Genomic DNA, 88,115 nt, shown 5'->3' on the forward strand with positions numbered 1-88,115 from the left:
GAAACGGGGGATTTCATAAGGGGGAATTTCACATGGAAACAATTCGCTATGAACAGAAGGGCCATCTCGGCATCATCACGCTCGACCGCCCGTCTTCGATGAATGCATTCAACTATGACATGGTGTCAGAGCTCGGCCAGGTGATCGAATCGGTCCGCATCAACCCGGACATCCGCGTTGTTCTCCTCACGGGCGGAAACGGGCGCGCCTTCAGCGTCGGCGCCGACCTGAAGGAACGGAAGACGCTCACCGACGAGCAGGTGAAGCGCAATCTGTACAAAATGGGCGAAGTGTTCACGATGATCGAGAAGCTGCCGCAGCCGACGATCGCCATGATCAACGGCTTCGCATTCGGCGGCGGGATGGAGCTCGCGCTCGCCTGTGACTTTCGCATCGCTTCCTCTGAAGCAAAGATGGGTCTCACCGAAACGGGACTCGCGATCATCCCGGGGGCAGGCGGCACGCAGCGGCTCCCGCGGCTCATCGGCGAGGCGAAGGCGCTCGAGCTCATCCTGACGGCCAAGCGCATGACGGCCGAAGAAGCATACGGCTACGGCGTCGTCACAAAAGTCGCCGACCCGGACAACCTTTGGGAGACGGCGGGCGAACTCACCGACAGCCTCCTCGCCAACGGCCCGGTCGCCCTCCAGCAGGCGAAGTTCGCCGTGAAGAACGGCATGAACGCCGACCTGCAGACCGGCCTCGCGATCGAGCGGAAGGCATACGAAGTGACAATCCCGACCGAAGACCGGATCGAGGCACTGAATGCGTTCGCCGAAAAGCGGAAGCCGGAGTTCAAGGGGAAATAAAACAAGATAGAAGAAACCGCCGGACAAGCCGTCCCGGCGGTTTTTCAATTGAATCAGGAGCTTTGGGAGGGATGATGATCATAAGCGACACACTCGGGCGCGAAAGCGTCAACAACATAAAACTTAATCCCAATAATTAAATATAATTTCTCCAACCGTTTTTGGTTTCCAATAGGCAGCTTGTTTCAATTCGGCTTGATGTAAGGTATTTTCATTTTCGATGATAATGTTTTTACCTTGCTGCCGATACTTTACAGGCTCGTTCAGCTGTTCAAAACATAATACTTTATAATACGGACTGAAGATATTTGATAGCTCAATATCATCATTGAAAGGAAAGTTACGTTCATCTGCTTGACGGGAAGATGTAAACGCAACGAATGGATATTGGCTGTTAAGAAGGACGTGAACCCTTTTATTTTTCACGTTAATGATACATTCGTAAAAACTCTTCACAAAACCTTGGGTTTCAACAACTTCCACTTCATCTGAATCCAATAATGAATAACAAACTGCCTTAAACTCGCTCTCTTTAATTGATGGCGCTGGTAGAAACCCAGTAATTCCTGAACGTAAAATCATCCGTATCTCCCCTTAAAAACAGTACCTTGCTTCCCTGCAAATCGGCCCGGTTGTTGAACATCAGTCTTCATAGATATTCAGCGTGACGCGCCACAACGCCATGACATCAAGTGACCCCGTCCAAATCACGTCAATGTGAATCAGATCGTCGGCTTCCGCATCTCCCAACTGTAACGCCTCACTCGCCCTTTATTCAGCAAAAGACGATGCCGCTGCAGGCATCGTCTTTCCACGAAATCAGTTCACCTTCCTTGCCCCTTCCCAGAACATCTCCCGGAGCTTGAACTTCTGGAGTTTGCCCGTTGCGGTCTTCGGGAGTTCATCGACGATCTCCACCGACTTCGGTGCCTTGAAGTGGGCCATGTTGTCGCGGCAGTAGGTGATGATGTCGGCTTCCGTTGCGGAGTGGCCGTCTTTGAGTACGACGATCGCCTTCGGCACTTCCCCCCACTTTTCGTCCGGCACCGCGATGACGGCGGCTTCGATGACGGACGGGTGGCGGTAGAGCACGCCTTCGATTTCGGTCGAGGAGATGTTCTCGCCGCCGGAGATGATCATGTCTTTCGCACGGTCGCGGATTTCGATGTAGCCGTCCGGGTAAGTGACGGCGAGGTCGCCCGTATGGAACCAGCCGTTTTTGATGGCGTCGGCGGTCTTTTCCGGATCTTTGTAGTAGCCGTCCATGACGACGTTTCCGCGTGTGATGATTTCGCCGAGTTCCTGGCCGTCCCAGTCGACTTCGGTGCCGTCTTCGCGGACAACTTTCGTCTCGCCGTTGAAGGCGAGCTCGATGCCCTGGCGCGCCTTGATCATCGCCTGTTCGTCGGCCGTCTTGTCGTCGAATTCCTGTTTCCATTCATTGTACAGGATAAACGGCGACGTCTCGGTCAGGCCGTACACGTGCATCATGTTGAGGCCGAGCAGGTCCTGCGCACGTCCGATGAGGGCAGCGGCAGGCGGCGATCCGGCCGTCGCCATGCGCGGATTCACGGAGAGCTCCACTTCCTGCGCTTTCGGTTCGTTGACGAGCATGTTGACGACGGTCGGCGCGCCGCAGAGCAGGCTGATCTTCCTGTCTTCGAACAAGTCGAGGATGACGGACGGGACGACCTTGCGGAGGCATACATGGGTCGCGCCCGTCGCCGTGATCGCCCAGACGCCGCCCCAGCCGTTCGCGTGGAACATCGGAAGCGTGTGCAGGTAAACGTCATCATGATGGACCCCGAGGTGATACATGAAGTTGGCGGCATTCAGATAGTTGCCGCGGTGCGTCAGCATGACGCCCTTCGGCCTCGACGTTGTGCCGCTCGTGTAATTGAGTGTCAGGAGCTGGTTTTCGTCGATCTCCGCGTACGGAACAGGCGCATCCTCCGGAATTTCCCGGATGAACGTTTCATAATCGACCGCAGCCAGTCCATTCGTCTCGCCTTCCACTTCAACGACGATGATCTTCTCGAGCGAAAGCCGGTCCCGGATCTCCTCGATCGGCGCGCTGAACTCCTCGTCGACGATGAGCATCTTCGCGTCGCTGTGATTAATGATGTATTCCATGTCTGATGCGGTGACCCGGTAGTTGAGCGGCACCATGACCGCGCCCATCTGGCAGATGCCGTAGAAGCACTCGAGCATGTAGTGGGTGTTCGGCAGCATGACCGCCACGTGGTCCCCTTCGCGGATCCCCGCCTCTTGAAGAGCAACCGACAGCCGGTCCGCCCGCTCCCCGAATTCCTTGTAAGTGAATTCCTTGTCCCCGTCGATCACGGCGACCTTCTCTGGGTAATACTTCAGCGCCCTACGCTTCCAGTCCATCGGTGTCAATGCAGCAAACATGTCCCCGTCCCCCTTCGAATTTGTCTATACTATTTGAATAGTATAACAATATAGAATCAAAATCGCTACAGCCGATAATCAATCTTTGATTCCAAAAAGAATACCCGGCCGGCGCGCAGAGCAAAGCCGTCGGGTATGCAGGTTTTATTCAAATCAGGAGCAGGTACAGGCCCATCAGCAAGAAAGAAAGGACGGCGACGCACAGGCTGTACGCGTTCGACGAATGACGGACGGCTTCGGGGTAAATCTCCTTCACGGCAATCCGGTAGATCATGCCGACCGACAGGCTGATCAAAAAAGCGGACAGGTGGAGGTGTTCATCATTATGTTCACAGACCGGTGGCTATGTATGGTAGATTAGCGGAGCAAGTAAGAGGGAATTTATAAAGAAGGATCAAGCCCAGAGGAGGAAGAACGACATGAATCCGATCGAATCCATCCAGGAATCCATGTTCACCGACGCATTCCGGAAAAACCCCTATCCCGCGTATGCTGCGCTCCGCGACGAGGCCCCCGTCTTTCGCAAAATCCTGCCCGACGGCAACCGTGCCTGGTTCATCACGCGCTATGAGGATGCCATAGAGGCATTGCGGGAGCCGCGGTTCATCAAGGATTTCTCCAAGCTCTACGGAGGCTCTCCCGAATACAAAAGCGTGTTCACGCAGAACATGCTGTTTGCGGACATGCCGGAGCATAAGCGGCTTCGGAATCTCGTGTCGAGCGCATTCACCCCGAAGATGATCAACGGCATGCGGGACCGCATCCAGGAAATCGCCGATGAGCTGCTCGATGAGATGGAGGGAAAAGAACGCGTCGACCTGATCGATGAACTCGCCTTCCCGCTCCCGATCATCGTCATCTGCGAAATCCTCGGCATTCCCGCAGAAGACCGGGACAATTTCCGGATCTGGTCCAACGCCATGATCGAGGGTTCGGGCGGAGACTACGCCGGCGATATCGGACAGCATATGCAGGCGTTCGTGGAGTATCTCGGGAAGCGGTTCGCGATGCTGAGGGAGCATCCTGCCGACGACCTGATCAGCCGGCTCATCATCGCCGAAGAAGAAGGCGACCGGCTGACCGAGCAGGAGCTGTACGGCGTCGTCTCGCTGCTCATCATCGCCGGCCATGAAACGACGGTGAACCTCATCAGCAACGGCGTCATGACGTTGTTGCAGCACCCGGACCAGCTAAAGCTGCTGAAGGAACAGCCGGACCTGATCAAGAAGGCGGTCGAGGAAATCCTCCGCTTTGACGGGCCCGTCGAGTTCAGCACGTCCAGATGGGCCGGTGAGGATTTGGAGTTCAAGGGACAGCTGATGAAGAAAGGCGACCTCGTCATCATCATCCTGAACTCTGCCGACCATGACCCGGAAAAGTTCGACGATCCGGAAGTCTTTGACATCACGAGGAAGAAAAGCGTCCACCTCGCATTCGGATTCGGCATCCACACCTGCCTCGGCGCCCCGCTTGCCCGCCTGGAAGGCGAAATTGCCATCAGCTCATTCTTCAACCGCTTTCCGGAGAGCCGCCTGGGGACAGTGCCTGACGAGCTGGAGTGGCGGCCGGGCATGATCGTGAGAGGCGTGAAGGAACTGCCGGTGATCCTGTGAAAGCGGAATGTATGCGATAACCAGCACCCGTCGGGACGGGTGCTTTTTATTTCCAAATGAAAAAGGCGTGACAAGTCATTATGCGCCTACAAATCCAGTGTCTTCTTAAAGACATAGCTGACCTTGTCATATCCCATTTTTTCTTCGTAGAACCGATGGGCGTCGGTTCGCTGCAGTCCCGACGATAAGGCAACACTTTGATAGCCGTTATTCTCTGCCCAGTCATGCACATAGGAAAGAAGCTTTTCGCCGTACCCGGTTGAGCGTCTGGTTTCATCCGTCACCAAGTCACATACCCATACGAACCGCCCGTAATAAAGAGTGATCATCGGCTTGAATCCGGTAACCGCCACGAGATTCCCCTGATCATACAGCGCAAACAATCTGTACATGTCCCTCTGCATCGCCTCTGTCACCAGACCAAGATAAGTTTCTTCACCAAGATGCGTGCGCAATTGATTCATTACGGGAAACGCTTCCAGTATTTCTTTGTCGGTTTTGAGTTCACGGATCGACAGTGTGTCCATTGAGAATCCTCCTTTTCACCTTATGTCTCCCCGGCATTCCAGCCTGGCGAACCTTGCAGTTGTTCCGGTTCTTTACTGTTTATTCGGGAACAGCTTATTCCCGATCAAGCTTCCGATCCACGCTGAGACTCCAGCCACCACGGCCGTAATAAAAAAGTTGGTATCAGGTACAAGAAAATAATAAAGAAACATGATCACACCTACAAATACACCGGTAAACAGAGCCGTCCCAACACTCCCTTTTTCCATATCTGTCACCTCAATTTCACAGTAATCTTTCTTGCTTGGTCAGTCGCGCGAAGAAATTGTATCGAGCCTTACATTAATGCCAATCAAACGGTGTATACTCCGTTACTTCCCATTTCAAATTCTCGGAAAACAAGATCATCTCGACCGCGTTTATATAATCATCTGTAATCTTGTATCGATTGGAACCGATCATCACGCTGTTCCCATCAAAGCCCATATTGTAGGTTCCCTGGTCAGTTTCAAACACCATCGTGCTGGTGATGAGTGGCAGTTCATACGTCGAGATCTCCTTCATTTTCATTTGGATCGTCAAAAACCTTTCAATCAATGCCTCGCTTTTGATTTCTGTATGAACAGATTTCGTTATATATGGAATATCGCTGTAAACCAAAATTCGCTCAACTTGTTCATTCTCACCGATGAGGTCTGCGATCAATTCTTCATAAGTTGTTTTCTTGGAATGGTCATATAGGTAGTAGCCGACAGTAAGGACCAGGACTATGGCCAGAGCCGCGATCCTCTTTTTATCCATGCGCCCATCCCCCTTACTTTTTTTGCTCCCCTTGGAACACTCCAAAAGCGACAATTCCCAGCATCAGTCCCGCTCCGGATCCTAATGCGATGGCGAATACTCGGGAAACCGGTTCCATGAATATCCCCAAAAGCACACCGGCCGCAGTGCCGATCATCATTCCAAACGGGATGAACATGGTGATCCAATCTTTTCTTTTCATCTTGGTGCAGCCCCTTCTCGGAATTTCATCGTATGTCCTTTCCTGTCCTTCCTACATAGTCTCTGTTTCGCTCCCCGCTCATCGGGAAGACTAGCATTGTAGACAAATTCAACAGGAGGTCGATCCAATGCCACACGAACAGTACCAGGAACTTCTCAGTGTACTCCATGAATGCATGGAAGCCTGCAATCACTGCTTTGACGCCTGCCTAAAAGAAGAAGACGTCAAGATGATGGCCGAGTGTATCCGGCTCGACCGCGAATGTGCGGACATGTGCAGCTATCTGGAATCCGCCATTTCCCGCAACTCCCCGTTCGTTGCGCAGCTCGCCAAAGTGTGCGCAGAAATCTGCGAAGCCTGCGGCAATGAATGCAAGAAGCACGACCATGAGCACTGCCAGAAGTGTGCGGAAGCCTGCATGAAATGTGCAGAGGCATGCCGTAATGCAGCTGCCTGATACGTATATGGACCGAGAAAGCTCCTGAACAGGGGCTTTCTTTTTGGCCAGCTTTGTCGGTGAGCTGAAACCTATTGAGGAGCCAAATCGTAAAGAATAGCAGTGAACAAATTCAGATATGTAAATACGAAAATGAAAGGGTTTGACTTCATGGAACTTCCCCTGTTCGCCTCATTGTTGGTAAATATTGGACTTCTGCTTATCGTTTTCGGCCAATCCAAGAGAATCAAGATCTTGCAGGCAGAGAAAAAACGAGCCCTGCCCTATGAAAAAGATCAAGAGCTGATCAAATTGGTAAGAGAAAAAATCGATACCGTCGGCGACGTTAAAACCGTGAAATTCTTGAGAGAGACAAGAGGCATGTCGATGATTGATGCCAAGCATTTCGTGGATTCGGTGAAAAGTCAATAACATGCACCCAGTGCGCTCTTGTTATTGGGCTCCATCATCTTGATGCATTCCGGTCTCATTCACATTCCTCTATTTTACGAGTAACCACAGGAAAATTCACCTAGATCCACAGTCGAAACAATCAGGCGGTGAGTGCAGCTGGCTTCCAGTTACACTCGCCGCCTTTCCGATGACACTCGTGTCCCTTCCGATGACACTCAGCCCCTTTCCGATTACACTCGCGCCCCTTCGGATGACACTCGGCATTAAAATTGTATGGTCGGATTGCCCGGGAATCGCTTATCGGTGACGTTCGGATCGTTCTCGAATTCGCCCAGCGGCTCGACGATATAAATTCTTTCTTCCACTTCGGATGCAGCCAGTAGCTCCCCCATACGCCAATCCCGCCCATTAAAGGATCACCCCGTATCTATTCCGCTTTCCCATCCAGGAGCTTGCATCCCGCCACTTCAACTTCTCTGAAGAAATCCAGCTTACATTTGGAAAGCGCTCCTTCTCTTCATATATCCAATCGCCATCTTCAGCCCAATAGAATAGACCATTCCTGAAGTATAATTGGGCCTCATAGATAAGAGAGTCCTCATTGGCTGCACGTGGGGCAAGATGAAATGTTGTGACACCTCCGAAAAGCAGTTCAATCGCCGAAGGGCCTTTCCATTGCCTCTGAAAAAGGAACCGGGCCTTTGTATCACGCTCATCTGACATGTGCATGGCCAGATCGGAGTCTACAAACGCCTCGGTCCACAGATAGGATTCCTTCAAACAGCTGTCGTGGAAATGATCAAATCGTTCCAACAAGTGGTCAATATCTTTTCTCTCCCTGATTTCAATCCAATCCACGAATTCCTCCAATCCTATCTCTCCTCACTTTCTCTGAGTTCGCGCTTATGGAGTCAGTCTCCGGCTCAATCCTCTATGACCGCTTTCCCTTCTTCCCGCAGTTTTTGCAGCGAGGTGACCATATGATTAATCTGCTCGTCGGAATGCCGTTCCCACGCTCCCATTTCCGCCACGATCTTCAGCGGAGACTTGGAACGATAGGAACGGGTCGGATTGCCCGGGAATCGCTTGTCGGTGACGTTCGGATCGTTCTCGAATTGGCCCAGCGGCTCGACGAGGTAAATTCTCTCTTTCTCTTCGGATGCAGCCAGTTCGGCCCCCCACTTGGCCGCGTCCAGCGTGGCGGTGAAGTAGATATGATTTGATTTCTTGTCCTGGTAGTTCGATTGATACAACGGCTCCAGCAAATCACCGATCTTCAATTCCGCTTTCGTTCCGTGGAAGAAAGGACCGTGATCCAATACGTCTCTTTATCATTCATGTCCATCCGCCTCTCTGCTTTATGGATTTACTCTTGGCTGCACGAATAGCATTTCCTGCCAGGAATTGCTCCTATCGCTCCGCCTTCGCCTTCAGCAAATAAACGACCTCATATGGCTTGATTTCATCCAGATGACTTTCCGGGTCTTCATAAAATTCCGGTGTCAGCGTCCGCATGCTGCTTTTATTCGAATAGCAGAGATCCCCCAATACTCTTTCTTGTCCGCTCCATTCTTCACTGCCTGTGAAAGGCCCTGAGATGCTTGACAGTTTGTCCAGATCAATTGCTTCGTCATCGATATTGATGGAAGATCCTGTGTTTCCCCCGCTTTGAATGCCGAGATAAAAGACATTTTTCTCTTCGATGGCGGCGTTTCCGAAAATGATGGTGCCGTTCTGCTCGGCGGGTCCTCCTAGTTGGGCGAGATGTTCATTGACCAGTTGGCCGGATTCGTACTTTTCCACCCAGACGGTCACATTCTTGAAATCGGCGTCCAATTTAAAGTCAAACACCATTTGACCGTCCGAAAAGGTAGATAGAATCGCACTTTCCCTGTCGGACAGATCCGCAGGCTTGATCGTGTTTGTGCCCGCTTTGCTGCAGGCCGACAAAACGATCACCAGCACTGCCGTCAGCATCCATGCCGCGATCCTGAAAGTTTTCCTAATTCCCCCCAACCCCCTTCCCTTTATTTTGTTTGGCTCAATCGGCAAACTCCTTCAATAAGATATCCATTTCTTTCTCATCGTAGAAGCCGCAGCCGGAGAAGAACTTTTCAATCTCCATCGTTCCGTAGTCCATGAATTCGCCCATCCTGCATCCTTTCTTTAAAAATTTTATAAACAAGCCAATCAACAACCGGGCATATGGAACCGTGACCGGGAGCAGAATGACGGCGTACGCAGTTCCCCAGCCAAGCGTGCCAGCTACATTGAGCGTTTCAAAGCCGCCTCTGCTGATCGCCTCTCCTAACAGTGCGCCGGCTGTTCCGCTGTATAAAGCAATGAGCAACGCACAGGCCAGACTGATGAACCAAATTTTCTTTGCGAAAAGTTCTTTGTTCCTTCTGAAGGTTAGTCCAAGCCAGGCGAATGCCACTATGAACGGCGGAATTACGGACATATACAACCATTGCTCTCCCAAAACGGATATGATCCCGCCCGCAAGCGCCTGGCTGATGAACGAGAACAGCAACACTGTTACAATGCCGGCGCCTGCCCCGAATATCATTCCCTTTATCCCCAAATAGCTTTTCAAGGGACGTCTCTCCTTCCGATCAACTCCGCAACACAATCCCCCTGCCCTCCGGCCCTTCTTCCACGTCAAGCACGAGCAGGTCGGTATCCGTCAACTGGGCATCAACGGCGACCCGGATGCCTTTGATTGTTTGGACGACATCAAATTCCTGGGGTTCGTCAAATGTGATGGCGAACTGAGGTCCCTGCTCGCCCGCTTCCACTGTGAGCCGCAGTCCACCGAGGCCCCGTTCATTCAAGAATGATTCCAGAAGCTCCTTCGCTTCGTCTGTGATCATCATCTCTCTATCCCACCTTGTCTGTGTTCTGGTGCCTTCATTATAACGGAGTCCGTATTCCGTCGGCGATTTTCACGGATGCTTTTCCGGCAGCGGGATTTTCGCGGATGCAAAAGGCGGTTTCGCGGAGGCTTCCCGTCCCGTTCGGTTTCCTTTTCAAATTCATCGGCAAACCTGCAAAGTCTCTACTAAAAACATCAAAAATATAATAGCTGTTTACTCGGATTCTATCGTATAATGTAGATGAGGGTCACTTATCCAGTCTCTGCTAGTTTTTTGTGAACGGATGTATCGGGACTGGCAAGGGTCCTTCTTTTTTTCATGCCGAAAAAACTTAACATTCGCATGAAATGTTTCACCGCCGGCACCAAATATAGAGAAGCTGGCGGTGGCGATCAGAAGGAGGGGGAAAGATTGAGCAAGAAGGCAAAAGTCTGGACGATCATCATCGTCCTGGCACTCGTGATTCTCGGAGGTGCCGGATTCATTTTCAAGGACCGGCTGCTCGCTTCGGGAAGCATGTCGGAGGAGTTTGATGAGCCGGTGATGGTCCAGCCGGTCGAGTTGCAGGAACTCGGTGAGACGATCCTCGTCACGGGTCAGATCATCCCGAGCGACGAACAGAAGGTCTACCACGAAGCTGAAAACGGCGAAGTGAAAGAGTTCCTCGTCGCGGAAAATGATAAGGTCGAGGCGGGCACTCCGCTGTTCACCTATGACGATTCCGCGATCAATTCCGAATACAACAAGGCGGTCCGGTCGCGCGATTTGACGAAGAAGCGCCTGGCGATCGCCAACGATGAAATCACTACTGCGCAAAAGCAGCTGAAAGACATGAAGAAGAATCCTGAAGTGACGAAAGAAGAAATCAATGCCGCGTCCAAGGAGATTGTCAGCCTGGAGATGGAGATCGAAGGCATCAAGGACGAAGTGAGCTCCGCCCAGCAGTCGATCGACGAACTCGCCGTGCAAAAGGAAAAGCTGACGGTAAAGAGCAAGATCGACGGGACGGTCGTGAAGGTGAACAAAAATATCGAGCCGTCCGAAAACGGCGCTTCTGAACCGGTTGTCCACATCATTTCAAGCGGTCCGTTCAAAGTGATCGGGTCGATGAGCGAATTCGACACGGTGAAGGTCAAGCACGGACAGCCGGTCGTCATCCGCCCGAAAGTGTTCAAAGACCGGACTTGGGACGGGACGATCGAATCGGTCTCCCATTTCCCTGAAGGCGACCAGGGCGGGATGGAAGACTACGGCGGCGGAGGCGGAAACGTCACGATGTATCCGTTCACCGTCACGCTCGCCGGCGACACGGGCGACTTGCGGCAAGGGTTCCACGTGTCGCTTGAGATCAACGTCTCCGATCTGGAACAGAGCGAGCAGATCGCCATCCCTCACATGGCGCTCGACATGGATGAGGAAGGCAATGAGTTCGTCTGGGTGATTGGAGAAGACAATACGCTCGAAAAGCGGACGATTGTTCTCGGGGAGATGAGCGATGAATTCGCGGGCATCGCAGAGGGCCTTGAGCCGGGCGAGCTCGTCGTCACGAATCCGTATATCCTTCCCGAGAAGGAACTGGAGCCCGGGATGATCGTGGAGGATTACATGAATGAGCTCGAGGGCATGGAAGATTCCGAACTGATCGAGGAAGCCCCGGAAGAGTTGGAGGAAACGCCGGCGGAGGAAACCCCTGAAGCCGAAGCGGAGGATTCTGAACATGATGAAGCTGAGTAATATCAAAAAAGCATACGGCGCCGGCAGTCTGACCGTACCGGTGCTCCGGGGGCTGGACCTCGAGATCGGTGACGGGGAATTCGTCGCGATCATGGGGCCGTCCGGTTCCGGCAAGTCGACGCTCATGAACATCATCGGCTTCCTGGACAAGCAGACGGAAGGCGTTTATTCGCTGAACGGCGAGGACGTGAAGGCGGCGAACGAGAACAAGCTGGCCCGCTTGCGCAACGAGCATATCGGCTTCGTGTTCCAGCAGTTCTTCCTGCTCCCCCGCCTGAACGCCCAGAAAAACGTGGAAACGCCGCTCATTTACTCCGGCGCATCGAAAAAAGAGCGCGCCGAACGCGCCCGCAGCCTGCTTGAGAAAGTCGGACTCGGCGACCGGATGGGTCATCTGCCGAGCGAGCTGTCCGGCGGCCAGAAGCAGCGCGTCGCGATCGCCCGCGCGCTCATCAACCATCCGTCCGTCATTTTGGCGGATGAGCCGACCGGTGCGCTCGACTCCAAAACCGGCGCTCAGATCATGGAACTCCTCACCGAACTGAACCGCGAAGGCAAGACGGTCATCATCGTCACGCACGAGGAAGAGATCGCGGCATACGCCGACCGGGTCATCGTCCTGCGTGACGGGCTCATCGTCGAAGACAGGATGGTGACGGCATGAACATCTGGGAAGGATTCGTCGTCGCCTTGTCATCGATTTGGAACCATAAAGTCCGTTCGATCCTGACGATGCTCGGCATCATCATCGGCGTGAGTGCGGTCATCATCGTCGTCGCGATCGGCGACGGAGCGCGCAAGCAGATGTCGGACGAGCTGTTCAGCACAGATGACAACGCGGTCCCGATTTACTTTGAAGGGACCGGCATCGAGGAAAACGGCGAGATGATCTGGGTGGAACAGCCGGACCTGACGGGTGAACAGCTCGACGAAGTGAAGCAAGTGCCCGGCGTCAAGCACATTCTCGCGACGAACAGCGGCTGGGGCTCGATGGTGTACAACGAACATACCGCTGACATGCAGATGACCGGCGTCGACAACCAGTATTTTATTGCGAAGGACATCAAGCTTCTTGAAGGCCGCCGGCTGAATACGCGTGACAACGACAGCTATTCGCGCGTCGTCATGATCGATTCGCTCACCCGGGAGAAGATGTTCAAGCCGGACGAGGAAGCGGTCGGCGCCATCATCGAGATCGAAAGCAATCCGTACAAAGTGGTCGGCGTGTATGAAACGACGCTGCCGCCCGAATTCCAGCAGCTCGAGGACTTTTCCAACGGTGAGATGCTCATGCCGCGCACGCTCATTTCGATGATGTTCGGCGCTCCTGAGATCGATACGATCAGCGTCATCGGGGATAACCCGGAGACCCTGTTCGACACCGGCAACATGGCAGCCGACAAGCTGAATGAACTGACGGCAATCGAAGGCGGCATGTTCGTTGCCCAGGATATGACCGAATTCGCCGAGGAATTCGACTCCTTCTACATGACGATCACCCTCTTCATCAGCAGCATCGCCGGCATCTCGCTTCTCGTCGGCGGCATCGGCGTCATGAACATCATGCTCGTCTCGGTCACCGAACGGACCCGGGAAATCGGCCTGCGAAAAGCGCTCGGCGCCACCCGCCGCCAGATCCTCGGACAATTTCTGATCGAGTCGGTCACCCTGACGTCACTCGGCGGGCTGATCGGCATCGGCTTCGCGGCGCTCGTCACCGCCGTCGCGGCGCAGTTCCTGCCGTTCTCTCCGCTCATCAACCCGGTCGTCGTCCTGGTCGGCATCCTCTTCTCGTCATTCACGGGCATCGTGTTCGGCATCCTGCCGGCAAACAAAGCTTCCAAGCTGAGCCCGATCGATGCGTTGAGGTATGAATAAATGCATAGCAAAGCCGGAGCCCGCGAACATGCAGGCTCCGGCTTGTTTTCATTTGTTGTGACGATCAGGTTTCCAGGCCCTTGAGCATCCTCAGGCCGTTCAGGATGACTGCAAGCGTGCTGCCTTCGTGGATGACGACCGCGGCGGTCATGTTCATGTTGCCGGTCATATTTACGATGACGAGGAACACGACGACCGCCAATGCAATCGAGATGTTCTGGATCACGAGCCGGCGCAGTTTCTTCGCAACCCGGTGGGTGTAGGAGAACTTCGTCAGATCGTTTTTCATGAGGACGGCGTCGGCTACGTCGATCGCAATGTCCGTCCCTTCCCCCATCGCCACGCCGACATCCGCCGCCACAAGCGCCGGCGCATCGTTCACTCCGTCCCCGACCATCGCGGTGACCGGATAGGTCTTTTTCAGATCGGCGACGATGCTCGCTTTTTCTTCGGGCATCACATTGCCGCGCACTTCATCGATTCCGAGCACCCGGCCGATCGCCTGGCCGGTGCGTTCGGCATCACCCGTAATCATGACCGTATGGATATCCTGTTCTTTCAAATAGCGGATCGCTTCCTGCGAAGTTTCTTTCGGCACGTCCTGGATGGCGAGCAACCCAAGCACTTCTTCGTCGTTGCCGAAATAAACGACTGTTTTCCCTTCCTTTTCGAAAAGCTCGGTCTGCCGGATGAATAGCTCGGGAATCGTTTTGTAGGAGCTCGGCTTGCCGATCTTATAAAGCGTGCCGTCCGCTTCCGCGACGAGTCCGGTGCCGATCAGGTTTTCCACTTCCAGGTCAAGCGGAGCCATGTCCGGGTAGTGCTTCAGGATTGCCTGCGCGAGCGGATGATTGGACTTGCTTTCCATCGAGACGATGATCCGGGCAAACGCATTCTCCTGCTCTGTCGTTACGTGGTCACCGAAATACGTATCGGTCACGGACGGCTTCCCGGTCGTCAGGGTTCCGGTCTTATCGAATGCCACCGCTTTCAGGTCAGACAGGTTCGACAAATAGGATCCGCCCTTGAACAGCACGCCGCGCTTCGCCAGGTTGCTGATCGACGACAGGGTGGCCGGTATATCGGTCGCCGCAAGTGCGCAAGGCGATGTGGCAATAAGGAAGACCATCGTCCGGTAGAAGCTTCCGTAGGCGCCCCACCCGAACGCATAATAGCCGAGCAGGTAGAAAAACGGAGTGAGCAGCAGGACGACTTTGACGTACACCGGCTCCAGCCGCTTGATGAACGCGGCGGTCCTCGACACGTTGTTCTGCGTCTGGCTGACGAGCTGGATGATCTTTGAGATCACCGTATCGGCGCTGTCTTTCGTCACTTCCATCGTCATCGTCCCGGTGCCGTTGATCGTGCTGCCGAACAGGGCATCGCCCGCCCTCTTCTCAACGGGCATGCTTTCTCCCGTGATGGACGCCTGGTCGACAGACGAGTTTCCGGATAAGACGATCCCGTCAGTCGGAATCTGGTCGCCGTTCAGGATGGACAGCCGGTCGCCGATATTCAGCGCAGAAACGTCGACAGTCTCGATCGTCCCGTCCGGATTGATCCGTCTGGCGGTTGTCGGATTCAATTTCAGGAGCGCCGTGATTTCCTTGTTGCTTTTGCTTTCCGCGTAATGCTCCAGGAAGTGGGCCCCGGCAAAGATCAGGATCAGGAGCGCCGCTTCCCGGTAGTCCCCGATGATGACCGCTCCGATTGCAGCGAGGGTCATCAGGATATGGACGTTCGGCGTGAATTTCTTTTTCAGCGCCGTCTGCCTGAACGTGTCGGCGAACCCTTCGATGATGATATGGTAGCCGGACACGACGAGCGCGGTGAGATACAGAATCGCCTGCCAAATGTCGGAACCGACAAACAGCCCGATCAGAAAAGCGGCCAGCCCGGTGAAATACAGGATAACGGCGAGATTCCCGCCGTGCTCATGATCATGGTCGTGATCATGATTGTGTCCGCAAGATCTGGCGGCATGATTCGTCGTCAGCTCACTCATAGTTGTAGATCTCCTTTACGTGTTCGATCGCCATATGGAAAATCTGATGGACATGGTCATCATCCAGCCGGTAAATCATTTCCCGGCCCTGTTTCTGATTCCGGACCAGCCGCGCCAGCTTCAGCTCCCTGAGCTGATGCGATACCGCGCTCTGGGACACCTCCAGCCGGTTGCTGATCTCCGTCACCGTCAGCGACTGCTGCTTCAGCAAATAAAGAATCTTGATGCGCGTCGGATTCGACAGCGCCTGGAACAGATTCGCCATGTCCTGTTCCACTTCCGCACTCAGCATTTCCGTTTCTTGGATTTCCTTTCGGCCCATCATCCCCGTCCCCCTGTTCTTATTCATTAATATATGATGAATTGTTCATATGTTGATGGGTTTATTGTACGCTATCGGGAACGGGAAGTCTATTAGGGGATGTGTGGGGTTTTAAGAGGTGGAGTCCGGGCGCGGAAAAGCCGGGCAGCGCATGCGGGCTGCCCGGCTGGTCTCAAATATTCCTCCTAGAATTATTACGATAGCTTCTCTTCGTTTATTTAGAAGTCTTGCTTCGCAGATACCTTAGACCTTCCTTTTGGTCATATATCCGTCCCACTTCATAATTTTCACAACTTTTTTGAACTTGGCGAATCAGTTCCTGATCTTCGAAAACATGATCACTCTCCATTTGGCTCACGGCTTTCCTATTCCGTTTCATCTTTAAGAAACACCACCCAGTTTTTTGACTTCAGGCGGCTTGCCCGTTTAGGTCGGAATTTCTCGCAATCAGGGACTACTCGTAGGACAGATTCCTCGTTACTTTCAGAATTGACCCTCGAAGTTTTCTGGAACAATTTCTTTGAGGTTATATTGTCCAGGCTTCTTTTCTTCATAGCGGATCAAATAGTTGTTTCCTACCTCAAGCAGAGCCCATACGCTGAAGGTTTCGATGTAGACTCGCTTGCTGTCCTCCAGGATTATCCACTGCTCCTTTTGATTGTTCTCTTTGCTGATCACCTTGGCTTGCTCGGTTGTTGATTCTAGATGATTGTTTTGACTAAAAACATAAATGGGAACCAAAGAAACGAGAAGAAGAATAAAAAGAGAAATAACCAGTGCCTTATGTTTCTTCAAATAGAATCCTCCTCTCCTCTGTATTGGTAAGTCAGTAATACCATGAGTGTTGTGCCGATGCAGTATTATATCCGCTTCCACTACTAACGCTGATGTTAATATATTTTATTGATACGCCAAGCGAACCGGGGAATAATTGTAGTAGGTAGTTTTCTGGAACAGACACCCAAACCACGTATATTATATTCTACCCACACCCCTGTATTTTTTACTTGTCATAATAATACTCAAATTTTGGTAATATTTTAATGGGCTATTTGTACTGTTTATGTTGACCAGAAAGCGTCCTGCAACCAACGAGCTTTAGGCGTAATTTATGCCACATATCCCCTTCCTTGACCCTTTCTATGATCAACATTCCTCATCCCCTTCTCAATCTAAAAAAGCCGGCGCATCCTCATTGGACACGCCGGCTTTCTCCCTTACTTCTCTCTATTCAGCTCTTCCCACTCTTCCCGCAGCATCCCCATCCGGATCGAGTCGTAATATTCTCCGTTCCAGTAGCGGACTTTTCGGAGGCGGGCTTCCATTTTGAAGCCGAGCTTTTCGCCCGCGCGGATCATGCGTTCGTTGCCGGACCAAGTTGTGTATCCGGTGCGGACGAGCGGCATCGTATTAAACAGGTGGTCGTTCCACATCCGGAGGGCGGTCGTGCCGATGCCGCCTCCCCAGTGTTGCGGTTCGTAGATGACGATGCCCATCTCGAGCCAGCGGGATGGCTCGTGTTCCCAGTACCAGCTGACCATGCCGATGACGTCGCCGCCGCGTTCGATCACCCAGAAGTCGTCCTGGCCGACGAGATTGGCCCGTTTCTCTTGGAATGCTTCCCATGTCATCGTGGAGTGAGGATAATACGGGGCGTCCCAGCGCTTCCATTCGGGGTCTTTGTCCCGGAAGCTGAGTTCCCAGAGCCGCCGGAGGTCTTCTTCGTGGACCGGTCGGATGGTCGTGCCGTTTTCGGTGTAGCTCAACTGCCTATTTCCTTTCTGCCAAGCGCCGTCGTCCGGCGCTTTCTTTAGTTTCGCGGCCTTCAGCTTTAGTTTCGCGGCCTTCAGCTTTAGTTTCGACGCCTTCAGCTTTAGTTTCACGGACTCCAGCTTTAGATTCGACTCCGTCAGCTTTAGTTTCGGAGCCTCCAGCTTTAGTTTCGACTCCGCCAGCTTTAGTTTCGCGGCCGCTCCCGCCCTTTACCTTCTCACAAATACTTTTCGAACCAGCCTGTGATTTCTCCGAGCCGCTCGATGCGGAGGTTCGGCAGGCCGGCGCGGGACAGGTTGTGGTCGGCGTTCGGGAAGCGGACGAATTCGGTTTCTTTGCCCATGTGCTTGAGCGTGATGAAGAGTTGCTCGGCCTGCTCGATCGGGCAGCGGAAGTCGTTTTCGCTGTGCAGGATGAGGAGCGGGGTCTTGACGTCCGCCGCGTATTTCAGCGGGGAGATGTCCCATAGGGCTTCGACGTCGTCCATGACGGCGCGGTGTTGCCATTCGCTGAAGTAGTAGCCGATGTCGGACACGCCGAAGAAGCTGATCCAGTTCGAGATCGAGCGCTGGGTGACGGCGGATTTGAACCGATCGGTGTGGCCGACGATCCAGTTCGTCATGAATCCGCCGTAGCTGCCGCCCGTGACGCCGAGACGGTCCGGATCGATCCAGTCGCAGTGCTCCAGCGCATAGTCGACGCCGGCCATGATGTCTTCGTAGTCCCCGTTGCCGTAGTCACCGCGGACCGCATCGACGAATTCCTGGGAGTAGCCGTGGCTGCCGCGCGGGTTGACGTACAGGACGCCGTATCCTTTCGCCGCGAGCAGCTGCATTTCGTGGAAGAACGAATTGGCGTACATCGTGTGCGGGCCGCCGTGGATTTCGGTGATGAGCGGGTATTTCTGCCCTTCCTCGAATCCGGCCGGCTTCATGATCCAGCCGTGCACGTCCCAGTCTTTCGGCCCCTTGTATACGATCGGCTCCGGTTTGACGAGTTCGTGTTCGCCGAGGAATTCCCCGTTGAATGAAGTGAGCGCATTGCGGCTGCCCGAGGAGATGTCCTGGACGGCAAGCTCGCCCGGATTTACCGGGTCGCTCACTGCAATGATCGCCGTTTTGCCGTCACGGGAGATATCATAGCCGTAGACATGCTCGTCTTCCGGTGTGGCCGGGTACAGTTCGCCTTCGAGCGTCGCGTAGTACAGGCGCACGTCGCCCATCGTCGACACCTGGAAATAAAGCGAGTCGTTGCCCGCCCAGACGACGGCCGGCGCGTCGGCTCCCTGCTGGAAGTCGGCGACCGCCATGTCGCCGACCGGCGCGTCGAGTGACTCGGTGAGGACAGTGCGGGTGCCGGATTCAACATCGTACACATGCACATCGGCATGCGTCGCGTTTTCAAGCCGGCGGTCGGCGCCGATGAAAGCGATTTTCTTTCCGTCCGGAGAGAATGCCGCCCCGCCGTAGTAGCCTTCTTCGTCGATGATGACGGTTTCTTCCTTCGTTTCGGCGTCCGCAACATACAGCGTACCGCGGAATTCGAAGTCCTGGTTTTCCGCGCGGTTCACACTGAAGACGATCTGCTTGCCGTCCGGCGAAATAGCATTCAGCGCGTGCTGGTGGTCGCCTTTCGTGAACTGCGTCACTTCGCCGCTCTCCAAGTCCACCGAACCGATCTGGCGGAACTGGTCTTGAGGCAGCAGACCGAGGCCGTCCGCCTTGTATTTCATTTTCGTGACGCGGACCGGTTCCGGCTTCTTGTCATCCTTCTTCTCTTCTTCCTTGTCCGTGAACGTCTTGTCCTGCTTGACGGCGCCGTTCACCCAGATCTTCTTGCCGCACGGCGACCAGACGAATGAGGAAACACCGTTCGCAAATTCGGTCACCTGCTCGGCTTCCCCGCCTGCCGTCTGCAGACGGTACAGCTGGTTTTTGCCGTCGCGGTCGGAGAGGAACGCAATCTGTTTGCCGTCCTCGGACCAGGCCGGCTGGCTCGTCCTGCCCTTGCCGTGCGTCCACTGCGTCACTTTGCCGCTCTTCAGGTCGGCGTGGAACAGGTTCGAGACATACTTGTTCTCTTCCTTGTCCATATGTGTCCGGATGAACACCGCCTCATTGCCGTCCGGCGAAAGATTCGGATTCGTCACCGAATACAAGTCGAACAGCGACTCCGCGGTGATTTTATTTTTCGTCATCATAAACTCCCCCTTTTGAAAAACCTATCAATAGTCTAAACTATTTCGAGTTGCGGAACAACTTAAAATAAGGGCGAAATCAAAGAAGACCGGGGAGCCCCGCTCCACCGGTCTTCCATCTCTCCATTCATCGGCTGTTCGTCGCCATGTCTTTCAGCGAGCGGCGAAGGATCTTGCCGGTCGTGTTTTTCGGCAGCTCCTCAAGGAACTCGATTTCAGCCGGGATTTTGTACTTCGCGAGTTTCGCGGCACAGAATCCTTTCAGCTCATCGACGGTCGTCGGGTCGCCCTCTTTTTTCACGACGTAGGCGCGGATCGCTTCTCCGTAGTTCGGATCCGGGATGCCGACGACGGCCGCTTCGACGACGGCCGGGTGTTCGTACAGCACTTCTTCGACTTCGCGCGGGTAGACGTTGTAGCCGCCGACAATGACAAGGTCTTTCTTCCGGTCGACGATGTAGAAGTAGCCGTCCTCATCCTGGCGAGCGAGGTCTCCGGTGTAGAGCCAGCCGTTCCGGAGGGCCACCGCCGTCTCTTCAGGCAGCTTGTAGTAGCCTTTCATGACATTCGGTCCCTGGACGATGAGTTCGCCGACTTCCCCGACCGGCACATCCTCACCGAATTCATCGACGACCCGGTTCACGACGTTGACGATGTTCGTGCCGATCGAACCCGGCACCCGGTCGCGGTCAAGCGGGTTGAAGCATGTGACCGGGGACGCTTCGCTCAGTCCGTAGCCTTCGGACACGCGGACGTCGAACTTCTCCTCGAAGTTATGGAGCAGCGCGACCGGGAGCGACGAGCCGCCGGATATGGCGAGCCGGACGGAATCGAAGTCTTCCTTTTTGCCTTCCGGATACTGGTACATGAAGTTGTACATCGTCGGCACGCCGGCGAAGATTGTCGCCTTTTTCTCGCGGATGAGCCGGAACACGTCCGACGGGCTGAACTTTGGAGCGATCAGCACTTCGGCTCCGCGCAAAAGCGGTGCGTTCACGACGACGGTCAGGGCGAACACGTGGAACACCGGCAATGTCGCGACGACCCGGTCATCGGGGCTGAAGCCGAGGTAGTCGGCGACGTCCCGCGCATTGGAATACAGATTCCTGTGCGTGAGCATCGCGCCTTTCGGATGCCCGGTTGTCCCGGACGTGTACAGGATGATCGCCGTTTCGTCCGGATCCGCTTCCTTCACCTCCGTGTAACCCGGCGCCCCCGCAACAACCTGTGTAAACGGTTTCACTTTGCCGCGCACGGATTCCGGCAGTTCGGCGATTTTTTGCGGCGTGTCCGGCTGCAGTTCGCAGACGATGTACGACTCAACGGCCGGGAATGCGCCCGCCGCCTTTTCGATCATCGGAAGCAGCGCATCGAGCGCGATGACCGTCTTGGCGTCGCTGTTGTTCACGATGAACGCGATCTCCTCCGGCGAGTAGATCGGATTGACCGGAACAGCGGTCGCCCCGAGGCGCATCGTCGCATAAAGCGAGATCAGGAAATGCGGCGTGTTGCCGAGCAGGAACGCCACCTTGTCCCCTTCCCCGATGCCAAGCTGCGAGAGGCCTGCGGCGAACCGTCCGACGGTTTGGTCAAACTCCGCATAGGTCGTGTCCTTGCCCATGAAATGATAGGCGATCTTGCCCGGTTCCTCCTGAGACGTCTGGTGGACGCGCGTCACGAGATTCATATGATCATCCCCCTTTTGTTGAATGAATAGTCATTCATTTTAATCCCCAAGTCTCATTATATAAGAATAATTTCGACAATACAACCCGCCGAACGACAAATGGCTCCTTCATTTTCAGGCCGGACAGGCACATTCAAAAGAAGCGTTATCTTTATCGGAGGAAACGTTGTCTTTATCTGCAAAAGCGTTATCTTTTTAACCGTTCCCCGGCAGGAACCCGCCCTTCCGAGGCCACGAAAAAAAGCCGCGCCGGGCGGCTTTTTTCATCATCCATCCGATTTCACACCGGCCCCCGGACATGCGCCAGGTAGCGCCATCTGATGAGGTAAAAATAGAGCAGCTGGATGACCGTGAATCCGATGAGGACGAGCGCCATCTCCTTCACGATCGAGATGTCGGTGAGTTCCTTCCAGATCGCCTGCAGGGACAGGAACGCGAACGAGCTGTGCAGCATGGCGATCCCCCACGGCAGGAAGAACTGTGGCACGAGCTGGCGGTTGACGATCGTCACAAACTCCCGGTCCGTGAGCCCGAGCCGCTTCAGGATGCCCGCCTGCCGCCTGTCGCGGTCGAGCATCGTGTACAGCTTGAAATAAATGAAGCTGCCCGCAGCCAAGAGGAACACGGAAGCGACGAGAAGGCCGGTGAGGAGCAGCAGATGGAACGTCGACCGGATGACCGCGTAGTCCGCCCCCGGATTCTCAAAGAAGAAGGGAAGTGCATCGGTCCGGCCGGCGAGCGCCGCCTGCGACATAATCGCCGACAACCCGAGGCCGACGCCGACCGTCTCCTCCCAGTCCGGCACATCGTACGCATAAAACGTGTACAGCCGGTCAGCCTGGGCAGAGGCGGCTTTGATGAAATCCGTCTCGCTCAGGACAACCGAGTTCGTCCCGAGGCTGTAGGCCGGGAACAGCAGATCGTCCATCGTGCCGCGGACGGCAACCTCCACGCCGCTTTTCTCCAGAACCGTGTCGATCTCCGCCCCTTCCAGACGCGACGCGGCTTCCGGTGAATAAGGAAGGAACGCCGCTTCTCCCGGCCGGAGCCGGATCTCGTTCCTCCCGAGCACGCGGGCGAGCCGGTTGACGTCGCTTTCGCGCAGCACATTCAATTCCTGTCCCGAGAAGGAGGACTGCTCGCGCAGCACCGTGAGCGGCACTTCGCTGAACGCGAGCCCCCGCTGTTTCAGATCCCGTCTCAATGACTGGATATGTGCCGCCTCGTCCGGGTTGTCCGGCTGGCTGACGTAGACGAGGCCGAGCGGATTGAGCGCCCGGTACTGCGCCGTGTACGACGCGAGGCTCGCGAGCGTGCCGACGGACAGGAACGCCACGGTCGACACGATGGCGACGATGAAGAACATATTGGCGTTGTCTTTGATCTTCGCCGCCGTCTCGGCGAATGACACGAGGCGCGCACGCCGCCAGTACAGGCTCTTGCGCTTCCGGACGAAATCCAGCAGCCCGAGCACCGAATGGGAGAAGAAATAATACGTCCCGAGCGTGGCGGCGGGCGGCAGGAGGACGGCCAGGTACAGCACGTTCACCCGCCCGGCGAACAGCGCGGCGGCATAGGAGGCGAGCAGCAGGCCGATCCCCGATGCTGCTTTCACCTTCGAATAGCCGAACGGGTCCGCGGTCCCGCCGACCCCTTTCCGGAAGTCGGCGATGTCCCGCATCCGGACGATCAAGGCGGAGAACAGGCCGATGATCAGGAACAGGCTGAGGAACGCGCCCGCCGTGAGGGCGAACGGCTTCCACGACAGATAAAGCGGCAGTTCCGGCAGCCGGAGAAGCTCCCGGACAATCATGAAGAAATACTTGGAGAAGGCGAACCCGATCGCGATGCCGCTCGTGATCGACGCCGCCCCGAGCAGCAGCATCTCAAGGAACAGCAGACGGCCGAGCTGGCGCCGCTCCATGCCGATCTGGAGCAGGAGCGCAAATTCCCCGGAACGTGCCTGCATGAACGCCCGCATCGAATAAAACAGGAAAAACAGCGTGAACACGTAGAGGATCAGGTCCGCGGCCGTCATCCCGATCAACGTCACGCCGGTGATGAGCCGCTCCCCGATCCCCGGGTGGAACATGAGCATGGAGTACAGGAAAAACACCGTGACCGAAAAGACGCTCGCGAGGAAAAATGCCGCGTACACGCGGCGGTTGCGGACGACGTTACGGTAGGCGAACTGACGAAAGGTCATCGACATTCCCCCCGAGGAGCGACAGCATGTTCAGGATGCGCTGGAAGAAGGTCCGGCGGCGGTCATCCCGGTGGATCTCGTTGTAGTACGCCCCGTCTTTGATGAACAGCACCCGGTCGCAGTAGCTCGCCGCGATCGGGTCGTGCGTCACCATGATGAACGTCGTGCCGTTCTCCCGGTTGATCGTCGACATGAGGTCCAGCACTTCCCGCGCGGCATGCGAGTCGAGGTTCCCCGTCGGCTCGTCGGCGAGCACGAGAGACGGCTTGTGGACGAGCGCACGGGCGATCGCCGTCCGCTGCTCCTGCCCGCCCGAGATCTCATCCGGCCGTTTCTGAAGGATTCCATCAAGTCCGAGCCGGGCCGACACCGCCTTCACCCGCGCGTCCATCTCGGCAACAGGCACCTGGTCGAGCGTGAGCGGCAGCACGATGTTCTCCTCGACCGTCAGCATCCGCAGCAGGTTGAAATCCTGGAAGACGAAGCCGAGCTCCTGTCTTCTGAAGCGGGCGGCTTCGTCCGGCTTCAGCGACGCCGGATCCGTTCCCGCGACCTGGATGCGGCCGGACGTCGGCAGATCGATCCCCGAGATGAGATTGAGCAGCGTCGTCTTGCCGCTGCCCGACGGCCCCATCACCGCGAGGAACTCCCCGTCCGCCACTTCGAAGCTGAGCCGGTCGAGCGCCCGGTGCGTCACTTTCCCTTCATAGATCTTGATAACTTCTTCAATCTCGACGATCGGCATCCGATTCCCTCTTTTCCTCTTCGTGCTGGTCGGTGAACAGGACGGACACCGCCGTCCCTTCCCCCGGTGTCGACCGGATCTCCAGGCGGTGGCCGAGCTGGTCGCACACTTCCTTCGCGATGAACAGCCCCATCCCGGTCGACTCGCCTGTGAGCCGGCCGTTTTCGCCCGTGAAGAACGCCTTCGTCACGCGGTTCAGGTCGGAGGCGGGAATCCCGATCCCTTCGTCTCGGACGGTGAGGCGGATCCCCTCCTCCGTCCGGTCTGCGGTGAAATGGACCCGGCTGCCGGGCTCCGGCGAATACTTCACGGCGTTCGTGATGAACTGGGCGATGATCGTCTTCATCCACTTCGGATCGGTCGTGACGGTGAGCCCGTCTTCCACCGCCGCTTCCGGATACACCCGGTTCGAGATGAACAGCTTCTTATGATCCGAGATGACTTCCCGGACGAGCGCACCGAGATCCGCCCGGCCGACGTGCAAATCCCGCTCGAACGTCCCGAGCCGGGCATTGAGCAGGACCGTTTCCAGCCCCCGGCGGATCCGGTCAGTCTCGGTCCCGATCGCGGCCCGGTCGATCTCGTCTTCCTGGAGGAGCAGCGTGATGACCGACAGCGGCGTCTTCATCTGGTGCACCCACTGGTTCATGAACGTTTCATGGCGGCTCTTTTCCTCATAGAGCGCCTGCACTTCCCGCTCGTAAAGCGCATACGACTCGTGGGCGAACCGCTCGACTTCGCGCGGCTCCGGCGACTTCGCCGTCCGCGTGAGCAGATTGTCCATCTTGTCCGGGTGCCGGAGGATCGCGTTATAAAACGCCCGCCGGTTAATGAAACGCGCCGTCAGGAACAGTGTCGTGAGCAGCACGACCATGACGACGGAGTAAACCGCCGTGTCGATATTGCGGAAGCCGTCCAGCCAGTAAAGCGACAGGATGAACACAGTGAGCAGCGCATGGAACACGAAGTACGCGGAGTGCTCCGCGATGAACAGGCGGAGCCCCTTCATGCTTCCTCCGGATCCGGGATGAACCGGTAGCCCGCGCCCCGCACCGTCTCGATCTGCGACTTGATGCCGTACTCGGCGAGCTTCTTGCGCACACGGGTCATGTTCACATTGAGGGTGTTCTCGTCGACGAACGACTGGTCATCCCACAGCTCCTCGAGGAACCGCTCGCGCGTCACGACTTTCGGCGACTCGGACAGCAGCAACTCCAGGATGACGCACTCTTTCTTCTGGAGCGGGATTTCTTCTCCGTGCGCATGCAGCTCCATCCGCTCCGGATACAGCTCGAGGCGGCCGAGCCGGATTGTGCGCTCCTCCTGCTTCGGCGCATACTCCCCGAACGAGCGGCGCAGATGGCTACGGATCTTCGCGAGGACGATCTCGTAGTTGAACGGCTTCGTGATGAAATCGTCCCCGCCGTTCTCAAGCGCAAACACCTGGTCCATCTCGCCCGACCGCGCGGAAATGAACAAGATCGGCACCGTCGTCCGTTGCCGGAGCTGGCGGCACCAGTAATAGCCGTCATAGGATGGAAGATTGATATCGAGCAGGATCAGGTGCGGCGAAAACTCGGCCTCTGATTCGAGGATCCGGTCGAAATCCTCCGCTGTCCGCACATCGTAATGATATTTCCGGAGCGTCTCGGCAAGCAGCCGCGCAATCGTCCGGTCGTCTTCAATAATCAGGATTCGGTGCTTCTCCACAGTCTGGCCTCCATTGGTTCATCGTTTGAGGGTGAAACGTTGTGTATCTTCGTGGGAGCGTTGTGTATCTCGGGTAAACGTTGTCTATCTTTTGGAAAGCGTTGTTTATCTTTTGGAAAGCGTTGTTTATCTCGAGTGAAACGTTGCGTATCTTCGGCGAAACGTTGCGTATCTTCGGTGAAACGTTGCGTATCTTCGGTGAAACGTTGCGTATCCTCGGCGAAACGTTAATTATCTGAGCTGAGACGTTCATCAAAGCGATCATTTTCACCCCCATCATATCAAAAAGGCCTGACGTCCGTCAGGCCCTTCCGGTTGCGTCTCAGTAGATGAGATCGATGAATTGGTCTTTCGTGATGCCGCCCAGGAGCTTTTCGATGTCGAGGCCGGAGAGGGCCTGTTCGATCGCTTCGTGGCTGTACTGCACGCCTTTGAGCGCCTCTTCGATTTCGGCGACTTCGCCGACGCCGAAGAAATCGCCGAAGATGGCGGCGTCTTCAATCTTGCCTTTGTTCACTTCGAGCTTCACGTCAATGCCGCCGACCGGGAAGCGCTGCGAGTGGGACATGTTGAACTTCGGCGACTTGCCGTAGTTCCAATCCCAGTTGCCGTACCGTTTCTCGGACAGTTTCTTGATGTTCTCCCAGTCGTCTTCGGTGAGCTCCAGGTACTCGATGTTTTCCTTGCCCCCGAAGATCTCCTCGAGCAAGTACTGACGCAGCTCTTCAATCGTCATCGGCTCTTCAAGGAACTCGGAAATATTCGCCACTCGCGAGCGGATCGACTTGATCCCCTTCGACTCGATCTTGTCTTTCTTCACCTTCAGCGCGTTGACGACTTCCTCCACGTCGGTGTCGAACATGAGCGTGCCGTGGCTGTACATCCGCCCTTTCGTCGAGAACTGAGCATTCCCGGAAATCTTCCGTCCCTCGACGGTGAGGTCATTTCGGCCCTGCAGCTCTGCATTGACGCCGAGCTTCTGCAGTGCATCGACGACCGGCTGCGTGAACTTCCGGAAGTTGCGGAAACTTTCTCCGTCGTCTTTCGTAATGAAACTGTAGTTCAAGTTGCCGAGGTCGTGGTACACTGCACCCCCGCCGGACAAACGGCGGACGACCTTGATGCCGTTCTTGTCCACATAGTTCGCGTCAATCTCCTCGATCGTGTTCTGGTTCCGGCCGACGATGATCGACGGACCGTTGATATAGAACAGGAGATAAGAATCCTCGTCCGTGTCGAATGTATTCAATATGTACTCTTCGATTGCCAGGTTGATGTACGGATCGTGAATGCCTTTGTTATCAATGAATTTCATGCTTCAGCCTCCCCGTTTCTGATGGATTCTATTTTACCACAGCCGGCGCCGATCCACCGTTCATCCGTTTAAACCGCTGTTTCGTCAGTAAATTTGGTTAATTGGGCGAAAAGCGTTGACACTTCCTCCGCTGTTATAATACACTATGGACATCACGAACAAGTTGTATAACAAAAAACGAGAGGAGAATGACCCTATGATTGAAAACGTCGTTGAATTCTTCAAGAACCTCCCTCCGAAAATGTGCGCAAGCTGCGGTGAGCAGATCGAGGAGCAGCACGAGTGCTACTCCAACAAATGCGACAAATGCAACTGCGAATAAGCCAAGTGACCCCGCGATGGAAAACATAAAAAGAGTATCCCCCGCAGCGCCGGTCGGGATACTCTTTTAGTTTTGGTTGTTTTTCCTATGTAGGAGTGAAGGATTAAAGAGAATCACAGTTATGATAATGATCAAGGGAGAAGCAGCTTTCGTAACCAGTCGATCGTCTGTCAGTGTCAGTACAATAAACGATAGAATACCTCCGGTTATACACCCCAGTAGAAGACGTTTTTTACTCACAAATGTTCTCTCTCCCTTCAAAAGATCGGCGGGCATTTTCTCTAAGGAGTATCAAATAGACAAAGCAGGAACCCTCCCTATCAATATACATAGCCCCCAGTCGTCTTTTCCTGCAGTAACTTTATAGCTTCTTCCAGGTCTATATCCGCCTCAACATGTTTCGGCGTCCATGGAATATAAATATCGGGCTTAATTCCTTGTTCAGCCCCTGCTTTGCGGTGATCTAATTGAGTTAATCGAGATGTTGCGTACATAAGTTTAAATCGGTCATCCCAAACCATTTCAGATAGATTCGAATAGTCGTTGACGCCCATCGTCGGCCTGCCAATCACCACTACCTTAGGGGATTGTTTGCACAGATAAACAAATATATCCCCTGCGCTCCCACAGTAATTATCCGTTAGGACGACAATATTTTCAGGAAAGTCTAAGCCAGTGACTTCAAATCCGGAATCACTGTTCTCATCATCAAAATTAACAAATCCCTTTCCCCGATACCTTTCCCAAGTTTGTTCTTTCCATTGTTTAAGTCCTTCGCGATACTCTTCATTTTCAATCGTTTCCAGTTCTTCATCAATCGCTTTTATGATTAAATCTGCGTTCCTGTTTGTGCAGTTTACCTTCATATTATAGAAGGTGAAGTCAATTTTATTTGTTCCTTTGGGAAAGAGATACTTTTCCAAAGCTTTATACGACAACGTACTCCCGCCTAAATTTGTCCGAACATCAATTATTAGGTTCGATGTATTCTCCAGGAGATCTTTATGTGCTTCTAATAATTGATCAATAGGTGCCGGCTCCCAGAAGTCAGACAGAGTCATAAGTAATGTATCATGATCGATTTTCCTGATGGTATGCTGCCGTTTGTATTCTGCTTTTTCGTATTTCTTTAACTCGATAAGGCGAATATCGCCTTTTGCATCCATCACTTCAGCAAGATTATATTTTGGAATGACTCTTCTCCAGTCCTCACGCTCCGCCTTTGTTTCCATCAATTCCCGTTGATGTTTTTCTATCAATTCCGATATAGGTAACTGATCCAGTGATAGAATTACCTCACCTAAGTTCAAGCGGTTTTCATTGGTAATCGCCGTGATATACAGCTTATCCTTATGCCGTCTTACCCGAAAACCGTTATCGAATTCCTCTTGTGAATGTTTTTCAATCAAACCGAAAGATAAGTGCGGGTCTTTAAAATCCAATAGATAATCCTGAACAATTTCTAAAAAGTCACTCACCATTAAATCATTGTTGCTCTCTAAACTCCTAATTCTATCTTCATAAGGACTTGGTTTATCCCAGCCTTTTTTGTCTATGTATCCCGAATAGTCATGGTGCATAATATTCACCAATTCCCGGAAGATTTCTGTGTACATCTTTTCACGCCCCTTTAAAAATATCTGTATCCCAGTAATGAGTTCATTTACGGCACCTACTTATAAATTTTGAGTCGTCAGATTAACGCGGCAGTCGGTAGATTCCCTATCCTAATTGGCAGGTGAGCATCTTCAACCGGTAAATAACATGAAAAAGTCGGAATATTGCAGTTTTATCTTACCACGATTTTCGTCTGCTCTTCAAGATTATCCTGCTATCTGTTCCTAATTCATTCAATATGAAAGCTAGTAAATCCTTTTCCAAAGGCTTTGTTATATAATACCGTTGATAAAAAAATAATAAAGACCCATTTCTAGGTCCTTGTTTCGCTGAATCACTTCATCTTCTGTCTTTAGTTGATAAAATGTTACACAATTGCACTCCATTAGCTGAAGAAAAAATAGCCATACGCTGTTACACCCACAATTCCTAACAAGGCAAGAAAAGCACTTGTAGAAAAATTGGTCTTTCCTCTTTTCCAGCTTACAATACTTGTAGTAAACCAACTAATAAACACCATAATGACACCAATATGCTGAATCCACTTTGCATCTAGTATAATGCCTGAGTATGTAATCAATAGGCCCAGAACTAATAACCCTACCCCCAAAAGAGCTATTGGTTGTTTAAATTCATCTTTAAATCTTTGTTTTTCTTTACTATCCATTTTTAAGTAATCATTTATCATAAAAAAGGTCGGCAAAATTCATATTGATATAACAAAGAGAATCTGTATCATTTCGCATACTCCTCTCCGACCTTTATCAATAATTTGACTTCGTTTGTTGAATAACTCTGAGCTTTAATATTCATACGTTCTTAATGATTGATAAGTTTCAGAGCCTTTCCGAAAAGAAAGAGCCACCGCTCCAACCGGTGGCTCTTTACATATTGGCTTCTGCCTCACAGCTCCTGCTTTCCGATGCACCGCTCGCACTCGTGATGAGGGGACTCGACTTTCTCGATGATTTCGCAGCCGCATTCCACACAGATCTTCTTCATCTTCGGTTTCCGGTTGATGTTTGTCATTCAGATCTCCTCCTGTGTTGGTTGGATTAGTTCAGTTGTCCATAACCCGGCAGCGTGAGGAATTCTTCAAATTCGTCTTTTTCCGTGAGTTCGGTGAACAGGTCGGCGGCCTGCTGGATTTTGCCTTCGGCGAATCGGTCGGCGCCTTGTTCTTTGCGGATCTTCCACAGTTCTTCCTGGAGCAGCTGACGGAACAGGCCGGCGGTGATGTCGCGGCCGTCGTCGAGCCTGGCCTCCGGGTGGCGGATCCATTGCCAGATCTGAGAGCGTGAGATTTCGGCGGTCGCGGCGTCCTCCATCAGATTGTTGATCGGGACGGCGCCGCTTCCGCACAGCCACGCGGCGATGTAGCGGATGCCGACGTTGATGTTCGTCCGGATGCCTTCCTCGGTGATCGTGCCTTCCGGGACCTGAAGCAGATCCGCGGCGGTCACGTGCACGTCTTCGCGCTTGTTGTCGAGCTGGTTCGGCCGTTCGCCGAGCACCCGGTCAAATTCTCTCATGGCGACCGGAACGAGTCCCGGGTGGGCGACCCACGTGCCGTCGTGGCCGTCGGTCGCTTCCCGCCGTTTGTCTTCCGCGACTTTTTGGAATGCGTCGGCGTTCGCTTCCTCGTCGCCTTTCACCGGAATCTGCGCGGCCATGCCGCCGATCGCCATCGCGCCCCGCCGGTGGCATGTCTTCACACAAAGCTGCGTGTAGGCCCGCATGAACGGCGCGGTCATCGTCACCTGGCTGCGGTCCGGCACGAGCACTTCCGGCTGGTTGCGGAACCGTTTCACGTAGCTGAAAATGTAGTCCCAGCGCCCGCAGTTGAGACCCGCCGCATGGTCGCGCAGCTCATAGAGGATTTCATCCATCTCAAATGCGGCGAGAATCGTCTCGATCAGGACGGTCGCCCGGATCGTGCCGTTCGGGATGCCGAGCCGCTCCTGTGCATACTCGAACACGTCGTTCCAGAGCCGTGCCTCCAGATGGCTTTCGACCTTCGGCAAGTAGAAGTACGGCCCGGTCCCCCGTCGGATCTGTTCCTGTGCGTTATGGTAGAAGAACAGTCCGAAGTCGAACAGGCTGCCGGATATCGGCTCGCCGTCCACCGTCACATGGCGCTCGTCGAGGTGCCAGCCCCTCGGCCGTACGATGAGCACGGCCGTTTTTTCATTCAGCTTATATTCTTTCCCGTCGGATTCCCTCGTATAGGAGATCGTCCGCCGTACAGCGTCGGATAGGTTTTTCTGACCCTCGACCATGTTTTCCCAAGTCGGGCTCGTCGCGTCTTCAAAGCAGGCCATGAACGTCTTTGCGCCTGAATTGAGCGCGTTGATGACCATTTTGCGTTCGACCGGACCGGTGATCTCCGTCCGGCGGTCTTTCAGGTCGTCCGGAATCGGTGCGACCGTCCATTCGCTTTCCCGGATCTGTTCCGTCTCAGGAAGGAAATCCGGCTGTTCGCCGGCGTCGAACCGGGCCTGCCGCTCCTGCCTTTTCTCCAGCAGCTCCAGCCGGCGCCCGTTGAACCGCTCATGCAGCTCGGCGAGAAAAGCGAGTGCGTCCGGTGTCAAGATTTCCGGTGAATACGGCGTCTTGCCGCCCGTCACGGTGATCGTCCGCAATTCTGTCGTCTTGTTCGTCATCTCGATCCGCTCCCTTCCTCAAACAAACTGTGCCGTTTCCGTCGATCCTTCCATCGCTGTCGTGGAAGAAGTGCCGCCCGAAATGACCTGTGCCACTTCGTCGAAGTAGCCCGTGCCGACTTCGCGCTGGTGGCGGGTCGCCGTGTAGCCTTTCTCCTCGCTTGCGAATTCGGCCTGCTGAAGGCGGGAATAGGCAGCCATGCCTTCGTCCTTGTAGGCGTGGGCGAGTTCGAACATGCCGTGGTTGAGCGCGTGGAAGCCGGCGAGCGTGACGAACTGGAACTTGTAGCCCATCTTGCCGAGCTCGCGCTGGTACTCGGCGATCGTCTCCTGATCGAGGTTCGCTTCCCAGTTGAACGACGGCGAGCAGTTGTAGGCGAGCATCTTGCCCGGGAATTTCGCATGGATTGCGTCCGCGAACTGCTTCGCCTCTTCAAGCGACGGGTGGGACGTTTCGCACCAGACGAGGTCTGCGTACGGCGCATAGGCGAGGCCCCGTGCGATCGCCTGGTCGATGCCGGCACGCGTGCGGTAGAATCCTTCCGGCGTGCGCTCTCCTGTGATGAATTCCTGATCCGCCGGGTCGACGTCGCTCGTGATCAGATCCGCGGCATCGGCGTCGGTGCGTGCGATGATGAGTGTCGGCACCCCGAGGACATCAGCCGCGAGGCGTGCCGCGATCAGGTTGCGGACCGCGTTCTGCGTCGGGAGAAGGACCTTCCCTCCGAGGTGGCCGCATTTCTTCTCGGACGCGAGCTGGTCCTCGAAGTGGACGCCCGCCGCACCGGCCTCGATCATCGACTTCATCAGCTCGAAGACGTTCAGCGGACCGCCGAACCCGGCTTCCGCGTCGGCCACGATCGGCGCGAACCAGTCGAACCCTTCGCGTCCTTCCGAGCGGTCGATCTGGTCTGCACGCTGGAGCGCCTGGTTGATCCGCTTGACGACCTGCGGCACGCTGTTCACCGGATACAGGCTCTGGTCCGGATACATCTGTCCGGCGACGTTCGCATCCGCCGCCACCTGCCAGCCGCTCAGATAGATCGCCTTCAGTCCGGCCTTCACCTGCTGCATCGCCTGGTTCCCGGTAAGTGCGCCGAGCGCGTTGATGAACGGCTCTTCATGAAGGGACTTCCAGAGACGCTCCGATCCGCGCCGTGCGAGCGTGTGCTCGACCTGTACCGATCCGCGCAGCCTGTATACGTCCTCCGCCGCGTACGGGCGTTCGATTCCGTTCCACCGCTCTTCTTTCCAGCCAGCCTCGATTTGTTGGATTTCCTTTTGTTTTGTCGTCATATCCGCCACACCTTTCCAGATTTTTTATGGCTGCCGTGAAAAATAGTCCTTTTAGACTGTTCCACAACAGGGGTTGTTGTTGTAGATTACTATATAACAGAGTAATCAATCTTGTCTGTGCTTTCTGACAAAAAGGGGGAAATGGATGATGAAGGCAGGGGAAAATCCGATGAACGGAGGAGATGGGATGACGAACGCTGTGTTGGAACAGTTCACGACCATGATCGGGGAATGGATTCCGGAGGAGGCGGCGCTCGCGGTGGCCGCGGGCGGCAAGTATGTTCATTTCAACGGGAAGGGGCACCGGATTCCGCTTGCGGCGGGCGCGCCGGTCGAACCCGGCAGCATCGCCCACCGGGTACTCAAGGAAAGGAAACGGACGGAAGCCTATTTGGACGGCAGCGACGAGATCCCTCCTTATTACGGGATCGGCTACCCGGTGGAAGTCGGCGAAGAACCCGGCGCGGTCGTCGTCCTTCTGCCGCCGGGCTGGCGGCCGCCCGGCGAAGATCCGGTCCGCTTCCTCACCGGACGGCAGGATGACGAGTGGGTCCCCGTCCCGGTCGGCAAAATCACGCATATCGAGAGCGCTGACAAGAAGACCTGGTTTTACTTGGACGGCGAAGCCTACTCGACGACCCAGACGCTGAAGCAGCTGGAAACCGTGCTGCCGGAATCCTTCCACCGGATCCACCGGTCTTATCTCGTCAACACCGACGCGATTGTCCGCATCCGGAAAGACTTCACCGGGAACCTTCTTGTCGAAACGACCGACGGCGAGGAGCTCCCCGTCAGCCAGACATATGCCTCGGCGCTGAGGGGAACGTTCGGGTTTTGATTGCGGGAAAATAAAATCCAAGAGGCCCGGACTTCATTCAAAATAATGCCGCCCTGCTTATCCACAGCAGGGCGGCATTTCACTATTGAATATCAATCAGCCTTTCACTTCTCCTCTCTCCTTCCGAGTAAGCAGGAACAGCCAGATTGTCAGGGCAAGCGGGATGAGCGGGATGTAGCCGGCCCAGAAGAAAGGCGGCATGGCACCGAGATACCAAGTGCCCGGATAGATCAGGATGGTGCTCGCAAGCATCCACTTCCATGACCGCTTAATCAAAGAGACGATGAAACAGACGGCGGCTGCAATCAACGTCGGATAAAACAGGCCCAGATAACCAAGCAGAACGCCCATGATCGCTTCCATGATTCCTTCGCCCCTTCCCTTGCTTGATATAACACTTCCTATTCAACTTACTTCTCTTTCCCAATCGAAATTCCTCCAAGGGTGAGCCGCTTCCCTATCATTTAAGTTGGCCGGCGAATCCTGTCCGACCACCCATTTTCTTAAACAGCCCTTAACCGTGCTGTCTGAAGCTTTCCATCAGCAATTAGGGAGACGCTCAGGTTTTCAATGGGGAGAATAATTTCGGAGGGCGAGGTGACGAAAAGCGGCGAGTTTGCAGGCTGGAAAATAAAACCTGGACGACTCGGGGCCGAATGCGGACGACTCAGCCCCGGATGTGTCCGACTCGAGGCCGTATCCGGACGACTCGCCACGGATGTCACTCTGCAGATTGAATAACGCCGCCCGGCTCAACCATGGCCGGGCGGCATTTTGCATTTGAGTCGGCGAGTGAGGAGAGTTCGGCCTCGAGTGAGGAGAGTTTGAGCCCGAGTAAGGAGAGTTCGGCCTCGAGTGAGGAGAGTTCGAACATCAGACCAGCCTCCCTACCCTCCCCTTTTCTCCGTTCAATACAAAAACCAGGAGCGGGTCGCTTCCCCTGCTCCTGGTTTCGTCAATTATTGATTCACAACGTCCATCACCGCGTCCGCCATCGCGTCGATGAAGAGCGGGTCGGTGTTCGGCATAGCCGGGCGGTAGTACGCGGCGCCGATTTCGTCGCAGACGACTTTGCATTCGTAGTCGTTGTCATACAGCACTTCGAGGTGTTCGGCGACGAAGCCGAGCGGCGTGTAGACGAACGCTTTGTAGCCGTGTTCGTTGTACAGGTCGCGCGTCAGGTCCTGGACGTCCGGTCCGAGCCAAGGGTCCGGCGTGTTGCCTTCGGACTGCCAGCCGACCGCATACGTTTCGACGCCGGCCGCGTCCGCGACGAGCTTAGCCGTTTCATTCAACTGGTCCGGGTACGGGTCGCCGAGTTCCTTGATCTTCTCCGGCAGCGAGTGCGCGGAGACGACGAGGCAGGCCTCGGACCGCTGTTCTTCCGGCATGGACGCGTACTCTTCCTTGATCTTGTCCGCCCAGTACTGGATGAACTTCGGCTGGCGATAGAAGTCGTGGACCGACTGGATCGTCATATTGCCGAGCTCGGCCGCTTTTTCTTCGGCGCGCGTGTTGTACGATTTCACCGAGAACGTGGAGTAGTGCGGCGCGAGGACGATCGTCACGGCTTCCGTGATGCCGTCTTCGTGCATCTTCTCGACCGTGTCTTCGATGAACGGACGGATGTGCTTGAGTCCGACGTACACCTTGAACTCGATGTCGTCCTGGATTTCGTTGAGCCGCTTGCCGAGTGCTTCCGCCTGTTCGTCGGTCGTGCGGGCGAGCGGGGAGATGCCGCCGATCGCCTCGTAGCGGTTCTTCAGGTCTTCGAGCTGCTCCGGCGCCGGCTTGCGGCCGTGGCGGATGTGGGTGTAGTACGGTTCGATATCTTCTTCTTTATAAGGGGTCCCGTACGCCATGACGAGGAGGCCCATTGTCTTTTTCGCCATTCTGTTCACCTTCCGGTTGGTAGAATTATTTGCGCAGTTCGGCCGAGTACGTATGGACGAGTTCGGTGAGCTTCTTCAGCGTGGCCGGCTGGACATCCGGGAAGACGCCGTGGCCGAGGTTGAAGATGTGCGAGCCGTGCTCGACGCCCTGCTCGATGATTTCCTTCGCGCGGGCTTCGATGATCGGCCAGTCGGCGAGCAGCATCGACGGGTCAAGGTTGCCCATGACCGGCTTCTTGATGCCGCGTGCGTCCGCTTCCTTGATCGGCAGGCGCCAGTCGAGTCCGACGACGTCGACCGGGAGATCGTTCCATTCGTTGGCGAGATGGCTTGCGCCGACGCCGAATGTGATGAGCGGGACGCCCGTCTCTTTCAGCTCGCTGAAGATGCGGGTCATGACCGGCTTGATGAACGTCCGGTAATCCGCCACGTTCAAAGCCCCGACCCACGAATCAAACAGCTGGATCGCCTTCGCGCCGGCCGCGACCTGCGCCTTCACGTAGGCGATGTTCATGTCCGCCAGTTTGTCCATGAGTGCCTGCCAGGCTTCCGGCTCGGACACCATGAACGATTTCGTCAGGTTGTAGCTGCGGGACGGGCCGCCTTCGATCATGTAGCTTGCGAGCGTGAACGGCGCGCCGGCGAATCCGATGAGCGGGACGTCCAGCTGCTCTTGCGTGAGGAGCTTGATCGTTTCCAGCACATACGGCACCTGTTCTTCGGCATGGAATTCGCCGAGCCTGTCGATGTCGGCACGCGAGCGGACCGGGTTCGAGATGACCGGCCCGATGCCCGATTTGATCTTTACGTCGACACCGATCCCGACGAGCGGCGTGACGATGTCCTTGTAAAGGATCGCCGCATCGACGTTGTACTGGTCGACCGGCAGCTTCGTCACGTACGCGCAAAGCTCCGGCTGATGCGTGATCTCCTCGAGCGAATACTTTTCCTTCAGCTTGCGGTATTCCGGCTGCGAACGGCCGGCCTGCCGCATGTACCAGACCGGCGTGTGGTCGACTTTCTCCCCGCGCGCCGCCCGGATCAGTGTGTCATTGAATGTTCCCATCGGCATCGATCCCTGCTTTCTCCGTTGTTGATCCGTTACCAATATAGATGGCCCATCATTTATTGTATAGAGAGGGGCGCGAATTGTCATAGAATTGACCTCGATCCCGACATCATTCGGACACAGTTGTTTGAAGCGCTCCGCGGACGGGGAAAAAGGAACTAAGCAATGGCTTAAACAGGGAGGCTGGGAACATGAATTTCTACACGACAACCGGCACGCCGGACTTCATGGAAACGATCAGGAACAAGCACAGCGGCGAGGACATGGTCCTGCTTTACAGGGCCGGCAACGCACTGCTGCTGCACGAGACACAAGGCAAGACGCTGTTCCAAACGCCGAAGCAGTATGAAGTGATCGGCGCTTCCGGACAGCTTGCAAAACACGGTTATTATGTCATCAATAATATTCCGGTCACGGATGAAGGACGGCCGATCTTCGAGCACCGGTTCGAAAACCGGGCGAAGATGATGGACGGAGTGCCCGGCTTCCTCACCTACCGGCTGCTTCGCCCGGTAAAGTCGGACACGTACCGCGTGCTCACCGCATGGGACAGCAAAGATCATTATGAGCTTTGGAAGGGCTCGAAGGCGTTCGAGCAGGCCCACGCCAAGCAGCGAGAAGCCACGACCGCCGAGAAAGTGCAGCACATCTTCACGAGCGCTTCGTACGTGACCGAGTACACGACGGAGAAAGCCGGCGAGGAAGAGAATGAATAAAAGATGAACGATCGCCCCTGTGCAGATGCAGGGGCGATTTTTGGGGGTCGGGCGGGACAGGGCCGGCCAAGAGACCGATCCTACTTTTGAAATAAGCCCATTCAGCAAAAAGCCCGGGAAGTCAGTTTCACTCTGACTCCCCGGGCTTTCCCGCATTCATTTTGCGATTTTCGTGTTTTCCAGGCCGGCGGCATCGATGAGCGGGCAGTAGTGGACGATGCCTTCCGCGACTTTCTGGGCGCCCATCATGGAAACGAACAGCTGCGTGGCGGACGGCCTGTCCTTCGCCATCTTGGCGGTGGAGTAAGCGAGGAGCGTCAGACCTCCGGTGATGCGGACCATGGAGTTGATCGTGCCGATGTTCTTTTTCATGTTGCTGCCTCCTTCGTCGGTGTACTGACTGTACTTATTCCCGCTTCGGGACTGCGCAAACAACCGATTCCTGAAAATTCCCATTGCCTCGGCTTTCTATCATTGCTATAATAATCAACATTCAAATTATTTCGCTAACCGGAGGGATTCCATATGACGGAACAAACGCTCGGAAATCCGCAGACTGCCATAAAAGAAAAGCTGTTCGCCAAGCTCGAGGCGGCCAATGAAGATATGATTAAGATCCGCCGCCATCTCCATATGCACCCGGAGCTGTCGTTCAAGGAAGAAAAGACGGCCAAGTTTATCCAGGACTTTTATGAGGAGCTCGGTGTCGAAGTGAAGGGCCATGTCGGCGGCAACGGAGTCGTCGCCCGCATCAAAGGCGCCCGCCCCGGCAAGACGGTCGCTCTCCGCGCCGACTTTGACGCCCTTCCGATCGATGATCAGAAAGATGTCGAATACAAATCGACCGTTCCGGGCGTCATGCATGCATGCGGACACGACGGCCACACGGCCACCCTCCTGACGCTCGGCAAAGCCCTTCACGAACTTCGCGATGAGCTTGCCGGCGAATATGTCCTCATTCATCAGCACGCAGAGGAATATGCACCGGGCGGAGCGGTCTCGATGGTTGCCGACGGCTGCCTCGACGGCGTCGACGCCATCTTCGGCACACACCTCTGGTCCCTCACGCCGCTCGGCACGATCGAATACCGGACGGGCCCGGTCATGGCTGCGGCCGACCGTTTCGAGATCAAGGTCCAGGGACGCGGCGGCCACGGCGCGAATCCGCACCAGACGAAGGACGCCGTCGTAATCGGCGCCCAGCTCGTGACGAATCTCCAGCAGCTCGTCTCCCGCCGGGTCGACCCGATCGAGTCCGCCGTCCTGAGCGTCGGTTCGTTCGTCGCGGAAAACGCGTTCAACGTCATCGCCGACTCCGCTTATCTTGCCGGAACCGTGCGGACTTTCAAGCCGGAAATCCGCGACCTCATGGAACGCGAGATCGCCCGTGTTGTCGAAGGCGCCGCGATTGCCGGCGACTGCGAAATCGAACTCGACTACGTCCGGGGCTATCCGGCCGTCGTGAACCATGAGGCCGAAACGGCGTTCATGAAACGGGTCATCAAGGAAGAGCTGCCGGGCGTGGAAGCGCGCGAAACAGCTCCTCACATGGGCGGCGAAGACTTCGCCTACTACCTCGAAAAAGTGCCGGGCACGTTCTTCTTCACCGGTGCGATGTTGGAAGAACCATACCCGCACCACCACCCGCGCTTTGACATCGATGAGCGTGCCCTGCTCGTCGCCGCCAAAGCACTCGGTGCCGCCGCGACCGGTTATCAAGAATAACTCCCTTCACGAAAATCCCCGTTGCCCGCACAGGCATCGGGGATTTTTTATCCACGGCTTCCGAGCCGCTCCGCCCTTCTCTTTTCAAGGCCATCCGCGAGCAGTAGAAAACTGATGATGGCAAAGGTGATGAACGCCAGAGCGGATACCGGAATCCATTGCGCCATCCGCAAATCTTTCTGCAGATCGAGCAGAAGCACCGGCCAGGCATCCGATGTTTCCACTGCCGCATACGTCCCGCGGATTTCCTGAGACATGAACATCTGATTGATGAATACACCGATCACGCCCAGTTGTGCCAGCAGGAACATCACACGGCCGGCTTCACGGGCCAGGATCCCGCCGAGTTCTCGCCCGATCATCGGACTGTAATATCTGCGGAACATGCCAAGGCGGCTTCCTCCGCTGGCAATCGCCGCCTCCATATAGGTTTCATTGCTGAGTTCAACCATCTTGCTCCTGATGAATTCCGCCAGTCTGCCCGTCTCGGCTAAAGCGATGATCAGCGCTGAAAGAACAAGGCGGTTGGGCGAAAACATGATCGGCGGGATCGCCAACAGCAAAACCACGATGATAATCGTCGGCATGAATGAAAAGACGGCCTCCCATACCTTCAGGAGCACTGATCCGACACGGGTATAAAACGAACCGATGCCAAGGATCAAAGACACAGTTGCCCGTACCAGCACGATGCCCAGGACGGTCAGAAGAGTCTCCCGGGTTCCGATCACGATTCTGGATAAGAGATCCACTCCCTTCCGGTCAGAACCGATCACGAAGTCCCCGGATGGTTCGTAGGGCGGTGCAAGGAGCTTTCCCTCATCCGTTTTGATCAGGATGGTTTGTTCTAGTTCCGCATCAATTCCGGGGAGTCGGGGACCGAACAAAGCCAGGATCATAATCACGCCGGTCATCAGCAAGCCGATCGTCAATGTTTTATTCAAAGGGTCCCCTCCCTTCCGCGGACATCCAGCTTATATTTGGCCAGTCCCGAGATGATTTTCATCGCCAGGACCAACAGAGTGAAGTAAAACAAATAGCCGGCGATGGCAAATGTGTTGCCGGTGATCAGCGTACCGAATGAGAACTTGGTCGGATCGCCGAGCGCTTCGTACAAATAAAGAGCGGCTCCCCGGTAATTGGTGAACACCTCGATGATGAGCAGATTGGACAGGATATATAGGATCATCATGTCCGCCTGCGCCAAAATAGGAATGATCCCGTTTTTCAGCATATGTACATACAACACTTTAAACGGATGGGTCCCTTTGGATCGGGCCGTCCGTACATAGTCCATATGTTCTTGGTCACGGAGTGCCCTGAAAGTGGCGTTCGCGATAAAAACGGTCGGATAAACAGAGAGGAACAGGATATTCAGTATTGTCTGCGCCATGGAGTCGTGGCCATAAAGCTCAATATGAGGAATCCATCCTTTGGAGATGGCTGTCAAAAGGCCGATTTGGACGAACACGATGATGACGATGTCCGGTATCGAAAGAAAACCGAACGTCACCCAGCGGCTTGCCATTCCTCCTTTTCTCTCTTTATGGAGGAAATCCAAAATCCCTTTCGCCATCCCGGCAATAAGGGCGACGACGACAGCCGGCACGATCAAAGCCAGACTCCGCCCGAACCGCTGCAGGATCTCCATTGAAGACGGACCGCCCTCCACCCCTCCGAATCCGGGATGGGCGACGAGCAGTGAAAAGAACTCACGAATGTTTGCTATATGCGCTTCCAGGCTGTATTGATAAGTGACTCCTTCGAACTTCAGGAAGGCATTCCCTTCGACGAATTTCACCTCTGTCGGCATGAGGACAATCAGCAACAGAAAACTGAACGCGACCAGCCAAATGACGATGACAGAACCAAGTTCCTTGATCATCCCTTTCACCCCCAACATTCAGAATAGCATGAACTCAGTTATCGATAAACCTGTTTTAGGTATAAGGATCCATGAGTTGACCCGGTGAAAAGACAAGGGCAAGATGAGAAGAGAATGTCTGATCACAAAAGGAATGAAGACCATGAAAGAAATCCACAGCGACATCATCCAGTTCCGCGGCACCCATTATGACTTCGGGTCTCTTCAAGGCGAGCGGCTGCGGGGTTCATTGACCCTTCATAACCGGCAGAGCTCATGGAAAATCCGGAAGCCGCGGTTCCGGATTGACGCAAGTGAAGCGGAAGCCGTCTTCCGGACATATGCCCCCGGTGTCTGGGAGGAGCTCCGCGGCCTGCGGGATGCGCTCGCCCTCCCAATGGAAGACGTGCTGCGCGACTTCGGCGGCTACCGCTCGGAGATCCCGCGGGCCGGCTGCTCGACGATCACGGGCGAAGGGTTCATCGCCCGCAATTACGACTTCCATCCGAATACGTACGAAGGACTTTATGCCGCCTTTCAGCCGACGGACGGCGGACAGGCCGTCATCGGACCGGCCCAGCGGATCACGGGCCGGATGGACGGCCTGAACGAAAGCGGCCTCGCGATGGCGTACAACTTCACCAACCGGAAAAAGCCCGGCGACGGATTCGTCTGCTGGATGGTCGGCCGCATCCTCCTGGAGACCTGCACAAACGTGGACGACGCGGTCCGGCTCCTGCACGAACTCCCCCACCGCGGCTCGTTCAGCTACAACCTGCTCGACAAGGACGGCCGCCGGGCGCTCGTCGAAGCCGGCCCGAGAGGCGTCACCGTCCGGGAGTCTCCGTATTGCTCGAACCATTTCGAAGTGCAGACAGGCGAAAACCGGCATTACCTGAAAGACTCCATCGAACGGCTGGAGACGATGGAATCCGAACCTGCCGCCCTCTCGGATGCCCGGGCGGCCTGGCGCCTCCTGAACGACCGGGAACGCGGCGTCTTCGCCGACAACTACAAAAGCTGGGCCGGCACGATCCACACATCCGCCTACTTCCCCGAAACACTCACCGCCTGGTTCGCCCTCGGAGGCGACACCGAGCCGGTCGCCTTCGATTTCGGGCGCTGGCTCAAAGGGGAGAATTTTGAACGGGAAACCGTGAGCGGCACGGTCGATACGGACATCGGCTTTGCGAACGCGGACCGGTTAAGGGGTAAATGAAAAAGATTTTTTGATTTTCAAAGCGGACGCTTCCCCGGTGGTTTGGAAGCGTCTTTTCTTTCGTCAGGAAATACCATCCTTTATTAAAGGGATAGGGGCACAAAGCGTCTAATACATTGACCAAAGGTCATTTTAGGAGGAGTGAGCAGAATAAGGAGAATTTTAGCCTTGACCGCGGTTTCTTTAAGTTTAGTTTTGGCGGCGTGCACGGGGATCGCTGGTGAGCGTGAGGCGATGACAGATCTGAAAACCGAGGAATCACTCAAAGAGGTCAGCCAAGATGACCACACCTTTTCACTTGAATGGTCAGTTGATTCGATGGATCGGGGGAATCATAATCTCGATACTGAGGTGAACGGGAAACTTGTCGTCTCGAAGAATATTGAACCTCTCGAAAGGGGCGATATTATTTACTATGAGCATGATCAGGATGAACACATCGGTAGAGTCGTAGGGCTGCCCGGGGAAACTGTAGAGATTAAAAAGGGCCAGGTGTTCATTGACGGCCGGAAGCTGGATACGTTTTACGGAACAGCAAGCGTTCGAGGAGTTGGGGAAAAAGAATACTTTGAGAAAACACCGAAGGAAAATTATGATTCTGCAGCAATGAAAGAATACTTTCAGACCCGTATGGAGCCGGTTGATGTAAAAGACGAGACCGTGTTTGTATTGGTTGATCAGTGGTGGCGGGGATCTGACAGCAAAGATTTCGGGCTGATCCCAAATTCCGAGTTGAAAGGTGAAATACTAGGTTATGAAAAATAAAAGGCAAAAAAGAGTCCTTTTTGATCAGGACTCTTTTCTATTGTATTTTTTATTACTTGCGCAAGCCGGGAGTGACTTCGACCAGCTTTTATTTCATGCCGGGAGACGAGTGACGCAAGTTTGGCCTCGAGTGACGCAAGTTTCACGGCAAGTGACGCAAGTTCTCCTCCGAGTGATCAGAGTTGCATCCCGGCCGGCCCACGCAGAACCTACTTGAAGGTGTGATCATTCACTAATACCAAAAAATAATGCGAAGCCATCCGCGGCTTCGCATCTCTTGATATTCATTTCCCGGTAAATCTGACCGTCACTTCGGACACCACATACACCGTCAGTCCAAGCAGGATCGGCACAAACCCGAATCCGAACTGGAATGACGCCGCCGCGATCACGAGGACCGCCTGGACAGCCTGTGCCCGGCGGACGGTTCCGCGAGCGGCGGCGGCTTTGGCACCGGACGGCAGCGGATACAGGCGGTCCAGCCGGAATTCCGGGGAGCCGGCGAGCGCGTCGCGGAGCTGGTAGGCGCAGGCGAATGCGAGTGCGGCGCTGAATATCCCTGATGCGACGGGGATCGGGATGAACGCTGCTCCGAGGACGGACAGCACCGTCAGCCGCACCCACAGGTTGAACAGGTCATCGCTGCGGATGAACGTCCGGGCGGCAAGATACCGCGGCGCGCCTTTCCGGCTGAACGGAATCCGTGCATACACCCAGTCGAGCCAGCCTCTCCTGCGGACAGCCCCCCGCAGATGCGGGACGTCGGTGAATTGATTGGCGAAGCGGTAAAAACGGGTCATGCGGCCATTTTCCAGTTCGATGAAGTGCAGAAACGGGAACGGCACCCCTTTCATCGAGCGCTGCTTCAGCACGCCGTATACACCCGCCGGCACGAGCAGCAGGACGCCGAGCCACCATTTGCCCCAGAGGGCGGCCGTTAGCGGGGCGGCCGACAGGATGAAACGGATGATCCGGTCCAACCAGACGCCCTCACCCTGATCCGCCCAGCGGTGCGCAAACTCGGTCCGCACGTTCCACAGATGAAGCGCTCCAACCCCGACCACAATCGCGAGCAGCGCCAGCCCCTTCAGGCCGTACACCGCATTCAAAAGCGGGATGAACACGACGAACACCGCGACCGGCAGGAACAGCCCGGATGCGCCCGTCCACTTGAGTGCCCCCTCCATATAATCGCCGAGCTGCCTCTCCATCGGCAGGAAGAACACGGCGTCCGCTTCTTTCAGCAGGGTGACCGGCGGCGCGTAGGCGAGGATCAAGCCGAGCAGGATGCCGGCGAGCGGCGCGGCCGGGAAGTCTGCAGGCACTTCCTTCAGCCAATTGCTGTAGGCGAAGCCGCCCGCGCCGAGCAGGAACACGAGGACGATGGCGAGGTGCCCGGTGAAGACGAATTTCATGTAGCGCTGCAGCTCCTCCATGTAGCGGGTGAAGCGGCTGCGCCACACGTCACGCAGGCTGCCCATCGTCCGGCTCCTCCGCCATCCGGATGTACAGGTCGTCAAGCGACGCGCCCGGCATGCCGAACTGACTGCGCAAATCATCCATCGTCCCGGAAGCCCGCAGCCGGCCCTCATGCAGGAGCAGGATCCGGTCGCAGTACTTCTCGGCCGTCGCGAGGATATGCGTCGACATGAGCACCGACGCCCCCTCCGCCTTCTTCTCGCTCATCTGCTCGAGCAGCGAACGGATCCCGAGCGGATCGAGGCCGACGAACGGCTCGTCGATGATGTACAGCGACGGATTCACGAGGAACGCGCACATGATCATCACTTTCTGGCGCATCCCCTTGGAAAAGTGCGACGGGAACCAGCGCAGCCGCTTCTCCATCCGGAATTCGCGAAGAAGAGCCGCGGACCTTGCCTCGAATACGTCGCTCGGCAAACCGTACGCCATCGCCGTCAACTCCAGGTGCTCCCGCAGCGTCAGTTCATCGTAGAGAACCGGCGTCTCCGGGATATAGGAGAACGCACTCCGGTACTTGTCCGGGTCTTCATGAAAGGACGTGCCATTGATGCGCACTGACCCCTCGATCGGCTCCATGAGGCCGATGATGTGCTTGATCGTCGTGCTCTTTCCTGCCCCGTTCAACCCGATCAGGCCGACAAGCTCGCCCGGCGCGACCTGGAACGACAGGTTGTGAAGGACCGGCTTGCGCGTATAGCCGCCGGTGATATGATCTACTTCCAATACGTTCATGTCCACACCCCATTCTTCCCTCCATTTTAACAAACCGGATTCCTTTTTGCCCGCACTGCCTGTCCTCCGTTTTCTGAATATATGATAGACTGTTGTTAGGATATGAAAAAGGAGCTGTTGACCGATGACTGAATGCATTTTCTGCAAGATTGCCGAAGGCACGATCCCGTCCGCGAAGGTGTATGAAGACGACAACGTCCTGGCGTTCATGGACATCATGCCGACGACGAAGGGACATGTCCTCCTCATCCCGAAGGTCCACCGCGAGAACATCTATGAGTTCAGCGAGGAAGAAGCGGCAAACCTGTTCGCGGTTGCGCCGAAGATCGCAAACGCACTCAAGGCGGAGTTTGAGCCGGCCGGCATGAACCTCCTGAACAATACAGGGTCGGCGGCAAGCCAGAGCGTCTACCACTTCCACCTTCACTTCATCCCCCGCTATGACCGCCAGACGGACGGCTTTGGGCTCAAGTGGGAGACGAAGGAACAGGAGTATCCGCAGGAGCGGCTACAGGAAATCGCCGGCGACATCGCGGCACGTCTTGAAAAGTAACGCTTGATATTATCAGAATAAAGTGGTAGTATCTTACTACGCAACCCGCCTGCGGCCAAGAGGGCACGCAGGGGGCGGCAAAAAATAAGAGTCCAGTTGAGGAGAGATGAGCAATGAAAACAAAAAATCTCGTATTGATGGCCCTGTTGATCGGAATCGGCACGGCGCTGTACATGGTGATCCCCGGATTCAGCGGGGGCATGAAGCCCGACTTCATGCTGACGATGATGTTCATCGGCATTCTGCTGTTCCGCGATATGAAGAGCGTGATCGTCCTGTCGCTCGCGACCGGCGTCCTGTCCGGACTGTTCACGACATTCCCGGGCGGATTCATCCCAAACGTCATCGATAAGACGGTGACCGGGCTCGTCTTCTTCGCAGTGGTCATGGCACTCGGCCGGTTCGCCGGCAAGCTGCCGGCCGCAACCGTACTCGCCGGGCTCGGCACGCTGCTGTCGGGGACCATTTTCCTGTCGGTCGCGATTTTCGCGCTCGGTGCGGACTTCCCGTTCAGCATCCTGTTCGTATCGGTCGTCCTGCCGGCCATCGTGATGAACGGCGTCGCGTTCTTCATCATCTACCCGATCGTCATGCAGCTCGCCAAGCGGTCCGCCTATCAGACGGCGCCAACACACTGATTCAGCCAATCGACAGCCCCGGCCCACCCGCCGGGGCTTTTTGTTTTCCGTTGCCTGCTCCCTTTTGCCCATGTTTTAATAAAAGAAGGGAAAGGAATACTTAGATAGAGCAGAGAAGGGAGAGTGCCCCCATGAAAGCATCATCATTTTTCCTCGGATTCGCCGTCGGTGCCGTCGGAAGTGCGGCGGCCGTCCTGTTTTCCGCCCCCCAGTCGGGAGAGGAACTCAGACAATCGGTCAAAAGCACATCCGATGACATGAAGGAGAAAATGGACGACGTCAAAGAAAAAGCGATGGAATTGAAAAACTCCGTCAAGCATCTCGCGGATGAAGCGAAAGCGCGCATTCCGGAAATGAAAGATGATCTGAAAGAATCGATCGACGAATGGAATCGCGACACCGAAACCAACCGGGATCGCATCCAAAAAAGGATCCAGCAGATCCAGACCTCGATGGCCGAGCTTGAACAGGCCGTCGCCGCCACACAGAAAAAGTAACACGGACCGTCCCTCCGGAAACCCGGAGGACGGTTTTCTTTTTGTTCCGGGACTCAGCCTGGACTTTATCAGCCGGAAATATTAAAAAGCAACGGTCGTCGTCTTCATTTTTTCGCCGTTCGACGGTATTTTCAATGTTTCGCACCTCGATTCTTCTGTTTCAGACCGAATGCGCGAAAATTTGAAAACTCTCCTTCTTTCTTTCAAACTTTATTGATATAATAACGATAAAGAATCCGAACATTGAGAAAGAAGGTGAGGAATTGAGCGAACAACCTTACACGCTGAAAGAGGCGATGATTTACAGCCAGCGCATCGCCCAGCTGTCGAAAGCCCTCTGGAAAGCCGTGGAGAAAGACTGGCAGCAATGGATCAAGCCGTTCGGCCTCAACATCAACGAACATCACATCCTCTGGATCTCCTGCCACCTGCAGGGCGCGACCATCTCGGAAGTAGCGAAGTTCGGTGTCATGCATGTGTCGACTGCATTCAACTTCTCGAAAAAGCTGGAGGAGCGGGGGTATCTCTCCTTCTCGAAGCGGGAGGAAGACAAGCGCAGTACGTATGTTGAAGTGACACCCGAAGGCGAAGCGCTCCTCCAGCAGATCAATGAACATTATTATGATACGGAACATACTTTCCTGGAGGGCTCACTCCCGCTGAAAAAGCTTTACGGCCGGTTCCCAGAGTTCATCGAACTGATGGCGGTCATCCGGAACATTTACGGAAGCGATTTCATGGAAATCTTCGAGCGGGGCTTCAAGAACATGGATGAAATGTTTGAGGAAACGGACGGGAAACTGTCGTCCAAGCAGCGCAGTGAGCCGGATGATGAAGAGGTTGGCGAGGCCCTTTAATTTTTTTGTGTTTTAAGGTTGATTTTTTCCCTGAATCGCAGTACTGTATGTATCGTCCTAAACGGTAACGCAAAGGAGATGCAACCGATGCACTGCTGGAAAACCATCAACGTGAAAAAGCATTATGGACTGAGCAGGCTGTTCCTTCTGTCGTCGATGATCATGGTGGCGGTATTCATCATTTCATATGTCAGTTTCAATCTGATCCATGACGGGGCGCTGACCGACTCGCTCTTCCCGCTCTTTCTGGTGATGGTCGTCCTGCTGTATCCGGTGCACAAAGCGATCCACTATGCCGTCCTCTGGCGGTACCGGGGACGGATCCGCATGTGTGTGAACCGCGACTGGCCGGTCTTCCCGGTCATCCAGCTGCAGGTGCGCGAGCCGATCCCGAAACAGCGGTTTGCCATTTCGCTCATCATGCCGTTCCTGACGCTCAACCCGCTCTTCATCGCGGGCGGCGTCCTGTTCCCGGCGTTCACGCATTACTTCGTCATCCTGCTCGCCTATCATTGCGGGATGTGCCTGATCGACCTGATTTACGTCAAGAACCTCTCCCGCTCGCCGAAAGCCAGCTACATTGAAGAGACGGACGGCGGTTATGAGATCCTCGTCCCGTTCGCAGATTGAGGTTTTCATTTGACCCGCCTTCTGTTATGCTTTAACAATAGTCAGAGGGGGGGAAGCCGGGATGATCATTCTGATTACCATCCTGTTTTCGATCTTTTACTTGTTCCAGATCAATAAGATGACCTATGCCCTTTGCGAGTCCAGGGAGATTCCGGAGGAAAAACAGCCGAAAATCTACCGGACCGTCAATATTTTGATCACGATCCTCATCATTTCGTTTTTCGTCGAAATCCTGACCACGGTGACTTGATCGCGACAACGGAAAATAAACGTCCATCCGCCCCATTGCCGGGCGGATGGACGTTTTTGATGGACGGGCTCCGGCCTTGCCGGCAGGCGTCACGGCCGTCTCATCTTCAATCGTTCCGATCAGTATACGTAGGCTGCACCGACGATGATCAGCAGGATGAAAAGGACGACGATCAAGGCGAAGCCGCCGCCGTAGTTGTACCCTCCGCTCATGTGATCACCTCCTCTCTCCCGATATCGTATGCACGGGGAGACGGGACCTGTGGGCAATAGCGGGAACCTTTTTGTTTAACAGACGTTTTTATGGTATATTTAAACCTGTTTAGATTACAGTTAGGGGAGAAGAGAATGAAGAAATCCATCATGGCAGCCACCATCGCAGCTTCCGTCCTGGCCCTTTCGGCTTGCAGCAACAACGGCGGCGAAGAAGCGATCGTCACTTCGAAGGCCGGGGACATCACGCAGCAAGAGTTTTATAACGAAATGAAGGACTCCGTCGGCGACCAGGCCCTCAGCCTTATGGTCATCCAGAAAGTCCTTGAGGATAAATACGATGTCGACAAAAAAGAGATCGACAAAGAGTTCGACAAGAGCAAGGAAGAAATGGGAGACAGCTTTGACGCCTTCCTGGCCCAAAACGGCTACAACGAAGAAAGCTACAAAAACATGATGTACCTGAACAAGCTTCAGCAGGCGGCCCTCACGGACGGCGTGAAAGTGTCCGACGAGGAAATCGACACGTACATCGATCGGGCGAAAACTGAAATCCATGCCCAGCACGTGCTCGTGGACGACGAAAAAACCGCCCAGGAAGTGAAGAAGAAGCTTGAGGACGGCGCGGACTTCGCGGAAGTCGCGAAAGAATATTCCACCGAAGAAGCAGCCCAGCAGACCGGCGGCGACCTCGGCTGGTTCGGTCCGGACAAGATGGTCCAGGAATTCACCGACGCGGCCTATACCCTCGAGCCGAAGAAAATCAGCGATCCTGTGAAGTCCGATTTCGGCTATCACATCATCCAAGTTCTTGAGAAGCGGGACGCCGAAGAGAACCCGGCGGAAGGCAAAGAGCGGGATGAGATCAAGGAAGAGCTGACGATGAAGAAAGCCGATCAGGACAAGCTCATGGACAAGATCTCCCAGCTCCTCATCGACGCGGACATCAAGATCAAAGACGACGGCCTCAAAGGCGCCCTCGACCAGTTCTACGGCCCTGCGAAAGACGCCAAGAAATAATGTGTGCAAAACGCGGCCCCCGCTTTCGGGAGCCGCTTTTTTTGTATAAAAAAAGCAGTCGCGGACGACAGGCATCCACGGCTGCTTTTTATTGATTCACTCGATCGCCGGTTTGTAGAACTGCCGGTTGTCGAGCGGGAAGAGCCGCTCGGTGAATTCGCCGGGGGCGGTCTTGGCGAGCGCCCGGTCGAGCATGTTCATCTTGGCGTCGATGTTGTCGATGTAATGGAGGATTTCCGCTTCCTTCAGCATCGGTTTTTTCGGGCTCCCCCACTCCTCCTTGCCGTGGTGCGACAGGACCATATGCTGGAGAAGCATGACTTCTTCTCCTTCGATCTCCAGCTCCGCGGCGGCCATGGCGATTTCGTTCACCATGATGGAGATGTGGCCGAGCAGGTTGCCCTCGGCCGTGTAGACCGTGCCGACCGGGCCGGACAGCTCGACGACTTTGCCGACGTCATGCAGGATGATCCCAGCGTACAGGAGGTCCTTGTTCAATGTCGGATACAGGCCGCAGAGCGCCTGGCCGAGCTTGAGCATGGACACGACGTGGTCGAGGAGCCCGGAGACGTAGTCGTGATGGTTTTTCGTCGCGGCCGGATAGACGAGGAAGGCGTCCCGGTGCTTTTTCAGGAGATGCCGCGTGATCCGCTGGATGTTCGGGTTCACGATCTCGAAGATGAACGGCGACAGCTCCTCGTACAGTTCCTCTTTGCTTTTCTTTGCGCTCGGGACGAGGTCGGCGATCTGGACGGGCTCTTCCGGCTTCGCCGGCCGGATGCTCTTGATGCGGAGCTGGGTGCGGCCGCGGTAGTCCTGGACTTCGCCGCCGACCCGGACGATCGAGGCCGGCTGATAGATCTGTTCATGCTCTTCCTTCGCGTCCCACAGCTTCGCCTCGATATCCCCCGTCTTGTCCTGCAGGATGAGCGTCATGAACGGGCTCCCCTGGTTCGTCGTTCCTTTCGTCGCCTGCTTGATGAGCAGATACAGGTCCACCCGGTCGCCGGGCTTGCATACTCCGATTCCTTTCATGTCTGCAACACACCCTTCCCGCTCCCCGTTCCCGCAACGTCGATGACCGCGGCGTCTTTGAATGCCCCGGCCATGTTTTCGTGGCAAGTGAAGTAGAGGAACTGATGATTGGTCTTCAATTCTTCCATCAAGTTTACCATATGGCCCAGGCGCTCCCGGTCAAAGTGGACGAACGGGTCGTCCAGGATGACCGGGAACGGGGCCTGCTCTTGCAGCGTCCCGGCAAGTGCCAGGCGGAGGGAAATATAAGCCTGTTCCTTCGTCGCCTGGCTCAGTTCGTGGATCGCAAACCGCATGCCGCTCCGGTTTTCCGCCGTGAACCGGCCGTCGCTTCCGAGGACAAGCGCGCTGTATGCCCCGCCCGTCAGCCGGGCGAACAGACGGCCTGCCCGGCTGACCGCATCCGGAAGCGTCTCTTCCTTCATCCGGCCGACTGTCCGGCCGATGGCGGCGGCTGCTGCTTTCCGGGCGGCCCAATTGCGTGAAAGCCTCCGGAACTCCGCCTTCTTCATTTCAAATTCCTGCAGCCGTTCATCATATGCCCGGTCTGTGAGGAGATGATCCATCTTCGCTTCGAGGTCCGCCCGCTCCCCGAGAAGGCGGTCGCGCTCCTGCGCAAGTTTTTCAAGAGTGTCCGAACACTGTTCCAGTTCTTCCGCAAGAGCTGCGTCGTCGGGCTCTCCTTCGAATTCCGGACGGCCGAGCGATCCGAGCTGACGGACGGCCGCGGCGAGCTCTTTCTCCAGCTCCGCTTTCCGCGCCGACTGACTGGCCGCCTTGTAGAATCCGGCCTCGTCGGAAACTTCCGCTTCCTTCAGCAGTCCCCTTGCCTGTTCGCGGATCTGCTGCAAGTATGTTTCGTTCTCCCGAAGCTCTTCCTCCAGGTTGCCCAGCTCGGCTAGCATCCGGGCGCGTTCTGACTCTGCCGAAGAAATGCCGGCATCCAGGTCTTTCAGTTTCCCGAACAGCAGGTCATCCGCGGCAGGCCCGCCGAGCAGCCCGCTGATCGTTTGCCGGATTCCCTCCATCTTCCGGAGGGCCTGGTCCCTGCGCTGCAGTTCGGCCTGTTCCCTGCGGAAGGCTTCCTGGGTCTCGCGGACGAGCCGGAACAGCTCCGGCACGAGCGCCGCGGACGGAAGCCCCGTGATGCCGTAGCCGGCGACGAATGCCATCAGCTCCTTTTCCGAATCCGACAGATCCGCTTCCGCCTGAGTGAGCTTTTCCTGCAGGCCGGTTTTCTCCGCGTGCAGCCGTTCTTCCGTCTCCGTCGCCCGGTCGAGCTCGGCGAAGTGGCGGCGCACCCGGTCGGCCAGCCGGTCCATGTCATCCTCCCGCCCGCCGTACTCGTCAAGGAGGCGCTGTTCCTCGATGGTGAGTCCGTCCTTTCCGCCTTGGTCCCTGAACAGGTAGGCGGAAGCGGCGACGAGCAGGCCGGCCGGGAGCAGCAGCCACTGACGCGTGAACACGGCAATGACTGCGAGCAGCACGCCGAGCGCCGCGAGGATCAGGACCGGGGATTTCCCGGCTGTTCCCGGTTTCCGTTTTGCTTCGATGGCGGCAAGCTTCCGGCGGATACCCGGCCAGGCGGCGGCCCGTTCCATTTCCCGGTCATCCGGGCCGGCCGACTCCAGATGCTTCCGCTGTTCACGGGTCCGTGCCAGCTCCGCTTCCTTGTCTGCAAGGCGCCCGGCCAGCATGCGCCGGTTTTCACCTGCCGCAGACCGGCGCGAGGTCAGGGCATGCAGTTCCTCTTCCTTCTTTAATGAGGCATCGGCATGGACGAGCGATTCCGCACGGGAGCCGGACAAGCCGAGCCGTCCGAGCAGGCCAGCCTTGATCCCGCCGAGTTCGGACAGCGCCTCCCCGGCCCTCGCCGCTGCCGCTTTCGCTTCATGCCAGGCGGATTCCTCGGCAAGCGCCGCTTTCACGCCGGACACCAGCTCTCCGGAAGGCTCCTCCGGCATGGCCTCTTCCAGCTTCCCGATCCGCTCCCGCAGCGAAGTGCCGGCTGCACCGGCCGCCAGGGCCTTGTCCTTCAATGATTCATATCGTCGGACCCCGTCTTGCGGGAACGGGGCTTCCCCGATTTCATCAAGTTCCCGCCGGGTCTGCCTGCGGGCGGATTCAAGCGGGAGGGCCTGCCGCATGAGGAGCAGCCGGCGTCGGCGCCTTTCAAGCGAGCCGTTTTCTTCCGCCAGTTCCTCGAGCCGGCGCCGGATCTCCGCCGATCTCTCCTTCATGGGGGCATAGCCTTCCGCCTTCTTCCGGCAGTCGGCGAGTTCCTCTTCCATGTCACGCAGTTCGCCGAGAAGGGCGTTCACCGCAGGCACACGGCCCGACTTCTTGAACAGTCCGTCCAGCTCCTTCTGCAGCTTCGTTTCAAATGCGGCGAGGTCATCCGCACCGGTTGTGCCGGAAGCGATGAGCGCCCGGCCGAGCTCTTCTTCGTTCATGTGTCCGATCTCCTGAAGCTGGATGAGGGAGAACGAAAAAACGGACTCGAACGACTGGCGGTCATGCCCCCTCAGGATTTGGGCCAGAAGCTCCTCTCCCCCTTCGCGGCCGTCCGCCAGCCGGACCGTCACTTCGCCTGCAGACCTGCCGGACACCCGTTCGATCACGCACGGCCCGTACTCCGGATCCGTGAGATGCAGCCGGCCGCCGTAGGCACCGCCGGCTTTCGGTTCATACCGTAGCAGGTTCGTGTTCCGCTGCGGGAAGCCGAACAGTGTGTGCAGGATGAACTGCCGCATCGTCGTCTTCCCCGCTTCGTTGCCGCCGTGCAGCACGTTAATCCCGTCCGCGAGTTCGACCGTGACGTCCGTATGCTTGCCGAATCCGTAAATGACGAGCTTGTTGATCCTCATCATTCCGCAGTGCCCCCTGTTCCGAGCCCCGCGGCAAGCAGGCGCTCCGTTTCTTCTTTGAGTTCGCCGGCGAGACCGGCATCAAGGCGTTCCGTGAAGCGGTACGCCTGCCGGTGGCCGTACAGGTCGGCGAGGACGGTCTTCCAGTCGTCTTCTTCCCAGCCGTCCAGTTCCTCCAAGATGTCGCGCAAGAGACCGGTTCCCGGGGCCGCCCCGGTATCCCGCCTGAAGGTCAGCCTGTGGATGCCGACGTCCGGGAACTTCGCCTCCGCCGCTTCCCGGAGGAACTCCAGCCATTCCTCGTCGGGGGCGCCCGCGAACATCGACTCCGTCTCAGGTCCGATCCTGCACAGCACGACGTCCGCGATGCACGGACCGTTTTCTGACCGGAAGCCCCCGAGTGCATCCATGCACCGGGAGATCCACTCGTCCGCATGTCTCACTCCGCCGCACGGGACGTCTACCCGTCCGAATATGAGTGCTGATGTTCTGATGAATTCAAGTTCCGGACGGCCGTCGCCGAGCGTCACTTCATAGAACCCCTTCGGACCGGTCTCCTTCCGGTGCAGTCCCTGCAGGTTGCCGGGATACACGACGGGCGGCTGTTCGCTCAGCAGGCTTCTTTGATGGATATGACCGAGCGCCCAGTAGTCATAGCCTTTTGCGAGAAGCTCCCCGGTCGTGAACGGCGCATACACATCATGCGCCTCGTCGCCGCGGACGCTTCCGTGGAGCATCCCGATGTGGACGGCGCCGTCCGCTGCAGCTTCCGGGTACTTGCCGATGACCGGATCCGGCACATGCCGCTCCGGATAGCTGAACCCGTGGATCTTCACTTTCCGGCCGCGCACGTCGAGAGAATGGGTGCCGACGTCCGGGCCGAACACTCGGACGTTCCCGGGCAATGAAAAACGGACCCACGAGCCGGCGAGATGATCGTGGTTCCCGTGTGAGACGAACACCGGGACGCCGGCCTCCTCCAGTTCTGCCATTCCCTGCCGGAACGCCTCCTGCGCTTTCAGGCTCCGGTCCTCGCCATCATAGACGTCTCCCGCGATCAGCAGGAAGTCGGGACGGGTTTCGACCGCATGGCGGACAAGCCGGGAGAATGCCGTATATGTACTTTCCCGGACGGCCTTGAGCATCGCCGGGGAAAGGCCGGAAAACCCCTTGAACGGACTCCCCAGATGCAGGTCGGCCGCATGGATGAATCGGATTGTCATCGGGACACCTCCAAATAACCGAATGTTTGTTCTTATTCTATCATATAAAGCCGGAGAATGGGAGAGTTGACGGCAGATCGGAAGGCTTTTTGTACGGGGGGCGTCCAGCTTTAGTTTCGGAGCCTCCAGCTTTAGTTTCAATCCATCCCCATAAGAAAACAGGCAAGTCGGCCGGCGACTTGCCTGTTCATTCCACTGTCTTTTATTCCTTCCCGAGCTGGAGGGCTTTCTTCAGGTCCTTCAGCGAGCGGGAAGGCCCGTACATGAGGACGCCTCCTTTGTAGACGCGGGCACCGAACCAGCCGAGGACGGCGATCGTCAGCACCATGATCCCGATCGACAGGACCGGCTCCCACCACGGCAGGTCGAGCATGCCGACGCGCAGGAACATGACGAGCGGCGCGAAGAACGGGAAGTAGGAAGTCCACTTCACGTACGCAGCGTCCGGCGTCCCGAGCCCCGTGACGGCGATGATGAACGCAATCACGATGAGCATCGTCATCGGCATGATGAGCGACTGGACGTCCTCCGTCCGGCTGACGAGCGAGCCGAGCAGCGCGGCGAGCACCGCATAGAGGAAGTACCCGAGCAAGAAGAAGATGACCGCGTACACAACCGTCGCCGGGTTGATGTCGGAGAAGCCGAAGAAGGAGAACGCCCCTTCGGAGAGCTCGGACATCGCCGACGATGACTTGAGCGCGATGTAGCCGAACACGCCGAACAAAGCCATCTGCAGCAGTCCGAGCGAGCCGATCCCGAGCACTTTCGCAAACATATGCTTCACCGGGGAAACGCTCGAAATGAGAATCTCCATCACGCGGGACGACTTCTCCGTCGCCACTTCGGTCGCGATCATGCTGGAATACATGATGACGGCGAAATAGATAAGGAACATGAGCACATACACGAGCCCGCGCGCCTGGTTCAGCTCTTCTTCGGTCTTTCCGGAATCGGACAGGGTCGTCTGATGGAAGCCGACCGGCTCGAACAGCGCACCCGCTTCGGCAGGGGACAGATTGAGCTGCTCAGCGCGGAGTTCTGTCTGAATCGACTGCAGCGCTTCCTGCACCATCATCGGGAACCCGAATTCCATCGAGTCTTCCGATACGTATTCGGCGTCGATCGTGCCGTCGCCGGCGGCGAGGACAAGGTAGGCGTCGATGTCCCCTTCCTTAACTTGGCTGTCCAGCGCTTTGCGGCTTTCATCGGAGGCTTTCGGAACCGTCTCTTCTCCCATCGCCTTCAGCTGGTCGCCGAGCCGGGTGACGAGCGCACTGTCTTCCGTGAGGACAGGAAGCGTGTCGCCCGCTTCCTCGTCTCCTCCAAACTTGTCGATGATCGTCGTGATGTTCGCGAGCAGGAAAATCCCCGCGATGACGACCGCCGTCGTGATGATAAACGATTTCGTCTTCGCCTTCGTGGCGAACGCCTGCTTGAAGATGATCCAGAAATCACGCATGGACTTCACCCACTTTCGCAATGAAGATATCCTGGAGCGACGGTTCTTCGATGCTGAAGTGGCGCACCGGTCCGGACTTCAGCGCCTCCTGCAGCAGCCGGTCGGCCGTCTCGTCATCCGCCACCTGGAACACCGCCCCGTCGAGCGCATAAGATGCGTTCTGCACACCGGACACCGACTGGAGACCCGTGATGTCATAATCGGACCGGATCCGCACGTTCTGCCTGCCGAACGACCGCTTCACATCACGCAGCGAGCCTTCGACGACCTGTTTTCCGCGGTGGATGATGGTGAGCTGCTCGCACAGCTCCTCGACATGGTCCATCCGGTGGCTCGAGAACACGATCGTCGCCCCGGCATCCCGGAACTCCTTCACCGCGCCCTTCAGCATTTCCACGTTCACCGGGTCGAGCCCGGAAAACGGTTCATCGAGGATGAGCAGCTCCGGATTGTGCATGAGCGAGGCGATCACCTGGATCTTCTGCTGGTTCCCCTTCGACAGCTCCTCGACTTTCTTGTTCTGGTACTGCGGCACTTCAAAGCGCTCAAGCCACTTTTGCAGCGCAGCCTTGGCATCGTTTTTTTTCATTCCGCGGAGTTCCCCGAGGAAAACGAGCTGGTCCTCGACCTTCATCTTCGGGTAAAGCCCCCGCTCCTCCGGCAGATAGCCGATCTCATGGCTCGTGCCGTACGTGATCGGCTTTCCTTTCCACCGCACGGTTCCGCCGTTCGGCGTGAGCAGTCCGAGGATCATCCGGAATGTCGTCGTCTTGCCCGCCCCGTTCGCTCCGAGGAACCCGTACATCGTCCCTTCCCCGACGTTGAGCGTCAGATCATCAACCGCCGTGAAATCTCCGAATTTCTTTGTGACATGTTCCAGTTGCAACGTCATCGTCTCGCCCCTTTCCATAATCCTTGTACGGATTGAAAGTTTAAAAGTTTCGGTTCAATTCCTTCTTGACGCGATGGCCGCGCCGATTCCGTATGAAACCATATGCAGCATATACACCGCCATGAGAACGAAAAATGCTGTGCCCGGCGGCTCGAGGAACATGACGAGCGCCCAGGCGATCAGAAGGACGAATGTCGTCACCGCCCAGGAAAACGAGCGCGCCGACTCATGGATCCTCCTGTACCGCTCATCGAACCGCCGCTCTTTCTTCCCTTTGCGCCAGCTGAAATAAAAGATGACGGCCGCAACGGCCATGCCGAGCGGCAGCCCGGCCAGAAACGAACTCATTTCAAAGCCTTCGTACATGGTCAATCCTCCTCCGGATCAAATAAATCTTCGATGCGGCACCCGAACACCGCAGCCAGCTTGAATGCCAGCTCGAGCGACGGATTGTACCGCCCCTTCTCAAGCGAAATGACCGTCTGACGCGAAACGCCGAGCGCCTCGGCCAGGGCATCCTGCGTCATCCCGTGCTCGGCCCGATTATCCTTGATGTGATTTTTCATGGCCCCCTCCTACATCCTTTTCGATAACACGACAAAAGTGAGGAACACAGACGAGATCAAGAATGAGGCAACCACGGAGACGGTCCTGTACCCATCCAGATCAAAATTCGTGAATGAAAAGACAGCCATCAGGGCCAAAAGGAATCCTAGAAGAATGAAATAACTGTAAAACATCCCGCGTTCGCGTATTCGGTGCCATCGCTCATCATTGGCTCGAAAATGGGGATGGAGGGCAGACAGGCACCATGCCATGATTGCCACTGCCGCCAACATGATGTCATGACCCGATGGGAAAGCCCCACCCAAAATACTCGCACTCAAAAAAACAGCAGACAATACAGTCAGCAGGACTGCAAATCCTGTGTAGACCCCCTTGTCGTGTACGGTCCCATTTTTCATAGCGTCCCTCCTACATCCTTTTCGTCAATACAATCATCGTGATCAGGTTCGTCAATCCGAGGAAGAAAAGGGTGAACAGTGCGGTCTCCATCCCATCCAAGTGAATGAGTCCGCCCAGTTGAACAATAATCATCAGCAGGAGAAAGACCATAAGAATCAGGGCGCTGAACGACAGTGCGCGTTCCCTTATACGGTTCCATCGCTCATCCTCCCCCTCGCTGTGAAGCAGGAAATACCTGTTGGACAGCAACGCCACCGCGATCAGAAAAGGCGGAAGGCTGCCGGCCCATGAAATTTCGCCTGTGCGGATACCGGGGATGAGCCTCATGACTCCCCAGATAATCAGGAGTCCCGCCAAAACGCCGAGAAGGTTCCGCTGAAAGACCGTGCTTCTCCTCATACGAGCCATCGCCTCCTATTTAGTGAGTTCGAAAGGTAAAGCTCCCTTTACGTAAAGTGTACTTTACCTCTACATTCAGTGTCAAGTACCCTTTACATACTTTTTATATTATTTTTTCAGAATATCTTTTATAATGAAGTCAGGGAAAGGGGGCGATGGGATATGAAGACGTACAAACTGACCGCCTTTAAGCATGACGGTGAAATGATCACCGAAGAGACGTTCGAAGCAGAGAACGACGACGCGGCGAAAGAGAAGGGGCATGCCATCCTTGACGAAAAGGGGCTCGCCGATCAAACACACCGGCTTGCGTCTCCGATGGGCAAGCTGCTTTTGTTCCATTCCTGAGGACCACGCAAAAACCCGCCAGACCGGTTCAACCGGACTGACGGGTTTTCTTCGTTTATTCTCCTTTGAAGACGGGCTTTCGCTTTTCAAGGAAGGCGGTGATCCCTTCGCGGTGGTCGGCGGTCTGCCGCATCGCCTGCTGGGCGTCGCTTTCGAGCTGGAGGACGCTCCGGAGCTCGTCGAGTTTCGGCGTATGCAGGATTCCCTTCGAGGCGATCATCGCGCCGATCGGCGTCTGGAGAAGCTGCTTCGCCATTGACTCCGCATGCTTGGCGGCTTCGCCGTCCGGGACGATTTCGTCGATGAGTCCGAGTGCGTTCGCCTTCTCGGCGGGCATGACTTCCCCCGTCCAGATGAGCTGCTTCGCCTTCGGCACCCCGATGCGTTCCTTCAGGAAGAAGTGGCCGGCACCGTCGGGGACGAGCCCGATGCCGATGAAATTCATCGCGAGCTTCGACGATTCCTCGGCGATGATCACATCGCATCCGAGCGCCATGCTGAAGCCGAGACCGGCCGCCGCTCCGCTGATTGCGGCGATCGTGACCTGTGGCAGCGTGTAGAGCGCCTCTGCCAGACGGGATACGTCGACCATCACTTTCCCGATGTCCATCGGACTGTCCGGGTCGGTCATCTGCTTGATGTCGCCGCCGGCCGAGAACGCCCGGCCTTCGCCGCGGAGGATGACGAGCTGGACTTCCCGGTCCTCCTTCAATTCCTCAAACACATCCGCCAGTTCCTTCATCATCGTGTCGTTCATCGCATTCATCGCATTCGGCCGGTTCAGCACGACCTGCGCCAAGCGCCCGTCGCGTTCCAGCCGGATCGTTTCGTATGCCATCTATTACAACACCCCTTTTTTAAAATGAACAGCCATTCACCATCAGTTAAGGTTTCGCTGCCGGGTGTGTGTTTCCCTTTATTTCGTCGAAGAGTGTGCGGCTTTCTTAACATTCAGCACGGTTTGCTTAACATTCAGGAGAGTTTGCTTAACATTCAGCGCCGTTTGCTTAACATTCGCCCCTCCGGGAGCAAAAAAACGCAGGGGACGCCACGCCTAGCGTCTCCTGCGATCGTGTTAATCCACCGCCACCGGTTCTCCAAACAGCCCGTCCAGCATTTCGATCTTCTTGTCGATCGATTCGGAGTAGCTGAGGATGTAGGCGGCGGGGTCTTTCGGATTGTGGAACTGGGTGATGCGGCCGGTCTGCGGATGAACGAATTTGCTCGAGGCGCCGCAGCCGAGGCCGATGATCGTCTGGACTTCTTCCATGATGGCGATGTTGTAGATGCTTTCTTCGCCCGGCTTGGAGTAGCCGACGTTTTCGAGGTTGCCGAGGATGTTCTTCTGCCGGTACAGGTAATACGGCACGTATCCGTTTTCCGCAGTCCAGTTCTCCGCCATGTTCATCATCTTCACGGCGGTTCCGCGGTCGGCGACTTTGTATTTCTTTTTGTTGCGGGTCATTTCGGACGCCCGCTTGAACGACAGCGTGTGCACGGTGAGCGATTCCGGCTGGAGCTTTTCCGTCTCGGCGAGCGAGTGGGCGAATTCTTCGGTGCCTTCATTCGGCAGGCCGATGATGAGGTCCATGTTGATGTTGTTCATGCCCATGTTGCGCGACAGATGGAACTTGTCGATCGTCTCCTGAACGGTATGGAACCGGCCGATCGCCTTCAGCGTTTCGTCGGTGTACGACTGCGGATTCACGCTGATCCGGTCGATGTCCCATTTTTTCAGGACGTTGATCTTCTCCGGCGTGATCGTGTCCGGCCGGCCGGCTTCGACCGTGATTTCCCGGACTTCCCGGATATCCGGGAATGACGCGAACAGCGTTTCGTACAGCGCGTCCATCTCGTGCGCCTCGATCGACGTCGGCGTGCCGCCGCCGAAATACACGCTCGTCACTTTGATGCCGCGCTCTTTCAGCCAGGCACCGATCTCCTCGATCTCGACGTGGAGGCCGTCAAGGAACGACTGCACCCGGTTGCCGCGCCGCGGAATCGCATACGCAGGGAACGTGCAGTACGCGCACTTCGTCGGGCAGAACGGAATGCCGATGTAGACGCTCACTTCCTCGCCGATCCGGTCGAGGTCGGGGATCATCTTCAGCTGCCGCTCGACGATCCGCTTCATGAGCTCGATCTTTTCGGGCGCGATCCGGTACTCGGTCACGAGCCGCTCCGAAATCTCTTCGTGCGTGAGCCCTTCCCTGCGCATCTTGTGGTACAGCTTCGTCGGCCGCATGCCGGTGAGGATGCCCCACGGCTGGACGATGCCCGTCGACTGCTCGAGCACATCGAGGAACACATGCGACAGCACCCGCTTCAGCTGGCGCTTCTCCGCTTTCGGATCTCCGTTGTGCGCGGCCTCTTCGCTGTATTCGGCGCTGAACGCCCCCGATTCGTCCCGGAGATCCGCTTGGCCGCGGAGGACTCCCGCTTCTTCCGTCCAGGCGAATGAAACACGGACGGCTCCTTCGGCATCTCCGGTTCCGCCATGCGTCATTTCCGTCTCTTCAAAAAACAGGTTGGCGATGTTCTGGAACATCCGGATCCAGTCCTGTTCAAATTGCTGCTTTATATCAATCGGCTTCATGACGATCTCCTTGCTTTAAGTGGAATAAAATCTCCAACCATTATAGCAGACCGCTCGTGCGCAGTCCTGCTTCCGTCAGCCGAAAATAGCGACGGTGACGATGCTGAGCACCAGCCCGAGACCAAATGTGATGAACCAATACTTCCACTCCATCATGTCGAATACGACATTCAGGACCGTGCCGAGGATCAGAAAGATGATCAGCGCTCCGAGCCAGAGGATGAATGTCATCCGGTCACCTCCATGGTTGTTTGTCCCAATTATAAGGGAAACCGGACCGGCGGAGGTAATCGTTCGATTCAAACGGTTAATCGTTCGATTCGACGGCGTAATCATTCGATTCAAGCGGCTAATCGTTCGATTCAGCCAGTTAATCGTTCGATTCACCCTTCTCCTCTCTCTTCCCATACAAAAAACCGGCCGCAGCCGGTTTTTCTTTAAGCATTCAGATGCCTTCATACAGGTCTTGCACGGGCTTCATGAGGATGCGGTTGACTTCCTCGACGATGCGGCTGAGCTGCATTTCCGCCTGGAGCATGGCCGCGATTTTCGGGTTGTGCTGGGCGAGCTGTGCAGTTTTCTGTGCGTACTCGAGTTCTTCCCCGCCGATTTCCTCTCCGGACATCTGCTTTTGCTGGAGGTTCATCTGGATGTCGCGGAAGCTTTGGAACAGCTTGAGCGCTTCTTCGTCCGCCTTCACTTCGTCGATCGCCTGTGCGAGCGCCGCGTATTCGTCCGTCTGCCGGAATGTCGCTTCCAGCTTGTTGATGTCGTTGTAGATGTTCACTGCCATTTCATTCACTCCAATCAGTTAATAAGGAAGACGAGAAGTCCCTGCACGATCCCGATGAGTCCGCCGAGCACCGCGCCGAGCACGGTGATCATCTTGAACTCTCGCCGGGAGATGCCAAGGACGAGGTCTTCGAGCTTTGCGACCGGGAAGGAGTCGACCTGCTCCTTCACCATCTGGTCGATCTTCAGGCGGCGAAGGGCGTCTTCCATCTTCGACTCCGCCTGGCGGAATCCGAACGCCGTCAATGCCGGCGTCACATTCACCCGGATCCACTCCGCGCCGTCCGGCCAGTAGTCGAGGAGCGTCTTGTCCAGCCGTTCCCCGGCCGCCAGCTCCCGCTTCACATAGCCCCGGACGGACACAAGGAGCCCGTCCCAGTCGAACCCGCCGGCGAGTTCTTCCATCGGCCGGGCTTTCAGCTTTTCCCACTCTCCGCCGATCAGCTTGTCGAGCAGGTCGGCAGTGCCGGGGGCGGACAGGAACTTCAGCCCTTCCCGCTGCACTTTCCCGACGAGCTTGTCAGAGCCGCCGAACATGGACTGGAGCATGCTGCCGAACGTCCCTTTCGACTCAAGGAAGTCATCGATCATCGTCCGGATCGTCGCCTTGCCCTCGGCCGAAGACACGTAGTCCATCGCCCGGACGACAATGTAGCGGCGGATCACGGGCAGGCGTTCTTCCGCTTCCTCAAGCCATCGTTCCGGCAGCTTCTCGCCGACCGTCCCGTCCAGGAGCCGGTCTTTCGCTTCATTGAACTTCGTGTCGACGAGACTAAGGACGGCCTGCTCGATCTTCAAATCAGCATCGCGGACACCCGCCGTATCCAGCCAGTCCGCAATCGTCCGTTCTTCACTGAACAGATGCTTCTCGATCATCCCCTGGATCACGCGCTCCGCCTTCTCCTGCATCGCAGGCGTGAACAGCTTGTTGCGGAATGTTTCCGGTGTGAGCAGGTAATCCACGACGATCCGGCCGAACTGGGTCGCCAGCTCATCGCGCCGCTTCGGGATGAGACCTGGCGTGAACGGCACCCGCCAGTTGCCGATATATTTGGCCTCGTGCGGCCGGAACAGCATCTTGATCGCGAGATGGTTCGTCACGCCCCCGATCACCGCTCCGATGACCGCCATCAAGGCAATGGTCAACAATGCATTCAATCACTTCACCTTTTTCCTTCAGGGTTCGACATTAGTATAACAGACGAACCCCGGCAACAGAAAAAGGAACGCCGCCGCGCGACGTAACTCGTAACTCTTCCACTTCGCAGCCCAACTCTTCCACTTCACGGCCCAACTCTTCCATCTCAGCCGGAAACCCGGCCGCCGGCTACAGCGCGTTGTACATCATCGAGAACCGGATCGCATGCTCCGTCTCGTCATGCATGGCGAGGAACAGCGGATCGTACGCTTCCCGGATCGGGATCTGGAGCAGCATCACTTTGTACAGCTCGGCCGACTCCAGCTCGTCCCGCACCGCTTTTTTGACGCAGGCCTTCAGGCTGTCGCACGGCCCGGGCTTCCTGAGGCTTTGAACGAACGACCCCTTCAGCATATAATGAAGCTGTTGGAACATTTCATAGTGGCTTTTTTCATCATCCATCGCATGGTGGATGAAATCGAGCCAGTACGGATCTTTTGTGAGCGACGCCATCGATTTATAAAAGTGGTACGCCTTGTACTCCTCCTCGATCGCCTCGCGCAACTGATCGATGAACACGGCCGCATCCTTTCGTTGCTTTTGTTCCTATAAGTATGCGATCCGGACGGCTATCATGAAAGGGATGAGGGACTTGCTGCAGCACTTCACGTACAAGCCGATGTTCGAAGGCGGCCGGCTGCCCGGCTGGACGTTTTCATTTCTCTACAAGAACACGCGCTACTCGGGCGACTACAAACAGGATGGCACGATCGTCTGGACCGGCGACACACCGCCGGATGAAGATCAGGTGAAAAAAATGATCCACGAGCTCATGACCTTCCACGTGTACGATTGAACCGTTTGGACTGCCCGGATTCCGGGAATACTTAAAGTATCACCGGAAGGAGGAATCCCGATGGCAGACAAGAAACCAGACAAATTCGTGGACGAAAAGCAACAGCTCGACGAACAGCAAAAGCGCGAGCAGGAAAAGATGCAGGATAAATCGCGCCTCGCGGACGAACAGAACCGCATGGTCGACACGCAGAACATGCGGAAATGATTAAAGATTGACAGCCCCCGCTGCCGGAGTGAATCCGGCGGCGGGGGCTGTTTCTGTTAAAAATAAAATTCCCAATACAGAATATTGCCGACCAGCACAATAGCGGTCAGCACTGTCAGAATGCCAATTAACTTCACCTTTTTATGCTTCCACATTTGATGAAGCAGGCAACCACTAATAATAAATGAACTGACTACATACAACAAATTGGCGCTCAGGAATGGCTGAATGGACGAATAGGAGGTCATTGAGCCGGCTTTGTACAAAATCCAGGCGACATTAAGACATACTAGAACGTTCAGAAAGTGCTGGATGGCGGCAAACCGGTTTTTCCATTTTCTTTTCAGCAAGATGAAGACCATGAAAACGGACGAGAACAGGACGGCGATGAGCGCCAGAACAATCGCTCCCCATTCAAGAATGTGCTGGAGGAGCGGGATGTAAAGCAAGTCAGACTGCCCGGAAGATAAAAGTTTATTGCCTTCCACATCATCAGAATAAACATCCAGCGCGTATGCACTGAAATCATCTTTTGTTATATAGGCACCCGGCATCATCTGCGAATACGAGAGGCCGTTCATCGTCAAATCATGCACACCCGCCGGTTCCGCCCGACTTCTGAGAAACAGTCCGTACACCTGGCTGAATCCATGGCGCGGAACACGGGCCGGCTCATATATCCCCTTCCATCTTGAAGAGCTTTCAGGCGCGGCATCGCTCTTTCGGGGAGCATATTCGCCGAAAACAAGTTCTGGAATCCCGAGTGTGAGAGTGCTTTCATAAGCCATGTTCGTCAGGACCAGCACACCGGTGCCCGACGCCCTGTTCATGAAAATGGAGGAGCTGAACGCAAAAGTATTCCCGCCGTGCCCGAAAGTCGATCCGCTTGCGGACGGCAGGAAAAACAGCCCGTTTGCGACCCGGGGCACGTCCGTACCCGGGTAATATAAAGAGGGCCAAAACAGAGAATCAATCGTTTGAGGGTCTTGGAACAAAGGGTCTCCGTCTTCACTAAGCAGCGATTGCATCAGCTTTTGAAGATCCCCGGCGACCCCCGTGACACTTCCCGCCGGATACATCGGAATCACATACCGGTTCGGCTCGATCAGCTGCCGGTCCTCTGTATACCCCTGGATCTTCCGCCTCTGCTTTTTCACCCATGGATGGTCATCCTGCTCAGGATCGATTGCGGTTTTTGTCATATAAAGAGGTTCGAAAATATGAGTGCGCACATACTCCCGGTAATCCATCCCGCTCACTTCTTCAACGATGTAAGCAGCAAGCGCCGCGCCGTAGTTTGAATACGCCACAACCTGACCCGTAGGAAAGACCTGCCGGATGTCAGCGGCTTCCAGAACTCCTCTCAATGACGTTTTTTCAAACGGATTCAGAACCATCAAATCCGTATAGCTGTCGTCAAACCCAGCTGTATGGTTCATCAGATGGGTCATGGTGACCGGACGGCCGTCCGACTCTTTTAAACGAAAATCAGGCGGCAGATAATGGGCCACGTCCTCATTCAAATCAATCTTCCCGGCCTCCGCCAACTGGAAGACACTGATCCAGACGAGAACCTTTGAAATAGAACCCCATTCAAAGACGGTCTCCTCATCGACGCGTATCTGCTTCTCCCGGTCTGCATACCCGTCCATCAAGTATAGGATCTCATCATGGTTGACCATAATCACCGCTGCCCCGGCGGTCGTATCTTCATGTTCCTTTAGATAATCTTCCAATTGACCCTCCAACACTTGCTGATCGGAAGCCGCAAAGGCGGATGGATGAAACAGGAACAATATCAAAATCAGAGAAGCAAATCCGAACAGACGAACAGGCCGAGAAACTGGAATGCTCACGACATATCCAACCACACTCTCTCATTGCATTTTACTCAACACTCATTCAGGTTCCGGCGGGCATAATAAAATTCAATATACTCATCCTATTCCATTATACTTAAACCAGAACACGAAAACCGCACGTCTATTTTATTCAAGACACGCGCCCGTTTTTGGAATAAGCATTCACTCTATGGTAGATGCATAATCGAGTATTTCCTGATATAGTTCGTGCCAGTCATGGTAATAATCACAAATCTCTATAGGGTCTATAAAAAGTCTCTCCGACGCTTCAAATTCCCCCACAAAGCTATGTACTTTCTCAACATCCATACGATAAAACAACTGGTATCCAACCTTTGGATACGGACTATCTTCGTTCCAATTTGGGTTTTCATTATGGTCTACTACGATATAACCAAGGAAAAGACATTCACCTTCAACGTAGCCTTCTTCCATGACTTCACGTTTAAAGCATTCTACCGGTGTTTCATTTGTTTCGATGTGGCCTCCTGGAAAATCCCATCCCCTATGATTTAGATTAACCAATAACAACATATTCTTATAAAAGCAAATTCCATGGACGCTTGTAATTAAGTTCTGCTGAGGATATTCATCATTAGGCTTCCATGTTAGTTTAACTTTTGCTTCTCCCCAATTCACGTACGTTGTTGTCATATCTACTCCCCCTTACTCTTCAGCAGAATGGCCCGTTTACGGCACAACTCCTATATTCCCTGCAGAAATCGCAAAACTATTCTGACATGTCGTTTTAGCAGTACCCCTCACTCCCCCGCCAGCTTCCTCCTGCCGAACACCACATAATAATAAGTAGATGAAATGACGTACAACACACCTGTAATCGAGAACGCCCAGGCGTAGCCCCAGTAGGATCCAAATGCAACAACAAGTCCTGCGGAGACGGGCCCCATGGCGGCCCAGCCGGCCTGGAAGACAGTCTGGTTGACGGAGTTGGCGAGCCCTTTGTATTTGTCGTGGACGATTTCCATCGAGATGGCACTCTGGATCGGGTTGCCGGCGTTCATGAGTGCCTGGCGCATGAGGAATCCGAGCGAGGCGAGGCCGAGCGACATCGTGTAGGCCGTCAGGAACAGGAACGGGATCGACGCGAGCTGGAAGAAGATGAGCGCCTTTACCTTGCCGACGCGCTTGACGAGCGCCGGGCCGATCATCATCGCGACGGCCGTCATGGCGGATCCGAGCGACAGGATCAGGCCGATGTAGGCGTTCGATGCACCGAACCTGTTGGCGAAGTACAGGTTCAGGTACGGAATGACGAGTCCCGAACCGAAGCCGATGAGCAGGTTGGCGATCCCCAGATGGAAGATGAGCCGGGCATTCCGGCCGAGCGCAGCGTCCGCCGGGTCCTCTTCGGAAGGCGGCTCTGGGATCCTTGCGGGCGTCGCCTCTTTGTCTTCTTGTACCGCTTTTCCGGAACTCAGGAAAAACAGCGGCCCGATGCCCGCAGCGAAGATCGCCGCTCCGGCGATCAGCGACCAGCGGATTGATTCGACGGCGGGCAGCCCGAATGTTTTCTCAAGCAGGTCCGCGATCACTCCGCCGCCGAGGCTTCCGATGACGCCCGCGACGGTGACGAGCGAGAAATAAATGCTGAACAGATGGACCCGCTCCGAGGCGGACGAGTTTTCCGCGAGGAACGGCACGCCCGACACCTGGACGAACGCCATCGTCAGGCCGGTGACGAACGCGGCGGCCACGAGCGTGCCTTCCGCCGTTTCCACCGCCCGGTAGAATAAAGTCAGCATCGTGAGCGCCGACCCGCCGATGAGCAGCCACTTCCGGCCGGACCGGTCACTGAGCAGGCCGGCCGGCACGAGGATGATCGCCGTTGCAAGCGCGGTCATCGAGATGACGTTCCCGTTCACGGTCTCCGGCATGCCGAGCGCCTTGATATACAGGTTGTACATGACCGCGAATACCCCCATCCCGATTTGGATAAGGATATTCGCCAGCATGAACAGCCGGACGTTGCGGCTGAAACCTGAAACTTTCGTTTTCCAGTCTTTGAACCAAGCAATCATCGGAGAGGGCTCCTTCGTTTTCCGTTTATTTCGACATTCGGATTATACGAGAATGGAAGGGGAAAAGCAACAGGCGAATGACCGCGGCTTCAAGGCGGCAGAGAGAATTTCTGCGATGACACTCACCCTCTTTCCGTTAATACTCGCCCGCTCTCCGATCACACTCACCCTCAAATGGCCCCCCTCCTCCCACCAAAAAACAGCCCCGGCGATCTCACTCGCACGGGGCTGTCTCTTATCCATCTCCCTCAATTCAGCCGATCTTCCCCGCCGCCACTTTGCCGGCCTGCAGCTTATACATCTGGGCATACTGACCGCCATACGCGAGCAGCTGGTCATGGCTGCCGGATTCGACGATCTCGCCTTTATCGAGGACGAGGATGCGGTCGGCGTTTTTGATCGTCGAGAGTCGGTGGGCGATGACGAAGGTGGTGCGTCCTTTTTTCAGGACGTCCATCGCATGCTGGATGATTTCTTCGGTTTCGGTGTCGATGTTCGACGTTGCTTCATCCAGGATCAGGATCGCCGGGTCGAATGCGAGTGCGCGGGCGAATGAGATGAGCTGGCGCTGGCCGGCGGACAGGGTGCTTCCCTTTTCCACGACCGGTGCGTCGATGCCGTCCGGAAGATGCTTCAGCACGCGGTCGCCTCCGACGGCTTCCAACGCCCGTTCGACCATTCCGCGCGAAATCCGCGGGTCGCCGAGGCTGATGTTGGACTCGATCGTTCCGGTGAACAGGTACGGATCTTGCAGGACGATGCCCATATGGTCGCGGATCGTCTGGCGGGGCAGCGACGTGATGTCGGTGCCGTCGATGACGATGCGGCCCTTGGACGGGTCATAGAACCGGAACAGGAGGTTCATGATCGAGCTTTTCCCCGATCCGGTATGCCCGACGAGCGCGACGGTCTCTCCCTGCTTCGCTTCAAAGTCAATGCCTTTCAGCACGTATTCATCGCCTTTATAGGCGAACCATACGTCTTCAAAGCGCACATTGCCCCGGTAGCGGGCGATCTTCTTGTCGCTCACCGTCTCCCCTTCCTGATCGAGCAGTTCGAACACCCGCTCCGCCGCAACGAGCGAATGCTCGAGGCGGGAGAACTGGTTGACGATGCCGGTGATCGGGTTGAAGAGGCGCGTGATGTAGTCGACGAACGCATAGAGCGCACCGACCGAGATCACTTCTGGCGTCGTGAGCGAGATGTTTCCGAAGTAGAGGACAAACACGAGGAACGTCATTGAACGGAGCGTGTCGACCAGGTTAAACGAAGTCGCGGAGTCCATTTTGAGGAGCTTGTTCTGATAGCGGAAGTGCTCGTCGTTGAGCTCCTCGAATTCCTCTTCCATCTGTTTTTCCCGGCGGAATGCCTGGACGATCGTCATGCCCTGGATCGCTTCGTTGATCATCCCGTTCAGGTCGCTCACCTTGCCCCGGATGATCCGGTTGTATTTCGCGGCATATTTCCGGTAGAGGATCATCCAGACATACAGGACCGGGATGAGCACGAGCATCATTCCGCCCATCTTCGGATCGAGCCAGAGCAGCGCGATGAAGATGCCGCCCATGTACATGAAGCTTGTCGCAAACTGCGACAGGACGGTCACATACATGTCGCGGATCGCTTCGGTGTCGTTCGTGACGCGGGCGACGACCTTGCCTGCAGGCAGGTTATCGAAATAGCGGATCGGCAGCGTCTGGATCTTGCCGTACACTTCGTTGCGCATCTTCTGGATGATCCGGTTCGCCCCTTTCTGAAGGAGCAGATATTCGGAATACCGGAAGATGGCCGTGATGACGGCGAGCCCCATGAAGAGGGCGAGCAGGCCGGCGATCGGCCCGAAATCAATTCCGCCCGTTTCGCTTCCCGCGATATGATTGTCGATGATGTTCTTGGCGATGAGCGGTCCGGCGAGATCCGCCGCGACGGCAAGTGCCAGGCAGATGATGCCGGGGATCACATAGCCTTTTTGTCCGACGGCATACTGGACGAGCCGTTTTCCTTTATTCATGTGAATCCCCCTCCCCGATCTGCTGGCGGTCGAATTGCTCGCGGTACCAGCCGTGTTCACCGAGCAGCATGTCATGGGTGCCTTCCTCGGTGACACGGCCGTCCTCCAGCACGATGATCCAGTCGGCATGTTCGATCGCCGACAAGCGGTGGGTCGTGATGATCGTCGTCTTGCCTTCCCGGCCTTCGCGGATATTCGCGATGATCGCCGTTTCGGTCTTCGCGTCGACCGCGGAAAGCGAATCGTCCAGGACGAGAATCTCCGGGTCTTTGATGAGTGCCCGGGCAATCGAGATCCGCTGTTTCTGCCCGCCGGACAGGGCGACCCCTTTTTCGCCGACAAGCGTTTCAAGCCCTTCCGGCAGCATCGCCAGGTCCTTGCGGAAGTGCGACAGCCGGATCGCTTCGTCGATCTCTTCATCGGTTGCGTCCGGCTTGCCGAACAGGATGTTGTCCCGGATCGACCGGGAGAAGAGCACATGCTCCTGCGGCACGTAGCCGATCCAGTCCCGGACTTCATCTTTCGTCAGTTCGCTGATCGGCACTCCGGAAAACGACAGTTCCCCGCCGCCTGCCGGGTACTCGCGAAGGAGCTGTCGGACGAACGTCGTCTTTCCGCTCCCCGTTTTTCCGACGATGCCGAGCGTCCCGCCCCGGTCGAGATGGACTCGGACCCTGTCAAGGTTCACCGAGGAGGACTGCGGATAAGTGAACGTCACGTCTGTGAAGTCCACGGCGTCCGGCTTTCCGGCATGTTTCGGATCGGCCGGGTCTTTCACGTCCTCATCGTAGGAGAGCGTCTCGGACACCCGGTCGAGCGAGGCGTTCCCCCGCTGCATGACATTGATGAGCTCGCCGATCGCGATCATCGGCCAGACGGCCATTCCGAGATAGACGTTGAACGTGACGAGATTGCCGAGCGTCATGTCGCCGGTCGACACGAGGAATGCCCCGTAGCCGAGGCCGATCGCGTAGCTCATGCCGGTCAGCACTTTCGACGTCGGCGCGAACAGTGCGTCGATCCGCTCGACGGCGATGTTCTTCTCATACACTTCCTCGGTATTCGCGCGGAAATTCTCCTCGGTCGCCCGCTCCTGCACATACGCCCGGACGACCCGGACGCCGGCGACGGCTTCAAGCACATCGTCGTTCAGATCGCCGAACGCATCCTGGGCGACGACGTACCGTTCGTGGATTTTCTTGCCGAGCACCTGCATGATGATCGCCAGAATCGGCAGCGGCAGGATCGCCGCAAGCGTCAGTTTCCATGAAACGATGAAGCCCATCGTGAGCAGGATCGTCGCCAGGTAGAGCGTCGAGTCGATCAGCGTCATGATGCCGAACCCGGCGGTTTCCGAAATCGCCCGCAGGTCGTTCGTCGACCGGGCCATCAGATCGCCGGTCCGGTTTTTCTCATAGAATGTCGGCGTCATTTTAAGGAAATGGCGCATGAGCCGGCTGCGCAGCGTCCGTTCGATCACGTTCGCGCCGCCGAATAATTGATATTGCCAGACGAAGTTGGCCGCGTAGCCGATCGCCATGATGGTGAGCATGATTCCAGCGAAGCCCCAGAGGAGCCCCTTCGTCATGTCTCCGCGGTACATCGTGTCGATCGCCTGCCCGATGATCCACGGCGGGACGACGACGAGCACGTTTGTGATTGTCAGCAGCACAAGCGCCACCGAATACCGCTTCCAGTTCTCCTTGAAGAACCAGTCAAGCTTGAATAAAACCGAAAACATAAAATCCCTTCTTCCTGTCGCGGACGTCTCTATCCGCCTTCTTTAGATTCCTTGATGAGTACTTTCCGTTCTTTCACGATGCACATCGCGATTGCTCCTTTCCCGATTTGATTTATATGCAACGCGCTTGCCGCGCGGCCGCACCAAATGGCGAGAAAAACAGAAAACACGCCCCCTATCAAGGAGACGTGCTCAATGAAAAAGGATCCGGCAGACATGCCGGACCCCGTTAAAATAAACTGCGGTTCCCGAAATAAATCACGGGCACAGTCCGGGCAGGCATGGCGATATGCAGTTTTGTACAATTGCGTCATGCATTTTCATGTTGATCATCGTCCACGCCTCCCTTCTGCAGAATGTTGATAATTGTTTCGTTACTCTAACAGCCTACCGTTACGGCCGGCGGCTTGTCAACCGTTTTCTGAAAAAACTTTCAGAAGGCCTATTTTTGCCCGGGACAAAAACAGCGTATGCATTCCGTTCCGCATTGTTTCATGACTGGAACACATGAAGGCCCGCGCCCAGTACGCCGGCGACCAGCACAACCATCCACGGGGGCCACTTCCCGAACTGAAGCAGCAAAAAACAAAGAAGGGCGACTACAGCATCCCAGACTGAGAAGATGGAACCAGGAATCACGGGGTTGAGCAGTGCGGCAAACAAAATGCCGACGACCGCCGCGTTGACTCCGAGTAGGGATGCCTTCAGCCATGATTTCTTCCGGATCACCGACCAGAAAGGCAGAACGCCGATGACGAGCAGGAAGGAAGGCAGAAACATCGCGGCCACCGCCAGCAGACCGCCCGGAATTCCTTCGGCGATCATGCCGATGTAAGCAGACAAGGTGAATAGCGGTCCCGGAACAGCCTGGGCCGCCCCATATCCGGCGATGAACGTTTCCACGTCCATCCAGCCGCCCGGCACGATTTCCCGCTCCAGCATCGGCAGGACGACATGACCGCCGCCGAACACGATTGAACCGACCCGGTAAAAAATGTCCGCAAGTGAAACGAGGGTATTCCCGGCAGCCGCACGGACCGCCGGCAGCAAGGCGAGCAAGGAGAAAAACAGCACAAGAGACAGAAGTCCCGCCCTGCGGCCGACCGGCATCGGCATGTCAGCCTCGTCGCGGGCCGCCGTTCCCTTTCCTCTGTAGACTAAATAACCGGCCAGTCCCGCCAGTACAATAAAGCCGATCTGCCCCGCCGCCGTCGGGACGAGCAGGACGCCCAACGCTGCAATCGCCGCAATCCCGATTCTCGGCAAGTCCGGCGCAAGATTTCGGCCCATCCCGATGAGCGCGTGTAGCACGATGGCAACCGCCACGATCTTGAGCCCCCGGATCCAGCCGGTATCAAAGCCGGCGTCTCCTCTGACGAGCCAGGCGAACAGCAAGAGCAGCACCACGGAAGGCATCGTGAAACCAAACCAGGACAGGAGCGCGCCTCCGATCCCGCCGCGCATCAGACCGATCCCGATGCCGACCTGCGAACTGGCCGGGCCGGGCAGGAACTGGCAGAGCGCCACAAGATCCGCATAGGCCCGGTCATCCAGCCACTTTCTCTTTGTTACATATTCATCCCTGAAATATCCAAGATGGGCGGCAGGACCCCCAAACGACGTCAACCCGAGTTTCAGTGACGCCGCCAGAATTTCACCGTACTGCCCCCTGCCCTTCTTTTCCAATTTAAAAACCCCTCTTCCGTCCGGCTTTTGCCCATCTTACAGAAGGCAGAAGCCGGCGGAAAGGGATTTAACACAATCTTAACAATAAATCCGTCTTCACAATGAATCCGTCAGCGATCCAGCCGGATGACGGCCACTTTCAAGTAGTCGGATTCCATCTGGTGCCGGTTAGTGCGGAAATCGGCCGGGAGCCGGAATTCCCGTTCGATCTTAAAGCGGCGGCCGGCGGACTTGAACGCCTTTTCGATGAAGCCTCGGAATTTCTTCATGCCGAAGCCCGCATGGTTCGTCGAAGCGATGATGATCCCGCCTTTCGCCGTGATGGAAATGGCGTCCTCCAGCAAAGACGGGTAGTCCTTCGCCGCGCTGAACGTCCGCTTTTTCGAGCGGGCGAAGCTCGGCGGGTCGAGGATGACGAGGTCGAATTCCTTGCCGTGGCGGCCGGCGTACCGGAAGTAGTCGAACACGTCCATGACGATGATCTCCTCGGCCTCATAATCGATGCCGTTCGCCGAGAACTGCTCGATCGTCTTCGGCAGGCTCCGCTTGGCGAGGTCGACGCTCACCGTCCCCGCCGCTCCCCCGAGCGCCGCGGCCACCGAGAACGCGCCCGTGTAAGAGAATGTGTTCAGCGTCCGGCGCCCTTCCGCGTATTCATCGCGGACCGCTTTGCGGACGTCTCGCTGGTCGAGGAAGATGCCCGTCATCGCGCCGTCGTTCAAGTCGACGGCGAACTGCATGCCGTTCTCTTTCACGAGAATTGGGAAATCCGGCTTTTCCCCGAAGACGAAGTCATCGTCCTCCACGTAGCGGCCCTGCGCATCAAACCGCTTCTTCCCGAACACCGACCGAACTTCGCGCAGGCCTCCGAGCACTTCATGGACATATTTTCGCATCTCGTAGATACCTTCGCTGTACCAATTGATGAGGAAGTGGCCGTCGTAGTCATCGATCGTCAGGCCGCCGATCCCGTCCCCTTCTCCGTTGAACAAGCGGAATGCCGTCGTTTCGGGATCTTCGTAAAACGATTCCCGCCGGCCGATCGCCTCTTTGATCTTCCGGGCGAAAAAGGCGGTGTCGATCTGCTCGTCCTCCTGATGGGTGAGGACCCAGCCCGCCCCTTTGTTTTGATTGCCGTGATAGCCTGTCGCAATATAGCGTCCGGCGGGGTCCGTCAGTCGGAGGATGGAACCTTCGCGGCCNGAGCCGGAATTCCCGTTCGATCTTAAAGCGGCGGCCGGCGGACTTGAACGCCTTTTCGATGAAGCCTCGGAATTTCTTCATGCCGAAGCCCGCATGGTTCGTCGAAGCGATGATGATCCCGCCTTTCGCCGTGATGGAAATGGCGTCCTCCAGCAAAGACGGGTAGTCCTTCGCCGCGCTGAACGTCCGCTTTTTCGAGCGGGCGAAGCTCGGCGGGTCGAGGATGACGAGGTCGAATTCCTTGCCGTGGCGGCCGGCGTACCGGAAGTAGTCGAACACGTCCATGACGATGATCTCCTCGGCCTCATAATCGATGCCGTTCGCCGAGAACTGCTCGATCGTCTTCGGCAGGCTCCGCTTGGCGAGGTCGACGCTCACCGTCCCCGCCGCTCCCCCGAGCGCCGCGGCCACCGAGAACGCGCCCGTGTAAGAGAATGTGTTCAGCGTCCGGCGCCCTTCCGCGTATTCATCGCGGACCGCTTTGCGGACGTCTCGCTGGTCGAGGAAGATGCCCGTCATCGCGCCGTCGTTCAAGTCGACGGCGAACTGCATGCCGTTCTCTTTCACGAGAATTGGGAAATCCGGCTTTTCCCCGAAGACGAAGTCATCGTCCTCCACGTAGCGGCCCTGCGCATCAAACCGCTTCTTCCCGAACACCGACCGAACTTCGCGCAGGCCTCCGAGCACTTCATGGACATATTTTCGCATCTCGTAGATACCTTCGCTGTACCAATTGATGAGGAAGTGGCCGTCGTAGTCATCGATCGTCAGGCCGCCGATCCCGTCCCCTTCTCCGTTGAACAAGCGGAATGCCGTCGTTTCGGGATCTTCGTAAAACGATTCCCGCCGGCCGATCGCCTCTTTGATCTTCCGGGCGAAAAAGGCGGTGTCGATCTGCTCGTCCTCCTGATGGGTGAGGACCCAGCCCGCCCCTTTGTTTTGATTGCCGTGATAGCCTGTCGCAATATAGCGTCCGGCGGGGTCCGTCAGTCGGAGGATGGAACCTTCGCGGCCGAGAAGCGCCGGATCGCTGAAGGCTTCCTTCAAAAGGAGCGGCTGCCCCTTGCGTATGGCGGCCGCCGTTTCGGCATCCACCTGTACTTTTTTGATATCCATGTTTGTTCCGCCTTCCTGTCTGTTTTATTCATTATCGCACTCCTGACGTCCGCTGACGAATCTGCGGGCGCACGCGAGGTATTTTCGATTGTGTTTTACCCGGCATCCAGATAAAATTGAAGTAACTCACGGTTTTTCTCAATTAACAGGAGGTGTACACTTTGTCCTCCCCCTCATTCGGGTCAGGGACAAAGTCTTTATTTGGACATTGCCATACGATTGGCAGCTTTTGCTGCCTTAATCGCCCTCACCGCGTTTTTCGTCGCGAGTGAATTTGCAATCGTGAAAGTCCGGACGACGCGCATCGATCAGCTCATTGCGGAAGGCAACCGCAAAGCCGTCCGGGCAAAGAAAGTGATTTCCAATCTGGATGAGTATCTTTCCGCCTGCCAGCTCGGCATCACCATCACCGCACTCGGCCTCGGCTGGCTCGGAGAACCGACGGTGGAGCGCCTGTTGCGCCCGCTGTTCGAACGTTTCGAGATCCAGGGGAACATGGCGGCCGTCCTGTCGTTCCTCATCGCATTCTCCGCCGTCACATTCCTTCATGTCGTCGTCGGGGAACTGGCCCCGAAATCGGCGGCGATCCAGAGAGCGGAGTCGATCACGCTCGCCTTCTCCGGACCGCTGATCGCCTTCTACCGGCTCATGTACCCGGTGATCCACGGCATGAACGGCGCCGCCCAGGGACTCGTCCGGATGTTCGGCCTGAAGCCGATGTCCGGGTCCGAAGCCGCCCACTCCGAGGAAGAATTGCGGATGATCCTTTCCGACAGCCTGAAAAGCGGCGAGATCAACCAGTCCGAATATAAATATGTCAATAAAATCTTCGAGTTCGACGACCGGATCGCCAAGGAAATCATGGTTCCGCGGACCGAGATGATGACCGTGGAAAAAGACATGACGCTCCGCGAAGTGTTCGACGTCATGGGCGTTGAGCAGTATACGCGCTACCCCGTCACGGACGGTGACAAAGACCACATCATCGGCCTCGTCAACATGAAGCATCTCCTCACCGCCTTCATTAAAGATCCGGAAAGCGGCGCCCGTCCGGTGATGGATTTCACCCAGCCGATCATCCGGGTCATCGAGTCGATCCCGATCGGGGACCTGCTGCTGAAGATCCAGCGAGAGCGCATCCACATGGCGGTGCTCATGGATGAATACGGCGGCACGAGCGGCCTCGTTACAATCGAGGATATCCTCGAAGAGATCGTCGGGGACATCCAGGATGAATTCGACATCGACGAAGTGCCGGACGTCCAGGCCATCGGCGAGAATCATTACATTTTCGATGCCAAGATGCTGATTGAAGACGTGAACGACATCCTCGGCATCCACATCGATGAAGAAGACATCGATACGATCGGCGGCTGGTTCATGGCCAGACGCTATGATATCGTCAAAGGCGAAAAGATCATCGAACAAGGCTACGAGTTCCTCGTGAAAGACATGGAAGGCCACCATATCCTCTATATCGAGGTGATGAAGGCCGAACCGGAAACAGAATCGGAATCGGCCGTCGAGGACCATACCGCCGCAGCGGAATCCTGATCCGCTCCCCGGACATCTCGTCCGGGGATTTTTTCTGTTTGCATTCCTTCCCGGCAGCCGATGACAGGCGAAAACCCGGAAATTGGGGTATACTTGAGTGTCCGGGGGTGAACTCGTGGATCTTTATTCCAATCTGAAAAAAGGAGAGCGCGGCGCGTGGGTCAGCATCTGGACCTACGTCGTGCTCAGCATCGTCAAATATACGGCCGGGACCCTCGGCGCATCCGAGGCGCTGAAGGCGGATGCCCTCAATAACACGACCGATGTCATCGCGTCCGTTGCCGTTCTCGTCGGACTCCGGATTTCCCAGAAGCCGCCGGATGATCAGCACCGGTACGGGCATCTCCGGGCGGAGACCATCGCTTCCCTCATCGCCTCCTTCATCATGGCAGCGGTCGGCCTGCAGGTCCTGATCGGCGCGGTCCGCTCGCTCACGGTCGAGGAAGCCTCAACTCCCTCCCTCTTTACCGGCATTGTGGCGCTCGCAAGCGGGATCGTCATGCTGATCGTCTACCGGTACAATCTCCGGCTCTCCAGGAAAGTCGGGAGCGTGGCCCTGAAGGCGGCAGCGCTGGACAACCGGTCGGATGCGCTTGTCAGCCTCGGGGCTGCTGCCGGAATTGCCGGGGCCATCTTCGGCTATCCGATCATCGATACGATCACCGCCATCCTCATCGCCGTCCTTATCCTGCTGTCCGCCGGCGCGATCTTCAAGGAAGCGGTCTATACGCTCACGGACGGATTCGACGAGGAGGAAGGGAAGGAACTGTCGGAACTTGCAGAGTCGGTCGACGGCGTGCTCCGGCTGAAAGACTTCAAAGGCCGGATGCACGGGAATCACGTATTCATCGACCTGACCGTCACGGTCGATCCGTCGCTCAATGTGGTGGAGAGCCACCGGATCACAGAAGAAATTGAACGGCGGCTTGAAAAAGTGAAACCTTTCAGCACCGTGCTCGTACATATAGAGCCTGAACTTTCTAAAAACAGATAAAATAGGGGGCTCTTGAAACATGTACGATTTTGTTGATCAGAAGCGGGTCATTTCATTCACGCTTGCCGTCATCTTCTTCATCCTGGCTTTGATCGGGCCGGCGGCCATCCTTCTTCCGTTCAGGAACGGGTTCCTCACGAGGGAGGCGCAGGTGATCGGCACATCAGGCTGGTCGCTCATCACCGGCGGAGCCGGATTGCTTGCCATCGCAATTATTTTCGTCCTGTTCGCCGTCATGGAGAAAAAAGGGCTGATGATCGCGCTTTCGCTCGTATTGCTCGGAGTGGCGGCATTCGGGATTACACTGTCCGCCAAAGATTACTACTACTACACGCAGGACCGTTTCGTCATCAGCCCGCCGTTCTCCCTGGAGGCCCACACCTATCACTGGGATGACTTCGAGGAAGTCACGGAGAACCTGACGAAGGAAGGCGGCTCGCTCAAAGTCGAATCGGTCGACTTTCTCATGAAGGACGGAGCCCGCTATTCATTCGACTCCGGCATCATGGTCCAGCAATACCAGCCGATCATCTACGCAGTGGAGAACGCCGGCGGCAAGCATGTCCGAAAAGAAATTTGACATTGAAAGGCCCGGGAAGCGGTGATCGCTCCCGGGCCTTTTTCGGTTTGATCAAGAACCGTTGTTTTCTTCGTCCGTTTCATCCATCATGTCTTCGTCGTCGGATGTATCGGTGCCGTCCATGTCACCGGTGTCCGTGCCGGAGTCGGTGTCGGCATCAGTATCGGTGTCAGTGTCCGCGTCCGTATCGACGTTGACATCCGTATCCCCGCTGTCATCCCCTGCCGGAGCCTGGTCCATGTCCTCGGCCGGCGCGTTGTTGTTCACATCCACATCATCGCCGTCGTCGTCATTGTCCCCGCATGCCGCCAGCATGCCGACCGACAGGAATGTCGCCGCGCCGACTTTCAGCCATTTTTTCGCTTCCATGTTGAACGCCTCCTTGTTGACTCGCTTATAAAATGTCTGTCCCTACATCATTACCCGGTGCGGGCGCGTTCAATCATTTTCGGAAGAAATCGAAAAGACCGCCCGCAGTTTTGCACGGGCAGTCCGTCGGTTCAGTCTTTCCGGTATTCCACCCGGTACACGTCGTGCCGGCGGTCTTTCAGCTGCTTGACCGTACCGTCCTGGCGCTGGCGGCGGAGGATCTCCAGGTCCACGTCGCCGATCAGGGCCATCTCGACATTGGCGTTCGTCTCGCCGACGATGCCGTCGCGGGCAAACTCGAAGTCGGACGGAGCGAAGATCGCCGACTGGGCATACTGGATGTCCATGTTCTCCGTCTGCGGCAGGTTGCCGACCGTTCCGGAGATGACCGTGTACACTTGGTTTTCGATGGCACGCGCCTGCGCGCAGTAGCGGACGCGCAAGTATCCTTGACGGTCCTCCGTGCAGAACGGGGTGAAGATGATGTTCGCGCCCATGTCGGTCGCAATCCGGGCGAGTTCAGGAAACTCGATGTCGTAGCAGATCTGGATGGCGATCTTGCCGCAGTCGGTGTCAAACACCCGGACCGCATCACCGGCGCTGATCCCCCACCACTTCCGCTCGTTCGGCGTGATGTGAATCTTGTATTGCTTCTCGATCGAGCCGTCGCGGCGGAACAGGTAGGCGATGTTGTAGATTTCGTCATCGTCTTCCTTGACGAAGTGGGAGCCGCCGATGATGTTGACGTTGTAGCGGACGGCGAGGTCCGTGAACAGCTCGATGTAAGGCTCCGTATACTCCGTCATCCTGCGGACCGCGATGCTCGGGATCGGCTCGTCGAGGAACGACATGAGCTGGGTCGTGAAGATCTCCGGAAACACGACAAAGTCGGAATGGGCATCGGATGCCACATCGACAAAGTACTCGACTTGCCCGGCAAGATCATCGAACGACGAGATCTGGCGCATCAAATACTGGACGACGCAGATCCGGACCGGATAGCTCGTCTTGAAATGGCGCTTGGACTGCGGCTTGTAGTCGATGTTGTTCCATTCCATGAGCGTCGCATATCTGCGCGACGCCTTGTCGTCCGGCAGATAATCGGGGTTCACCCGCATGAGCGTGAATCCGTTCATGAGCTGGAACGTCAAGACAGGATCGTAGATTTTATGGCGTGAGACCGCGTCAACATACTCGCGCGGCGTCATTTCCTTTTCATGCTTGTAGTAGTTCGGGATGCGGCCGCCGATGACGATCGACTTCAGATTCAGCTTGCGCGCCAGGTCCTTCCGCGCTTCATACAGGCGCTGGCCGACTTTCATCCGGCGGTAGTCCGGATGCACCATCACTTCAATCCCGTACAGGTTGTAGCCGTCGGGATTGTGGTTCGTGATATAACCCTCATCAGTCACATCGTCCCACGTATGCTTGTCGTCGTACTCGTCGAAGTTGATGATGAGACTTGAGCACGAGCCGATGATCTCGCCGTCCAGTTCCGCAACGAACTGACCCTCGGGGAAAATGGCGAGATGGCTTTCCAGATGCGCCCGCTCCCACGGATCCATCCCCGGGAAACACGAATCCTGCATGCGCAGGATGGCGTCGATATCATCACGGGTCATCTCTCGGATCACCATGCTTTTTTCAAATGAAGACAAATCAAATTGTTCCGTCACGGGAGAGCCCCCTTCCATTGCACATTGACCATCATTATACTGCATACCCGCCGCCGATGAATATTATTTTACTTGCCCCGCCCTGCCCCCCTATAATCATAGTGGGGCTCAAACCGACAGGAGCGGATCGAATGGAGAAACGACTTGAAAACTCATTGCTTTTCCTGTGGACGGTCTCGCTGCTCGCGACGGCCGGTTCCCTTTACTTCTCGGAAATGAAGCAGTTCGTGCCATGCGAGATGTGCTGGTACCAGCGGATCCTCATGTATCCGATCGTCGTGATCGGCGCGGTTGCGTTCGTGAGGAAAGACTTCCGGGCTGCCGCCTATACAGCCGCATTGTCGGTGATCGGGGGCGTGATCTCCCTTTACCATTACGGCATCCAGAAAGTGCCGTTTCTCCAGGATTCAGCGCCTGCATGCGGCCAGGTGAGCTGCACAGGGGCTTACATCAACTGGCTCGGATTCATCACCATCCCGCTTCTTGCGCTCATCGCATTCATCATCATTGCCGTTTCCAGCTTTCTCATGCTGAAGTGGCAGAAGGAGTCGAAATAACCATATGAAGAAACTGCTCATCATCGGAGGCGCGGTCATCGTTCTTCTCGCGCTGCTCGTCTTCGTCAACAATCAATCGAACAAGTCAAAGCTGGCGGACAGCCCGTACGGCGATAAGCAGCTCAAGCAGTCGACGATCGACCAGCTCGACGATCCGAACTATCAGAACATCATCCTGCCGGACGAGCTGGAGAAGCGAATTGAATCCGGGGATCCGGTCACTGTTTATTTCTTCAGCCCGGAATGCTCGCACTGTCAGGAAATGACGCCACGCCTTGTGCCGATTGTCAAAGACATGGATGTGGATGTCGTGAAATACAACGTCCTGGAGTTTGAACAAGGTTGGAACCAGTATCATATCGAAGGAACTCCGACACTCGCGCACTTTGAGGATGGAAAAGAAGTGGACCGGATCGCTGGTTCACAGTCCGATGAAGCCATCCGGGCGTTCCTGGAACAATATGCGAAGTGAAATTGAAGCCGCGCGGCATGCGCGGCCTTTTTTGGAGGTGCCGGAATGGCGGTTGAATTTGATTATCAGGCAAGGACAGAAGGTTTGACGATCGAGGAGCTGCTGCGGGAGAAGTGGCAGCTTGGGAAGAAGATGGTCCATGAGCTCCGAATGGCGTCCGCCGTCACCGGGACGGACGGTGAACCGATCGGCTGGACACAGGGGCTGAAAGCGGGAGATGTCCTCCGGTTGCGGATTGCCGAGCCGGCGTCTTCTTACGCACCGGATCACGGGAGCCTCACGATCGCCTACCAAGACGAACACTGCCTCGTTGTCCACAAGCCCGCCGGCATGGCCGTCCATCCGAATGAGCCTGGCGGTACCGGCACGCTCATGAACCAAGTGATGGCCGAATCGCTGGCGGCCGGCCGCTCCTATGCCGAACACGTCCACCGGCTCGACCAGGGCACGTCAGGACTCGTCCTCATCGCCCGGCATCCCGTGGCAAAGGCGGTGTTTGACCGCATGCTTGAGAAAAAGGAGATCCGCCGGGTTTATTTCGCGGAGACGGACAAACGGTTCCAAAAGCCTCGCGGGAGGATCGACGCGCCGATCGGACGGGATCGCCACCACGCCACGAGGCGCCGGGTCTCCCCTTCCGGCCAGCCCGCCGTCACCCATTACGAAGTGCTCCGGGAAGAAAACGGCCGGTCGCTCGTCCGGCTGGAACTCGGCACGGGACGCACCCATCAGATCCGCGTTCACATGGCTTTCACCGGGCACCCGATCGTCGGGGATGCCCTCTACGGAGGCAGACGGGCGGATGGCGGTGGCTACCGTCTACATGCCGGGCAGATGGCGTTTGTCCATCCGTTCACCGGCGAGGAGTTGGTGATTGACGACCCGCAAGAACCCGTCTGGCTGGAGGAGTGGACGCGCGGGGATTAAGGCGGTTTTTGGCGGAGGGTGTGGTGCGCGGGAGTTACTGCAGAAGCCGATTTTCCCGGCGAAGATTTTGGCGGATGCATGCGGCGGTTTCGCGGATGCATGCGGCGGTTTCGCGGATGCAAACCCACCGGCGGAAAGTTTCGCGGACGCATGCGGCGGTTTCGCGGATGCACATTCTCCGGCGGAATGTTTCGCGGACGCATGCGGCTTTTTCACGGATGCAACCCACACCGGCATGGCAAAGCCCCGGACTTCATACGAGGTCCGGGGCTTTTCGTGTCTATTTAAAAATCGATATGGTCCGGGTCTTTGCCGGTGCGTTCGAAGCGGTTGATGCCGTCGATTTCTTCCATTTCGGAGTCGGTCAGCGAGAAGTCGAATACGTCGGCGTTTGCCTTCACTCTTTCCGGCCGCACGGATTTCGGGATGACGATGATGTCGTGCTGCAGATGCCAGCGGATGATGACCTGGGCCGGCGTCTTGCCGCGCGCTTCGGCGATGCGGGTGATGACCGGCTCGTCGAGCAGCCGCCCCCTTGCGAGCGGCGACCAGGCGGTCACGGCGATGTCGTTTTCCTGGCAGAACGAGCGCAGCTCTTCCTGCGAGAGATACGGATGCAGTTCGATCTGGTTGACCATCGGCTTGACGTTGGCCACCGCAAACACTTCCTCGAGATGGTGGCGGTGATGGTTGGAGACGCCCGGTACCCGGATGAGCTTCTCCTCGTACAGGCGCTCGATCGCCCGGTATGTATCGGCGAATTTCCCGACGACCGGCCAGTGAGTCAGGTACAGATCGAGGTAATCCATCTTTAGGTTCTCCAATGTTTTCTCGAACGCCCTGAGCGTTTCGTCGTACCCCTGGTCGGTGTTCCAGACCTTTGATGTGATGAAGATTTCTTCTCTCGGAATGCCGGAAGCCCGTACCGCTTCCCCGACCTGTTGTTCGTTGCCGTAAAGGGAAGCCGTGTCGATCGCCCGGTATCCCGTCTTCAAGGCGGCCATCATCGCGCGGATCGCCTCGTCCGGATCGGTCATCTTGTACACGCCGAGGCCGAGCCGCGACATTTCCACACCGTTGGCCAGTGTTTTCGTCGATTGCAGATTCAATTCCATCCAAATCCCCTCCTCGCATTGGTCTTTTCATTTTACCCGAGTCTGACAGGAGAATCGAATTTGCCGATTCGATGAAATGGGTTGAAATTCACCCCCAAAACGAATAATATGATGAATGGCCTTTAACTTTGTTCGTCTTTTGGGAGGATCCGAAATGTTTCAGCTGAAAGAAAACGGAACAACCGTCAAAACAGAAGTCCTCGCGGGAATGACCACATTCCTGACGATGGCTTATATCATCATCGTCAATCCGATCGTGCTGAGCGATGCCGGCGTGCCGTTCGACCAGGTGTTTATGGCGACGATCATCGCCGCGGTCATCGGGACGCTCTGGATGGCGCTGTTCGCCAACTATCCGATCGCCATCGCGCCGGGCATGGGACTGAATGCGTACTTCACTTCGGTCATCATCGCCTCCGACGGCACGCTCGACTACGTCACGGCGTTTTCCGCCGTGTTCGTCGCCGGCATCGTCTTCGTCATCCTGTCGCTCACGCCGCTCCGTGAAAAATTGATCGACGCCATCCCGCAAAACCTGAAACACGGCATCACGGCGGGGATCGGCCTGTTCATCGCATTCATCGGGCTCCGGCAATCGGGCATCGTCGCCCATCATGAAACGAACCTCGTCAAGCTCGGGGATCTCACTTCGGCGCCGGTGCTGCTGTCGCTGTTCGGCCTCATCGTCACCGTCATTCTCATGGCCCGCAACGTATACGGCGCGATTTTCATCGGAATGGCTGCAACCGGCGTCACGGCCTTTTTCACCGGGCAGCTGAAGTTCCAGGAAGGGTTCATCAAGATGCCGCACCTGCCGGAAGGGATNGTGATGACCGGCTCGTCGAGCAGCCGCCCCCTTGCGAGCGGCGACCAGGCGGTCACGGCGATGTCGTTTTCCTGGCAGAACGAGCGCAGCTCTTCCTGCGAGAGATACGGATGCAGTTCGATCTGGTTGACCATCGGCTTGACGTTGGCCACCGCAAACACTTCCTCGAGATGGTGGCGGTGATGGTTGGAGACGCCCGGTACCCGGATGAGCTTCTCCTCGTACAGGCGCTCGATCGCCCGGTATGTATCGGCGAATTTCCCGACGACCGGCCAGTGAGTCAGGTACAGATCGAGGTAATCCATCTTTAGGTTCTCCAATGTTTTCTCGAACGCCCTGAGCGTTTCGTCGTACCCCTGGTCGGTGTTCCAGACCTTTGATGTGATGAAGATTTCTTCTCTCGGAATGCCGGAAGCCCGTACCGCTTCCCCGACCTGTTGTTCGTTGCCGTAAAGGGAAGCCGTGTCGATCGCCCGGTATCCCGTCTTCAAGGCGGCCATCATCGCGCGGATCGCCTCGTCCGGATCGGTCATCTTGTACACGCCGAGGCCGAGCCGCGACATTTCCACACCGTTGGCCAGTGTTTTCGTCGATTGCAGATTCAATTCCATCCAAATCCCCTCCTCGCATTGGTCTTTTCATTTTACCCGAGTCTGACAGGAGAATCGAATTTGCCGATTCGATGAAATGGGTTGAAATTCACCCCCAAAACGAATAATATGATGAATGGCCTTTAACTTTGTTCGTCTTTTGGGAGGATCCGAAATGTTTCAGCTGAAAGAAAACGGAACAACCGTCAAAACAGAAGTCCTCGCGGGAATGACCACATTCCTGACGATGGCTTATATCATCATCGTCAATCCGATCGTGCTGAGCGATGCCGGCGTGCCGTTCGACCAGGTGTTTATGGCGACGATCATCGCCGCGGTCATCGGGACGCTCTGGATGGCGCTGTTCGCCAACTATCCGATCGCCATCGCGCCGGGCATGGGACTGAATGCGTACTTCACTTCGGTCATCATCGCCTCCGACGGCACGCTCGACTACGTCACGGCGTTTTCCGCCGTGTTCGTCGCCGGCATCGTCTTCGTCATCCTGTCGCTCACGCCGCTCCGTGAAAAATTGATCGACGCCATCCCGCAAAACCTGAAACACGGCATCACGGCGGGGATCGGCCTGTTCATCGCATTCATCGGGCTCCGGCAATCGGGCATCGTCGCCCATCATGAAACGAACCTCGTCAAGCTCGGGGATCTCACTTCGGCGCCGGTGCTGCTGTCGCTGTTCGGCCTCATCGTCACCGTCATTCTCATGGCCCGCAACGTATACGGCGCGATTTTCATCGGAATGGCTGCAACCGGCGTCACGGCCTTTTTCACCGGGCAGCTGAAGTTCCAGGAAGGGTTCATCAAGATGCCGCACCTGCCGGAAGGGATCATCGTCTGGAATCCGGTGTCAGCGTTCGGCGACGTCATTTCCCACGGCTTGTACGGCGTGGTCTTCGCTTTCCTCATGGTCACGCTGTTTGACACGACCGGCACGATGGTCGGGGTCGCCCGTCAGGCGGGCTTGCTGAAGAACGGCAAGCTGCCGCGCGTCCGTCCGGCTCTCCTCGCCGACTCCGTCGCCGCAACGGCCGGCGCGATGTTCGGGACGAGCCCGACGTCCGCCTATGTCGAATCCTCTTCGGGCGTGGCGGTCGGCGGCCGGACCGGCCTCACGACGGTCACCGTCGCGGCGTTGTTCATCATTGCGTCGTTTTTCGGTCCGCTCGTCGGCGCCCTGTCCGGCGTGGCGGCCATCACCGCTCCGGCGCTGATCATCGTCGGCAGCCTCATGATCGGCGTCGTGAAGGAGATCGACTGGGATGCATTTGAAGAGGCGTTCCCGGCATTCCTCATCATCCTCACAATGCCGCTCACATCGAGCATCGCGACCGGGATCGCGCTCGGCTTCATCTCCTGGCCGATCATCAAGATCGTAAAGGGGAAATGGCGGGAAGTCCATCCGCTTCTTTATATCTTCGCGATCATGTTCGCCTATCAGCTGCTGTTCCTTCCGCATTGATCAAAAAAACGGCCCGCACTCCAAATGGAGGCGGGCCGTTTTC

Annotated in this window: 91 protein-coding genes and 5 pseudogenes; 31 read left to right on the forward strand and 65 right to left on the reverse strand. The window is 56.2% G+C overall.

The annotated features are described in order from the left end of the window. Positions 1-32 precede the first annotated feature (32 nt). Complete coding sequence (locus BN1189_RS01030; RefSeq protein WP_040224735.1) at positions 33-809, forward strand: enoyl-CoA hydratase-related protein; 777 nt, start codon at positions 33-35, stop codon at positions 807-809. A gap of 123 nt (positions 810-932) precedes the next feature. Here BN1189_RS01030 and BN1189_RS01035 read toward each other — a convergent pair whose 3' ends face one another. The 3 genes from BN1189_RS01035 to BN1189_RS15915 all read right to left on the reverse strand — a co-directional run bounded on the left by BN1189_RS01035 (position 933) and on the right by BN1189_RS15915 (position 3,516). Then, entirely contained in the window at positions 933-1,391 is a 459-nt protein-coding gene (locus tag BN1189_RS01035) for a hypothetical protein (protein WP_040224737.1), read from the reverse strand. A 237-nt stretch (positions 1,392-1,628) separates the two neighbouring features. Next, positions 1,629-3,221 (reverse strand): long-chain-fatty-acid--CoA ligase, encoded by a 1,593-nt coding sequence (locus BN1189_RS01040; RefSeq protein ID WP_040224739.1) that lies wholly within the window; start codon positions 3,219-3,221, stop codon positions 1,629-1,631. Positions 3,222-3,369: 148 nt separating this feature from the next. After that, entirely contained in the window at positions 3,370-3,516 is a 147-nt protein-coding gene (locus tag BN1189_RS15915; RefSeq protein WP_179860872.1) for a hypothetical protein, read from the reverse strand. A gap of 124 nt (positions 3,517-3,640) precedes the next feature. On the opposite strand from BN1189_RS15915, the gene BN1189_RS01045 reads away from it, so the two are divergent. After that, entirely contained in the window at positions 3,641-4,834 is a 1,194-nt protein-coding gene (locus BN1189_RS01045; protein ID WP_040224740.1) for a cytochrome P450 family protein, read from the forward strand. A gap of 86 nt (positions 4,835-4,920) precedes the next feature. On the opposite strand, the gene BN1189_RS01050 is transcribed toward BN1189_RS01045, so the two are convergent. The 3 genes from BN1189_RS01050 to BN1189_RS01060 form a co-directional block, all read right to left on the reverse strand. After that, positions 4,921-5,361, reverse strand: coding sequence for a GNAT family N-acetyltransferase (locus BN1189_RS01050; protein WP_040224741.1), 441 nt, complete (start codon positions 5,359-5,361; stop codon positions 4,921-4,923). Between the two features lie 322 nt (positions 5,362-5,683). Continuing rightward, the gene (locus BN1189_RS01055; RefSeq protein ID WP_040224743.1) at positions 5,684-6,142 is read right to left on the reverse strand and encodes a hypothetical protein; all 459 of its coding nucleotides are present in this window, start codon (positions 6,140-6,142) and stop codon (positions 5,684-5,686) included. A 13-nt stretch (positions 6,143-6,155) separates the two neighbouring features. Further along, positions 6,156-6,344: a hypothetical protein gene (locus BN1189_RS01060; protein WP_040224745.1), complete on the reverse strand. Its 189-nt coding sequence runs from the start codon at positions 6,342-6,344 to the stop codon at positions 6,156-6,158. A gap of 127 nt (positions 6,345-6,471) precedes the next feature. On the opposite strand from BN1189_RS01060, the gene BN1189_RS01065 reads away from it, so the two are divergent. Both BN1189_RS01065 and BN1189_RS01070 read left to right on the forward strand, forming a co-directional pair. Next, a complete protein-coding gene (locus BN1189_RS01065; protein WP_040224746.1) occupies positions 6,472-6,801 on the forward strand; it encodes a four-helix bundle copper-binding protein in 330 nt (109 codons plus the stop codon). Positions 6,802-6,951: 150 nt separating this feature from the next. Further along, positions 6,952-7,212 carry a hypothetical protein gene (locus tag BN1189_RS01070; protein WP_040224747.1) on the forward strand — a complete coding sequence of 87 codons (261 nt, stop codon included), beginning with the start codon at positions 6,952-6,954 and terminating at the stop codon, positions 7,210-7,212. 257 nt (positions 7,213-7,469) lie between these two features. Here BN1189_RS01070 and BN1189_RS01075 read toward each other — a convergent pair. From BN1189_RS01075 to BN1189_RS01100, 6 genes and pseudogenes are all read right to left on the reverse strand, one after another. Further along, positions 7,470-7,583, reverse strand: a pseudogene (locus BN1189_RS01075) (NAD(+)--rifampin ADP-ribosyltransferase); the annotation flags it as partial. A 19-nt stretch (positions 7,584-7,602) separates the two neighbouring features. Next, positions 7,603-8,064, reverse strand: a complete 462-nt coding sequence (locus BN1189_RS01080; RefSeq protein WP_257125349.1) for a hypothetical protein — start codon at positions 8,062-8,064, stop codon at positions 7,603-7,605. A gap of 53 nt (positions 8,065-8,117) precedes the next feature. Beyond that, positions 8,118-8,513, reverse strand: coding sequence for an NAD(+)--rifampin ADP-ribosyltransferase (arr, locus tag BN1189_RS01085; RefSeq protein ID WP_040224748.1), 396 nt, complete (start codon positions 8,511-8,513; stop codon positions 8,118-8,120). A 91-nt stretch (positions 8,514-8,604) separates the two neighbouring features. Next, a complete protein-coding gene (locus BN1189_RS01090; protein WP_143242224.1) occupies positions 8,605-9,171 on the reverse strand; it encodes a hypothetical protein in 567 nt (188 codons plus the stop codon). Positions 9,172-9,235: 64 nt separating this feature from the next. After that, a complete protein-coding gene (locus BN1189_RS01095) occupies positions 9,236-9,790 on the reverse strand; it encodes a hypothetical protein (protein ID WP_069201930.1) in 555 nt (184 codons plus the stop codon). A 19-nt stretch (positions 9,791-9,809) separates the two neighbouring features. After that, on the reverse strand, positions 9,810-10,070 hold the full coding sequence (locus BN1189_RS01100; RefSeq protein ID WP_040224750.1) for an adhesin: 261 nt from the start codon (positions 10,068-10,070) through the stop codon (positions 9,810-9,812). A 411-nt stretch (positions 10,071-10,481) separates the two neighbouring features. Between BN1189_RS01100 and BN1189_RS01105 the strand changes: the two genes are divergently transcribed. From BN1189_RS01105 to BN1189_RS01115, 3 genes are read left to right on the forward strand one after another with little or no spacing between them, the layout of a single operon-like run. Next, positions 10,482-11,804, forward strand: a complete 1,323-nt coding sequence (locus BN1189_RS01105; protein WP_052455557.1) for an efflux RND transporter periplasmic adaptor subunit — start codon at positions 10,482-10,484, stop codon at positions 11,802-11,804. Beyond that, the gene (locus BN1189_RS01110; RefSeq protein ID WP_040224753.1) at positions 11,788-12,468 is read left to right on the forward strand and encodes an ABC transporter ATP-binding protein; all 681 of its coding nucleotides are present in this window, start codon (positions 11,788-11,790) and stop codon (positions 12,466-12,468) included. The genes BN1189_RS01105 and BN1189_RS01110 overlap by 17 nt, the downstream gene beginning before the upstream one ends. Further along, entirely contained in the window at positions 12,465-13,682 is a 1,218-nt protein-coding gene (locus tag BN1189_RS01115; protein WP_040224755.1) for an ABC transporter permease, read from the forward strand. Before BN1189_RS01110 ends, BN1189_RS01115 begins: the two co-directional genes overlap by 4 nt. A gap of 64 nt (positions 13,683-13,746) precedes the next feature. On the opposite strand, the gene BN1189_RS01120 is transcribed toward BN1189_RS01115, so the two are convergent. The 11 genes from BN1189_RS01120 to BN1189_RS01170 all read right to left on the reverse strand — a co-directional run bounded on the left by BN1189_RS01120 (position 13,747) and on the right by BN1189_RS01170 (position 27,642). Continuing rightward, positions 13,747-15,687 (reverse strand): heavy metal translocating P-type ATPase, encoded by a 1,941-nt coding sequence (locus BN1189_RS01120; RefSeq protein ID WP_040224756.1) that lies wholly within the window; start codon positions 15,685-15,687, stop codon positions 13,747-13,749. Next, the gene (locus BN1189_RS01125; RefSeq protein ID WP_052455558.1) at positions 15,680-16,009 is read right to left on the reverse strand and encodes an ArsR/SmtB family transcription factor; all 330 of its coding nucleotides are present in this window, start codon (positions 16,007-16,009) and stop codon (positions 15,680-15,682) included. The genes BN1189_RS01120 and BN1189_RS01125 overlap by 8 nt, the downstream gene beginning before the upstream one ends. Positions 16,010-16,492: 483 nt before the next feature. After that, positions 16,493-16,804: a hypothetical protein gene (locus tag BN1189_RS01130; RefSeq protein ID WP_040224758.1), complete on the reverse strand. Its 312-nt coding sequence runs from the start codon at positions 16,802-16,804 to the stop codon at positions 16,493-16,495. Positions 16,805-17,226: 422 nt separating this feature from the next. Continuing rightward, the gene (locus tag BN1189_RS01135) at positions 17,227-17,775 is read right to left on the reverse strand and encodes a GNAT family N-acetyltransferase (RefSeq protein ID WP_040224880.1); all 549 of its coding nucleotides are present in this window, start codon (positions 17,773-17,775) and stop codon (positions 17,227-17,229) included. 224 nt (positions 17,776-17,999) lie between these two features. After that, complete coding sequence (locus tag BN1189_RS01140; RefSeq protein WP_040224881.1) at positions 18,000-19,979, reverse strand: S9 family peptidase; 1,980 nt, start codon at positions 19,977-19,979, stop codon at positions 18,000-18,002. A 127-nt stretch (positions 19,980-20,106) separates the two neighbouring features. After that, positions 20,107-21,666, reverse strand: coding sequence for a fatty acid--CoA ligase family protein (locus tag BN1189_RS01145; RefSeq protein WP_040224759.1), 1,560 nt, complete (start codon positions 21,664-21,666; stop codon positions 20,107-20,109). A gap of 280 nt (positions 21,667-21,946) precedes the next feature. Then, the gene (locus BN1189_RS01150; protein WP_040224760.1) at positions 21,947-23,872 is read right to left on the reverse strand and encodes an ABC transporter permease; all 1,926 of its coding nucleotides are present in this window, start codon (positions 23,870-23,872) and stop codon (positions 21,947-21,949) included. After that, the gene (locus BN1189_RS01155; protein WP_040224762.1) at positions 23,844-24,617 is read right to left on the reverse strand and encodes an ABC transporter ATP-binding protein; all 774 of its coding nucleotides are present in this window, start codon (positions 24,615-24,617) and stop codon (positions 23,844-23,846) included. Before BN1189_RS01155 ends, BN1189_RS01150 begins: the two co-directional genes overlap by 29 nt. After that, the gene (locus tag BN1189_RS01160) at positions 24,598-25,626 is read right to left on the reverse strand and encodes a sensor histidine kinase (protein WP_040224764.1); all 1,029 of its coding nucleotides are present in this window, start codon (positions 25,624-25,626) and stop codon (positions 24,598-24,600) included. The genes BN1189_RS01155 and BN1189_RS01160 overlap by 20 nt, the downstream gene beginning before the upstream one ends. Next, complete coding sequence (locus BN1189_RS01165; RefSeq protein WP_040224766.1) at positions 25,623-26,327, reverse strand: response regulator transcription factor; 705 nt, start codon at positions 26,325-26,327, stop codon at positions 25,623-25,625. The genes BN1189_RS01160 and BN1189_RS01165 overlap by 4 nt, the downstream gene beginning before the upstream one ends. 322 nt (positions 26,328-26,649) lie before the next feature. Continuing rightward, complete coding sequence (locus BN1189_RS01170; protein WP_040224767.1) at positions 26,650-27,642, reverse strand: lipoate--protein ligase; 993 nt, start codon at positions 27,640-27,642, stop codon at positions 26,650-26,652. Positions 27,643-27,838: 196 nt separating this feature from the next. Here BN1189_RS01170 and yhfH point away from each other — a divergent pair, with 196 nt between their 5' ends. Beyond that, positions 27,839-27,964, forward strand: coding sequence for a protein YhfH (gene yhfH, locus BN1189_RS01175; protein ID WP_069201931.1), 126 nt, complete (start codon positions 27,839-27,841; stop codon positions 27,962-27,964). A gap of 320 nt (positions 27,965-28,284) precedes the next feature. Here yhfH and BN1189_RS01180 read toward each other — a convergent pair whose 3' ends face one another. The 5 genes from BN1189_RS01180 to aceA all read right to left on the reverse strand — a co-directional run bounded on the left by BN1189_RS01180 (position 28,285) and on the right by aceA (position 33,540). Further along, positions 28,285-29,580, reverse strand: a complete 1,296-nt coding sequence (locus BN1189_RS01180; protein ID WP_040224768.1) for a S41 family peptidase — start codon at positions 29,578-29,580, stop codon at positions 28,285-28,287. Positions 29,581-29,966: 386 nt separating this feature from the next. Continuing rightward, positions 29,967-30,248 (reverse strand): Fe3+-siderophore ABC transporter permease, encoded by a 282-nt coding sequence (locus tag BN1189_RS01185; RefSeq protein WP_257125350.1) that lies wholly within the window; start codon positions 30,246-30,248, stop codon positions 29,967-29,969. Between the two features lie 236 nt (positions 30,249-30,484). Beyond that, positions 30,485-30,610, reverse strand: a complete 126-nt coding sequence (locus BN1189_RS16235; RefSeq protein ID WP_218922843.1) for a YhfH family protein — start codon at positions 30,608-30,610, stop codon at positions 30,485-30,487. A 26-nt stretch (positions 30,611-30,636) separates the two neighbouring features. After that, a complete protein-coding gene (gene aceB, locus BN1189_RS01190; protein WP_040224769.1) occupies positions 30,637-32,244 on the reverse strand; it encodes a malate synthase A in 1,608 nt (535 codons plus the stop codon). A gap of 18 nt (positions 32,245-32,262) precedes the next feature. Then, positions 32,263-33,540 (reverse strand): isocitrate lyase, encoded by a 1,278-nt coding sequence (aceA, locus tag BN1189_RS01195; protein ID WP_040224771.1) that lies wholly within the window; start codon positions 33,538-33,540, stop codon positions 32,263-32,265. Between the two features lie 148 nt (positions 33,541-33,688). On the opposite strand from aceA, the gene BN1189_RS01200 reads away from it, so the two are divergent. Further along, entirely contained in the window at positions 33,689-34,378 is a 690-nt protein-coding gene (locus BN1189_RS01200) for a LytTR family DNA-binding domain-containing protein (RefSeq protein ID WP_179860873.1), read from the forward strand. A 96-nt stretch (positions 34,379-34,474) separates the two neighbouring features. On the opposite strand, the gene BN1189_RS01205 is transcribed toward BN1189_RS01200, so the two are convergent. From BN1189_RS01205 to hemE, 4 genes are all read right to left on the reverse strand, one after another. Beyond that, a complete protein-coding gene (locus tag BN1189_RS01205) occupies positions 34,475-34,741 on the reverse strand; it encodes a hypothetical protein (protein ID WP_040224773.1) in 267 nt (88 codons plus the stop codon). 358 nt (positions 34,742-35,099) lie between these two features. Continuing rightward, a complete protein-coding gene (locus BN1189_RS15920) occupies positions 35,100-35,252 on the reverse strand; it encodes a hypothetical protein (protein ID WP_179860874.1) in 153 nt (50 codons plus the stop codon). A gap of 85 nt (positions 35,253-35,337) precedes the next feature. Beyond that, positions 35,338-36,270 (reverse strand): ferrochelatase, encoded by a 933-nt coding sequence (gene hemH, locus BN1189_RS01210; RefSeq protein ID WP_040224774.1) that lies wholly within the window; start codon positions 36,268-36,270, stop codon positions 35,338-35,340. 25 nt (positions 36,271-36,295) lie between these two features. Further along, complete coding sequence (gene hemE / locus BN1189_RS01215) at positions 36,296-37,336, reverse strand: uroporphyrinogen decarboxylase (RefSeq protein WP_040224883.1); 1,041 nt, start codon at positions 37,334-37,336, stop codon at positions 36,296-36,298. Positions 37,337-37,530: 194 nt separating this feature from the next. On the opposite strand from hemE, the gene BN1189_RS01220 reads away from it, so the two are divergent. Then, positions 37,531-38,055 (forward strand): antibiotic biosynthesis monooxygenase family protein, encoded by a 525-nt coding sequence (locus BN1189_RS01220; protein ID WP_040224775.1) that lies wholly within the window; start codon positions 37,531-37,533, stop codon positions 38,053-38,055. A gap of 156 nt (positions 38,056-38,211) precedes the next feature. On the opposite strand, the gene BN1189_RS01225 is transcribed toward BN1189_RS01220, so the two are convergent. After that, positions 38,212-38,427, reverse strand: a complete 216-nt coding sequence (locus BN1189_RS01225; RefSeq protein ID WP_040224776.1) for a YgaP family membrane protein — start codon at positions 38,425-38,427, stop codon at positions 38,212-38,214. A gap of 189 nt (positions 38,428-38,616) precedes the next feature. Here BN1189_RS01225 and BN1189_RS01230 point away from each other — a divergent pair, with 189 nt between their 5' ends. After that, positions 38,617-39,780: a M20 metallopeptidase family protein gene (locus tag BN1189_RS01230; RefSeq protein WP_040224884.1), complete on the forward strand. Its 1,164-nt coding sequence runs from the start codon at positions 38,617-38,619 to the stop codon at positions 39,778-39,780. Positions 39,781-39,827: 47 nt separating this feature from the next. On the opposite strand, the gene BN1189_RS01235 is transcribed toward BN1189_RS01230, so the two are convergent. Both BN1189_RS01235 and BN1189_RS01240 read right to left on the reverse strand, forming a co-directional pair. Beyond that, complete coding sequence (locus BN1189_RS01235) at positions 39,828-40,724, reverse strand: ABC transporter permease subunit (RefSeq protein ID WP_040224778.1); 897 nt, start codon at positions 40,722-40,724, stop codon at positions 39,828-39,830. Next, positions 40,721-41,665, reverse strand: a complete 945-nt coding sequence (locus tag BN1189_RS01240; protein ID WP_040224780.1) for an ABC transporter permease subunit — start codon at positions 41,663-41,665, stop codon at positions 40,721-40,723. Before BN1189_RS01240 ends, BN1189_RS01235 begins: the two co-directional genes overlap by 4 nt. A gap of 142 nt (positions 41,666-41,807) precedes the next feature. On the opposite strand from BN1189_RS01240, the gene BN1189_RS01245 reads away from it, so the two are divergent. Next, on the forward strand, positions 41,808-42,863 hold the full coding sequence (locus tag BN1189_RS01245; RefSeq protein ID WP_040224781.1) for a C45 family autoproteolytic acyltransferase/hydolase: 1,056 nt from the start codon (positions 41,808-41,810) through the stop codon (positions 42,861-42,863). A gap of 168 nt (positions 42,864-43,031) precedes the next feature. Continuing rightward, a complete protein-coding gene (gene lepB, locus BN1189_RS01250) occupies positions 43,032-43,628 on the forward strand; it encodes a signal peptidase I (protein WP_052455560.1) in 597 nt (198 codons plus the stop codon). Positions 43,629-43,912: 284 nt separating this feature from the next. Here the strand turns inward: lepB and BN1189_RS01255 are convergent, their stop codons facing one another. Continuing rightward, the gene (locus tag BN1189_RS01255; RefSeq protein WP_040224782.1) at positions 43,913-45,109 is read right to left on the reverse strand and encodes an ABC transporter permease; all 1,197 of its coding nucleotides are present in this window, start codon (positions 45,107-45,109) and stop codon (positions 43,913-43,915) included. Then, positions 45,093-45,842, reverse strand: coding sequence for an ABC transporter ATP-binding protein (locus BN1189_RS01260; RefSeq protein WP_040224783.1), 750 nt, complete (start codon positions 45,840-45,842; stop codon positions 45,093-45,095). The genes BN1189_RS01255 and BN1189_RS01260 overlap by 17 nt, the downstream gene beginning before the upstream one ends. A 124-nt stretch (positions 45,843-45,966) precedes the next feature. Here BN1189_RS01260 and BN1189_RS01265 point away from each other — a divergent pair, with 124 nt between their 5' ends. From BN1189_RS01265 to BN1189_RS01290, 6 genes are all read left to right on the forward strand, one after another. Continuing rightward, positions 45,967-46,395 (forward strand): HIT family protein, encoded by a 429-nt coding sequence (locus BN1189_RS01265; RefSeq protein ID WP_040224786.1) that lies wholly within the window; start codon positions 45,967-45,969, stop codon positions 46,393-46,395. 113 nt (positions 46,396-46,508) lie between these two features. Then, positions 46,509-47,033 (forward strand): tryptophan transporter, encoded by a 525-nt coding sequence (locus tag BN1189_RS01270; protein ID WP_040224788.1) that lies wholly within the window; start codon positions 46,509-46,511, stop codon positions 47,031-47,033. A gap of 131 nt (positions 47,034-47,164) precedes the next feature. Beyond that, positions 47,165-47,530, forward strand: coding sequence for a YtxH domain-containing protein (locus BN1189_RS01275; RefSeq protein WP_040224790.1), 366 nt, complete (start codon positions 47,165-47,167; stop codon positions 47,528-47,530). A 296-nt stretch (positions 47,531-47,826) separates the two neighbouring features. Then, positions 47,827-48,387, forward strand: coding sequence for an HTH-type transcriptional regulator Hpr (locus BN1189_RS01280; protein WP_373604608.1), 561 nt, complete (start codon positions 47,827-47,829; stop codon positions 48,385-48,387). An 87-nt stretch (positions 48,388-48,474) separates the two neighbouring features. Next, the gene (locus BN1189_RS01285) at positions 48,475-49,017 is read left to right on the forward strand and encodes a DUF3267 domain-containing protein (protein WP_040224794.1); all 543 of its coding nucleotides are present in this window, start codon (positions 48,475-48,477) and stop codon (positions 49,015-49,017) included. A gap of 61 nt (positions 49,018-49,078) precedes the next feature. Continuing rightward, positions 49,079-49,267 (forward strand): hypothetical protein, encoded by a 189-nt coding sequence (locus BN1189_RS01290; protein WP_040224795.1) that lies wholly within the window; start codon positions 49,079-49,081, stop codon positions 49,265-49,267. A gap of 119 nt (positions 49,268-49,386) precedes the next feature. Here the strand turns inward: BN1189_RS01290 and BN1189_RS01295 are convergent, their stop codons facing one another. Next, positions 49,387-49,479, reverse strand: coding sequence for a YjcZ family sporulation protein (locus BN1189_RS01295; RefSeq protein WP_076759383.1), 93 nt, complete (start codon positions 49,477-49,479; stop codon positions 49,387-49,389). 135 nt (positions 49,480-49,614) lie between these two features. Here BN1189_RS01295 and BN1189_RS01300 point away from each other — a divergent pair, with 135 nt between their 5' ends. Continuing rightward, positions 49,615-50,499 (forward strand): peptidylprolyl isomerase, encoded by an 885-nt coding sequence (locus tag BN1189_RS01300; RefSeq protein WP_040224796.1) that lies wholly within the window; start codon positions 49,615-49,617, stop codon positions 50,497-50,499. A 96-nt stretch (positions 50,500-50,595) separates the two neighbouring features. On the opposite strand, the gene yhaM is transcribed toward BN1189_RS01300, so the two are convergent. From yhaM to BN1189_RS01345, 8 genes are all read right to left on the reverse strand, one after another. Beyond that, a complete protein-coding gene (gene yhaM, locus BN1189_RS01305) occupies positions 50,596-51,534 on the reverse strand; it encodes a 3'-5' exoribonuclease YhaM (protein WP_040224798.1) in 939 nt (312 codons plus the stop codon). Beyond that, positions 51,531-54,404: an ATP-binding protein gene (locus tag BN1189_RS01310; RefSeq protein ID WP_040224800.1), complete on the reverse strand. Its 2,874-nt coding sequence runs from the start codon at positions 54,402-54,404 to the stop codon at positions 51,531-51,533. Before BN1189_RS01310 ends, yhaM begins: the two co-directional genes overlap by 4 nt. Then, complete coding sequence (locus tag BN1189_RS01315; protein ID WP_040224801.1) at positions 54,401-55,624, reverse strand: metallophosphoesterase family protein; 1,224 nt, start codon at positions 55,622-55,624, stop codon at positions 54,401-54,403. The genes BN1189_RS01310 and BN1189_RS01315 overlap by 4 nt, the downstream gene beginning before the upstream one ends. A gap of 202 nt (positions 55,625-55,826) precedes the next feature. After that, positions 55,827-57,083, reverse strand: a complete 1,257-nt coding sequence (locus BN1189_RS01320) for an ABC transporter permease (RefSeq protein WP_040224804.1) — start codon at positions 57,081-57,083, stop codon at positions 55,827-55,829. Continuing rightward, the gene (locus BN1189_RS01325; RefSeq protein WP_040224805.1) at positions 57,076-57,975 is read right to left on the reverse strand and encodes an ABC transporter ATP-binding protein; all 900 of its coding nucleotides are present in this window, start codon (positions 57,973-57,975) and stop codon (positions 57,076-57,078) included. Before BN1189_RS01325 ends, BN1189_RS01320 begins: the two co-directional genes overlap by 8 nt. Positions 57,976-58,029: 54 nt before the next feature. Beyond that, positions 58,030-58,341, reverse strand: a complete 312-nt coding sequence (locus BN1189_RS01330; protein WP_040224806.1) for a hypothetical protein — start codon at positions 58,339-58,341, stop codon at positions 58,030-58,032. 2 nt (positions 58,342-58,343) lie between these two features. Further along, on the reverse strand, positions 58,344-58,541 hold the full coding sequence (locus BN1189_RS01335) for a helix-turn-helix transcriptional regulator (RefSeq protein WP_040224808.1): 198 nt from the start codon (positions 58,539-58,541) through the stop codon (positions 58,344-58,346). Between the two features lie 409 nt (positions 58,542-58,950). Further along, positions 58,951-59,340: a hypothetical protein gene (locus BN1189_RS01345; protein WP_040224812.1), complete on the reverse strand. Its 390-nt coding sequence runs from the start codon at positions 59,338-59,340 to the stop codon at positions 58,951-58,953. Between the two features lie 162 nt (positions 59,341-59,502). Between BN1189_RS01345 and BN1189_RS01350 the strand changes: the two genes are divergently transcribed. Next, entirely contained in the window at positions 59,503-59,688 is a 186-nt protein-coding gene (locus tag BN1189_RS01350) for a YhzD family protein (protein ID WP_040224813.1), read from the forward strand. Between the two features lie 55 nt (positions 59,689-59,743). On the opposite strand, the gene BN1189_RS01355 is transcribed toward BN1189_RS01350, so the two are convergent. The 6 genes from BN1189_RS01355 to BN1189_RS01375 form a co-directional block, all read right to left on the reverse strand. Then, positions 59,744-60,526, reverse strand: a complete 783-nt coding sequence (locus tag BN1189_RS01355; RefSeq protein ID WP_040224815.1) for an enoyl-CoA hydratase — start codon at positions 60,524-60,526, stop codon at positions 59,744-59,746. 237 nt (positions 60,527-60,763) lie between these two features. After that, positions 60,764-62,284 carry a coproporphyrinogen III oxidase gene (locus BN1189_RS01360; RefSeq protein WP_040224817.1) on the reverse strand — a complete coding sequence of 507 codons (1,521 nt, stop codon included), beginning with the start codon at positions 62,282-62,284 and terminating at the stop codon, positions 60,764-60,766. A gap of 75 nt (positions 62,285-62,359) precedes the next feature. After that, positions 62,360-62,515: a hypothetical protein gene (locus BN1189_RS15925; protein WP_179860876.1), complete on the reverse strand. Its 156-nt coding sequence runs from the start codon at positions 62,513-62,515 to the stop codon at positions 62,360-62,362. A 214-nt stretch (positions 62,516-62,729) separates the two neighbouring features. Next, positions 62,730-63,077: a YlbF family regulator gene (locus tag BN1189_RS01365; protein ID WP_040224819.1), complete on the reverse strand. Its 348-nt coding sequence runs from the start codon at positions 63,075-63,077 to the stop codon at positions 62,730-62,732. A gap of 14 nt (positions 63,078-63,091) precedes the next feature. After that, positions 63,092-64,234, reverse strand: a complete 1,143-nt coding sequence (locus tag BN1189_RS01370) for a DUF445 domain-containing protein (protein WP_257125351.1) — start codon at positions 64,232-64,234, stop codon at positions 63,092-63,094. 169 nt (positions 64,235-64,403) lie between these two features. After that, the gene (locus BN1189_RS01375; protein ID WP_040224820.1) at positions 64,404-64,793 is read right to left on the reverse strand and encodes a ferritin-like domain-containing protein; all 390 of its coding nucleotides are present in this window, start codon (positions 64,791-64,793) and stop codon (positions 64,404-64,406) included. Between the two features lie 73 nt (positions 64,794-64,866). On the opposite strand from BN1189_RS01375, the gene BN1189_RS01380 reads away from it, so the two are divergent. Both BN1189_RS01380 and BN1189_RS15930 read left to right on the forward strand, forming a co-directional pair. Then, the gene (locus BN1189_RS01380; RefSeq protein WP_040224822.1) at positions 64,867-65,070 is read left to right on the forward strand and encodes a YheE family protein; all 204 of its coding nucleotides are present in this window, start codon (positions 64,867-64,869) and stop codon (positions 65,068-65,070) included. A gap of 60 nt (positions 65,071-65,130) precedes the next feature. Next, complete coding sequence (locus tag BN1189_RS15930) at positions 65,131-65,277, forward strand: hypothetical protein (protein ID WP_179860877.1); 147 nt, start codon at positions 65,131-65,133, stop codon at positions 65,275-65,277. 56 nt (positions 65,278-65,333) lie between these two features. Here BN1189_RS15930 and BN1189_RS01385 read toward each other — a convergent pair whose 3' ends face one another. The 9 genes and pseudogenes from BN1189_RS01385 to BN1189_RS01430 form a co-directional block, all read right to left on the reverse strand. Then, positions 65,334-67,133, reverse strand: a complete 1,800-nt coding sequence (locus tag BN1189_RS01385; protein ID WP_257125352.1) for a serine hydrolase domain-containing protein — start codon at positions 67,131-67,133, stop codon at positions 65,334-65,336. Positions 67,134-67,301: 168 nt separating this feature from the next. Then, positions 67,302-67,793, reverse strand: coding sequence for an NUDIX domain-containing protein (locus BN1189_RS01390; RefSeq protein ID WP_082194087.1), 492 nt, complete (start codon positions 67,791-67,793; stop codon positions 67,302-67,304). A 107-nt stretch (positions 67,794-67,900) separates the two neighbouring features. Then, on the reverse strand, positions 67,901-69,178 hold the full coding sequence (locus BN1189_RS01395) for an MFS transporter (RefSeq protein ID WP_082194088.1): 1,278 nt from the start codon (positions 69,176-69,178) through the stop codon (positions 67,901-67,903). A 253-nt stretch (positions 69,179-69,431) separates the two neighbouring features. Further along, positions 69,432-71,189, reverse strand: coding sequence for an ABC transporter ATP-binding protein (locus BN1189_RS01405; protein ID WP_040224828.1), 1,758 nt, complete (start codon positions 71,187-71,189; stop codon positions 69,432-69,434). Then, on the reverse strand, positions 71,182-72,930 hold the full coding sequence (locus BN1189_RS01410; protein WP_040224830.1) for an ABC transporter ATP-binding protein: 1,749 nt from the start codon (positions 72,928-72,930) through the stop codon (positions 71,182-71,184). The genes BN1189_RS01405 and BN1189_RS01410 overlap by 8 nt, the downstream gene beginning before the upstream one ends. 29 nt (positions 72,931-72,959) lie before the next feature. Next, positions 72,960-73,244: a hypothetical protein gene (locus BN1189_RS16240; RefSeq protein ID WP_040224831.1), complete on the reverse strand. Its 285-nt coding sequence runs from the start codon at positions 73,242-73,244 to the stop codon at positions 72,960-72,962. A gap of 178 nt (positions 73,245-73,422) precedes the next feature. Then, entirely contained in the window at positions 73,423-74,616 is a 1,194-nt protein-coding gene (gene chrA / locus BN1189_RS01420; protein ID WP_040224832.1) for a chromate efflux transporter, read from the reverse strand. Positions 74,617-74,726: 110 nt separating this feature from the next. Further along, positions 74,727-75,815, reverse strand: a pseudogene (locus BN1189_RS01425) (class I SAM-dependent rRNA methyltransferase); the annotation flags it as partial. 97 nt (positions 75,816-75,912) lie between these two features. Further along, a pseudogene (locus BN1189_RS01430) lies at positions 75,913-76,935 on the reverse strand (class I SAM-dependent rRNA methyltransferase); the annotation flags it as partial. A gap of 219 nt (positions 76,936-77,154) precedes the next feature. On the opposite strand from BN1189_RS01430, the gene BN1189_RS01435 reads away from it, so the two are divergent. The 3 genes from BN1189_RS01435 (at position 77,155) to BN1189_RS01445 (ending at position 80,063) form a co-directional block, all read left to right on the forward strand. After that, the gene (locus BN1189_RS01435; RefSeq protein WP_052455562.1) at positions 77,155-78,489 is read left to right on the forward strand and encodes a hemolysin family protein; all 1,335 of its coding nucleotides are present in this window, start codon (positions 77,155-77,157) and stop codon (positions 78,487-78,489) included. A 115-nt stretch (positions 78,490-78,604) separates the two neighbouring features. Next, positions 78,605-79,483 carry a cation diffusion facilitator family transporter gene (locus BN1189_RS01440; protein WP_040224834.1) on the forward strand — a complete coding sequence of 293 codons (879 nt, stop codon included), beginning with the start codon at positions 78,605-78,607 and terminating at the stop codon, positions 79,481-79,483. A 19-nt stretch (positions 79,484-79,502) separates the two neighbouring features. Then, complete coding sequence (locus BN1189_RS01445; RefSeq protein WP_040224836.1) at positions 79,503-80,063, forward strand: hypothetical protein; 561 nt, start codon at positions 79,503-79,505, stop codon at positions 80,061-80,063. Between the two features lie 51 nt (positions 80,064-80,114). Here BN1189_RS01445 and BN1189_RS01450 read toward each other — a convergent pair whose 3' ends face one another. Further along, a complete protein-coding gene (locus BN1189_RS01450; protein ID WP_052455563.1) occupies positions 80,115-80,432 on the reverse strand; it encodes a hypothetical protein in 318 nt (105 codons plus the stop codon). A 131-nt stretch (positions 80,433-80,563) separates the two neighbouring features. Further along, entirely contained in the window at positions 80,564-82,108 is a 1,545-nt protein-coding gene (locus BN1189_RS01455) for a carbon-nitrogen hydrolase family protein (protein WP_040224837.1), read from the reverse strand. Between the two features lie 131 nt (positions 82,109-82,239). On the opposite strand from BN1189_RS01455, the gene BN1189_RS01460 reads away from it, so the two are divergent. From BN1189_RS01460 to BN1189_RS01470, 3 genes are read left to right on the forward strand one after another with little or no spacing between them, the layout of a single operon-like run. Then, positions 82,240-82,665, forward strand: coding sequence for a disulfide oxidoreductase (locus tag BN1189_RS01460; RefSeq protein WP_040224838.1), 426 nt, complete (start codon positions 82,240-82,242; stop codon positions 82,663-82,665). Positions 82,666-82,669: 4 nt separating this feature from the next. Further along, positions 82,670-83,137: a thioredoxin family protein gene (locus tag BN1189_RS01465; RefSeq protein WP_040224841.1), complete on the forward strand. Its 468-nt coding sequence runs from the start codon at positions 82,670-82,672 to the stop codon at positions 83,135-83,137. Between the two features lie 45 nt (positions 83,138-83,182). Continuing rightward, entirely contained in the window at positions 83,183-84,064 is an 882-nt protein-coding gene (locus BN1189_RS01470; RefSeq protein WP_040224843.1) for an RluA family pseudouridine synthase, read from the forward strand. A 284-nt stretch (positions 84,065-84,348) separates the two neighbouring features. Here the strand turns inward: BN1189_RS01470 and BN1189_RS01475 are convergent, their stop codons facing one another. After that, positions 84,349-85,179, reverse strand: coding sequence for an aldo/keto reductase (locus BN1189_RS01475; protein ID WP_040224845.1), 831 nt, complete (start codon positions 85,177-85,179; stop codon positions 84,349-84,351). Between the two features lie 154 nt (positions 85,180-85,333). Here BN1189_RS01475 and BN1189_RS01480 point away from each other — a divergent pair. Next, positions 85,334-86,011, forward strand: a pseudogene (locus BN1189_RS01480) (solute carrier family 23 protein); the annotation flags it as partial. Here BN1189_RS01480 and BN1189_RS01485 read toward each other — a convergent pair. Continuing rightward, positions 86,008-86,616 (reverse strand): annotated as a pseudogene (locus BN1189_RS01485) (aldo/keto reductase); the annotation flags it as partial. The pseudogenes BN1189_RS01480 and BN1189_RS01485 sit on opposite strands and share 4 nt — an antisense overlap. Before the next feature lie 154 nt (positions 86,617-86,770). Between BN1189_RS01485 and BN1189_RS01490 the strand changes: the two are divergent. Beyond that, positions 86,771-88,072, forward strand: coding sequence for an NCS2 family permease (locus tag BN1189_RS01490; RefSeq protein WP_040224847.1), 1,302 nt, complete (start codon positions 86,771-86,773; stop codon positions 88,070-88,072). Positions 88,073-88,115: the final 43 nt, after the last annotated feature.

Source organism: Bhargavaea cecembensis (genome assembly GCF_000826125.2).
Taxonomy (GTDB): domain Bacteria; phylum Bacillota; class Bacilli; order Bacillales_A; family Planococcaceae; genus Bhargavaea; species Bhargavaea cecembensis_B.

Coding starts and splice junctions, on each gene's coding strand:
- BN1189_RS01030 (WP_040224735.1), top strand. CDS start 33: ATGGAAACAATTCGCTATGAACAGAAGGGCCATCTCGGCATCATCACG.
- BN1189_RS01035 (WP_040224737.1), bottom strand. CDS start 1,391: ATGATTTTACGTTCAGGAATTACTGGGTTTCTACCAGCGCCATCAATT.
- BN1189_RS01040 (WP_040224739.1), bottom strand. CDS start 3,221: ATGTTTGCTGCATTGACACCGATGGACTGGAAGCGTAGGGCGCTGAAG.
- BN1189_RS01045 (WP_040224740.1), top strand. CDS start 3,641: ATGAATCCGATCGAATCCATCCAGGAATCCATGTTCACCGACGCATTC.
- BN1189_RS01050 (WP_040224741.1), bottom strand. CDS start 5,361: ATGGACACACTGTCGATCCGTGAACTCAAAACCGACAAAGAAATACTG.
- BN1189_RS01055 (WP_040224743.1), bottom strand. CDS start 6,142: ATGGATAAAAAGAGGATCGCGGCTCTGGCCATAGTCCTGGTCCTTACT.
- BN1189_RS01060 (WP_040224745.1), bottom strand. CDS start 6,344: ATGAAAAGAAAAGATTGGATCACCATGTTCATCCCGTTTGGAATGATG.
- BN1189_RS01065 (WP_040224746.1), top strand. CDS start 6,472: ATGCCACACGAACAGTACCAGGAACTTCTCAGTGTACTCCATGAATGC.
- BN1189_RS01070 (WP_040224747.1), top strand. CDS start 6,952: ATGGAACTTCCCCTGTTCGCCTCATTGTTGGTAAATATTGGACTTCTG.
- BN1189_RS01090 (WP_143242224.1), bottom strand. CDS start 9,171: ATGCTGACGGCAGTGCTGGTGATCGTTTTGTCGGCCTGCAGCAAAGCG.
- BN1189_RS01100 (WP_040224750.1), bottom strand. CDS start 10,070: ATGATGATCACAGACGAAGCGAAGGAGCTTCTGGAATCATTCTTGAAT.
- BN1189_RS01110 (WP_040224753.1), top strand. CDS start 11,788: ATGATGAAGCTGAGTAATATCAAAAAAGCATACGGCGCCGGCAGTCTG.
- BN1189_RS01115 (WP_040224755.1), top strand. CDS start 12,465: ATGAACATCTGGGAAGGATTCGTCGTCGCCTTGTCATCGATTTGGAAC.
- BN1189_RS01120 (WP_040224756.1), bottom strand. CDS start 15,687: ATGAGTGAGCTGACGACGAATCATGCCGCCAGATCTTGCGGACACAAT.
- BN1189_RS01125 (WP_052455558.1), bottom strand. CDS start 16,009: ATGGGCCGAAAGGAAATCCAAGAAACGGAAATGCTGAGTGCGGAAGTG.
- BN1189_RS01140 (WP_040224881.1), bottom strand. CDS start 19,979: ATGACGAAAAATAAAATCACCGCGGAGTCGCTGTTCGACTTGTATTCG.
- BN1189_RS01145 (WP_040224759.1), bottom strand. CDS start 21,666: ATGAATCTCGTGACGCGCGTCCACCAGACGTCTCAGGAGGAACCGGGC.
- BN1189_RS01150 (WP_040224760.1), bottom strand. CDS start 23,872: ATGACCTTTCGTCAGTTCGCCTACCGTAACGTCGTCCGCAACCGCCGC.
- BN1189_RS01155 (WP_040224762.1), bottom strand. CDS start 24,617: ATGCCGATCGTCGAGATTGAAGAAGTTATCAAGATCTATGAAGGGAAA.
- BN1189_RS01160 (WP_040224764.1), bottom strand. CDS start 25,626: ATGAAGGGGCTCCGCCTGTTCATCGCGGAGCACTCCGCGTACTTCGTG.
- BN1189_RS01170 (WP_040224767.1), bottom strand. CDS start 27,642: ATGAAATTCATTGATAACAAAGGCATTCACGATCCGTACATCAACCTG.
- yhfH (WP_069201931.1), top strand. CDS start 27,839: ATGATTGAAAACGTCGTTGAATTCTTCAAGAACCTCCCTCCGAAAATG.
- BN1189_RS01180 (WP_040224768.1), bottom strand. CDS start 29,580: ATGTACACAGAAATCTTCCGGGAATTGGTGAATATTATGCACCATGAC.
- BN1189_RS01185 (WP_257125350.1), bottom strand. CDS start 30,248: ATGGATAGTAAAGAAAAACAAAGATTTAAAGATGAATTTAAACAACCA.
- BN1189_RS16235 (WP_218922843.1), bottom strand. CDS start 30,610: ATGACAAACATCAACCGGAAACCGAAGATGAAGAAGATCTGTGTGGAA.
- aceB (WP_040224769.1), bottom strand. CDS start 32,244: ATGACGAACAAGACGACAGAATTGCGGACGATCACCGTGACGGGCGGC.
- aceA (WP_040224771.1), bottom strand. CDS start 33,540: ATGACGACAAAACAAAAGGAAATCCAACAAATCGAGGCTGGCTGGAAA.
- BN1189_RS01200 (WP_179860873.1), top strand. CDS start 33,689: ATGAAGGCAGGGGAAAATCCGATGAACGGAGGAGATGGGATGACGAAC.
- BN1189_RS01205 (WP_040224773.1), bottom strand. CDS start 34,741: ATGGAAGCGATCATGGGCGTTCTGCTTGGTTATCTGGGCCTGTTTTAT.
- BN1189_RS15920 (WP_179860874.1), bottom strand. CDS start 35,252: ATGTTCGAACTCTCCTCACTCGAGGCCGAACTCTCCTTACTCGGGCTC.
- hemH (WP_040224774.1), bottom strand. CDS start 36,270: ATGGCGAAAAAGACAATGGGCCTCCTCGTCATGGCGTACGGGACCCCT.
- hemE (WP_040224883.1), bottom strand. CDS start 37,336: ATGGGAACATTCAATGACACACTGATCCGGGCGGCGCGCGGGGAGAAA.
- BN1189_RS01220 (WP_040224775.1), top strand. CDS start 37,531: ATGAATTTCTACACGACAACCGGCACGCCGGACTTCATGGAAACGATC.
- BN1189_RS01225 (WP_040224776.1), bottom strand. CDS start 38,427: ATGAAAAAGAACATCGGCACGATCAACTCCATGGTCCGCATCACCGGA.
- BN1189_RS01240 (WP_040224780.1), bottom strand. CDS start 41,665: ATGATCAAGGAACTTGGTTCTGTCATCGTCATTTGGCTGGTCGCGTTC.
- BN1189_RS01245 (WP_040224781.1), top strand. CDS start 41,808: ATGAAAGAAATCCACAGCGACATCATCCAGTTCCGCGGCACCCATTAT.
- BN1189_RS01255 (WP_040224782.1), bottom strand. CDS start 45,109: ATGGGCAGCCTGCGTGACGTGTGGCGCAGCCGCTTCACCCGCTACATG.
- BN1189_RS01260 (WP_040224783.1), bottom strand. CDS start 45,842: ATGAACGTATTGGAAGTAGATCATATCACCGGCGGCTATACGCGCAAG.
- BN1189_RS01265 (WP_040224786.1), top strand. CDS start 45,967: ATGACTGAATGCATTTTCTGCAAGATTGCCGAAGGCACGATCCCGTCC.
- BN1189_RS01270 (WP_040224788.1), top strand. CDS start 46,509: ATGAAAACAAAAAATCTCGTATTGATGGCCCTGTTGATCGGAATCGGC.
- BN1189_RS01275 (WP_040224790.1), top strand. CDS start 47,165: ATGAAAGCATCATCATTTTTCCTCGGATTCGCCGTCGGTGCCGTCGGA.
- BN1189_RS01280 (WP_373604608.1), top strand. CDS start 47,827: ATGATTTACAGCCAGCGCATCGCCCAGCTGTCGAAAGCCCTCTGGAAA.
- BN1189_RS01285 (WP_040224794.1), top strand. CDS start 48,475: ATGCACTGCTGGAAAACCATCAACGTGAAAAAGCATTATGGACTGAGC.
- BN1189_RS01290 (WP_040224795.1), top strand. CDS start 49,079: ATGATCATTCTGATTACCATCCTGTTTTCGATCTTTTACTTGTTCCAG.
- BN1189_RS01295 (WP_076759383.1), bottom strand. CDS start 49,479: ATGAGCGGAGGGTACAACTACGGCGGCGGCTTCGCCTTGATCGTCGTC.
- BN1189_RS01300 (WP_040224796.1), top strand. CDS start 49,615: ATGAAGAAATCCATCATGGCAGCCACCATCGCAGCTTCCGTCCTGGCC.
- yhaM (WP_040224798.1), bottom strand. CDS start 51,534: ATGAAAGGAATCGGAGTATGCAAGCCCGGCGACCGGGTGGACCTGTAT.
- BN1189_RS01310 (WP_040224800.1), bottom strand. CDS start 54,404: ATGATGAGGATCAACAAGCTCGTCATTTACGGATTCGGCAAGCATACG.
- BN1189_RS01315 (WP_040224801.1), bottom strand. CDS start 55,624: ATGACAATCCGATTCATCCATGCGGCCGACCTGCATCTGGGGAGTCCG.
- BN1189_RS01320 (WP_040224804.1), bottom strand. CDS start 57,083: ATGCGTGATTTCTGGATCATCTTCAAGCAGGCGTTCGCCACGAAGGCG.
- BN1189_RS01325 (WP_040224805.1), bottom strand. CDS start 57,975: ATGACGTTGCAACTGGAACATGTCACAAAGAAATTCGGAGATTTCACG.
- BN1189_RS01330 (WP_040224806.1), bottom strand. CDS start 58,341: ATGTACGAAGGCTTTGAAATGAGTTCGTTTCTGGCCGGGCTGCCGCTC.
- BN1189_RS01335 (WP_040224808.1), bottom strand. CDS start 58,541: ATGAAAAATCACATCAAGGATAATCGGGCCGAGCACGGGATGACGCAG.
- BN1189_RS01345 (WP_040224812.1), bottom strand. CDS start 59,340: ATGAGGAGAAGCACGGTCTTTCAGCGGAACCTTCTCGGCGTTTTGGCG.
- BN1189_RS01350 (WP_040224813.1), top strand. CDS start 59,503: ATGAAGACGTACAAACTGACCGCCTTTAAGCATGACGGTGAAATGATC.
- BN1189_RS01355 (WP_040224815.1), bottom strand. CDS start 60,526: ATGGCATACGAAACGATCCGGCTGGAACGCGACGGGCGCTTGGCGCAG.
- BN1189_RS01360 (WP_040224817.1), bottom strand. CDS start 62,284: ATGAAGCCGATTGATATAAAGCAGCAATTTGAACAGGACTGGATCCGG.
- BN1189_RS15925 (WP_179860876.1), bottom strand. CDS start 62,515: ATGACATTCATCCTCTGGCTCGGAGCGCTGATCATCTTTCTGATCCTC.
- BN1189_RS01365 (WP_040224819.1), bottom strand. CDS start 63,077: ATGGCAGTGAACATCTACAACGACATCAACAAGCTGGAAGCGACATTC.
- BN1189_RS15930 (WP_179860877.1), top strand. CDS start 65,131: ATGGCAGACAAGAAACCAGACAAATTCGTGGACGAAAAGCAACAGCTC.
- BN1189_RS01390 (WP_082194087.1), bottom strand. CDS start 67,793: ATGACAACAACGTACGTGAATTGGGGAGAAGCAAAAGTTAAACTAACA.
- BN1189_RS01395 (WP_082194088.1), bottom strand. CDS start 69,178: ATGATTGCTTGGTTCAAAGACTGGAAAACGAAAGTTTCAGGTTTCAGC.
- BN1189_RS01405 (WP_040224828.1), bottom strand. CDS start 71,189: ATGAATAAAGGAAAACGGCTCGTCCAGTATGCCGTCGGACAAAAAGGC.
- BN1189_RS01410 (WP_040224830.1), bottom strand. CDS start 72,930: ATGTTTTCGGTTTTATTCAAGCTTGACTGGTTCTTCAAGGAGAACTGG.
- BN1189_RS16240 (WP_040224831.1), bottom strand. CDS start 73,244: ATGACGCAATTGTACAAAACTGCATATCGCCATGCCTGCCCGGACTGT.
- BN1189_RS01445 (WP_040224836.1), top strand. CDS start 79,503: ATGTACGATTTTGTTGATCAGAAGCGGGTCATTTCATTCACGCTTGCC.
- BN1189_RS01450 (WP_052455563.1), bottom strand. CDS start 80,432: ATGGAAGCGAAAAAATGGCTGAAAGTCGGCGCGGCGACATTCCTGTCG.
- BN1189_RS01460 (WP_040224838.1), top strand. CDS start 82,240: ATGGAGAAACGACTTGAAAACTCATTGCTTTTCCTGTGGACGGTCTCG.
- BN1189_RS01465 (WP_040224841.1), top strand. CDS start 82,670: ATGAAGAAACTGCTCATCATCGGAGGCGCGGTCATCGTTCTTCTCGCG.
- BN1189_RS01470 (WP_040224843.1), top strand. CDS start 83,183: ATGGCGGTTGAATTTGATTATCAGGCAAGGACAGAAGGTTTGACGATC.
- BN1189_RS01475 (WP_040224845.1), bottom strand. CDS start 85,179: ATGGAATTGAATCTGCAATCGACGAAAACACTGGCCAACGGTGTGGAA.
- BN1189_RS01490 (WP_040224847.1), top strand. CDS start 86,771: ATGTTTCAGCTGAAAGAAAACGGAACAACCGTCAAAACAGAAGTCCTC.